Raw genomic sequence first — 115,343 nt, forward strand, 5'->3', positions numbered from 1 at the left:
TTTTTTTAAAATTGGTTTAATACGGTGACAACAAGACAACAAAAAAAGCAAGGTGAAAAATGCTCGCAATCGCGCATCATCACACTTGCTTATCGATATACATCATAAAAAAGACGTGAAGTCTCCATGACCAAAAAAGTTCACAAGAACTCCTTTGGCGGAAAGCTTCTTCATGTATATCAATATTGGATCAGAGTCTATATAGCAAATAATTCGCCTTTACCACTCTTATTGACCGTTTCACAAGTTGATGTGCAATTGCACTGGTTGTAAAGTAACCAACTTATAAAATTTGAGCTTTGAACTCAATCAATAAAGCAACATAAGTTGCCAATCGGCGTTTGACCCGGCTGTCCGTATGGCCTTAACTTCCTGGTGAAGTGGTCAAAATTATCTGCTGGAAAGCTCTAATTCATATTGATAAATTAACTTCCCAAAATCACAGGTCTTACACTATCAGACGTCGAAAAAAAAATCAAGCAATAATTTAAAATTAATTTTTTGATCTGATTACGCGTTGGAATGAAATTGATATCCTTCGAAAACTTTTAAGCCTTCTGTGTTAAGTAATTTCCCTGTTACTTCAGGCTTTTGAGGACTTTTGTCGAATACTTCTTCACACGAGATCATGATGTTGCCGCCAGCAATTTCCGCTAATTGATAATGAGCCGAATGGTTCGTTTCCTTCTTTGCGAGCTTGCAGAGCAATCTCAATGGCTTTATGCATGAATTGTTCATCTTTATTCATAAGGTTTACCTCCACCACAAAAATTATGTATCCCACTTTATCTTTTACATTAAGCAGTGTTCAATCCATTAATATGTTTCTTGTTCATTCCATTCTATCATCTATACAAATAAAGAGTATGACGATAATTCGTCATACTCCAATGGGTCACACTAAGTGTATCTATTAAAATTTCACAGGCAGTGCTGCCAATCCCTGTGATGACAAAGCAGAGTGCCAATGAATCTCTTCCTGAGGAATACTGAGCTGAATATCCGGTAGCCGACGTAAAAGCGTAGTAAACGCCACGTCCCCTTCTACACGAGCAAGTGGAGCGCCAAGACACATATGGATGCCGTGTCCAAAGGCCAAATGCCGTTTTATTTTGCGTTCGATATCCAACTCTTCGGGGTCAGTGAACTGCTGCTCGTCCCGATTCGCTGATTTCAGAAGGGGAATCACAACATCTCCCTTTTGAATCAATTGTCCATCGAGCTCCGTGTCCTGTGTTGCATAACGAGGACCTGAGGAAGTCGCGGGTCCGTTATATCGTAGCAACTCCTCCACCGCAGAAGGAACCAGATTCAGATCTTGTTTCAGTTGTTCCAGTTGTTCGGGATGGGTCAGAAGAAGATAAGAACCAGTTGCAATCAGATTGGAAGTTGTCTCATGTCCGGCAAATATCAATAACGTGATCATGGATATTAATTCATCTTCATTCAGTCGATCCCCCTCTTCCTCAATCGCAATCAATTGACTGATGAGGTCATCTGAAGGTTCTACTCGTTTGTTCGCCACAAGTTGTGAGGTGTACTCTGCGAATGATCGCAAGTGCTGCGCTACGGCAGGGTCCTGTTTACCAAAACCAAGACCTTTTGCAATGGCTTCAGACCATACATGGATCTGAGGTCGGTCTTCCTGAGGTATACCCAACATCTCGGAAATAACGTTGATTGGGAAAGGATAGGCATAGTCTTTTACAAGATCCATCTCTCCTTTTCCTTCGAATTGGTCAATCAACTCATCGGCAATTTCCTGGACGCGTGGACGCAGGCTTTCCATATATCTTGGCGTGAACGCTTTGGAAACCAGGCTACGCAGTCTTCGGTGATCCGGTTCATCAACAAAGAGCATCGACTTTCCGGTAAAAAAGGTCTGGGGTTCCGATGAACCAAGCTCACCTGAGAGATTCTTTCGAATATCATTGCCACTATTAATAGAGTTCATATCTACCGTAAATCGAGAGTGATCTTTCAGCACTTCCATGGCGACGTCCATCCGAGTTACAATCCAGGTTTGCCCTGCTCCACCCATTGGATTAGGAATAGGGACAACGGAACCTTTGGCACGCATCTGTGCAAACATGGCAAATGGATCTTTACTATTTTCTTCGCTAAACAAATTAAATTCTACTTTTTCTGATGTCTGGTTATTCGAGTTATTCATATAAATCTTCCTTTCGAAGTGAAGTTATTCAAATCTATGGAAATATATGTTCATTCCGATTATATACTACTCGTATATTTAATTTCAAATATCATAGTTTAAACAGCATAAAACAACTGTTATAACAACAATTAATTAATATACTAATAGTATATTAATTAATAACTAGAAGCATAAAAAAGCAAAAAAAAGAGGTCGGCTACGAGCCAACCCCCATATTAATTACGTTGCTTCACTAGTTCCAAATACCACCAACAGGCTTCGGTCAGTCTATTGGCTTCAGATTGAAACGCGCTGGATTTGTACTCTTTGTGAAACGCTTGAAGCACCACTTCGATTACAGGAATATTTAAATCCTCTTGATCTTGTAATAGCGCTAAAAGCCCCTTCGAAAGTTGCTTGAATGATGCAGATTCCTTGGATTTTTGTACACGGTTGTTGAACTCATCAAATTCGATCAATATATTATCGATGTCCAGACCCATATCATGGTTACGCTCATCGGCATTCAGGAAATAGAGAGACTGAAAGTCGAAAATATGTTCATTTCTCTGATGCATTGTTCTTAGGATCACTTCAATGTACGTTAATACTTTGGGAACCACTTCGCTCCATACCGGTTTTTGCGTATTTAGACTTCTTGATGTGTTGGCAATCTGATGTAATATGCCGTAGCACAATATGGCCCCTTCGTTGGCATATAAGCTAATATCGTTCCCGTAAACCTGAATCAAGCGTGTGGACAGCCATTTTAGGTGAACTGTAGCCAGTTTGGCTGAGTTGATCTCCCCGGAATAAAAACCCGTCCAATATAATTCCCATACTCGCTCTTTATTAGGTACAGACATAGGAATCGCAATCTGATCTACGAGCAGGTCATAATCCGATGTATAGTGATTTTGTTCAAGCTCTTTACGAATGAAAACATCCTCTTGCATACGCTGATCAATAATAGAATATAAACAGTCTTCTTTGGAACTGAAGAATTTGTAGAATGTGCCTTTGGATACACCCGATTGATCCAAGATCATCTGGATTGTTGTATTTGCATAGCTGTGCTCTAAAAATAGTGCAAGTGCTGTTTCCAATAAACTTTGTTTACGACTACTCATATCTCGTTATCGCCCCAAGTTTTTCTATTGATTTTAACATTCATTCCTCAGGAGTTGAAGCATTGATTCGCAGTATAGCTGTCATATAAAATAATTGCACAATGAGTAAATTTGCACAATGGGCAACTTGTTTGTTATGATAAACCTCACAAAGTGCATATTCAGTATGTGTGCTCTTCTTAAAAGAATTAAACCATAGTCATTGGTGTTGGAGGTGAACGCATAAGCGGAGAATAATGATCAAACGAAACTTGAGACATTTGAAGAAAGAAGCAACTGAAAAAGCACTTGCTAGTGCAGCATTTGAACTTACCCTTGAACATGGGCTTGATGGCTTTACGGTCGAAGATATCGTGCATCAGGTGGGTTGTTCCCGCAGAACATTTGCAAACTACTTCACATGTAAAGAAGAAGCCGTAGCAAGAGGCGCAATATCCGTTCAGAATACAACGGAACTCGAAGAGTTACTTACCGAATTGCCCGACAACGTCTCCTTGCTTGACGTACTGTATAACCTGATCAAGATGCAGCTTACAACAGAACTAATAGGAAGACTTCATCAGCTACTATCGCTATCCCAGACCTATCCCGTGCTTGAACCGCATTACCTTGGAGCCATGCACCGGATGCAGACGCAGGCACAAGATACCTTATTAGACTTATCTAACGGGAAGTATGACGAGATCTATACTTATCTTTTGATCAACGCACTATATGGAACAATACTGCCATTAATTGATGGAAGACTCAATGTGTTACTGCCCGGACAAGTCATTACTGAAGATACCAAGCCCGGTGTTTTAACATTCGATCAATTTTTGGAAACCACGTTTAATCATTTACGGGCAGGATTTGAACATGCCAACCATCCACATTCATCATAGAGGAGTGTAAAATAGAGAAATGTCTACATTATTATACAGAGTGGGGAAAACCGCTTTTAGCAAACCTGGAACCTTCATCATTGGCTGGGTTTTAATTCTGGGAATTGTCATCTCCATGATCAGCATCAATGGTATTCACATCAGTTCCGAAATGAAGATTGAAGGCACAGAGTCACAGAAGGTTCTGGATCAATTGGCAAAAGAACTGCCAGCCGCCTCCGGCGGTCAAGGAAGTGTTGTCTTCAAAGCTCCAGACAACGAGCGTTTGGATACGCCTGAACGTTTGGCGGCCATGATGAAAGGTGTTAATGAAGTTTACGGATTAGACAAAGTCATTAACCCTGCGGACTATGCAGCTGAAGCGGGTAATTCGGGTGCTCAGGCGGAAATGGCTCAGAATGCTCAGGCTACTGATATGGCGCAATCCGCAACAACCACGCCTCCTCCCTATGGACCTTTGATGGTGGATGGTGTTCCTGTACCTGGAATGCTGATCTCTTCAGACGGCAGCATTGCACTGTTCCAGTTCCAATTTACAATTGAACAGTCTGCCATAACACAGGATGTATTTGATTCCGTTATTCAATCTGTTATGACGGTAGAGCAAGGAACCAATATTAAGGTACTGCCGGGCGAAACGCTCAAAACGGTATCGATTGGGGTCGGCTCGGCTGAGATTGTCGGATTGGTGATTGCTGTCATTGTATTGCTGATCACCCTTGGCTCCGTTGTTGCAGCAGGTCTGCCTCTGATCACTGCACTCCTCGGTGTTGCCATTGGAGTTGGTGGTGCGTTCTCCATCTCCAAATTCATTGAAATGCCTAGTGTCACTTCCGTTCTAGCTCTCATGGTTGGATTGGCTGTTGGAATAGATTATGCGCTCTTCATTGTTAATCGCCAGCGTCGAATGATCATTGATCAAGGCTTGAGCGCAAAAGAAGCAACGGCCAGAGCCATTGGTACATCGGGCAGCGCAGTATTTTTTGCCGGATTAACCGTCATTATTGCACTGTGCGGTATGCTTGTCATCGGTCTCACATTCTTGTCTACGATGGCTTTGGTCGCAGCTGCCACCGTGCTCATCAACGTATTTGTTGCTTTAACCCTGTTGCCGGCTTTACTGGGATTGGTAGGAGAACGCATCTGTTCCGCCAAAGCTCGTGAGAAAAGCGCGAAACATCCTAAAGCCACTAACCACGGAGTCGCGAACAGATGGGTGAAATTCGTTATCAAAAATCGTTGGGCTACCATTATCGCCATCATCGTCATTCTTGGTTTTGCCGCGACGCCGATCACCAAAATGGAAATGGGTATCCCCGGCGCTTCCTCAGCGAATCTGGATACAACTGCAAGACAAAGTTATGATGCCATCTCCGAAGGTTTCGGAGAAGGATTCAACGGACCCCTTATTCTGGTCGCAGAGCCTAATCAAACTTCCGCAAAAGTTACACCGGAACTCTTGGGTGGTCTGGTGATGGAACTTCAAGGTCAGAATAACGTTGCACAAGTCACACCGCTTGGGATGACAGAAGATTTAGCTATTTTCAGTCTCATTCCAAAAACGGGTCCTAACGATAATCTCACTAAAACACTGGTCACTGATCTACGCGCGGCTGATTCCAGCATCGCACAGACCTATGATGTGAAACTCGGAGTTACTGGACTCACAGCTGTTAACATCGATATGTCAGCCAAACTGGCGCAGGTGTTCCCTATTTATGTAGGCATTATTATCCTGTTGTCACTGATCATTCTGTTACTCGTATTCCGTTCGATCATCGTTCCCATCAAAGCAACAATTGGCTTCCTGCTTAGTATCCTGGCTACATTCGGGATCACCACTGCTGTATTCCAATGGGGCTGGCTGCATTCGCTCTTTGGTTTCGATACCGGTGGCCCGCTACTGAGCTTTATGCCGATCATCGTAACAGGTATCCTGTATGGCCTCGCGATGGACTATCAAGTCTTCCTTGTGAGCTCCATGCGGGAATCCTATGTGCATGGTCATCGCGGGACCGAATCCGTTGTTCATGGGTACAATCAGGTAAGTCGCGTGGTTGTTGCCGCAGCAGTGATTATGGTCTCTGTATTTGCAGGATTTATATTCACTGACGATGTCATGATCAAGCAGATTGGTTTCACTTTGGCGGTAGGCATTCTGATTGATGCTTTTATCATCCGTATGGGCTTGGTCCCTGCCATCATGGCTATTTTCGGAGACAAAGCTTGGGCACTTCCAAAATGGCTGGATCGCATTCTACCAAACCTGGATGTTGAAGGCGAGAAGCTGATTGCTTCCCTGAATGCTGAAGAGCATGCCAACACGAAGTCTGGATTAAAATAATCCTGCCAATAGAACGGCGATACCATGATTACTATTACGACTAAATTCACCAATACAAAGACCTCCTCTGTTTTTATAAACAGGAGGTCTTTTTTCTTTTTCACATTTTATGCGGTGATGTCTTCAATATGGATAGTATAGCGTGGGGATTTAGCAGCATTAACAAACGCCGCAAATAACTTCTGACTGTAGTCATCTACTTTATAGCTGTACTCTGGATGCCACTGCACAGCCAAAACAAACGAGCGGTTTGGCATGACCACGGATTCAACGAGTCCATCTTCAGCGACGGCCACAGCAGTTAACTTATCCGATAACATTTTGATTCCCTGATGGTGGTAGCTGTTCACTTTTATCGTATCGGTTTGCAAAATATCGTATAGGATATTATTTTTCTCAATATGTACATCATGTACAAGATCCGTATACGGCGGACTTTGCTTATGATTAACGATCTTGTTCCCATGAAGTTGAAGGCTAGTGGGAATGTCTTGATATAAAGTTCCACCCAACATAACGTTAAATAGCTGCAGTCCACGGCATATGCCAAAGGTAGGTTTATCAAGCTCAATTACCTTTTGTAATAATATCGACTCCATCATATCGCGTTCAATACACAACTCTCCACAGGTAACCTCTGCATGCTCATGATACAGCTCAGGATTGAGATCATGTCCCCCGGTGAACAGGAACCCATCGAACTGATTAGCCAGCGTTGCTATGATCTCGATATCCGTTGTCAAAGGTAGCATAAGTGGAATCCCACCTGCTCCTTCTATGGCGTTCATATAATCTGGAAGCATCCAGTAACTTTTTTTGTCTGTATCATACAAAGGCAGAACACCGATCATCGGCTTTTTCATGGCATTACCTCCAAGCTTTTCATTCATTTTATCAGATCTCTTTATATATAAATTCACTGAATTATTGCATTATCCTACCTCTATCATCTACGAACCCGTTACATCCGGAATGCTGGAAAACTAAAAAAACAAACAAAGCCGTATAACAGCGACTTTGTTTGTAGTTCATATACCATATATACGCATTCATGCGTTTAGTCTAGACAGCATCTCATCTAAGCTGCTTTTACAGTGGTTGCTTCGTCTGAATTCACTTGGATGGAACGCTGGCATATCAGGGTAACGACAAAAGCCAGCAAGGCAAGCATCACAGCAACTGGAGGCACCCACTGGAGACCACCCATATTAACGGCAATTCCCCCGACACCAGAGCCTAGCGCTATACCCACATTGGCCGCCACAGGCAGGAGTGTAGATGCAAATGCTTTGGACCCCGGCGCGATCGATCCTGACACATCAAACAAATATAACTGGGATGCCGCGCTCATGGAGGATGACAGACATCCAATCAGGAACAGAAACGCCAAGCCCATCCACACATTAGAAACGGTAAAACTCATGCCAAGGAACAGGATGGCTTGGATGACGAAAAGTCGCTTGAGCTTGGGCAGGAAGTCACCCTTGGCTATTTTGGCACCAATCCAGTTACTCAGGATGCTACAGGCTCCATAGATCAGGAGTATGGCACTAATCCATTGTACTGGCACACCCATCGTCTCACTCAGGAGTGGCGTAATGTAAGTAAAAACGACGAAAATACAGCTGTTTCCGAGTACAGGGATCAGACAGGCCAGCAATATCCGTGGTTTTAAAAAGAGAGACATCTGATCACTGAACGAACCTGCAATCGTTGTTGTTTGGCGTGGCAGAATACGGAACATGAACACCAGCGGCACAACCCCTATGCATGCTGTAACAACAAACGTCATGGACCAGCTTAGATGTTGTCCGATAAATGTACCGAGCGGAACACCTAGCACATTAGCGATTGAAAATCCGCCCAAAATCCAGGCGATAGCTTCCCCTCTTCGCTCCCGGTTCACTGCGTCGCTTACGATCGAGATCGAAAGCGATATTGTAAGTCCACAAGCAACGGCCGACACGATGCGAATGGCCATCAGAGAAGAGAACGTTGTTGAGAACACGGTCAATAGATTTAATGCTAACACGATTGCAAATCCGATCAATATGGAACTTCTTCTGGATATTTTGGCCAAGAAAGCCACAGCAAATGGTGTACCCACTGCGTATGCAATCGCAAAACCGGAGACAAGCATACCCGCGGCAGCAAGTGATACTTTCATGTAACTTTCAATTTCCTTCAACACACCCACGATAACATACTCGGTTGTTCCCAGTACAAAGCTAACAAGCGTAAGCGTTAAAATAAGTAGGTTCTCTCTATTTCTAGTCATAAATCAATACTCACTAATCCTTTCTATTGTTGCAAGCGCTTCAATTCTGTCTACGATCATTAATTCATGTATTTTCTGCTTTCCCATCCCTTCACTTTCGATATATAGTACATTTTGGATAGTGAAATTGTACTGTCAGATATACCATGGCGACAATCAAGGTTGTTGTGGTTTTATTGCAAAACATTATATATGTTGTCATTTCAACACAGACTTTCATTACAGATTCTGAAGGGAAGACATAGATGAATACACACCACGAATTCGGCCAACGGCATCCAAATCGAGATTGCACCATTATTTATGTAGGAAAACTGGCCGACAATCCCCATTGGAGCTTTCCGACGCATAAACATGACGATCTGCATGAGATTATCTAAGTAACTGAAGGCAAAGGATTGTTCACCATTGACGGTACCAAACACTGGGCTCAAAAAGGGGACATGCTCATTTATAACAAGGGTACTCTTCACGAGGAGAAGTCCAATCCTGAATTCCCGTTATCCACCTTTTATTGCGGCTTTCGTTTTGCAGAAGGCACCCAGACCCTTGAGGATTGGGTCATCCCTCCCTCTAACAATCCGATCATTCGAGCCAACCGATATTCCGATGAGCTCCATTCGTTAATGCAGACTCTCTTCAATGAATTTTCAATCCGGGAACATGGATACGAGTCGATCTCTGGACATGTCCTGAAAGCAATACTTCTGATCATCGATCGGCAGTCCCGTCAACAGCTTCCTAGTGGGGAGATCGTTGAGAGCAATACCCTTGCTGAGAGCATTAAAGACTATTTGGATACCAACTATCGGCAGAACATTAAACTCAAAGAATTGGCAGATCAATTTCATATCGATTTTTATTACTTAATTCATATGTATAAAAATCACTTTGGCACTTCTCCTTATCATTACCTGATTCAACGAAGAATGGGTGAAGCCACCCGATTATTAGTCTCAACCAACAAAAAAATATGGGAAATTGCCAAACTGGTCGGTTACGATAACCCCAATTACTTTACGATTTTATTTACCAAAACGGTTGGTGAATCACCACGAAGTTTCCGAAAAAAGAATCAAAAGGATATGTTCGGGGACGAGGTGTCACATTCTTACTAATCTTACTACATGCAGAAAGGCGCTCCATTAGGGGAGCGCCTAGTGCTTTACATGTCTCTTTACATATTTCTTTACACATTTACTTACTTCTACTCTAAAGCTTAAAGCGGCGAACCAATTCTTGCATGTTCTCAGCTGTTTTGGAGAGCTGTGCAGATGATGCCGATATCTCCTGCATCGCCGCCATTTGTTCTTGGGCTGCTGCTGAAGTTGTCTGAGCACTATCAGCCGACACTTTAGAGATATGACTCATCGCGGCAACGGTAGCCGAGACTTCTTCCGTACTGGCTGACAACTGTTCTGAGACAGCGGAAATATCCTGAATTTGATCCACGATATGCGTTGTATATTGTTCAATGTTCGATATGGTTGCAGAAGCTTCTTGGCTGATCCGCATTCCTTCACCGACTTGATTACGAACTTTATCATTCATAAGAGACGTGGATTTGGCAATCAGATCGAGCATTTTACCAATGGTAGCGCCAATGTCGTCCGCACTTTGTTTGGATTGCATCGATAACGTGCGCACCTCACCAGCAACGACAGCAAAACCTTTTCCGTGTTCTCCTGCTCTTGATGCCTCAATAGAGGCATTCAGTGACAGAAGATTGGTTTGCCGAGAGATATCCGCAATCGCTTCATTCATTCGATTAGCTTCGGTGGAGAGACTGGACAGCTCATTAATCAATGCCGAGGTTTCTTCAACAGCTCCGAGAATGTGTTCCATTTGTTCTCCGACCTGGTTTATCGTTTTCCCACCGTTAGCAACAGCGCGCTCCGTCTCTTCAGCCGAATCCACAATCGCACTCGCAGATTCTGCAATTGAACTGATGCCTCTCGCCATCTCTTCTACGGCATTCGCGGTTTGTTCCGAATTCTCCGCCCCAACGATAGCTGATTCCGCAGTCTGTTGCATGGTTTCAGCCACATGTTGAACCGATTGGGTGGTTTGTTCTGTACTTTCCTGAATCATCTGGGAAGAGTGACTTAACAACGATGACGTCTGGTGAAGTTCAGCAACCACTGATTGAAGGGAGATGGTCATTTGGTCAAAATCATTTGCCAATATACCAAATTCGTTTTCGGTTTTAAGATTCACTCGTTCAGACAGATTCCCTTCGCTTACGCTGCGGGTTGCCTTTCGCAGTTTTTGCATAGGTACAATAAAAGATCTCAGAATGAAGAAAATAATTACACCGGCAATCAATACAGATATAACAATGACCGTTAGACTCGATATCATGATGGGTTTCGCTGCGGCGATAAAATCTTCATGGCCCATCAAAGCAATGACATTCCAACCCGTCAAAGCATTAACACCGTTATATACCTCCAGATCATACGCCAGATCCGTTCTAACAAATTGGGAAAATGCCATCGGTTCATCGGAACTTGAAGCCGTATTAGGATGGACTGGAATTCCCTCAATAAGTGCTCCGCCGAGCTCTCCTCCTCCACCTTTTGCAATCGCACCGGACCAAGCCGCAATCGTTCGATTGGAGTCAACCACAATCAGACTTCCATTGCCTCCTACATCAACATATGATAACGCTTTTGCTAATGGCTCCAGATCAAGTTTAATACTTGCTACACCTTGTTCATTTGACAGAGCTTTTGAAATCTCTACATAAATCTTCCCGGATACCGGATCTTTCATAATACTCGAAAAATAGAGTGATCCATTCTTACTTTCACCATTAGAATACCAATCTGTGCTGCGTGGATCATATGTTGCATCCTCAATTGCTGGAGAAGATATATTACTGCCTTGGTCGTTGCCTACGGTTATGGCAAGAATATCAGGATATGTATCAGCTAATTGGTCGATTCCTACTTGTACTGCTTCGTTGTTCGTCTGACTGGGGGTGGTGCCATACATACTGTCAATATAACTCAATAATGCTGCTTTTTCCCCCACCAGATTGTTAATATACTGTCCTGTCATCGTTAATATTGTATTGAGGGGATCTGTCATTTTTTGTTGTACCTGATCTTTGGCACTATCATATGAGAAATAACCGATAAGTGCAGTCGGGATAATAAGTACCGCAAGGAAAGCTGCAATGAGTCGAGTGCTCATTAATCGTAAAACGGCTCCTCCTTTCTTATAAAATGACCTTTTTTCACTTTCCTTTTTCAAGTTCAATCTTCCTCTCTTTATTCATTTTTGGTAGAACTAATCGGCCAGTAAACGCAAAAAAACCCATATATATGCACACCCAAAGAAACTTTGAGCATGTATATACATAGGTATTGCCTGAATGAATTCAGTAACAAGCCGTATTTGTTTAGTATTATAACATAATTAAAAAGGGTTTGTTAACTATGATTGGGTCTTTATACCAGACATCTGTTGTTTATAATCCGTAGGACTTAGCCCCGTATACTCTTTGAACACCTTCGAGAAATAGTGCTGGTCGCTAAATGAAAGTAAATCGGAAACCTCCTTAAACTTCATGTCGGGTTGACTTTCCATCAGTCTGCAGGCCTCCTGAATGCGAAGCCGGGTGTAATACTGGACAAACGTAATTTGTGTTGCATTTTTGATCACTCTGCTGACGTACGACGGGCTAACGTGAAACTTCATGGCAATGTCGTTGATAGATAATTGAGAGTATTTATTTAGTTTTACGTAATCGTCAATCTGTTCAAACAGGATCGCCTTGCTTTTTCGAACGTGGGATTGCAGCATATCGAAGCACTGTCCCGTCCATTCCGCCAGTTCCCGGCAAAAATCGGCATAGGACTGTGCCTGGGCGAATTGTCTTGACCGAAGCTCCAGACCCAATCTTATGCCCGACCCCTGTTCCTCGTACAGATGAGCAAACGTGTCTACAATCAATCCAATAAACCGCTCCACCTCGGTCATATGTACATTTTCCTCTGCCCATCGATTCAGCAATTCGGATAACTTAAAAGCAAACCGTTCTTTCTGCCGAGCCTGTATCATCTGTACAAAAGCTGATTCCTGCAGCGGATCCAGACAGCCTGTCTCAGATCTGGCCATCGACACCGGATTCCCGGTATCCAACACTATTCCTTGTTTCAACCGTTGCTGCTCAGACAAAATGGACGACATTCGGTGATAGAGCTCCGGCAGATTACCAGACTCAGCGAATAGAAGTTGTCCTCCAATGATTGCATCGATGTCATGCGCAACCAAATGCCGTCGCATCGATTCAAGACATTCATGTACGGAAGAGTACACCTCAAGTGCACTCTTGTTGACAAAAGCGATAAATTGATATGAAGTTTGACTGGTGTAAACACGACAAGGATGGAATGCAAAAAAATCCTGCACTAAACCCTCAAGTTCCACCTGCACCCAACGTTCATGCCCTGCGGTAAAAGGCTGTCTGCTCATAATGATCATCATCTGGCTGAATAAAGGCGGAAAATGCTCCCCCTGTTTCGACGTAGTCTCACATTGGGGATGAATGATTTCCTGCAAATCCAGCAGTTCCTTGGACATCTGTTGATCAAGTTGGTCAATTACCCGACCCATGACTTCTTCAAGCGCCTCTCGCTCGACGGGTTTTAACAAATAGTCAAACACTTGCAGGTTCAATGCTTTTCTTGTGTATTCAAAATCGCTGTAACCGCTAATCAAGATGACCTTCAGATCCGGGTTGGCAATTTTGGCTTGCTCAATCAGGGACAGTCCGTCCATTTTCGGCATTCGTATATCGGTCAACAGCAGATCAATCGGTGACTGCTTTATCGCCGCCAAGGCTTTCTCGCCATTCGTTGCCGTAGCCGCTACACGAATCGGGAAGCTCAGCGTTTCCAAGAGCATTTTAATATTACGTAATATCGGTTTGCTATCCTCAACGATCATAACGTTATACATCGCCTATACCCCCTTGCTAGTAAAAATCTCTCGTCAGTGAGCCGATGATTTGAATCGTTGCTCCATGTTGCTCTTCCGCATGATTGTTAAATATATTAATAAAAAGCCGGTTGTTATACATTAGTTTGAGTCGATTGACACTATTGATAATCCCCATGTTACCAAGGGCTGTTCCACGATCAGCAGTCTGGTTCATTCCGGAACCCGATGCCTGAATATTGGCTAAAATCTCCTGGATCTTATCCGGTGGAAAGCCCTCTCCGTTATCTTTGATCTCCAAAGCCCATAATCCGTTATATTGCTTCACGGTAATCTGGATACGCCAAGGCGGCGTGGTGTTGGCAAAGGCATGTTCAATGCAGTTTTCCACAAACGGCTGAATGACCAACCGCGGCAATCGGATATCGTTCGCCAGCTCATCAGCACAGATGTCCCACTCCAGATCCTCTTCGTACTTTTGTTGTACAAGGGACAGATAATGTCTCGTATGTTGAAGCTCCTCAGCCAAAGTCACATGCGCGTATGGTGAAGAGACAATATAACGCAGACTGTCCGAAAGATGTTTGCACATATCCGATACAACTTTGGTCTTCCCCTCTTGGGCGGCAATACTGATCAGGTATAGAACATTATGAATAAAATGAGGTGCAATCTGGGCTTGCAGCGCCGAATTACGCGCCTTTACTTCTTCATGAAGCGCCGATTTTTCCCGGTCAATGGATTGTTGCAGCCTCTCCATCAGATCCTGAAAGGCTTCGTTAAGTAATAAGAGATCGTTATTCTTCGGCGTTTCATCCACTTTCAGATTCATATTGCTGTAGTTCATGCGCCAGATCTGACCGCGTAGCTTGCGGATAGGCAGCAGCAGGTTACGTGTCGACAGGAAGATATACACAAATGAAACCAGCATCAGTGCTGTAATCAGCAGAATGGACATCGTCTGAACCGAATGGATCGAGCCTAGAACAGATTTTTTGGGCGTTATGATATACGTGATCCAGCCTGTACTGGGTGAAGTGGAATGCGTGATATAATTGTCGTTTTTGTCCACATCCAGTCCCTCGTCTGATGCAGGCTTTGTCCAATTGGTAAATGTCACACCCGCTTCCGAACCTGTCATCTGCTCGCCTTGTTCATTCAGAATATAGACTTCGCCAGCGGTAATACCCTCTGTTAGGTTCTGTATATAGGCCTGTTCCATCTGGATGCTAAGATAACCGTACACCTTGCCGTTCTGATCATTGATCGTGCGCACAAATGAGATCGTATCGTCTTGACGCAGCAGAACAAAACCACTTTCCGTCCAATCTCGTCCGACCTGACTACTCTCCATCATGGTGTTCAGGATTGCGGGAGGATTACCCGAACCCAGATATGATGTCAGGAGAACCCCGTGATTGTCGTAGATGGACATGTCCTTGATATTCATGCTCGGCCCGATGGCCTGAAACATGATGTCTTTGATGATCCGAATTTGCTTCAGTCTTTCATAGTTACTATGAGCTGAGGAGCTCTTGTCCATGGCTACAAATATATTTTTGCTGGATAATATTCGCTGCGACATCTGGTTCTGTTGTTCTACGTATAGATCAACTTGCTCTCTTACCTTCGTAGCTGTAACGAGCGTATCCTGCTCTGTTTTCAGTTTGAGCGGGCGGACAACGATCACATTTACATACACGATAAAACAGCCCAGCACAAACAAAAGCAGAGCCAGAAATGTCAAAAACACCTTTGTCTGCAAACTGAATTGAGTTGCTTTATGTATGAGCTTTGCCATTCTCAGAGATGCCCTCCTGTTCTGACATGATGTGAAATCCCTTATATTCATGTCTACTCTATCACGGTATTTCATGAAATGATAGCGATTTCAAGTTCAGGATTTTACACATCAACGTTCAAGCACAGACATGTACCGGGGCGAGAAAAGAATCTATAATCGGACTTGTAAACGGATTCACTACACGTTTCAGAGGGGGATTTGCATTGAAAACAATAAAAAGAAAAAAGGTGTTTTCCATTATTCTGGCCAGTTTATTATCGGTCTCATTAACGGCTTGTGGATCAGGAGGTACGGATTCCGGCACAGCTGCTGGCGGGGACAGCAAGAGTGGCAAAGTCACATTGGAGCTGGCAATCTCTAAAAGTTCTCAGGACTCTGCTTTCATCCAGCAGGACATTCTTGATGCATTCGAAAAACAAACGAACATTCGTGTCAATTTGCAGCTGATTCCAGCGGAACAAACGACAACTGTACTGCAAACCAAACTGGCTGTAGATGAAACGCCTGACATTATTCAGTACAATCTGGCGAGCGCAGTCACAGACCTGAACCTTGAACGTAACTTCGAGATTCTGGATAACGAGCCTTGGGCAAGCAGAATTGTGAACAAAGACGTCCTCTCTTCTGGTGGTCATCTCTACAGCTTCCATGTCAGCCAAGATACGGGGATGCAAGGGGTCGTTTATAACAAACAAATCTTTGAAGAACTCGGGTTGTCGCTTCCAACCAACTACGAAGAATTCCTGGCGATCTGTGAAAAAATCAAAGCAAGTGGCATTACACCTGTATTTATGCCGTACAAAGATGCCTGGGCTGCCAACATCTGGCCTGCTGCAGCTTTTGCCGATTTTGTAGCCAAAAATGAACCGACGTTTTTTGATGACTTGAACAGCAACAAGAAAAAATGGTCTGATATCCCGGAATTCAAAACATTCCTGGAACAACAATATGAAATTTACACCAAAGGTTACACCAACACGGATGTGCTTAGCGACAGCTATGACATGGCCGTAGGTAAATTCCTGAACAAGGAAGTGGCCATGATGTTTATGGGCGATTGGTTAATTGAAGGCGTGGCCGAGCAAGATCCAAATATGGAACTGGGCGTATTCCCGATTCCATCGTCGGATAATGCCGGTCTGGGTGCAAGTCCACTGGGCGGACAACTGTTCATTCCGAAGAAATCCAAACATTTGGATGAAGCCAAACAGTTCCTAGACTATATCGCTTCCAAGGATGTCGCACAACAGATCGTGGACTCCAAAGGGTACGTATCCAATTTCAGTGACGTCACCACACCAGAATTGCCGGCTTACAAGCAGGATATTGTAGACAACTATATTACGCCGAAGAAAACCGTGCTGACAACGGATGCATACATGCTGGTTGATCGCAGCGAACTGTACCGATTATTGCAGGATCAATTTGCAGGCGGATTGTCACCGGAAGAAGTACTGAAATCCTGGGATGAGAAGTTCAGTCAGCTGATGCAGGATAAAGGTGTAGAAGGTTTCTAAAGAGTGAAATATAAGGCAGCATAACAGGATCGACCGTTATGCTGCCTGGCTATAACGGAGTGTGAGACATGAAAAGGACTAAAAATCTGTACTCGTATTACATGATATTTCCCGCACTGATTATCTACTCCATCTTTTTTGTTGTGCCTGCTCTCGCCGCTTTCTATTATTCGTTCACGGATTGGCGGCTGGACCGGCTGGAGCTGAAGTTCATCGGGTGGGATAATTTCAAGAAAATTTTCTCAGACAAAACGCTTATTCTGGCGCTGAAAAACACGGCAATATTTGCAATCGTCACCGTCGTTGGCAAAAATGTCATCGGTCTATTGCTGGCCGTAGGACTTAACATGCGACTAAGAACAAAGAACCTGCTACGCGCGATCTTCTACTCCCCTTCCATTCTCAGCATCCTTGTGATCAGCATTCTGTTCACTCCCATGTTGCGTACCGAAGGTACAATCAACAATTTGTTGGAATCTGTAGGATTACATTCGTTAAGCCAAGCTTGGCTGACCAACCCATCGATTGTGATCTGGACGATTGCCATCGTCTCGATCTGGCAGAGTGCCGGGTTCCAGATGGCCATTTATCTGGCGGGCCTGCAGTCCATTTCTCAAGAGTATTACGAAGCAGCCAAGATTGATGGCGCAAGTTCGTGGAGAAGTTTTTTCAAGATCACACTACCACTCTTGCTGCCCGCAATTAACATTAACTTGATGTTGACATTGATCGGTGGACTCAAAGTATTCTCCGAAGTATATGTCATGACCGGTGGTGGCCCGGGTAACGCTTCCCAGGTCGTAGGTACGATCATTCTGCGATCTTTCGGCGAAGGCAACTGGGGACTTGGTACCGCGGTCAACACACTTCTCTTCGTGGTCGTTACCATTATTGCTATACCGCTATTGATCTTCATGCGGCGTAAGGAGGTTACGGAATAACATGGGCTATACACGCAAACTCGCCATCCGCAACTATATCGTGGAAGGTTTCCTGATTCTGGCCTCTCTTATCGTTCTGTTGCCGCTTGTCATTCTGATCTTTGGTTCATTCAAAACCAGTGCCGAAGTGCTTAGTTTCTCCCTGAGTTTTCCGGAAACATGGCAGTTCTCGAACTATGTTCGTGTCTTCCAGGAAGGCGGACTGTCGCGAGCGTTCTTCAACAGCATTTTGATTACTGGCGTATCTTCCATCATTAATATCGTTGCCTCTTCGGCAGCGGCATTCATTCTGGCACGTCGGGAAACCAAACTATCCGGCACGATCTACATGTATTTCTTCATGGGACTGATTGCGCCAATGTCGATTATTACGACCATACGTGTTGTACAGGGATTGGGATTCTACGGCAGCATCACAAGTGTCATCCTGATCTACGCCGCGTTAAATACAGCCTTCAGTGTATTCTTGTATAGTGGATTCATCAAAACCATTCCACGAGCGCTGGACGAAGTGGCATTTCTGGAAGGAGCAAGTGTGTTCGGGGTGTTCTTCCGCATCGTCACACCGCTCATCCTGCCCGTTAACGCAACGGTAGCGATCATGGTGTTCATGTCCGTCTGGAATGACATTACAATTCCGGTGTACTTCCTGACAGACAGTTCCACATGGACGATGCCACTGTCGATCTACAATTTCTACGGCAAATATAGCCGGGACTGGAACCTGATCTTCGCCAATCTCGTGCTTACTTCCCTGCCTGTATTCATCCTGTATCTATTCGGACAAAAATATATCGTCAGCGGCCTTACTGCCGGTGCAGTTAAAGGTTAAACCTCATATTCTCACCGTTCTTGAAGGAATGGAATTAGAGAATTCATGACAGACTTAACCCCCACCATATCTGGTGGGGGTTGTTTTATTTATAACGAGAAAATGCATCTACACCTCTCTATTTTTGAAACAATTGCGGGTAAAGGGCAGCAACACCACCAGCAAGACCCTGTTGTACATTCCGACTGGTATCATCAGCAATAATCTCGTAGAGATCCGCTTCGATGGAATCTATTGCAATTTTGGCAATATCCGTTGGGCTCGTTTTTGGTGCGTCGATACCTGCCGTCATATCCGTATCCATGAACGCCACGTGCAATCCGGCAACGCTAACGTTCTTAGGGGCTAATTCGAGACGTAATGCATTCGTAATTCCCCACTGAGCGGATTTTGCAGCTGAATATGCACCTGAGTTACCAAGGCTGAGCCAAGATAGAGCAGACAGGATATTCAGTATCGAACCGCCCCCATTCTTCTCTATTACCGGTGCAAACGCACGAATCATTGAAAGCGTACCGAATACATGTGTATTGAATTCCAAGTGAATATCGTTCAGCTCACCTCTGAGCAGAGAAGCACCCGTAGCGGAACCAGCATTATTAATTAGAAGGGTTACATCACTAGCTTCCTCAGCTGCAGCCATGACAGATTGTGGATCCGTAATATCGAGTTGCAGTGGAATAGCCCCGGGCAGATCAATGGATTCAGGGTTTCGCGCCCCAGCATACACTTTGGTTCCCCTCGCCAGCAGTTCAAGAGCAAGTTCCTTACCCAACCCTCGATTAGCCCCACTTACAATAGCAACTTGTTTGGAAATATTCATTTATTATTACTCCCTCTCATTGAGAATGTATTCATTTTCGAGTTGTTATGGGAACGATCATTCTCATAATCTCTAATAACAATCTATCACATCGGGAACGATCAGTAAAGAATAACTTTTATGATTCATGTCTTTAATAAAAGAAGATGCCCGATAACCTTTGAAATAAGGCTCCGAGCATCTTTCTGTGGTCCTTCATTTAAGATGGATTTACTTTACTTATGAATTACGTTCTTATGTCATATAGATTCGCAGGGAACGCCTGCACAAATGGTGACCAGTCACTCACTGTATATAGATGAAGTCGGTGCATGGCCCGTGTGCATGCCGTATACAGAAGCTTGCGATCATATTCCTGGCTGTAAGCAACGGGTGAAGCATCATAGACCAGGACAGCATCGAACTCAACGCCTTTGGCGAGATACACAGGAATAACCATGATTCCTTTTTCGAAAATCTGTGTGTCCTTTGTTATGAGCTGCAACCCTTCGCCGCCTTGACTTTGCAACCTATCATAGGCGTCACGGCTTTCAGCCGCGGTTTTCGTAATCACAGCGATGGAATCGAACCCCTCCGCCTTAAGCGCGGCGATGTCTGCGAGAATCTGCCCACCACGCAGCTTTTCGTCCTTCAATCCTGTTAAAAGAGGCTTCTGATCTCCCCTTTCAAACGGTCTAATCTCTTCTCCCCCTGGTAACATCTGTCTCGTGAATTCAACAATCTCTTTGGTTGAACGATAACTGCGTACGAGCCGTATCAAAGTAGTTTCGCCTTCTCCGTAAAGGTGAACCAGTGGCGAGTTGGATGCTGCCAAATCCGTAGCCTGCATAAAGATGGCTTGCCCGAAATCCCCCAGCACCGTCATGCGGGCACGAGGAAACAGTTTCTTGAGATATTCGTATTGAAACGCCGAATAATCCTGGCCTTCATCGACAAAGACATAACGAATCTCTGTGTTCGTCCGTACGCCTTCGATCATCTCTTTTACATATAAATACGGAGTAGCATCCTCATGGAACAGCTTGTTCTGAAGGATCATGGCCTTGGTCTGTTTACAAATCTCAGGCCAGTGCTGTGGGGGGATTGCCCCATTCGTTTGTTCCTGATAAGCGGCTTCATCTATAAATAGTTGTTCGTATATACCTTTCACATCCACGAACTGGAATTTCCGCACACTCTTTCTTAAAGGTTTAAACATGTCTTTCACCAGTTTCTGACGAAGCAGCTCCTCTTCTCGCACTGCAAAGTTAAAGGCACCCTCATCTTGCACTGCGCTGTCATTACCGTTATCTCGTGTTGCGTATTTTTCCGCTACATCGAACACAGGCTTTTCTTTGTGCAACATGCGGAAAGCTTCCACATACTCATCCGTGTCCAGATAATTCAACTCCTCCAGAACCCAGTCTGCTTCCCGTTCCAGACGTTCCAGCGAAACAAGTTCTCTCAGCAACCATTCCTGCAAAAGAAGTATACGGTTGGACAAGGTAAGATTCTGATCCAAACTGTAAAATTGGGTCTTGATTTGGTCTGAACTGATGAATTCACGTCCCCGAAATTGAATGCCGTTAAACCGCATCCCCTCTCTTCCTAACCACTTACCGTAGTTTTGGAGCACTTGCAGGAATGTCTCGGAAGCTTTGTACTTGATCGCCTCCATACGAGCTTCATATCCCGGATCATTCTGAGCTGTCAGCACATATTCAATCTGATCAAAGGCATCCTCTGGTTGGATGGAGGAATCCAGCCAATAATTCAGATATTCCTGGAAAGTCGTCTGCTGCATATTCTCTTCCCCAAGTTCCGGGAGCACAGTCGAGATATAACTGGTAAACATCGGATTCGGCGAGAAAAGTACAATCTGATCTGCTTTAACTGTCTGGCGGTGTTTATATAGTAAGTAAGCGACTCGCTGTAACGCAGCCGACGTCTTGCCACTGCCAGCTGCCCCCTGAACGATAAGCATTCGGCTTCGGTCATCACGGATGATGGCGTTTTGTTCCTTCTGGATAGTTGCTACAATACTCTTCATTTGTGAGTCTGCACCCTTGGCGAGCACTTGCTGCAACAATTCGTCACCAATCGTCTCAGTTGAATCAAACATGCTATGAAGTTGCCCATGTTGAATCTGGAATTGACGCTTGAGCTCCATCTTTCCTTCGATTCGTCCTGAAGGTGTGTCATAACTTGCTGGCCCGGGAGAGTGATCATAGTACAGACTCGCAATTGGCGTACGCCAGTCATAGATTAGAAAGTTCAAACCATCTTCATCCATGAAGGATGATACGCCGATGTAGATCTGTTCAGTCAATGTCATGCCTTTTTCCTTATAGTCGAAACGGCCAAAATACGGCGTTGGAAGCAGTCTCTTTGTATTTTTCCATTGTTGTGTTAACAGCTTGTGCCCGCGCTCCCTCTCGGCCAACACTCTCGACTGCTGATTAATGGTATAGAATGCATCTTCAAAATCCGTGTACGAACCCGTATTAATCGTTACTTCTTCCCAGAACCGTTTACGAATTTCGGCAGCCTGTTCATGCAGTCCGGCAACCTTCGGTTCTAACTCGTCGAGTCGTGCCTGAAGTTTGTTCCTCACCTGCACTAGTCTTTCCTCTTCCAACTTCCATTCGTTTGTTTTATCCATGAATGAGTCCACTCCCTTTTCCATTTATTAGGACCAAAAAAAGAGCATTGACAAATCGGAATGTCGGATGTAAAATTAAATTAGGAGAAATAATGATTCAACCTTTACATTCAATATAAATGTCAATTGCGCTATAGATTATATCATGGCTTTTTTTCACGTTCAATGCTTTTTTTCGTTCTGTCTGAGTTGAACAATAATTTATATTATATAAGGTGTCCCTCGAGCTACACTGGGGGGCATCTTTTTTTGTGTCCTGGGCATGGTTCATACCCTGAATGCGCTGTAAGCTATACACCCCTTTATAAATTCGATAAAATGAACGAAACATGAAACATGAGTTGATGCTTTTGGGAGGGATACATAAATATGAATATAGAACCTGTGGAGGACCGGTGTCCTGTTGAGTTTGCAGTCAATATGATTGGTGGGAAATGGAAGTTATTAATTATAAATCGGCTCATCCGCCATTCAACAATTCGATTCAATGAATTACAGAAAATGCTGGACCCCATTACGCATCGCACATTAACCAGGCAATTACGAGAACTTGAAGAAGCTGGTTTGATAAACCGTGTTACCCACCCTGTAGTTCCGCCTAAAGTCGAATATTCCCTTACAGAAAAAGGACAAAGCCTGACTTCGATCTTGTTTCAGTTAGGTGATTGGGGATCGAAACATATGTAAAACGCCTTCCCATAGTATCCCAAGGGATACTTTATATCATTAATGTGCGTACTTACGCTCCTATTCTAAATCCGTTATGCTGAGGTCAATGCTGAGTGTTAACTCATTCATTCCAATCACATATTGAAAGGAAGTTATTGACCACTATGACACAGAATGATCGATTTTTAGTATATGGGGCATCGGGCTCCCAAGGCGGCGCTGTCGCTCAATTACTCGTTCAACACGGTTGTGAGGTTCGCACGATTACTCGAAATGAGGCAACAGCCAACACACTGAAGGAACAAAACATTGAAGCTTTCATCGGGGATCTATCAGATGTGGAACAGCTCCATACGGCGCATGAAGGTGTAAGTAAAGTCTTCCTGAACCTGCCGGTGGAGTTCAATCCGGATAAGATCAGACAATATACCAAAAATGCAATTGATGCTGCTATACAGGCAAACGTTAAATTGATTGTAGTTAACACAGGTACCTATGTTCCTGACCCTATCACCCATTCCAAAGGAATTGAATTGAAACGTGAAGTTATCCACGAATTGCAGCAAAGTGGTCTTCCATATATCATTGTGGAACCCATTGTATACTTGGAAAACTTCCTGATTCCCGGAATACTGAACAATGGCGTTTTGGCCTACCCGGTACCAGCAGACAAGCCGATCTCCTGGATTAGCTTAAACGATGCAGCTCAATTCCACTATTATGCCTTGACTCATTCGGAATTGGCAGGAAGCATTATCCCAGCACCCGGATTAGAAGCCCTGACAGGTACACAATTAGCGGAACAATTCAGTGCTGTATTAGGTGAAAAGATCAGCTTCATGTCTCTTCCTTTTGATCATTTTGAAGCAGCGATTCAGCCTTTGTTGGGAAGTGAGACAGCAGCAGGTCTTAAAGGATTGTACCAATGGATTGATGGGCATACAGATCTTCTTCCACGGTATGAAGAGTTAGATGATAATATCAAAGCCAATCTTAAATTAACCAAAATAAGCGATTGGATTCATCAAACAATGATTAAATAATATTTTATGAACAAGCCCTTTGAATCTCCAACCAGAGAAACGAATGGCTTGTTCTTTTTATATGAGAACTTTAATAGACTCAACTGATTCAAATTCAGAGATTCTGATAGGATTAGGCAAAACTTTGATAGAAATGTGGTACAGGTTGTTCCCTTCGTTATGACATAATAATGTGTATATAGATCACCCTACAGGTGGCAATAATAAACATTAGAAAGGATTTGAACATGACATGGAATATACTAAACTTGGTAATACAGGCTTGGACGTATCTCGATTTTGCCTAGGATGTATGGGATTTGGGGATGCCAGTAAATGGGTTCATGAATGGGTACTGAATGAAGAAAATTCTCGCCCGGTGATAAAGAAAGCGCTGGATCTAGGCATTAATTTCTTCGATACAGCGAATGTATACTCTCTGGGTACAAGCGAGGAGTATCTTGGTCGGGCGTTAAAAGATTATGCAAATCGGGATGAGGTTGTCATTGCTACCAAAGTACACGGACAAATGCATCAAGGACCCAACGGTTCTGGTCTTTCCAGAAAAGCCATCCTGAGTGAGATTGATAAAAGCCTGAAACGATTGGAAACCGATTATGTGGATCTCTATATCATTCATCGTTGGGACTACAATACGCCTATTGAAGAAACCATGGAAGCCTTACATGATGTGGTGAAGTCCGGTAAAGTGAGATATATTGGGGCTTCAGCCATGTTCGCTTGGCAGTTCCAAAAAGCATTACACGTAGCAGAGAAAAATGGTTGGACCAAGTTTGTCTCCATGCAAAACCACCTGAATCTCATCTACCGTGAAGAGGAACGAGAAATGTTGCCTTTATGCAAGGAAGAAAAGATTGGTGTGACTCCCTACAGTCCTCTTGCTTCAGGCAGGTTAACCCGTGACTGGTCCGTATCAACACTTCGATCCGAGACAGACAAAATTCAGAAATCCAAGTACAATGCGACAAGTGATGCGGATCGGCTTGTTGTTGAACGAGTTGCATCCATTGCAGAAAAATACGGTGTCCCTCGCACACACATTGCACTTGCCTGGTTGCTGCAAAAAGACACTGTAGCGGCACCAATTATCGGTGCCACCAAAATATCGCATCTGGAAGATGCGGTAGGTGCTCTTTCTGTTAAGTTGACCTCAGAAGACGTCTCATTCCTTGAAGAACCCTATGTACCTCACCCTGTAGTAGGTGCTCAATAATCGCTTTTGCTTAAAATATAGAAGACCTCCTCTTTCCGTATCCGGAAGTTGGGGGTCTTCTTTTTATATCGCGATTTATTTACGCCAGAATGTTGAACATTCTGCCTTATCCGCTATATTGAACTCAATCATTCTCTCAAGTAACGAAAAATCAATCTCCTGTTTCCACTTCATCCGCACCAACTCTTTGGTGTGATCATAACCCGCCTGTGTGATCTCTTCCGAAAAACGATTAATTCCTGCCTTCTCGGGAGCAACAGCCAAGTGTTGCTTGGATACACTAAAGCCAATAATAAAGGTCTCATGGTCGGTAAACATCGGTTGATTCCAGGCTATTTTTTGTTTTAAATTCGGGAATTTTTCAGTGACCCAGTTCAAAACTTCTTCCGTTCGTGCCTGGTGTTCCGGGTTATCGATGCGTGCTGTAAATTCTGCAAAGGTCTCCATTAGTTTCCCCCTATAACAAGAAATCTACTACTTATATTGTCCAATTCAATTTTATTCTATCATGAATATCAAATTCAAAAACCCTTATCTGCCGATAACTCAACAAAAAATGAGCAGCCTGCTAGACTTTAAATGTTTTCTTTTATCCAAGATCGCAACTGATCAGCATAAAAAGCGCGTTCATTTGGATCGGACGGAGAACCATTTGTCAGATAAAGTTGATCGTTCACGTATCTGGGGTAAACATGGAGATGATAATGCCACACATCTTGATTACCAGCAGGTTCATTATGTTGCCGTGTCGAAATCCCATCACATCCATATGTACTTTTCATTGCAAATGCTGTAAGCTGAGCCGCACGGTGAATTTCAACAGCGTAATCCGCAGGGAGTTCAAAGATGTTCTCGAAATGTTGATTCGGAACAATAAGAACATGTCCTTTATTGTTTGGCCACCATTTGCCCGCTATAAATGCCGTTACCATTTCATTCTGATAGATGATATCCCTTTGTTTTGTTCCCTGATCAGGTCGCTCGATACCCCAAATACGACAAAATGGACATTCGTACCCTTCAGGCTGATGTGAAAATGATACTGTCATCTTTCTCATTCCACTCCCTTCATGTTTACTTCACTAGTTATTAGACGCAGGTATCTTCTGTTCGTTGCGAAAAGAGCACGGGTTGTAGAATGATCAGCAATTAACAAACTGAAAAGCAAAAAGCAGCTGACCTTGGCGGCGGCTGCTTTCTACTATCTTTAACTATCACTATTGCACACTTCACAATTACATGGTGCTGATATCAATAACAAAGCGATATTTCACGTCGGAAGCCAGTACACGTTTGTATGCTTCGTCAATCTGATCGGCGGAGATGACCTCAATGTTAGGTGCAATATCATGTTCTGCACAGAAATCAAGCATTTCCTGTGTCTCACGAATGCCACCAATCATGGAACCCGCGAATGAACGGCGATGGCCGATGAGTGAGAATACGTTAACAGCTAAAGGCTCTGCAGGAGCACCCACGTTCACGAGTGTACCATCCAGTGTGAGCAGTGAGAAATAAGCGTTAATGTCAATATTCGCACTTACCGTGTTAATCATCAGATCAAATGTGCCTGCAAGTTTCTCGAATGTTTCCGGCTCGCTGGTGGCAAAGTAGTGATCTGCACCAAATTGTAGTCCATCTTCTTTTTTGCTCAAGGATTGGGAGAGAACCGTTACTTCCGCACCCATCGCATGTGCAATTTTGACAGTCATATGACCTAGACCACCCATACCTACAACGGCAACCTTCTTACCTGGGCCAGCTCCCCAGTGATGAAGTGGTGAATACGTCGTAATACCGGCACACAGCAAAGGTGCAGCAGCATCAAGTGCAATGTTATCAGGGATGCGCACGATGAAATCCTCTACGACAACAATGTGAGTTGAATATCCACCTTGCGTAGGCTCACCGTATTTGTCTACACCAGCGTAAGTAGGAATATTTCCTTTGAGACAGTATTGCTCTTCACCTTTGCGGCAGTTATCACACTCGCCACAAGAGTCAACCATACATCCGACTCCTACTCGATCACCGACTTTATATTTGGAGACCCCTGTTCCTACATCGGTTACAATCCCGGCAATCTCGTGTCCAGGAACAAGTGGATAATTCACAGGGCCCCATTCACCGTGGGCAGTATGGATGTCAGAATGGCAGATACCAGCATATTTAATCTCAATTAATACATCATTAGTATCCAGATCACGTCGTTTAATTTCAGCACTTCTGAATTGTTGGTCTGGTCCGTCAACGGCTCTGGCTTTAGCTATAATCAATGGGATAACCTCCTAGTAATTTAAAGTTCAAAATAATCTTACTCCCTCTAGTTAACTCTAGGTCAAATGTTTATCTTATTTTTTTATCTCCAACGTACTTTGACATCCAGTAATCCAACATGTTAGAATTCACTCGGATCAATCCTAGAGTTAACTCGAAGTCTACCCCAAGTAGAAAGGAATTTTATGAAAATGACCTATTCAATCGGTGAAGTTGCCAAAAAATTAGACCTTACGGTATATACATTGCGTTACTACGACAAGGAAGGACTCATGCCTTTTGTGGAACGTACCACGAGTGGAACACGTTTGTTCAAAGACTCCGACATTGACTTTCTAAAGATCATCCAATGTCTGAAGCTGACCGGCATGCCTATTAAAGACATTAAGGACTTTATTGAATGGTGCTCTGAAGGGGACTCCTCGCTGAAGCAAAGATATGACATGTTTACGGAGCGAAAAGCTATTGTGGAAGCACAAATGGAGGAACTAAGAAGAACCTTGGAAGTCATCGAGCACAAACGCTCCTACTACGAAACAGCTTTGAAGGCTGGGACCGAAGAGATTCATAAAATTAAACCGATGGAAAATGCCATCACCAATTGATGGTTCATACTTTCTATTTTCTAAAATTAGCGCACAAAAAAAGTAGCTTGAAGTCCTCTAACGGATTTCAAGCTACTTTTTTGGGTATGTCTCTACTCATCATTTTTCCAAAAGTTTCATCGTTACATGCATAATACGGTTTAATTTTTCCTTATCCGTCGAGGTTCTTGCCATGGCTCTGATGCCGACAGAAATATTGTGCAGGTACTCTGCCATTTCCTTCGCATCATGATCAGAAGAGAATTCCCCCTCCCGCTGCCCCCATTGAATGATTTGCTCAAACATCTGCTCTGCTTCATTAAATGAATCAAGAGATCGTGTATCCACGTCCGGATCGCGTGTACCAAGCTCTACGGCGGAGTTCACGATCAAGCATCCCGATGGCGTATCCTCTACTTCACTGATCATAACTTCGAAGATTTTATGCAGTGCTTCCACTGCCGTCTTGGATGCCTTGATTTCTGCAAGTAATGTGGTGCTGACCTTACCTCTGTAACGATCCATTGCCTGCAAAAATAGCGAATGTTTGTCGTCAAATGTATCATATATACTTCTGCGATGAATTCCCATATGCTCAACCAGGTCACTCATCGACGTCTTCTCGTAACCTTGTTCCCAGAAGATCTTCATTGCTTTATCCAATACTTCGTTCACTTCAAACTCTTTACTTCTAGCCATTCGACTTCCCTCCCAAAATCAATCTAACACATCGGGAACGATCAGTAAATAAAAGATGCAGAACCCTTTTCATTCTCATCTTATCATGTATTAGCTGAACCGTAAGTGTATATCTTCTGTACTTGTTGTATATCATGACCTGTGTACTTGTGATTATGTAACCAGCAATCAGAATGTCTTATCCATTCACATCAAATGTTTGCCTATTCCTATCCGTTTTCTACCGCCTTCGGTCAATATACGATAGAATGTGATTATTATGTTGTGAGGAAAAAAGGAGAACTTTGCATGTCTGATCAAATACATGAACAACAAAACGAATTAGCCACACTCATTGACCGTTATTCTGACAAGGACGGGGTACATCCTACGGCAATCCCTTCATTATTTCTTATCCGTGAATCGGTCGTTACTGAACCTATATTTAGAGTGAATGAACCATCCTTTTGCATTATCGTTCAGGGTGAAAAAGAGGTCCTGCTGGGACAGGATCGTTTCCGATATGGTCCAGGAAGTTATATCGTCGCAACCGTTGACTTGCCGGTTAGTGGACAAGTGATTCAAGCCTCGTCTGAGGCTCCCTATCTGGCCCTGAAACTTGAATTCACATCCAGTGAGATTCTGGAGGTATTGAACCATTCCGATTTCCCAGCAAGACCGCGGAAAACAACGAGACGTGCCATGTTTGTCAGCCAAGCTGAGCCTTCTCTGCTGGATGCAGTCGTCAGGTTAGCCCGTTTGTTGGAAGATCATTCGGAAGATATCCCTCTGCTCGCTCCTTTGTTCAAAAAGGAAATTCTCTATAAAGTTCTGAAAGGCCCACATGGGACTGCCCTGGAACAAGCTACCATGGAGGGCAGCCATACCTATCGAATCAGAGACGTTATTGAATATATTATGAATCACTCTGAGCAAAATTTTCGGGTTGAGGAATTGGCGAATTTGGCAAATATGAGTACTGCCTCGCTGCACAGACACTTTAAAGAAGTGACTGCCATGAGCCCAATTCAGTTTCAAAAACAACTTAGACTGCAAGAAGCTCGCCGCTTGTTATTATCCAAATCCACCGATGCAGCAGATGTAGCTTTTCAGGTAGGTTACGAGAGCCCTTCCCAATTCAGCCGTGAATATTCTCGCATGTTCGGATTTCCGCCCAGAGAAGATATTAAACGCTTGAGAGGCGGAAGCGATGAAACGACTACCATCTCTTGACTGGTTACTGGCTAATATCGCTCCTTTAGCTCGTCTAGTTTAACCTCAAAAAGGACTCCTTCTGTTTTGCCAGTCGGAGTCCTTCCCTTATTCATGTATTAATGAAGATCACTAAATCATTAACATTAAATTATCAATACATTAAAAACCAGTCGTATATTGTTTTGGAACTTCCGTTGTCTTGCGCAAAGCAGACGCAGCTTCCAAGGCCCAGTAAGGATTTCTTAACAGCCCTCTTCCGACCGCAACGAGATCGGCTTCTTCATTTCCGATGACTGCATTTGCCAATTTCGGGTCGTCCAGCCTTCCAACAGCAATCACAGGCACATCAAGAGCTTCTTTGATTGCTTTAGCGAGAGGTACTTGATAAGCTGCGTGAGTTCCTGGTCTGCCCGATGCACCAATAGGTCCCTCGCCACCAGATGAGATGTCAAATACGTCAACACCTGCCTCTTTATAAGCCTTGGCAAACTCGGAACTTTCGTTAATGCCATAGCCACCTTCGACGTATTCTTTGGCTGAAATACGCATCATCAAGGGCATATCCTCGGGCATCTCTGCCTTTGCAGCCTGAATGATCTCCCGGCCAAATAAAGTTAAATCTTGACCATATTCGTCTTCTCGCTTGTTTGTTAGTGGAGAATGGAACTGATGAATCAGATATCCATGTGCCCCATGAAGCTCAATCGCATCAAAACCAGCTTTCACAGCACGAGCTACAGCACTCCGGAATTTTTCAACCATTCCTTTAACTTCATCCGTTGTGAGCGCTCTAGGTTGCTTGGAATTCTCATCAAAGGCGATCGCGGATGGAGCAACTGGAACTTCGGCATCTTCTGCTTTGCGGCCCGCATGAGCAATCTGAATGCCAACCTTGGCACCATAACTGTGACACGCATCTACGATCCGCTTCAGAGCCGGGATCTGTTCATCTGACCATAACCCAAGATCATAATCTGAGATTCGGCCATCCGGCTCCACATCTGTCATTTCAATGATAATGAGACCTGTTCCTCCCACGGCACGACTAACGTAGTGCATATAATGCCAATCTGTTGCAATACCATCTTTTTGCTCAACTGAATATTGGCACATTGGAGCCATTACGACACGGTTTTTAAGCTCTAGGCTTTTAAAAGAATATGGACTAAACAAATCTGTCATCAAAATAAAACTCCCCTTTTCATGAATCATGAATAATAAAATGCATGCGCAAGCATCAAATTAATGCCTACAATTAATAACTCCGTATGATTTAGAACTCACATTTATCTTTTACTTCATTACATAAATACATTCAAATCCATGCTTTCGCAAAATACGAACAGCCTTTTTGGATTGAAGCATACCAGGTGACATTATAATTACGTTATCTTCTCGAAGAAGGTATTTTTCCCATGTGAAAGCAAGGCGTCCCAATGAGATGTTAATCGTATCCGGAGTAGGATTAGCCAAATAATCCGTCGCATCTCGAATATCAATCACTTTATACTGCCGAAAATCACGCTCTTGTCTGAGAAATACTTGATAATCTATATATTCAAGATTGCGTACTGGCCAAAATTGACGTACAACGATGAAGATACCTAATATGAAGGTCAAAAGCATCAACATAATCATTGTATAGCCCTCTCTTAACTCATCAGATATCGTCGAAAATTTTGTTTTGGATCAAAGCCCACTCAATGCCTCAGATATTGTATCCTCACCAGCGATTAGATCAAATGAACGCTTGTAGGTATTCTTCTCACTCAAACTGGCCAAAATCACATGAGCTACATCTTCACGAGCAATGTTACCGGTTGTGATATTCTCAGCAGCAGTAACTTTACCTGTTCCAGGTTCATTCATTAGAATCCCTGGACGTATAATGGTATATGTTAATCCACTGATCTCTAACAATCTATCAGCATAGTGTTTCGCTGCATAATATGGAAGGATGTTATCATGCCAGTTCTCACGATTATTGGCTTGGATCGCACTCACCATGATAAATCGATCAATACCCGCTTTTTGAGCCGCTTCAATGGTTTTCCCGGCACCATCCAGATCAATCAGGAGTGTTTTATTATATCCCGTTGTACCGCCAGAACCAGCTGCAAATACAATGGCATCACAACCCGTTACAGCAGCTACAAGTGAGTCAACCGTACCTTCCAAGTCGGCAAGCACCGTTTCCACACCCTGTGCTGCAAATGAATCTACCTGTTCTTGTTTTCGTACCATGGCAAGAACGGTGTGTTCTTCACTATTCTTCAAAAGATGAATAAGTTGTTGACCAGTCTGTCCATTAGATCCCACGACGAACACCCTCATGTTCAATACCTCCTTTATACAAAATCACCGCATCCATATTAAATTCATGCGCATGCATTTAATTTAACGGATATATTAATGAGTGTCAAGTCTTCTTATAGGGTAAATGACTACATTACCCTATATTCACCCTAGCCTTAGAACAATTCTTTAGTGAGGTTCTCTAATCGAGTCTCAAATCCATCCTGTTCCAATTCAGTTTGCAAGACCTGATTAAACGTTTGAAGTGCTTTCTTATATTTATTCTCTCCAAGCTCCGTAATTCGAGTGTAAATGCCACGCCGGTCATCTTCACATGCATGTCTTTCCAGAGCCCCACAGTCTTTGGCTTCCATCCTAACGACGAGCCTGGAAGTAGCACTTTGGCTCAACCCCACTAGTTCTTGAAGTTGCTGTAGGCGTAATTCCTTACCCTCCGCATTATATATGAAGTTTAACACATAAAATTCCTTCAAAGATAAGTCATATTGTTGAAGCAGAGCTTGTTCCAGCTTCTCGTTCAGATGGGTATGAATGTTAGAGAAAGCCAACCAAACATTCAAACGTTCACTCTTTTGCTGCAATCTAGATCACCCCACTTGATATTTAATGTTCATCAGCTGTTATCCTATTGTATCAAGCTTAATTACATTGGTCAAAACCCATCCAAGTTCGACGTATATAACATCCTAAGCTCATAAGAAGAGCATTTCCCCGTCTTGTACCGACGTTTAGAAATGCTCCAGTATTACCATTTATGCAGTCTAATCTTACTTCGCGGTAAGCAGGCTATCGGAAATAAATTGAAGCTGACCTTCCAACGTTAACGGATCGTTGTACGAGTCTGAAGTCGGATCAAGCTGGAACACATGATTTGCCTTCACCGCAGGCAAGTTCTTCCATAATGTATTGTCATATACGATCTTGGGATCGGTTGTATCTCCCGACCACGGGCTGGTGAAGATGATATCCCCCGCATACTCCGGTAATAGTTCCATGGAGATTGAAGCCCATCCAGTTCCGCTGTCAATCGCTTCAGCTTGGGCCTTGGCTGGTGCCTTGAGATCAAACTCCCCGTAAATAATTTCACCACCTCGACCATAGTTATGACCGAATACAAATAATCCTTTGGCGTATGGATTCAGTATGGAAACGGTACGATCGCCTACAGCTTCCTGAACCTTGGGCTTCAGTTCGTTGATCTTCGCTTCCCATTTAGCATTCCAAGCTTTCGCTGCGTCTTCTCTATTGGTGAGCTTACCCATTTCAAGCATTAGATCCTTGAAATTGCGCTTACCATATGCAATCTGTACAACAGGCGCAATCTGCTCCAGCTTGTCGATGCCCTCTGTTCCAGTGTACACGATAAATAAGTCAGGTTTTAAACTGATTAGTTTCTCTGGTGTAGGCTCTTGACCCAGATCACTGGTGCCCGCTGCTGCAAGTTGATCCTTGATATATTTGTTGTTCATCGCTCCTGATAAAGCGCCGACTACCGGTGCATCCAAGGCAACAAAGTAGCCTGTCGAAAATGATGTCAAATCAATAATACGCTTAGGATTCTTCGGTACCTGTACTTCGCCTGCATCCGATTGATATGTAACAAGTTCCTCTTCGGCAGTTGCCGCTTTATCAGCGGAAGAAGCTGAATCCGCGTCCGTCTTGGTTTCTGTCTCCGTAGCCGCATTCGTGCTGTCCCCGTTTGTACTATTGGTCGTAGCAGACTGACCACATGCACTAAGTACAATCAGCAAGATAAGTGCCATCATGATCCATATTGATTTTATCTGTTTACGCAAAATAAACCCACCTTTTCGTTGATATTGATAATCGTTATCAACGATATCATGCTATGCAGGATTTGACAAGCTATGTTTATTTCACCCCTCTATGAACTCTAACTTGCAAGTCACCAAGTTAAACAGCTATCATCAATAGAGTAAACCATTCACTTTTTTTTAAAAAAGAGAGTTTTGAAAAGCCAATGAAACGTATTTAAGGAGGACAACATGGAAGAGATTATATTGTGGTTAAAGTATTTGTTTTTAGGAATTGTTCAAGGTGCGACGGAGCCAATCCCCGTCTCCTCAAGCGGTCATCTGATCATCGCCCAGAAACTTATGGGCATCAAGCAGAATGGATTGTCATTTGAGATTTTAACAAACACAGCATCACTTATCGCTATTATTTTTATTTTCCGGGAAGATATCAAAAAGTTGATTATTGGTGCATTAGGTTACCTGCGTACTCGTAAAGAAGAATATCGAGCAGACTTCATGTTTTGCTTATACATAATTATTGGTACGATTCCTGCTGCAGTCGTTGCGGTCCTGTTCAAGGATCGGATTGAAGAAATCTTCTCGTCCGTATATACCGTTTCCATCGCACTATTAATCACCGGGGTTGCCTTGTGGCTTATTCGTAATCTTCGTGGGCGCAAGCAAGACGGTGATCTGTCTACGAAAGATGCATTGTTGGTAGGTCTGGCTCAGGCGGTCGCTCTTATTCCGGGGATTAGCCGCTCAGGGGCAACTGTAATTGCGTCCATCGCTGTTGGCATGAAACAGGAAACGGCTTTGAAGTTCTCCTTTATGCTGTACATTCCCATAAGTATTGGTGGACTCATTATGGGGGTATCCGACATTGCCAATGATCCGAATCGATCACAACTGGCTATCCCTTATCTGATCGCATTCATCACGACACTCTTTGTCACGTATTTCTCCATGAGATGGTTTATGGGCATTATGGCCAAAGGCAATCTGAAATACTTTTCGTATTACTGTTTTGCTGCAGGAACATTGTTACTGATCTTCTTATAAAAAATAGTCCACACACCAAAAGGAACAACCAGCGATGGTTGTTCCTTTGTTGTATAGTGGCAGAACCTTAATGACCTATAGCAAGAGCTAGACGGTCAGACGCGTAGCCTTGTTGCTTCTGTTAACCAGCTCTGTTGCCGCGTACATGACACTGAACAGAATCAGCAGGATCAGGGGTACCATTGACATTCCCCATTGGCTGGCTAGGAGTCCCATACCTAACGGGATGAGTGTTGAACCTGTATAGGCACTGGCCATTTCAAGTCCAATTACACTTGGGGATGCCTTCTCACCGAAGCGTTCCGGTGTCGCATGAACAATACTCGGATAGATCGGTGCTCCGCCCAATCCCACGATAAATAAAGCCCCTGCGGCAATCCAGTAAGGAATCGGCATAACCAGGATAACTAATCCGAAGCATCCGACGATTCCACCATATCTGATGAGATTTTTGCTGGATACATGAGTCGAAAGAAAACCTGAGATTACACGTCCCAAGATAATGCCAATGAAAAATAGAGAGGATAGTGCTGCGGCAGTACCTGGAGAAACTCCTTTGCTAACAATGAAGAAAGAAGCCATCCACAGACCGGCAGCAGTTTCGGAACCGTTGTAACAGAGCATCGCAAGCATCGACATTTTCACGCCGGGGATACGTATGGCCTCACGGTTGCTTACGCGTTTCTTCTCATCACCTGAACCCTCTACTCTTCCCTTCTCAAAAATCTTCCATAGAGACAAAGTTGATAATAAGACCACCACGATCCCAAGCAAAATCAACCCCACAGTAACGTATCCTGCACGCCAGTTGTTTGCTTGATTCAGCCAATATGCCATAACGAGTGGGCCTGTCACTGCGCCAATTCCCCAGAAACAATGCAACCAGTTCATATGCTTGGCCTTGAAATGCAATGCTACATAATTACTTAGTGCCGCATCCACCGAACCTGCACCCAGACCGAGAGGGATCGCCAGAATCAGTAAAAACACAAAATTCTCAGAGAATGAGAATCCCAACAGCGCGATCGTTGTTGAGAGGATACTGAATACTGTGACTTTACCCGTTCCGAACCGGTGCAACAATCGACTGGCGGACAGACTGGACACTACTGTACTAAATGAAATGATTAGCGATATGTAACCAGCCATTTCTGTTGTCGCATGTATATCGTTTTTCATAACGGACCAGGCACTACCAAGTAAAGCATCAGGTAATCCCAGCCCTATAAATGCGAGATAAATAATGATTAACAATAACGTGACCATCTGGGTGTCTCTCCTCAGTTTGTTTAATTTCTGATTCTCGTCGAACCACCCATATAATAATATTGATATTTTTATCTGTAATCTTCCTATATTTTGACTCCTTATATCAGTATTCTGATATATTCTGGTGACTTATTACCTATATCACTGGTTCAGGATAGGTATTTCTCCAAGCAAATTCTTCAAGTTAATGGCATCCCACGGCATATGCTCAGTTATTCCTAATCCAACTACATCTGTTTCTTCAGACAGTTCTTTGATCAGATGAAGCAAGTGAGGTAATTGCATGGTTCCCGCTGGTGAAAACTCATAAGGTTCTCCTGGCTTGGCGAATAACAATGAACGGAACATGTTGGGATCAAGCACATCCAGATCAAGATGAATTGCCAGGTGTTTGAACCCAGTCTCTTTAATCCACTTCTTAATCGAATCCATGCCATGGGTTAATTCTTCAGTTCCAGCCGTTCGGATACCCAATCTTTGAATTACTTCGGTTTCCTGTTCCGTGGGGGTTGTCAACCCGGCCATGAAGACATGTTCGGGCTTCAAGGGGACACTCACATGTTTAGCAAACTCCGGATCGCCTTCCCCAAGAAGGTTCCCAAGCGGTAAAGTATGACCGTTGTCATAGCCCTCGTATCTAACCAGATCACCATGTGCATCAATCCATATCAAACCAAGTTCTCCGCCATATCGTTCATTTAAATAAGCAAACGGGGCTTGTTCAACCAAACAGTCACCGCCAAACATGACAATGCGATCGGGCTGGTGAGCTTGAATAATATGCTGGGCAGCCTGCAATTGCTGAAGTAGCTGTGCTCTGCCTTTTATCCCGTTCTCGCTTACCAGAGATGTTCCATCATAAGCGTCAACAGGAACATGAATGAGAGGTTGATCATTGTCAGGTGCAAGCCATGCAAGCAGCTCCGCTCCAAAAGAGTAGTTAGGATTATCTCCACCTTGCCATTGTGGCATAAGCAGACGTATTGTTTTTTGAGTCATCGTAAATCTCCTTTACTTCAAAGTAAGGTTAGTATAAACTGAGCCCAAACAAATAAATAGTACGGTCTTTTATGATAGGTACTACCCGGAAGGATAGTGTAAATGATGAGTATGGCTGAATACCACGGTAAAGTTAAAAACATTCAAGATACCCCTTTTGGATATACGTTGTCTGTCATTGGTGGTAAATGGAAAATGGTGATTTTGTATCTTCTGGCAGAAAACCCACCTGTCCGTTTCAATGAACTAAAAAGACAGATCGGCGCTATCACGTATAAAACGCTGAGTTCACAGCTCAAAGAATTAGAAGCAGATGGTATGGTCGAACGGAAAGAGTATCCCCAAGTCCCTCCTAAAGTCGAGTACCGTCTGACAGCCAAAGCTGAAACGTTATTGCCCGTTTTGGAAGGACTATGCGAATGGGGTGTCCAACATCAAGAACCTTCGATCAATAATAGCGCAACGGATTGAACGCTTTTGTCTATATTTTCAGATGAGATAATTGGAGTAAATTCAGTATGTTAAAATGCAAAAAGTCGCCAATAGGCGACTTTTTTACTTTTATCTTGTGTTCCTCTGTACGTTCAGCAAAAAAAGCTGTGATTCGTAGAATTATACTTTTTCGTGTACCAGATCTTTCTGATAGGCCAACACTCTGTCCCAATTGCCACTGAAAACAGGAATTCGATAATACCCTACACGCTCATACAGCGCTACAGCTTCTGGTTGCAATGGACCTGTTTGCAGTTTCAGATTGGTATAACCAAGTTCGTTCGCAAGACGCTCTGCCTCGGCCAATATAGCCTGGGCAATCCCCTTACGGCGGTAACCATTGCGTGTATACATGCGTTTAACTTCTACAGATGTTTCATCAAGGGGTCTAAGTGCTCCGCAACCAACCGGATACCCGTCGATCCTGGCAACGATAAAAGCCGCACGGGGCACCTCAACGTCTGACAGTTGAAATCCTGCAGTTCCATCACCACCATATAACAAACCGAGTTCTTCACTCAGTTCCTTGATCAATAGTAGCGAATCCTCGCTCCGAATATCTTCAGCTGCTGCATGCACGATATGTGTCATCCCACATACCCCCTTTATCTTATTGGACTTATTGGTTTAAATGATATATCTAAATTATCATTCCCAACACCAAGCGTCAATTCCCCCATTCATTGAATATTTCTATAAGCAACCGAACGTATCTTTTTGCAGTCTTTATTCGTTTACATAAGAAATATAACGAGCAACGATGTATATGAAATTCAACTCTCGGAGGTCTGATATTATGGAAATTTCAAAGGGAATAACGATGCTTCAGCTTGATTTTGAGGGGAATATAATTCACCCTGTGCTGATATGGGATGAAGAAATGGTTGTGTTAATTGATACCGGATTCCCTGGACAATATGACGATTTGTGTATCGCACTCGAAAAGATTGGTGTGCCGATCAGCCGACTTAAAGCAGTGATTTTGACGCATCAGGATGTGGACCATATCGGGTGTCTTCCCGAGATTTTGCAGGAGTGTGGCTCACAATTCAAGATATATGCGCATGAGCTGGATAAGCCATATATTGAGGGGCAGCTCCCTCTTCTGAAAGACAGTCACCTCGAGCATCCTCCAATGGGCAAAGTAGATGAAACGGTTACTGATGGTCAGGAACTGCCGTTTTGCGGCGGAATTCGCGTTATTCATACACCTGGTCATACGCCAGGTCATATCAGTCTATATTTGATGGACAGCAAGACGCTCATCGCCGGAGATTCAATGTACAGTGTAGACGGCATGCTTGGAGGCATTCATGAAGCTACTACGCTGGATACAGAGACAGCTCGATTCTCTTTGAAAAAGTATATCGAACTCGACATTACATCTGTGGTTTGTTATCACGGTGGACTAAGTCATAGGAATATAAATGAACAGATCTCAGAGCTATATAAAATGAACTAACGAATATTTACACTGGACACTCCGATGACAGAACAACCTTCCGATCGCTGTTATCCCCAGATTTTTTTATTCCGTCTTTAAAAGGGGAAATCCGAGGATAGCGCATGCTTCCGATGTAGCTTTCTTGCAGAAAGCTTGTAGGCGAACGCTCTGCTTCTTAATAATATTTCAATTGGTTGTTTAGCGAATAAATCCTGTATATGCCACTATAATTATCTATAATTATGCATAGTCTTCCTATTGTTTGGCATACTGCAAAATGGCTGTAGCCGCACGGATTCGCAGCTCTTCTTCTTCACTGTGTAACGCTTCTCTCAGCACATTAAGAGCTGTTTGAATCGTGGCTTCATCTACCCCTGTTGAGAGAGAGTTCGTTGCTTCGGCTGTTATGCTGACTGCAAGACCTCGATCCAGCTGTGCTTGTGATATAGGATACTCAAATTTCGCAAGGATGGCTGAATCATTTTGCAGTGCCTGCACTCTGTCATTCAGCTCAGCGAGAGGAATACGACCCAACCATGTAACTCCCCGACGGTGATAGATCAAGTCGTTTTCTGTGCCAGCGGAATCGTCGTAATAATAATCCCCGATATCCCCAACATACGTCCATTCATCATCGCTAATTAATACATAATCTCCATCCTGCATGAGGTTACCAAACATATGTAGTGTCGCGAGTGTGCTCGCCAATTCTGCTTCATCCAAGGGATAGTGTTGAACCAACTGTTCCTTCCATAGCTCCGGAGGCGTTTGCTCTAGATCCCCTGTACCTGACCAAGCAATACCAATATAATTGTCTTCCAAAAAGGATGTTACCCTGTTGATTCCGTGCACGGTGGACTGGATATGATACAGATTCATGCGTACCGCCTTCCTTTCAATCATTCGTATGAACATAGCTCACCATTGTAACATTAGTGGGGTCTATTTCAAACGTAATAATCTCTTTCCCATATGGCGGGTTATGTGGACCGTAAAACGTTCTGACTTCCAGAACCGTTCGAAAATTATAACCACCTTTTGTGCGCCTTTTAAGTTCCAATACATGGATATCATATAGCCCATAGCTAGGGACCGGCATATGATTTGCCTGATAATAGTTGGTAATCTCATGGTAAATGTATGGGTTGAGCATCGTAAGTGCTAATGGCTTATAGTTTCCTTCCTGTTCGCTCTCAGGATCTGCATATGTAACATCTGTGTATAGGGAAATACTATTTATCATTAATGTTGTTGCAAGTATAAAGTGAAAAAGACGTTTCTGATTTCCCATACTCATCAACCTTTTTTAATTTATATTATTCCGAGTGAATGCAAAAGCATACAAAATATGATTATGATCTATTATTTATGCTTAGCTGAGTGGAAGGTTATTCTGTCATCGGAGTGGCAAGTGTAAATACTTGTTAGTTCAATTTATATAGCGTGCACCTTTTGATATAGCCCTAGGCTATAACTAGGTATAATTTAATGGAATTACATTATAACTCCGGATCTGTGATAAATTTTGTGTAACATAAAAGCAGAGGGGTTTTAAACGATGACAAAAAGTAGTGTATTGGGATATCCGCGTATTGGTGCTGATCGGGAATGGAAGAAAGCATTGGAAGCGTTCTGGGCAGGTAAGCTGGAGGAAACAGAATTTCATGCACGTTTGCAAGAGATCCGCATCGATCATTTGCGCAAGCAACAAGCAAAAGGCATCGACATCATTCCGGTGAATGACTTTAGCTATTATGATCATATCCTGGATACGGCTGTGATGTTTGGCATTATCCCTAAACGATTTGCTTATGATGGTGGCTCGGTTCCGTTGTCCGTATATTATGGCATTGCACGGGGAACGAAAGATGCCGCAGCAAGTGAAATGACAAAATGGTTCAACACGAACTATCACTACATTGTACCTGAACTGGACGGAGCTTCCCCAACTCTGACGGAGAACAAACCACTTCTCGCTTATCGTGAAGCAAAAGAAAAACTCGGCATTGAAGGCAAGCCGGTTATCGTTGGACCGTTAACCTTCCTAAAGCTCTCCAAAGGCTATGATAAATCCGAGACAGACGCTTGGTTGGACCGCTTGCTTCCACTTTACACTCAATTGCTTCAAGAACTTGCGAGCGAAGGCGTTCAGTGGGTGCAGGTCGACGAACCTATTCTGGTAACCAAATTAAGCGATGAAGACGTACAGCGTCTGAATAAAATATATGAAACATTTGCAGCAGCCGTTCCAGGCCTGAATATCATGCTGCAAACATACTTTGAATCTGTCGAAAACTACAACGACATTGTTGCACTGCCAGTTCAAGGTGTAGGACTTGATTTTGTACACGGACTCTCTGGTAACACACAATCTATTCGGACATCCGGTTTCCCGGCAGACAAAGTGCTCGGAGCAGGTATTATTGATGGACGTGGGATCTGGAAAGCTTCCCTACAAGCAAAACTGAACTTGCTGAATGAATTAACTGAGTTCGTGACGCCTGAACGTATCATCGTTCAATCATCATGCAGCCTGCTGCATGTGCCAGTAACGACAGACCGTGAGGCAAAACTGACATCTGAACTGAAGAATGCACTTGCATTTGCAGATGAAAAGCTGGAAGAGATTGTTCTTTTGACTACAGCCTTATCTTCACCAAGTGCAGAGATTACTGCCAAAATAGACGAAGCAGAGCTTCCTCTTCAAGCGCTTCAGCAATCCGAAGATCGAAACCGTACCGCTGTACAGAAAGCCGTTGCTTCCATCAGTGTTCAACAGCCGGAGCGCTCCCGTCCTTTTGCAGAGCGTCATGAAGCTCAACAGGCCAAATGGCAATTGCCACTCTTCCCGACAACAACGATTGGTAGTTTCCCTCAATCTGCTGAAGTCAGAAAAGCACGTCAGTTGTGGCGCAAGGGTGAGTTGAACAACGAACAGTATGCTGCCTTCATCCGGGAGCAGATTGATATCTGGATTAAGATTCAGGAAGAGATCGGAATTGACGTATTGGTACATGGTGAGTTTGAGCGTACCGACATGGTTGAATTCTTTGGTGAGAAACTGGCTGGTTTTGCCTTTACACAGTTTGGATGGGTACAATCGTATGGTTCACGTTGTGTGAAGCCACCTATTATCTTCGGTGATGTTGCATTTACGGGTGAAATGACAGTGGAAGAAACGAAATATGCCCAATCGCAGACAGAGCGCCCTGTTAAAGGCATGCTGACTGGCCCGATTACCATCATGAACTGGTCATTCGTACGCGAAGACATTGCTCGTGAGCAGATTGCCTATCAATTGGCGTATGCGTTGAGACAGGAAGTCGAAGCACTTGAACAGGCAGGCATTGGTATGATTCAGGTTGATGAGCCGGCTGTCCGTGAAGGGCTTCCGTTGAAAGAAAATGAACAAGCGGATTACCTGGCTTGGGCAGTTAAAGCGTTCCGTATCTCTACGTGCACGGTGCATGAAACGACTCAAATCCATACGCATATGTGCTATTGCGAATTCCATGACATGATTGATTCCATTGAAGCTATGGATGCGGATGTTATCTCCATTGAAACATCCCGTAGTCACGGTGAACTGATTCATAGCTTTGAAGAAAATACGTATGAGCTCGGTATCGGTCTTGGCGTATATGACATCCATAGCCCACGAGTTCCGAGTGTAGATGAAATGAGCAGCATGATTGAACGTGCCCTGCGTGTTCTTGATCCGAAGTTGTTCTGGATTAACCCGGACTGCGGATTAAAAACCCGTGGACAGGAAGAAACGGTAGCTTCTCTGCGTAACATGGTTGACGCAACCAGAATCGCTCGTAACAATCACGCTTCAGCTGCTGTATTGTAATCGACTGCGAAGCAGTATAGCTTCAAAAGTAAAGCCGGACACCCCTTCGTTAAATGGGTGTCCGGCTTTTTATGCTTTTATTATTGTAGTTACTTTTAACGTACATTCATTTCACCTATAATATTGTGCGATCTTTGGCGTTCCTATCCCTTTTCTCACCACCACCCAACGCTTACGACTAGATACTCTCTTCCAGCCATTGCTGCAACGGTGTATCTTCGGTCAGTTCACCGAGCAGTATGTGACGGAACTCCCCATCCCTATCAATGACCATTGTTGCGGGCAAACCCGTTATACGGTACATACCTGATATGTTGCCAGTCACATCAATGATCACCGGAAAATCAAACGCCTGCTTATCCATAAACTCACGGATCGTGCCCTTCGATTCCCCCACGTTAACAAACAGGGTTTCCACGTCGTTCTGATAGTTCTGAGCAATCTGGTGAACGAGCGGCATCTCCCTTACACAGGGCGTGCACCATGAAGCCCAAAAGTTAATCATGACGGCTTTGCCCCGATAATCCGACAGCTTGACTTGTTCGCCTGCTGAATTAACCGCTGTAAACTCAGGAGCCACGGCACCAGCTTCAATGGCGTTACCTCGCTGAGATTCGGGTGTCGATACATTTGTGAAAATGGCCCATGCACCTGCTAACAATGCGACCACACCAATCAAAATTGTAAGTGTACGTCTGCTTTTAAAACTCTTCTTCTGCATTAAACTCACCTTCACTTTAAACCAAGACTTTGATGAAATGCTGCATGGAGCGAACCGAATTGATCACAAAAGTCGTGAGTAGAGCCCTCTCCAACATTTCGTCCATGGTTCATGAATATCACCTGATCTGCAATATCGTCTGCGATCTCCAGCTGATGGGTAGAGAAAACTACCATGTGACCATCCTGTTTGATTCCCTTGAGCAGCTGAGTTAATTCCTGCATCCAGAATGGGTCCAATCCATTCGTTGGCTCATCCATGATGAGCAGTGGAGGTTTCGACAGCACAGCCTGGGCGAATAACACACGTTGGCGCATGCCTTTGGAGAAGGTCGTAACCCGGTTTTTCTTTTGATCCTCCAAACCTACCATGGTCAGTACTTCCTGTACTCTCTCCTTGGGAACTTTCCTCAGAGAAGCCCAGAACAGAAGCATTTCCTCCGCACTCAGTCCTTGATTAAATTGATAATCGTCCGGCATATATCCAATCTGCTCTGAATAACGCTTGCGCTCCTTCAACCATCGAACATTGTTCACCGCAACATCACCGGAGGTAGGCCGAAGAATTCCTGCGATCATACGCAGCACCGTGCTCTTTCCTGCACCATTCCCTCCACAGAGGGCAAGCACTTGGCCTGAAGTAATGCGAAAGGAGATATCCTCAACAATTGGTTGCTTTTTAATGGATTTGCACAATCCCATCACTTCGAGTCCCACTTTATCCATGAGAACGCCCCCTCTCCCAGATCGCATATACCGCCAGGACAGAGAAGGCAATCCAGAATAGGCATATCCCGATGAAGATCCAACTGCCACTTGGTTGTTGCACCCACTCCACCCATCGATAATATTCTGGTCCAAGAATGGAGCCGCCTCCCAGTTTGATGACTACAAACAATCGCACCAGCTCGGCCGGATTGATGAGCGTTAGTATAATCAGCAACGGTTTCACCCATAGATAAGGCATCAGTCCCAGAACAGAGAGCAATAACGTCGGCCATCCAATGACAGCGAAGAACCATACGGTAACGGATATGGTTAACGCCTGCCACCGATTGCGCGACAACGAACCGATAAATAGCGCCAACGTCAGGAATAACAACACCAGTCCACAAGAAAATGCCAGAAAGAGAAGATATGTCACGGCATCCAGTGGATTCCCGATTACTCCGCTAATAACCCCCATCAGGCCGTATCCAAACGCAACAATGGTAATTAAAACAATCGAGAGCCCAAGATACTTGCCCACAATAAAAGACATCGTGCCAATGGGATACGTGGACAGCAGTTGCCAGCTACCGTCTTCCTTTTCAGATGTTAGTGAGAAGGAACCGAGGAACAGCGTCATTAATGGTAAGAGGTAAAGAATGAGATTCAACATCGAACCTGTTGTGCCCGAGTATCCTTCAACCAGATTCTGCGAATTCAGAAGCAACAAGCTTAAGCTAAATGTGCAAAAAAGGATCAGAAACGAATACGCCCAAGGATTGCGAAATCCCATTTTCACTTCTCGTCTTGCAATCTGTATCATATCTGACATCATTGATCACCATTTTCTATTGTCATACTTAGTGGCCTGACTCTTCTTTCATCTCACCTTCCTGATGTATCTCATTACCGTCTCCTTCTTCACCATGCCCATGTTCACCCATCATGTCCATATTCTCTGTGTTCTGTTTCCAGTCATGAGAGGCAAGATCCTCAGCAGTCATAATGGTTCCTACACCTTGCTCTGCAATGAAAGCTTCAGCCGAGGGCTTGTCCTTAAAGTTAAGAATTCCATAGGCCATAGGCGTGCGCAATGAAGCATCGTATACATACGTGGCTTTGCTGTATTCAACCCATTCCTTGTCATTATAATCACGTACATAGTCCATGCCGATGTTATCTGTGCCATTTTCTGTTTTCCACTGGTTCATGCAGCCGATATCATCGAACTTGTAATTTTGGCCGTCTTTCGTAGTGAGCTGTGTTGCATATGCATCGTCCTTCACCTGCATTTTACAGATCGCACAGATATCCACGTCTTCATTGATCGGCAATGCCGCGTATTTTGTTCCGCAAGCGGTTAACAGCACCATGCCAAACATAAGTACCATAACCATGGACCATCTTCTGTTCAAGCTTTTGTTCATTTTCGTAATACCCCCATATAGATGATTATAAAAGTTGCCATACTCAACAGAACTAACCCGAACATCCACACCATCTTGGAACCTGTAGCACTTTTCACTGACTTGTGCAGATCAGATTCCGTATCCATGCTCATTCGTGGCGATTTGTCGGTAGTCCATTGTTCTCTGCCTTCTGTAAACAACTCACTCAGAAAGACCATACCCGGTGATTGGAAAAAGAGCTGATACGCTGAATTTCGACTGACCAGTTGCTCATAAAAAGGATTGATGGCATAGGATATTTCACTGATCCCATCCCGATTCAGATCGAGCCCCTGAAAGGAGTCCCAGTAGTTCTCCATCAGGACATTATTCGGGCTCTCCAGCGCCGAAGCTTCAATGACATTAGACACCAATTGGTTACGTGTAAACTCATTAGCTTCTGCCAGAACAAGCTGTATGCCAACAAAATTCCGAAGTACCACATTGTCATGTATCTTATTGCCTGAGGATTCTGCAATATTCATGCCGACACGATTACCTTCCACTACATTGTTATGAACAGAGGATCGATGTACGTCATACAATAGAATCCCTTGGGAATGAACATTGGTACTCTGTTTGCGAAAAGAATTGCCCGATATGACCGTATTCTTGACGCCCATAATCATGGCACCTGTCATGTTCTCCTCTCCGATATTGTCCATGACAGAAGAGCCGTCAATGTACATACAGTGGATGCCGTACCTTGTATGTAACAGCCTGTTATTTTGCACCGTAGACTTGCGACTGTTTTCCAGATAGATTCCATCCCTCATGCCAGTGATCTCATTGGCTTCAATGAAGCTATCATGGGAGTTGTAGAGATCAATGCCATTGCCCTTCTGGCCACTGGAAGCAGAATCAGCCCCGGCCCACGTAATGTTGTTCCGCTGAATCGTTGCCTGACTCGAATTCCGGATGATCATCCCATACCCTTGGGTCTGAATATGCAAATCCGTGATTTCACTGTTTTTCCCTTCAACCTGAATCGCTGCAGTCTGTTCATTCGTATCATGTTCAATTGTAAAACCGCTCAATTTCACCCCATCCGAGCGAATCATTATCGTAGAGGTGGCTTCCGCATTAACAACTATGACCGTAGGATCACCTTGAATGGTGATGTTTTTGTCAATCGTCACGGGTCCAGAATAACGACCTGATGCAAGTTCAATGACTTCTCCAGGTGCAGAACGGTCAATCATAGGCTGAAGGGGAATGAGATCACGATGTCCGGAGGAGACAATGACTGCACCGTGTGGAAGGGATAGCAGGAGCATCATCATTCCGATTAGAAAAATTAAACCTGTAATCCGACTCTTCTTACAACTGTTGAATGCACCCAATCCTGCCCCAGGATTACTCATGATTCAAACCGCGCAATTCCGGCTTCTTGTTACAGTTGCTTATTGCTGTGGCAATGTATTCAACGGGTCTTACATTAGTCCAAAATATAGGTTGGTTGTACACACCATCCCTCCATTCCACTTAAATCAACTATTCATGACTCTAATTCATTAAAGCTAAGCTAAAAATGAAGCGTTATCACAATCCTGATCATAGTGTACTTAAAATGATATTTATTCCATATAGCTCAATTAGGCTATAGACGCTACATTTTTGTGTCGATATTGTGATGTAAATCAAAAAAAGCCGCCATATAGGCGACTTCTAAGTAATATATTATTCAAATGGATAGGTCCAAAATGTTTCTCTGCCAAAACGTTTCTTGATTTCTTCATTATTCAGCTCACGATTTCCTACAAGCTCTGCTGCCTGGAATTGTGAACGATGGGCACGAATGGACGCCATTTTTCGATCCAAAAATTCGGATACGTCAACAAATACATCCGGTTTGCCAATGTACTGTTCCTGATTATTAGCGAACGCAACGCAGTGAACAATCGGACGTTCATCCACAGGAAGTTTAGTGATTGTACGTATAACAGCAGCTCCCGTTGCATCATGATCGGGATGAACACTGTACCCTGGATAGAACGTAATGACCAGCGTGGGGTTTAACTCTTTAAGTAGCGACATGATGGTATCTTCCAGTAACTGTGGGTCTTCGAACTCCAGCATTTTATCGTGGAAACCCAGCATTCTCAGGTCCTGAATACCAATCGCTTCAGAAGCTTCGATGAGTTCCTGTTTACGGATGCCAGGCAACGTCACTCGGTTGGCAAATGGAGGAATCCCCATATTGCGCCCCATCTCACCAAGTGTTAGACAAGCATAGGTTACATGGGCACCGCCATCTATGTATTTGGCTAACGTTCCCGATACAGAGAAAGCTTCATCATCTGGATGTGGATATACCACCAAGATGCGCTCATGCTCGTTGTGTGTAGTATTCATGGTTATTCAATCCTCCGCTTTCATCAGAACATCTCTCGGCTTAATTGTAACGCCACAACTAGTTTACCTTGGCTGTCGTGACCGGCGAGAATCAGTCTTTCTTGTTCCTGCTCATCAATATGTGTAAGACCTTCGGCGTAAAGCCATCCCTGCGTTGTTTTCAGACCAACACGGTATGGACCTGTACCTGAAATGGACCCCTGCGTATATCGTATGGCCGCATTAGTAATGAATGCCGATGCTGGATGTTTTGTACTGTCCATGTGTTGTGCGTAAGCACCTGACGTAAGTTCTAGATGTACGTATAAGTCCTGATCAGCAAGATTATTGATCCGGAGCTGAATGTCTTGAGGTTTAATCGGTTGCATAGCGGCCTCCTTGTCTAATGTAATTGTACGAACTTCATTTTAACATAACCACACAAGAGAATATACATGGAGTGACCCTGTCGACCTCACATAGAGCCCTCTCATGATGATTCCAGTTTGAAAACAAGAACAGATTTGCGTGGTTTTTTCTCTTTTTATTCATGGATCATATCTATATTATGAAGTGTAGGCAAAAACGCCCGTGATGAAGAACCTTAAATTTTAAATGAATCTTGCTCCAACATGTTTGGAAAGGAGTTTAACTCGACTTGAAATCTCTAATACAACTACTTCATTTTGGCTATCATCAGGCCATGAGTTGCATATTTCCCGTAGCGATCTTTGGAACACTGGCACTGTCCAGCGTAATCCCGTTCCCCTTCCTTCATCGATATGATGCCATTCTGCTCGTATTGCTTGCTGTGCAGTACCTGATGTATCGAAGCGGCTTGGAAACCAAGGATGAAATCAAGGTCATCTGTGTATTTCACATTATTGGCCTGGTGCTAGAAATCTATAAAGTATGGATGGGATCATGGTCATACCCTGAGCAAGCATACAGCAAAATCCTGGGTGTCCCTCTTTATAGTGGATTCATGTATGCAAGTGTAGCCAGTTTTATGTGTCAGGTGTGGCGAAGACTGCGGATGGACATGACCGGATGGCCTGGTTTTGCACCTTCGATGCTGCTCGGAGCAGCCATCTATATTAACTTTTTCACTCATCATTTTATGCCCGATTTTCGCTGGTGGCTGACGGCGCTTGTATTTATTGTCTTCTGGAAAACCTGGATTATTTACCGGGTAAGAGCAACGACCTATCGAATGCCCTTATCGCTTGCTTTTATCATCGTTGGTTTCTTCATTTGGACTGCTGAGAACATCGCTACATTTTTCAATGCCTGGAAATACCCTGATCAGCATGATGCCTGGCAACTGGTTAGCTTTAGCAAAATTAGTTCGTGGTTCCTGCTGGTCATCATCAGTGTCATCATCGTTGCGCAGCTCAAATATGTGAAGGCCAATCGAACCGCAGATGATCCAAAGTCCAGGTAACTATTTATTCTCTAACCGTAAAACAGCAACAATCTTAGACTCGTACCTAAAGTCTTCGAATGCCGCTGTTTTTTGCGTGGTTCTATTTGAGATTATTCAACAAATAATGAGCCAAAGCCATCTGCCTCTTCAATGTCTTTATTGATTAAGAGGTTCTCCTTTTCATCATATGCTTTGATTGTATAAGGAGGAGTAGCTGATGAAGGCAGGAATGCATACCAGATTTGTTGGTTCTCACCTGCCTCAACCAGCTTCGCATCGAAAGTTTCGGGCTTTCCATTTTGCTTGATTTCAACAGTTACACGTTTGATAGTGGAGTCTATGATGTCACCAAATAACATCGGTAACGGGGCCGAGACTTTTTCCAATTTCGGTATGCTCATATAATTCAACGCAAACTTGGATTCAACTGATTCATTAATGGAATATCCTCCACCCCATACCCATTTCCATCCGAAAATGTTCTTGCGGGTATACTCCATCTGAAGATTACTGTTGTTTTCCCGACCCTTTTTGTGCGTGAACAAAATCATGCCCCCGTCCACAGCCTCCTGATGAATGAATTGGGAGGTATAAGATTCACCTCTAAATTCTTGAACGGCCCCTTGAGGACTGTTCGCTATAGGAATATGTATAGGTTCATTCAATCCCCAAACTTTGGATATCCGTTGATCGGCTAGCCCGCCAGCTCGTTCATTCATATACATATATGCCAAGATTGACAGGGGCGATAGTAAAATTACCATTGCAGTGATTAGCAAAATTCTCCTGTTACGCTTGATTATCTCCATGTACACTCCTTATGATAACGATGAAATATTAAATACAATCACTCTGATATTACCATAATTAGCATATTAGTTCTTGTTTAAGTATAATTCGGACAATCAAAAAAGGCCGCCATTGGCGACCTTTCAAGTCATTCATCGAAGCTATTCTCCCAGAAAGATTACTTCGGTTTCCAATTCAACTTGGAACGTATCATATACTTTCTTCTGAATAAATTGGATCAGATCCATATAATCCTGGGCAGTAGCGTGATCCACATTTACGATGAAACCTGCATGCTTCATGGAGATTTCAGCGCCTCCGATGCGAGTGCCCTGCAAGTTACAATCCTGAATCAGTTTACCGGCAAAATGTCCTTCGGGTCGTTTAAATACACTTCCACAAGAGGGGAATTCAAGCGGTTGCTTGGATTCTCTTAGGAACGTTAATTCCTTCATTTTGCTTGCAATATCTTCCTTGTTTCCTTTTTTGAGCCCGAATTCGGCCTCCAGTATGATATAGTGATCCATCTTGAAGAGACTATTTCGATAACCAAACTTCATCTCTTCTCGCGGGATCTCCAACACTGTACCGTCTTTGGTGATCACAGTTGCACGTTCAACAACATCGGCGATCTGACCGCCATAAGCACCGGCATTCATGTAAAGTGCGCCCCCCGTGCTGCCAGGAATGCCACAAGCAAACTCCAAACCGGTCAAGCTATGCTCCAAAGCATGTCTGGATACATCAATGATATCAACGCCGCTTTGCGCAATCATGCTGTCCTCATTCACTTTAATTTGATCAAAGTGGCTAAGAGAAATCGTTACTCCCCGGATACCCCCGTCTTTAATAATGACGTTTGAGCCTTTTCCAATGACCGTCAGAGGTAACTGATGTAAGTTGGCAATTTCCACGATTTTAGTGATTTCGTCTATCGTTGTTGGATGGATGAGAATATCTGCGTTGCCACCTATTTTAATAAACGTGTGATTTTTTAGTGGTTCATTGAATTTCACTTTTTCCAAAGGTATCTGATGCTCAAAAATATTCATGATTTTCTCTCCCTGAATTCATAAAGAAATGATTGCACCATCGCGAAAATGAGATGCTCCTTCTTTATTATATGCTAAATAGGAGATTTTGTTTGAATTTATGTTGTTTTCATTATAATTAATCGCATTCTCTTTAGATTTTGAACTTTTCCGTGAGTTCCTGCATGGAAGCAAGCTGTTGCTCTGTTGCCGGAACTACATGATTATGAGAGTTCTATGTCTGTTTGAGTCAGCTTGGCTGATAGCTCCCATAAACGAATAGCTTGCTCGGGGTCGATAGCATACTTCTTGACCCCATAGAAACCTCCATCCTCTGGAGCCAATTCACTGATGTCACAATCCTCGCAGTAGACACCGCCTTTTCCCTCAAGCTGAGGCGAAGTTGCTGCCCAGACTTGCGTTGCTGCACCTTGTTCAGGTGTTTTGAACGCAGGATTGGCCACTTGTCCAGATTCATCAATCCAGCCCAGAGCAATCATTTCCTCTTGTGGCATATGACGCTGTAGTGGTGTCATAATTCCGCCTGGATGAACTGAGAAAGCCCGTACTCCGTGCTCTGCACCTCGACGATCCAGCTCAACGCTGAATAAAATCGTTGCTGTTTTGGACTGTCCATAGGCAGGGAATTTCTCATAGCCATGTTCAAATTGGATGTCATCCCAACGAATCGGTGAGAAATGATGTCCCGCTGATGCCAAGGAAACAACACGTGCTCCCCCCTGACTTGCAAGTGCTGGCCATAACAGATTAGTCAGGGCAAAGTGGCCCAGATGATTTGTTGCAAATTGAGCTTCCCAGCCAGGACCAACCCGCGTCTCCGGGCAAGCCATGATGCCCGCATTAAGAATCAGCATGTCAATGTCCCGATCACTCGCCAGAAACCGCTCCGCAAAAGCACGAACGCTGGATAAATCAGCGAGCTCCAATTCATCTATTTCAACACCTTCCAGACCCGAAAGTGCTTCCTTCGCAACCGCTGGACGACGTGCAGTCACCACTACACGGGCTCCCGCATTAACAAGCGCACGTGTCGTCTCCAACCCCAGGCCGGAATATCCACCCGTTACAATAGCAAGCTGTCCGGACAAGTCCAGATCCCTCAATACATCCTCCGCTGTATTATTATGGTTGAAGCCAGAGTCCATTTTATGTTGTAAAGTTCTAGTATTATTTTCCTGTGTCATTCTGTTCATCTCCTTAGTAATATTTCTACTTCTTCAAAGTCTACACCCTAGAGCGTACTCTAAGTCAAATGGAAGTGAATACATCAACTGCAACTTCTCCGTGCAATCTGTAAACGTAAAAAAGCCGCCAGTTGGCGACTTTCGTTGAAATGATTATAGGCATCCACGTTACGAATCACCCTGAACGGTGGATAACGAAACAAGGACCGGGCTGGCGAAATCAGAGGCCTCTTCTCCTTTTGGATTATGAAGACGGAATAAAAATGCTTCCTCTTCTTCTGATTTCCAGACCATATAATCGCTAATGCCTTCTTCACCAGAGGCCTGAAGATAAAGCTCGGCATGACCAAGCGGGTGTTCTACCAGTTCTCCACTATAATCAGATACCTTACCGGCTTTTACTAATTCTTCTTTACCTGCTGTCTCCAGTTCTGCCAGATTATAATCCGAAGGCAGTGGTTCAATATCCACATAATAGTCAGCGTTACTAGTCAGTGACAGACGGCCTTGAGCAGCATCAAATGTGAATTTCTCGAATACGTACAAGGAAAATCCTTCTCCTTGTTGCAAGGTCGCCTCTAGTGATTGATTGCCATCTGCGGTCAACATTTCAAAACTTGCGGTCTGTGGACGCTCCGTTTCATTTGCTTCTTCTGTTCCATCTGTTTCAGATGGTTGTTCATTTTCTGTTGAAGGTGCTGGAGTAGGTTCACCTACTGGCATTGATGGTTGAGGGCTAGGCAAAGGTTCATGACTACCAGAGCATGCTGCAAGTGTTAGAACTATAACGATTAACGAGATACTCATCATAATAGAACGTAGTTGAAACATCAGGTTCATTCCTCCCTGTCTATATTCTGCGCTTACATGTTATTACCCATGGCAGAGACTCGGAATCCATAGGTCCAACCTATGAGTTTATCCATAATCGCTATTTCCCTAGGGTCAGGGAAGAACCCCCGATACGGACACCTATGACCGTCAGCGCTGGTTAGAAGCGATTCATCAAAGTGGTTTGTCTGAGGAAGCCATCTCGGCTTCAATAGAAAGACGCAAGGTGGATATCAATGCCACGCTGGAGGATCAATTGGTGTGGTTGGAGGAAGCGGGGTTTCGCGTGGCAGATTGCATGTACAAATACTTGGACTTTGCGGTGTTTTATGCGCAAAAATAAAAAAAGACCGGATTATGGGCAGCTATGCCATGATCCGGTCTTCTCACATGATTTTCGTTTAGCGGCATATGCAGGTAAATCACTTATTTCAGCGATGCTGGCAGCTTAACGCCGAGAAGTTTGCCTTCGGTTTGGATGATGATCATTCCGTTTGTCTTTAACGTCGTGTTATGCAGATCTCCACCGGTAGAGACGCGGAAGACCGACTGACCCGACATCATGTTGAGGACAAGCAGGGTGCCGTTACGTTGCGCTCGATACATTCCTTTACCGTAAACATCGATCTGAGAAACGGGAGCATCACCATGCCACTGAACCTCCTGACCATTAGCCAGCTTGATGCCTGTAAGTTCTCCCGTGTTTCCGTTTTTGAAGATCAACCTTTCCTGTGTAACGCCAAGCCATACCATATTTTCGCCGTAAGGACGGTGAAAAGTTCGAAGTGGCGCGGGACCCGGCTTGGTTGAGGTCAACGAATACTCCGCTATCTTATCCCCTTGTAGAATGTATAGTTTGTCTTTATTGGAAAATATCCCTCCATACCCATTCACATACGGTGGATCCCCCGGCATGGTCCACTTATACTCCTGACTTCCTTTCAACACACCGGTCTTCAAGTTGTACGCATTCACTTTCCATTTGCGTTCTGGTGAAGACTCGTCATTTTCCAACATCGAAGAATAGTAGTCCGCTGAGTATACAAGACCGTCTTTGATCTGAATAGCTTCCCCCTGACCAAAATGACCCCATAGCTTCTTGCCCGTTTTCTTGTCATATGCATTAAGCTGTAAGGATGTAAGTGCCCCTTGGACAAAAAAGGTCCTCAGCACCACACCATTAGATTCTCTCAGATACTCAGTACCATTACCTTCACCTAATGGTTCATCTGCTTCCCAGCGCAGTTTGCCTGACTGGATATCCAGTGCAAACGTTGTACTCCCCTTAATCACGTAGAGGGTATCCACCGTTGGAATCAGAGCTTCCGTACGGTTATACGTATCAATCCAGGTGGATGTGCCTGACTGCCATTTTGCTTTCCCTGTCTTCGCATTCATGGCATATGGCTTGTGATCAATGGTCAGTCCGTAGAGAATCCCGCTTTGATAGGTAATATGAGGAGTCAGGTCTTTGCCGTAAGTCCACAGCTGTTTACCTGTTGTCGCATCGAGTGCAATCAACTTCGATCCAGCAAACGTGAATACTTTACCTTCTTCTGCGATGGCATTAACTCCAACATACGTCTCGTTCATATTCAGATAATTATCTACTTTTGCTGTCCAAGAAGGTTTCAGTTCAGGTACAGTGATTCGTTGATACAAATACCAGTTACGGATGGATACATCCGATGCTTCAGCATGTGCCTGCGATGGCAACACGCCGATAACGCCGTGAACCATCAGCATTCCGGCAGTAATACCTGCAATGATGGGTCTTCCTACTTTTCTTTTCCATTCCTTATTCATTTGACGTTTATGTATATTGACCATGGTAAATCCTCCTGTTATTAAAATCCTGAGATATAACTACATAAACATAACGTGTGATAAGTCCAAATAGTTACCGGATTGTTAAATTATTCAAAGGAAATATCAAAAAAGCCGCCACCAGGCGACTTCTTGATAAGTGTATTTTTTCGGAGATAAGTTGCGAACGTGACTCATTAATGAAGTTTCTACTTTACTTTAGTTGGATCTGGAATACATCACCGGAGTCCCCACCAAAAACGATAAAACCACTTTTCGGGAGCTTCGTCGATTCCTGATTGGTTGCTACAGAGAAGTCAACCATTTCCCCTTTATCATTATACACTGCATAACCTCCGGTCTTGGGAGAATCCACCGTGATGGATTTGTTACCCGATCGGGCGTCGATCGCATACCACCGGGCTTGACCGTTTGCCGGAATAGTCGTAATTCCTTTTTTTCCACCAAAGATTGGAGTAATCGCATCCTCGGCAATGTATTCCTGCCCATCCTGGAGAAGAATCTCGGCACCATTCTTTGTGTAAAATTGCAGATCAAACGCGTCTCTTCCGTTCATTACAGGAATCTCGGCGATATTCTCTGCGTTGTTTGCATCCATGATTTGCGTGCCATTGGCGTAACCATGTTCGGCGTCAACAGACAGGTTCTTGATCAACATCGATGGAAGCAGATAAAAGATCGATGTTATTTTTTCATCCAACGCGTAATATTTTGAGCCGTCACGAGCTGTCCATTTCTCTTTGGTTGTTGCGTCCAGTGCGTTATGATCCAGTTTTTGATAATCATACGTGTTCATTACCGTTTGACCTATGCCGGGTAACGTAATCATACCCTGAACTTTAACATACACCTTGTCATTACGTTCCTTCACAAAACTAGCTTTCACACTGCCATCCGCACTTGTAAAATGTTCGTCGCCTGTGTACACATATTTCTGCTCTGGAATAATTCCACCCAGCAAAGCAGGCAGTTGCATCTCACCATCCTTAATCGTTATATCCAATGTCTCTCCTACCGTACCATAGAGACCGGAGTACGCGCTTAATTCTGTTGGCATCTTCACTTTGTCGGGTGATGAGAAGGTCTGATCGGGTTTAACCTTGTCAATGATGCCTTGATCCGCCAGAACTTCCAGCAGCACTTTGCTGGCAAACATCTGATTGTAGATGGAAGATCCGCCAGATGATAGAACCGCCATTGAAATATCATGTTCAGGTATAGTGATTAACACGGCATGGTACAACATGGTATCCCCGCCTTTGGCAAGCGCGGTAACCCCATAATCGCTGAAAGGTGCAAGGTCAACCGAATCCCATCCCAAGCCATAATTGATCGTATTTTGCTCATCAGATACCCATATGCCCTTACGATATTCATGAGATTGCATGGCCTTCACAGCAGATTCGGACAGAATATCCGGTCTGTTCCCCATTAAAACCTCTCCGAATTGACTCAATTCTTCTGCGGTAGAATACACTCCGCCTGTGCCGATAATGTTTGCATTTTCGGTAGGCATCTTCATCTCAAGTGTAGGCCAATAGGTTTCGGATAATTGTGCTCTGTCAAAGGAATCTAGTGGTGTCTTCGTTGATTCCAACTTCAACGGCTCGCTGATGAACTTGGCGATATATTCGCTGTAGCTTAATCCACTCACCCGTTCAACCAGGATTTCAAGCAATTGAAAACCGTCATTGGCGTAGACGGAGTATGCACCAGGTTTGGATTTCAGTTTTTCGGACTGAAGTTTGAGCAATAACTCATCATGATTGCGGGTGTCATTATCTTCAAACAACATGCTGTTTCCATAATGTGTACCGTAAAGACCGGATGAATGATTCATCAACATGCGCGGTGTGATTTGAGTATAGCGCGCATCTGCCATTTTAAAGTCTTTGATATACGAAGTAAGCGGCTCATCCAGATCTATTTTACCGGAATCGACCAGCTTCATGGCGGCTGCCGTAACAACCATTTTGCTAACCGAGCCTATGCCATACATGCTATCCTTGTCTATTGGCTTCTGTGATGCCTTATCGTGCAATCCGACACTATCTGATAAAATATATTCCCCTTCATCCATGATCGCATATTGCACACTGGTGACACCGTAGTTTTGCACCATCTCCTTGGCGATCTGCTCCGCCCGTGCCTCAATCGTACCGCTGTTATTCGCCTCTGCTCTGACATCTGCCAGCGGTGTAATTACAAGCACCGCTGTACATAAAAGACTAATTAGTTTCTTCATCGTATGTCCTCCCTCAAATGTTCTTATGAATGAATTCATTATATCCGGGAAGAGACTGATCAAACGCAAACGGACCCTGAATGGAAAAAAACAACCCCTGAACGGCAGGTTCAGGGGTTGTCGGTGTGGAACGGAAGCACGACCATGTTGTTAAATTTCCGATGCTGATGCTCAATACTCATATGTCCACCATATTTCTCGCACATTCGCGATATATTGGTTAGACCGATCCCATGGTACTCCGGATTGGGCTTGTCACTTTTCAAGTCAACGATCGGTTGCTCCACATGATTCATAATCTGGATGACCAGTGTAGATGATGTGGAGTGAATGGCAATGAGGATGTATCGATCCTCGGCCTGTCTAACTTTCTTGGAGGCCTCAATTGCGTTATCAAGCATGTTACCAAGCACCACACACAGATCATATCGATCGATCTGGATATGTTGCGAGTGGAGCTGGACTTTGGTGTCGATTTTGATCCCGTTTGCCTGCCCCATAGCCAAGGTATTTGTAACGAGTGCATCAATGACCAGATTACCGGAGTTCACCCGCTGGTACGCACCTTCAATGGTATTTAATGTTGACTTGATATGGTCACCTGCCGCCGCCAGTTCGTTACGTTGGATACATTCATCAATATACAGAAATTGCTGATTAATATCATGGATGATGGATTTAATGTTTTTGAAACTGTGAACGGTCTTCTCATAGTTGGCATCCTGGTAGTCCATCTGACGCTGTAACTGGGTATTTTCATGCGCAAGCTGTACCTTTTCCACCATGTTGTCGAATACATATACAATGAACACGTTGAGAAATAGCGAGCCTAGTACAGAAAAGACGTAGAATATGTTTTTTTCACTATATATGGAGGCCACATTGATCTGATAGATCGTAATAATGGGTACGATAAGAAACAGCAAATAATAACGATAATGCACGGCAAAACTTCTGCGTTTAGCCACTAAACGTACAATTTGAATAACAATAAACATGATACTGCAACCAACCAGCATTACCTTGGAAAGAATCCAGTGGTTTTCTCCGTTGAACTGTTCCCATGAAATGAATTCTGTGGATTCCAAGACTCCGAGAATATATACAGCTATCGTATTTGCCATTGTAATCAGAACCGCATACAGGATGGTAAAAACAAGCTTGATTTTAAACTCCACTTCATAGGACTGTGCCAGACTGAAGATTAACAGCAGAGCAACAGCAGTAGAAATGATATCAGAGAAGGAAGAGACCAAATAAAAATAACCCAACATGAGAAATACCATGAAATAGATCGCTCTGCGCGGCTTACGCCTGGACTTGCCCAACACAGAATCAAAATAAAAGTTCGCCTGAAATGCCATAAGTAAGGTCACAAAGATGATGGAAAAGATCATATAGGTACCCATATCATTGAATCCTCATGATCATGTATTTGGTGTAGGCATCCTTGATTTCTTTGACCTTGGATCGACCTATGGGCAGTTCCGTTCCATTCAACATAATGACTTGGGTACCGGAAAACTTCTGAACATGCATCAGGTTAATGATAATCGAGCGATGTATCTGCAAAAAACCATGGTCTTTCAAACCAGATGCGTAGCTGGATAAAATGCCTTTGGTTTCATGTACATTTTCCTGTGTAACAAAATTCAACTTGTTCTTGATCGTTAAACTTTTGACGACCTCAATCCAGAGAATATCATCATATTTCAGCAGCAGTTCATCATAGTCTGATTTGATTAGTACATACTTTTTGTCCAATGCCTGAAAATATTGACACAGCTTAATCATCTTTTCCTCGAAAACTTGCGGCTGGATTGGCTTGATCAGATATTGAAAGGTGATGACATCAAAGCTCTCCACCATATATTCCGGGTAACTGGTCAGAAACATAATCTGTACATCCAGAAACTTCATGTTCCTGATCTCTTTAGCGGTCTGAATCCCGTTCATTCCGCCCATCTCCACATCCAAGATGAGAATATTGAATGTATCCCCAACCTCTCTGTAGTGTGAGAGCAATTGTTCACCAGATGTGAATAGGCTAATTTGAAAATCAAAATTGGTTTTTAGAGATAAGGAGACCAGCATGGATTTCACACGTTCTCGTTGCTGCTCCTCATCATCACAGATTGCAATATTGAACATGGGGGAACATCCGCCTTTCATCGACATCGACTCTGAATTTCACTCTCGAATATACTATTTTAGCATAGGTTTCGGAGTCGAATGGGGATGAAATGCATTATTCCGACCCTAAAACGCAGATCAACAAAAAAAGTCGCCACATTGGCGACTCTTGAGCTTGTAACCTTCTCCAGCATTCCTATGAAAAGTCCAGTCTGTTATTTTGTTTTTTTGGGGAAAGCATGGCGGTAATATCGTATTACCTTGCGATACATCGTCTTGTCCTTTAATTGATTGAATATATATGGGTCAGGTTTGACATTTACTTCAATAATCCAGGGTTTCAGACTGTGGTCAAGGCCGATATCCACACCAATTTGCTTAAGATGCGGGTACTTTTTTTTCATATGACGAGCTATGCGCAGGCTAAGCTCATTCATCTCTTGAATCAGTTCATTCCTGCGTTTGGTGGATGCATGTGATTTTAGCAGCTTGTGAATATCCATCGGTGTACCACCACTATGATAATTGGTTACGATTTTCTTTGGATGACCCAGTCGCCCGATGATTCCGGTAGCTTCCCAATGTTTGGTCGGGCTTAGCTGTATCATGACACGGATGTCAAAACGTCTGTTATTGTGCTTAAGCAGATGGATTCCTCTCTGAATCAGATAACTTCTTTTATTCACCAGACGAGTCAGACTGTTATAAAACGATTCAAAACTGTCAAACGTCAGGCGTTTTTGCTCGATCTGATAGACAAAATGTTGCTGACTTTCCCTCTCTGCCTTAATAACACCCATCCCGAAAGTACCTCTCTCGGGTTTGACATAGACCATTCCATATTTGCTGATCATGGATTTCAGATTCGTCTTGTTATATTTCTGTGTGTCGGGGATGAACGGTTTAATTAATTCATTATTAATGATCAATTTTGTTTTTAACCACTTGCTTCTTAACGGCTGCAACTTATCAACTCCCATGTCGTAAACTCTCCCTTCAGCAACCGCATCAAAGCCTGCTGTTTGATCAAGATCCTGCAAGCATTATATGTAATACCGATAAAGGAACCCTCAACAAAAGCCCCTATTCGTAAAAATGTATATTTGCACATGCCCTGACCAAAACACTTTTGCACACATACCATATAATGAGTCATCACGATTTGTGCAAGGAGTTGAGAAGATGTCTGTCCAGCCTGGAATCCGGTTGAACAATGCGCCTAAGATTGATGTTCTTATACCAGCGATCGAGAAAGATTTGGCTACCCTACCCCTCGTCATCGATAACATTCGCCGTTATGTAAAACATCCCATTGGAAGCATATATATTGTTTCTCCGGTCAGCACCAAGATCAGAAAACTCTGTTCCCTTAAAAACTGCATTTTTGTTAATGAGCGATCCGTCCTGCCTATAACCAAAAACGACATACACTACCAGTCCTCCCGATGGAATCGGTCAGGCTGGTTATATCAGCAGTTGCTCAAAATGAACGGAGATTCCATTGTGAAGGCAAAGTACTTTCTAGTCATGGATGCAGATACCGTACTGATTAAACCTCATTCATTTCTTGTAGAAGGCAAAACAGTCTTTTACTGCCGTGACTGGAGCCAGCCGGAATATTTCAATACCTACCGCAAGTTGTTAGGCATGAAAGCTCCGCGCCCCCGCTCTTTTGTCACCCATTATATGCTGTTCGACAAATCAAAACTCGCTGCCTTAAAACAGAAAATTGAAGCGGTTCATAAGCTGCCATGGTACAAAGCGATCATCTCCAATATCAATAAGAAGAAACAGTTTGGTTTCTCCGAATATGAAACGTATGCCAATTTTATGTATACGAAAAACCCAGGCAGCATGGTCCTTAGAAGTTCCAAGAATAAAAGTCTGAATGTGAACGCTTCTTCGTTAAAAGAGCAACAAATCCGCAATCTGGCTCTTAAATATCGTTCTCTTTCCTTTCATAAACGGAAAATCTATAGTAAAGCTCCCTGAGCTTAAGGAGGAAGCCCATGCATATCGTAATGCTGTGCGGCGGCTCTGGCAAAAGGCTCTGGCCGTTATCCAATGAGCTTCGCTCCAAGCTGTTCATAGATATACTTCCATCACCCGCTGGAGGTAGGGAATCCATGATCAGCAGAGTATGCCGCCAGCTTGACAGTTCATCCCTAACGGATTCAACACTCATTATTTCACATCAAGATCAGGCTAATATTACGGCACGACATACTCAAGGCAAAATACCAGTCATTGGGGAACCTTATAAACGAGGCACTTTTACTGCGGCGGCCTTAGCGACGTTATATCTGCAATCCTTCCGAATGGCCAAAGATGACGATGTGATCTGTATCGCGCCAGCTGATGTGTTCGCAGGTGAAGATTTTTTCAGCAACTTCCAATTACTGCCGGATATACTGAAACACTCTCAAGCCGATATCGCTTTAATTGGGACAAGGCCTACACATGCTTCAGAACAGTATGGATACATCCTGCCGGGTGGGGAAGAACGTAATGCTTATGCGCCCATAACACAATTTATAGAAAAACCCGAAGCCTCCATTGCTGAAACGCTGCTACAACGTGGGGCACTATGGAACTGCGGTGTGTACGCGTTCACTGTCGCGTTTATGATATCCCATATTAAAAAAATGGGGCTTCCGGTTCATTATGATCAAATGTTGTCCCTGTATGAAGCGTTGCCTGAACGGAGTTTTGACAAGCATGTTGCAGAAAAGGCACAGCGAGCCGTAGTCCTGCCTTATGAGGGAGTATGGCAGGATATCGGAAGCTGGGATACGCTGTGCGCACAGTTAGATACCCATGTAATCGGACACGGTGGAATCTCGGGTTCTTCCTCCGATTCCTATATTATTAACGAGCTTCCCTACCCCATCCAAGTCATTGATGTGCCAGGTATTATCGCTGCCGCAAGTCCGGATGGCATTCTCATTGCCAACAAAAATAATTCAAATGAAATTAAAGCGCAATTGGGTAACTTGCCATTAAAACCGATGTATGGTGAAGCAACCTGGGGCAGTTATCGTGTCATTGAGAGTTCGTTAGACAATGAGAATACAACTGTAACCACATTAAACATAACGGTTCTACCGGGCAAACATATCGGGTTGAACTGGCATAGAACTGGGTGTAGAGCATGGACCGTGCTTGCAGGCAGTGGGCAAATGCTTGTCAACGGAAAGGTCATGCAAGTGAGTATGGGCAATCAGTTCGCGATTACCAAGGAGAGTCTCTTTTCTATTCTGGCTGAAACCAGGATGGTGATCCTTGAGGTCCGGATCGGAGTAACAGAGGAAAAAGACAACATACTTTTTGAAGAAAAAGATTGGAATGTAATCCTAAAAAGTGCAGGTTCATTTAACGCATAATGAGAGAATGAACCGGTTCAATCTGCGTGTCTTATAGCCCCTTCCATTCGCGGAAGGGGCTAATTGGCATAATTAAGGGAAACCTGACACTTCTTCTCCCTATATCTTAGTTAAACAACTTGCGAAGTTCCTCTACTTCCAGACGTGCAACTGGCTGGTAAGCGGAACTTTGTACATAACGCTGGAAGCTGTATAACAACTGTCTGCCCTCCAATGTAGTCATCAGACGCTCCAGATTCAGCGCTCCCATCAGCACTCTCCCCTTCCGAACCCGACACTCCATCAACAGGCCGAGCTTGTGGTTTCGCTCAAAATTGTCAATGGTCTGCACGATCGGATTCAAGTCTTTATCCAACTCATCCAAGATGATCGATGACGACTCGGACACGATGCTCCACCACGGATAAGTTGAGTGCTCCTCTGTGACAAAATGTTCGAAGGCCGGATGATCCTGTTGAATTAACAAGCCCATTGTGCCCACAGGAACTTCTCTTTTCATATTCTCCGAGATGGATCGGAACATAGGGTAAGACCAGAAATCGGTGCTATAGAAACCTTGGATCGCGTGTTGAAGCTGATTGGGATTCGGGAAAAGTAAAATATCCTCGCCCTGCTCAAGCAGCGCCAACGCCTGTTCCGAGAGTTCGGTAAATAGATTCAAACCGCTCAGGTCCACTTCCTCCTGTCTCGGGTAGATCCACAGGTCGTAAGACTTACGGATATCCGTGCCCGGAATGGACAGTCTAAGCTCCACTTTGGTCATATTGGAGACTTCAGGAATGCGAATGCTGAGATCCGCGACATTCACATAATGTTCTCCATGGGTCGCTGGTAGGTCTGCTTTCCCTTCTGTAAGGGTGGAATCCTCACCATGTAGCTCCCACTTCAGATGACGTCCGTCCAATGCCTGTCTGCGGAAGTAACTTAGTTCAATGCGTGCTTCGAACAATTCACCCGCTTGATAATTATATTTGGGGAATCTCGCCAACAACACAGCGTCGGAACAAAACGTTCTCCACTCCTCCGGTGTAATCATGCCTTTGGAATCCATGAATGCGTCCAGTACACCCACCAGCGCCGTTCCCTGACCACTGAAATCCTGAAGATCCAGCAGCTGGAACCCGGCTAGTTGCTTCGAACGAAAAGCAGCTTCCAGTTCTTCCTTGTAACATGCGACCGCGAGTTTACCAGAGGCTCTGAAGTATGCTTCCGCCAGATGTCCCAGCCCTTTGGCATTCAGACGCTCTCGAAACACTTCGAAATTCTTGGCTTTGAGAGAACCCGTATACTTGTTGATCTCCTCGAAATTAGGAAACGTGGCGTACTGTCCAATTTCATGCGAGATGATTGGTACGTGTGAGACAAGTTGGTCACTTCCAGCTTCGGCCTGCACTGTTTTGGAACCAGTCCCATACTGAATCTGAATCTCTTTGTCCCCAGTCTGACCAGAAGGGTCAGCATCGCTGCCTTGCTCAGGTACAATATTTGAATCGTAATCTTTCAATGTATTTGGCAGGTCGGTCTGCACGTGACCGAGCGGAGCATCACACATCGCATATGAACCTCTGAACAGGCGCTCTTTGGAGAAACGAACCCCGCAGAAGAATTCACTTTCCTCCAGAATGTCCGGCACAAACTGAAAGTTATTCGAACCTTCGGTGTATAGATGACGATGATCATATGCTTTGTATGCCTTCAGGATCGAATTCAATCTGTCCTTGCTTCCCCATAGTTCATTCCCCATCGACATCATGACAAACGAAGGATGATTACCAAAAGCACGCAGCATCGCAAATCCTTCGCTAATCAAGTAATCCTGCTCGGCTTGATTATGCCCATCCGAAGATTCATCCGTAATCGTTCCCCAAAACGGAAGCTCAGGCTCCATGTAGATGCCGAGCAGATCCGCTGCAATAAAAGCAGCCTCCGGAGGACAACAGGTATGGAAACGGTAGTGATTGATACCGTAGGACTTGGAGATAGCGAGAATACGAACCCATTCATCCACATCTGTTGGCGCGTATCCCGTGAGCGGAAAGATCAGCCCGTCATGTTTGCCTCGAAGAAACGTTTTGCGACCATTAATGGTGAATTTGTCTCCAGCAGCCCGGAATTCCCGTAGTCCCGTCCATACTTCGGTGGAATCCAGCACTTCGCCGTCCTGATCTTGCAGATGAATATGAAGTTGGTACAGGTTAGGTTCATCATCGCTCCATAACATCGCATCTTCACCAATCTTGTACGTCAGCTGGATTTCCTGCGAATCCGGGGCGAAAATCTGTTCCTCGGTCGTATACACCGGATCTGCACTGACTGCAACAGCTGAAACCACGATTCGTACTTCTTGCAGGTCACCAACAAGTGCTGCCTTGATCTCGAAAGATCGAGTCGCAAGATCGGGATAGACCTGAACATTATCCAGGAAAACACGCTCGAAAAATTGAAGTTCCAATTTCCCAGTGATGCCGTTCCAATTCGTCTGCGTGTCTTCGGATGTAAGGTGACCCCCTTTGGTTGGATAATTGGTATTGTCCACACGAATCGTAATTGAATGTGTTCCAGCGGATAGCCCTGCCTCAATCTCGTAACGGTGAGGCGTGTTCAGACTGTTTTGTGTTCCGTATTCCCCCCCATCAATCCAGACTGTGGTAACTCTTGTTCGTTCCAGATGCAAGAAACAACGTTTGCCAGCCAAGTGTTCGGGAATTTCAATCTCTCGTGAAAACCAGGCATAACCCTCGAATAAGTACTCATCCGTCAGCGCACCGATTAACACATTCTCGTTTTTCTTGCCCTTGGCCGCATGAGATGTAGTATTTGGCAATGTAATAACGTCTGAGAAATTCAGACCACGTTCCACCTTATGTTCATCAAGTTGGAGTTTCCATATGCCTTCCAGATTTATTGCTTCTATCATGATAGTGTCCCCTTTTAGATTCATATAATCGATAAAAGTAATCGCTTCCAATGAACAGAAATCGTTTTCGAAAAACATACCTGTATTATAAACTCGATTGACGCCCTCGCATAGATCATTTACAAATAAAAAAGCCGCCAATGCTGGCGACATCTTATGGATACATATCCTATATCCTGAACAATTTTAAAATATGGTGGGAACCATGCCCCCGTCCATCCGGATGGGAGAGCCTCTGAAGGCGGAAGCACATGGGCTGCATACAAATGCAGCGAGTCTGCCTATTTCACTTGGCTTGATGAATCGCTGTAATTCGGACTGTGGCAGATTACTCTTCATAAAGTCTTTCTCTTTTTCCTCAAAAGTAAGTGCCTCATCAGGGTATATGCCCTCAATGATTTCTTGTACGTTTTCGGACAGTGTTGGACCTGGCAGGATCGTATTGATCGTAACCTCGCTCCCTGCTGTCAGTTTGGACAAACTTTTGGATAATGACAGCAGCATTGACTTGGTCATGCAATACTGAGGCATCTGGCCTGAAGGCATAAGGGCTTCTTCACTTGCGATGAAAATAATACGCCCGTCATTGTTTTTCACCATTTTAGGTAAATAAAATTGGGACAAGCCATTGGCAGCAAGTACATTAGTACGGAAATATTTCTCCCACACTTCATCATTTATGTCTTCATAACTCATGATTTCATATATCCCCATGTTATTGATTAATATATCAACTTCAGGAAATTTCTCGAATAAAGCTTGGCGTTGCGCCAGATCCACAAGATCAGCCGTAGCCTTTTGCGGAGAGGTCTCCGGAAAAGTAGACTTGATTTCACGAACGGTTTGTTCCACCTCTTCATCATTACGTCCATTAATCAGAACATGAACACCTTCTCGGGCGAGCTCAAAAGCTATTGCTTTACCGATTCCTTTTGTTGATCCTGTAACTAAGGCTGTTTTCTCTTTTAGTCCCATATCCATCCTGCATTTCTCCTTCATGATTACAACTATCCGGTAACCGTTTCTTGAACATTGCCAACAAGCTTCATACACCGGATAGGTATAATATTACGCAGTCTGAAGGACCTAGTAACTAGCATTTTGCGCCAGAGTTATTGCCTTACACGCCAATTTGAAGGTGTATCCCCTTCCCAGGTCTTGAAAGCACGATAGAACGAATTCTGGTCTTCATATCCAACCAGAAATGCCACTTCTTTGATATCAAGTGAAGGATCTGCAAGGTACGCTCGGGCCTGCTCCCGTCTGGCCTCGGTTAATAATTGCTTGAAGTTTGTGTTTTCCTCCGTCAGTCGCCGCTGCAAAGTACGATCACTCATGCGAAGCTCTTTGGCGACCGTCTGAATGTCAGGGCGCTTTCCAGTAAGGCTGCGTTTCATGATCCATTTGACAACTTCAGTAACGGAACGATTGCTCTCTTGTTCGTCCAGAGACCGATCCAGAGCCGGGGTCAGAATCTCCAGTAACTCCTCGTTATACGATAGAAATGGAAGACTCAGATCTTTCCGTTCCAGCATCAGCCGATTATGGTTAGAATTCGTATCAACTCGGCAGCCGAAGTAAGCCTCAAGGGTGGCTACGTCACCCATCGGTTGGGAGAACTCAACCTTTTTGGCAGTCAAAGGTTGTCCTGTGCCCCTCCGTCCAAGTTCGATCAGAAATGCCAGCGTAATACCGACCAGTAATGGCGGACCTGGTTGCTCCTTATGTAACCATCCTAGTTCAATGATACATTCCTCCCCTGCTTCGGTAATCTGCAAACTCTCGGGAGGACACATTTGCTTGTAACGCACCATGCGATTCAACGCATCACGATAATCACGAGCATGGTACATCGCCAGAACAGGTGGAGGATACTTCGATATTTCATATCCGGTTGCAAGTTTGATGATGCCCTCGGCGGTGTCCCCGTTGAGATCAGAGTAGGCCTGCCAGATTGCGAAGTATTGAGATTGGGTCACTACAGGTTTATTTATTGTCTCAAGAGATAGTTGTGCTGTACGAGCGATGTCATCAGCACCAATCCCTAATTGATGTAATCCAGCCCAAAAGCCTGGATGAACTTTAATCCGATCATTCGGTTGAGGTTGCATGTATACAGACTCCTTTAACTTGTTCCATTTTTATTCTGATTTCTAAATTATAGAATGGATGTACCTATTTTTGAAACTTACCTCAGCGAGCCATTTCCGGGTAATACGAAAACACGACTAACCATGAATGGCCAGTCGTGTTCAAGTCAATCATTCAGAATATTATGAAAGAATGCACATTTGTATGTTCAGCTACTCATTCAACGCAGTTTTGATCAGGGCATTCACCCGCGAGTTAAACAGCAGACCGATATGGGATACGAGGGAAACCGAAACGTTGTTCGCCCCGTTCAAACGGGAAAGTACCGGGGACACAATCGTGTCACTGGTGGAATAGATCGAAGTCACCTTTATTCCACTCGGAGCTGTCGTTGTGGTCAATCGATTAGCCCCGCCAAGGGTAATCAACTTATCCACTTTGGAAGCGCCTCCACGGTTAAGTATGTAATAGAGACTATTAGCTCCACCCATGCTATGAGCTATAATATTGACTTTTGTATGACCCGTTTGGCGCAGAACATCATCTACGAATCGACTAATTGCTGCGGAGTTCAACAGCTGGTTTCCTTGTTTGCTAGGAAGGTCAATCGCGAATAATTCGTCTCTTGTCCACCCTTGACTACGCAAATAACTCTCAATTGCTGTAAAATTGCTATCTGAACCGGTCAATCCATGTACCAATACAATGGGTGTACGTGCCGTAGCTGCAGAAGCCTTTGAACTCGATCCTATTCCAGTTATTGATAAGGCAAGGATCATGCTCAGGAATACAACAAGTATTAATTTGGTCTTTTTCACTTCATTACCCTCCTGTAAAATGTTTTATATTCCATATATTACAATCTAAGATATGGAATATAAATGAATCTTTAGTCTCATTTTTACAGGGATGTCTAAAACATACTACAACTAACATCATTACATTTTTATCAAACTCTAGTTCTCTACTTCTTATCCTTCAACGATATCTGCACGTAGATCCGTTGCAATCTCAATCATTTTGGGAACAATAGCTTCGTTAGAAATAGCTACATACAGATCCCCCATGTACAAACGAAAAGCAATCTGTGCACCCTCAAGGTCCCACATAAAAAAGTCCCCGTCGATGGTCATGGTGCTCTCAGCTCCTACAATGTTAAGAACCGGTGAATAGGTAAAATCGGGTTGGGATTCGAAGTAGAGTTTGCACTCTTCCAGCGAGATGGATTGTTCCGCATTGCTTTCCTGCATGGATCGGGTAATTCGAAAACGCTGATTCATTGATTTGCCTCCAAAACTTTATTAATATATACATGTTACACAGCATTATATTTTCTCATTTCCGTCTTCCACTGTCAAAACCATACATGATCGATTCTTCAAATTCATATATACTGAATACAGTGCACAACGAATTTCTACAATCAGGAGGAGTCAAATCAATATGTTAAAAACAGAATTCATTGATGTACTATCCCTTGTCTCACATAAATTATATGATTCGGCTGCTAATGTCATGGACACGGCAAGCAGGTTAATTCCTGCAAACACGTTTTGTATTGCCCAGTTGGATCATCTATCCACCAAGGTTCTGAACGTATATAATCGTGACAAACTCATTCTGGGTGAGGGGCTGGTCGTTGATAACGCCGAGTCATACTGTGCACTTGTGACTGAACATTCCCAAGGCCCGTTAGTAATCAATAATAATCTAACACATCCATTAACCAGACATATGGACGCAACCGAATTCGTAGGTGGGTGTTCATTTGTCGGTGTGCCTATACATAATGAGAACGGAGAAATTTACGGCTCCCTTTGCTCATTTGATCAGGATTTCTATTCCTATCAACAAAAGGACGTGGATCTGCTTCTCTCCTTGTCTTCCTTTTTCACGAGTCTTCTTGAGATGGAAACAACTCTGCAACAATTAAAACAGGCGGAAGAGACCGCTGCAAAAGTGCTTGAAGAAAAGAAAAATTTGCTGGCCGTTCTCAGCCATGAAATCCGGACGCCAATGAATGGTGTTCTTGCAATGGCCAATCTGTTGCAATCGACCAGGCTAAGTGAGGATCAATCGTTATATGTTAATGTCATTGAGTCAAGTGGCGCCAGCCTTCTGTCGATGATGGATCAGATTCTGGACTACTCCAAAGCAGAAGCTGGTGCGATCTCTCTGGAGATCAAGCCCTATAGTGTCACTGAAACAGTTGAACATGTATTACAATTATTCTCTTCTGAAGCACAGAAAAAAGGAATTAGGTTGTACGCAGAATATAATATTAATGATCATCTGATGCTTATGGGCGATCAGCACAAAGTTCGTCAGATTTTAATCAATCTCGTTGGGAATGCGCTAAAATTTACGGAGACAGGTGAAGTATGCATCTCTACTGAGGTATCTGCTGATACAAAAGGTACTCTCCATGCATCCTACGAAATAAAGGATACGGGCATCGGCATCCCGCAGGACCGTCAGGATCTGTTGTTCAAATCCTATTCCCAGATTCATGGTAATTCAGGAAAGTATGGCGGAGCGGGGCTTGGCCTGTCCATCTGTAAACAACTCGCTGAATTAATGGGTGGCATTGTATGGCTTAAAGAGTCCAGTCCTATGGGCAGTCGGTTTGTCTTTAATATCTCCAGCGCTGCACCCTCCGTCCATGCGAAAATCTGAATGATGAATATATTATTCTATCTGAAACAGATAGGAGGTATATACGTTGACTCAATTTCTGGATGCAAGATCATCGCAAAATGCTGCGTTGTTTAATTCCATTTCCATACCGATTCCAGTGATTTTTACGCCACAATTATTCGGCCAGATTGGTCTCATCACCGCTGGAGCCGGAACCAATCTAAGAGTTTCATTAAAAGGAACCATCACGGTGCAATTGCCGCGTGCACTTTTTATAGTGAGGATTACTGTGGTAAGAGGAATAATCGCAACCGATCCAATTGTATACTCGGGAAACCACACATATGGTCTGAATGGTCTGCTTAACCCTGAAGTGATTGTCTTCTCTTCCACTGACTATAACCCACCGCTTATGCCTCAATTAACCTATACCGCATTTATCAGCACAAACCTGCTCGGTACTACTCGGGTGGGACCCGAGAGTTTCGACGGATATGTCGTTTCAGATTGAACAAACATGTACAACCCCATACCTCTAATCGGTTTCCCGTAGATTAGAGATATGGGGTTGTTTTTACGATAACATAACTATTTTTAGAGCGAGCTATTAATCAGAGACCACAAATCCATCAAAATTCTCGGGACCAACGCGGATTGTTCCCAGCAAGTTGGAGCTTACAAAAGCAGTGTAAGTTAATTGTGGTAAAATCGGTGGATTAAAATCATTTCCAGAGAATGTAATTACTTGTGGTGCCAATACGCTTAAACCAAATGTGGACGTTGCGGAGTAAATAACCGGGTCCGTTGACAAGGTACCTCTTACAACGGTAATCGTTATGCCCACAAGAGCTAAAGGTAATTGTACAGAAACCGTCCCTTTAAATTGAACTCTGGGATTGGCTCCTGCTCCGGCAGTTTGCAGACCAATTTGACCAAAGAGCTGTGGGGTGTTCAGGAATAATATTGGAATAGCTATTGAGTTGGCCAAACTGGCATTTTGTGATGTTCTTGCATCCAGAAATGTGCTCATCAATCTACCTCCTAATGTTGGGATAGGATAGTATATTCGTAGCGTACTATTGTGTTTGGACTTCTAACTCGGAAGAACCTATTAAACAGGGATAGGGTATATATGACTATATTCCAGACTCTTATATTGGAACGATATGAAAATTTTGTTATGATACATATGCTAGATTACTAGATTCTGTTCAAAATATAATTCTACTATTATGTACGGAGTTGGAGGACACAAACGATGCTTATTAAACGTGTAGGAAACATCGCTGCGGTTACCGTAATTACTCTCTCTATTCTTGGAAGTACCCCCAGTGGAGCCTATGCTGCCCCGGCCATCTCAGTTCAATTGGATGATGTGCCCCTGACATTTGATGCAGCTCCACGTATTGATAGAGGTGTCACTTACGTTCCGTTTCGGACGGTCGGGGAAGCCCTAGGTATCGATATTACCTGGAACAGCAAATCACAGACTGTAAAAGCAACGAACACTGTGAAAGGACAAACTACCGAGGTACTATTACAAGTTGGCAGCACCACAGCGACCGTAAATGGAAAAAAAGTTACACTCGCAGCGGCACCCGTTCAGCGGAAGGGCCGCGTACTTATTCCACTAAGTTCGTTCAGTAACCAATTCGGTGTACAAGTAAGCTGGAATCAAGCAACCAAGACGGTCTCCCTTGTCTCCCCACAACGCGAGATGCACCTGAGAGCTTTCTATGCATTGCAATCCTTTCAAGAAAAGGACCTTATTACTTCCATGAATTCCGTAGCCTTTGGCTGGAGCCGCATTGATCGTGAAGGTCAGTTTACGCTCCAAGGAGATGAGTACCGTCTCCCTGCTGCTGCGGGTGATATTACACCGCAGTCCATCGTTGCTGATGCAGCAGATCAACAGATCCAACCACAGCTCATGGTGTATGCCTTGGACGGAAATGGCGAACTGACCAAAGTTCTGAGCGACAAGAGCCTGCGGCAGAAATCGATTGAAGGCATAACTGCTGCTGTCGCAGAGCATGGTTTTGGCGGAGTTGTTCTGGATTTTGAAGGATTGGGCTTTAAACTGGATGCGGTAGAACAACAGAAGCTGCTCAATGCTTACGTGAAACAATTAAAAAGTTCCTTGCCCCAGGACACAGCTTTATCTCTGGCGGTACCGCCGCTAAATAGTGCTTATAAAGGTTATGATTACAAAACACTTGCCTCTATTGCAGATGATCTTATTATTATGGCCTATCAGTATAATCCGGTTGGCACCAAATCTCAGGTACCTGAGCCAAATAGTCTTGTAGATCAGGCGATTCAATTAGCCATTCAGGCCGGTGTCCCAAAGAGTAAACTTCTGCTCGGTATCAGTCTAAGCAGTGAAACGCCGTCCTCTGTTGATGATAAGCTGGGTCTCGCCAAACGTTATGACCTCAAAGGAGCCGCGTTCTGGCGTCTGGGTCTGTTCCGTTCCTACAATACGAAAATGGAAGATGCCGTAAATGCTTCTGTGATCAAAGAGTAAACTTTCTAACTGGCTACAACTTAAATAAAAGAAGGACCGCGCCTCTGGTACGCAGAGACTTGGTCCTTCTTGTTCCCATCATCTTATTTTATAAATTTATCCACACTTCCAAATATAAGCTTCACAAACTGGGTAGGACCAGGCAAACGGGGCTGAAAGAGAAGAATGATCCCAATTACTGCCGCCACAGCAGTAAATCCCGCGCTCACTATTCTGGCTCGCTTCTCTTTGCTGCTCTTCCACTCTCCATACACTATCGCAGTCGCCAGCATCAATATTCCAAGGATTGAGCCTAGTTTCATGCAATCACCTCTCTTCCAGGCTTGTACAGGAGCCGATTCTGTTCAACTTTCGTCCTCATTAGGTATCCCCTGTGGTCCTGTTGATTTTCCGGTACGTACTACATGTGCATCTACGTTGACTTCCACGTCCATATCAGGATAGATGGTTTCCCAGTTCTTCTCCTGCGCTTTCCATTGATGCGGGTAATATCTGCGGAATTCAACTGCGAATTTGAAGAAATCGGAGCGCAGCTCTTTCTGGGACATGTCTAAAGCATCATGAGCCAAAGATGTGAGTTTAGCCGACCATTCCTTTTCCAGTTTAGTTAATACAGCGGGATCCGTCAGATTGGCATCCGTCGTATTTAACACCACTTCTCCCCTGGTTTGGATGTCGACCTTCATACTCCACTGTTTGTTTACAATTCGCGGCTTCAAGGAGGTTTTATTTTCAATGAGTCTTATCGAAAAAGAACCCTTTAACGGCTCAAACTCAACGGGCATGATAATGCTGTTCAGTTCTTTTGCAAGTAGTAATACACCTACGCTTAGTGGTTCTTTGACCGTCTTGACATAACGATCCTTCTTATACATACTCAGACCTTTCACATATGGCGTTGTCGTCAGTTTATCCTGATCGGGCTCCGGGGGTAAGATTAACATGCGAGACAAAATGGCTGAACTGCTCGGACCTTCAATAGATTTAGCCAGTTCAAGCGCAGTAACACGTGTACCTAACTTCAAATTGGCCATCTCACGCAACGATTCAGCAGAACTTCGCTCCAGTGGATCAAGTAACGCAAGGATATCTTTCGCAGCCTTATCGCTGGAAAAGACATATGCATGCTCCCTGAACTGAGGGTAACGCAGGAAGAAATCGATATACTCGCGGATACCGCGTTTGCCGGCTTGCTCACTAATGATTATGACTTCGCAGTGGCCCCAGAACATATTCCGGGGAACTTTACGTTGTAACCGATTCAATGCCTCGGCAATTGTACGTCCTTCCGCTGTTCGAATCATTGTTACCCCGCTTGGACTGCCTCCACTCCCACTGCTATCTCCTGCACTCGCCTTTCGCGGAATGAAAATCTGTGAAGTCAATTGTACTTCACCATCTTCATAATCTATCCCTGTAGCCAGCACGATAGCCAAATCGTTAATCTCGATACGATCCCAACATCCACTTAAAAGCACACAACACAATATTGGCATTAGTAGTACTCTAAATATTCGCAAGTGCTCCTCCCCCCATCAATCAGGTGTTCGCTCGATTCTTCTTCCGAAAATGTGCCCACCCTTTCTTCAGCCATGCAACACCGTAGATCATAGCCGGAAGGATTAATAAAATGCTGATCGTATACAAGTTGGCTGAAGCACTAACCAAACTGGAAACACCAGATCCACCGGACACAACCCAGTAAGCAAATACCATGCACAGAAACGAAAGTGGACCAACCACAGGTTTGTAGTCCCGCAAACCAAACCATTCCGCGGTTGATGTAGCAAAGATATATAGAAAAACGGAAATTTTAACGAAAATACCGAAAATCCAGATGGCAATAATAAGGGATTCGATATGTTGCAGAAAGTCCGCAATGGTTATGTATCTTGCTGCGATCATGACTGGAAATACAAATGTATCCGTCAAATCACCAATTAAAAACAGGCAAAACAGATTGGTAACTGTCATCGCAGTTGTTGTAAATACAAGGGAACCCAGCATGACCCGGGTTATTCGTTTTTTTTCATTCACATAAGGTAGCAGAAAAGCCAACACGATATATTCACTAAACCATGCAGCAGGTGCAGCAGCCCCCGTAATAATGGGAATTGGACCCTTCTCCATAAAAGGAAACAGCTCGGCAGGATTCAGTTCACCAATCAACAATATAAAAATCAAAGCCAGCAGAACGATCAGCAGGGTAACAAACACCTGAGCGGTTCGTCCGACAACTTCAATCCCGAGTCTGACATTAATCGCACATACAACAACCATCGTCCCCATCACAACAAACAAAGGTGTACGTGGAAGTGCATTATTGACAATGAATTCACCGTATTCTCGAATAATCAAGCCCGTCAGGTGGGGCAAAAAAGCGATATATATCAGACCGAATAACTTGCCTGGAATCCGACCAATAATCAATACACTGGATTGAATGAGCGTTTTTCCAGGGTACAAACGATCAAGTCCAACGGAAATACCAATAGCAGCCAATCCAACGATTGAACCTATAATTGGAGTCATCCACATGTCATGTCCTGCATAGTGCATTGTAATTCCAGGCACAGACAAAATAGCCGTCGCGAGAATGGCGGGAAAGACCATAAATGCCAATTGAGTCACCGATATTTTCCCTTTGTCCGTCAACATATGTAATCCCGCTCCCTTGTTTGCTCGAATGTAGATTGTTCTAGTGTGGTTTGTTCCTTGGAGATGGACGCCACCATACATCCTTAAGTTCCTTAGCCATCGTAGGTGCTACCGGTGAGAGATAAGGTGTTCCAAATGAACGAAGACTGCTTAGATGAATGACAACCAAGATGACTCCCAGCATGACACCCGTGAGTCCCAACGTTCCTGCAAGAAACATCATGGGAAAACGTAGTAGACGGGTCGCGATGCTGGCAGCATAGCGAGGGATCATGAAAGAAGCGATACCGGTAATCGCTACAATGATAATCATGGGGGCTGAGACAATTCCGGCACTCGTCGCCGCTTGCCCAATAATTAAGGCCCCCACAATACTGACCGCTGATCCGACCTGCTTGGGCAATCGGACGCCAGCCTCACGCAATGCTTCAAAGGCAATTTCCATAATGAGCGCTTCCACCAGGGCAGGAAAAGGGATCTCTTCTCTCGCCCGAGCAATACTGAGAAGTAATACGGTAGGAATCATCTCCTGATGAAACGTCGTAATCGCTACATAAGCCGATGGAAGCAGCATGGATAAAACAAAAAAAATGTATCGCAGCCAGCGTACAAAAACACTCATGAACACATTTTGATAATAATCTTCGGGAGATTGTAACATGGAAAAAATGGTTACTGGCGCGATAAGGGTAAACGGCGTTCCGTCAACGAGAATAGCAAACCGACCTTCCAGCAAGTTGGAAACAACAACATCCGGGCGCTCCGTCGCAATCATCTGTGGAAATGGTGAATATCGCTCATCGATAATCCCTTCTTCAATGTATTGACTCTCCAGTACGTCTTGGAGCTTTAAATCGGCAAGTCGTGTCTGCACTTCCTTAACAAGTTTGGGGTCAATAATCCCCTCCATGTATACAAGTGAAATACTGGTGTTTGTACGTTCTCCCATGTTACGTGTATGAATCTTCAATGCAGGTGTCTTGAGACGTTTGCGCAGTAAAGACATATTCATGGTCAACGACTCTGTGAACCCATCCCGTGCACCACGCACGGTCGATTCAGCTAACGGTTCTTCCGTTGAACGATTTGCAGCTTGGTATAGAGGGTATGTAGTTCCGCCTATTGAACCGTCCAGCAGTAACAGAGCTTCTCCTTCAAATATGGCCTGTACTGCCTGAGTAGTCGTTTCAACTTGCTTAACAGAAGCTAGCGGAACTTGCGCAGCTTCGATCCCCATTTCCTGAAGGGGGGTTAGTACCTGTCTCTCCAGCCGCTCCGTATCGCATACACCAACACAATATACGCATAATGCTGAAGTAAGACACGCGGTTTGGAATGTATGAAATACAACGTCCGAGCAACCCGCAAAAACGGAGCGTAACATTTCTTGATCAATAACAAGTTTTCCGGTTAATGGCAGGTCCTGTTGTGTTATCGCTGATGTGTCCATGACGCCTCCCCTTTCCGTAAACGCTCCGTCCAGATATTCTCAGTTAAAGGTATCCTTTACTTATCAGATGGGATATATACGCAAAATAGTGAATGCCAAAAAAGCCGCCCTCATGAGCGACTCTGATGATATAGAACACTATTCATTCCTATGAATTCGTTGATCTTGCTCTTTGCAATTCCCTATTTTCTATTGATCACTATCCTTTCACAGCACCCAAAGCAACACTCCCAATAATCTGTTTGGAAAATATAGAGAATACAATGATAATAGGCAGGATTGAGATCGCTACACCCAAATACAAGAGCCCATAATCCATCCCATAGTACCCCTGCACTAGCGCAACCAATACCGGAAGCGGATATTTATCCAGGGAGAAAAATAGCACCAGCGGTGTCAGGAAATTATTCCATGATCCGATAAACGTGAATATGCCCAGGGCGGCGATTGCCGGCCCCAGAATAGGCAGTACAATCTGATTGAACGTCCGGAACTCACCGGCACTGTCCACCCGCGCAGATTCAATAATCTCATCCGGGATGCTGCTCTCCATGAACTGTTTGATAAAAAATACATTAAACGCGTTAGCCGCAGCAGGCAAAATAATTGCGGCATAACTATCCAGAAGTCCCATCATGCTGAATAGTCGATATACGCCAATCAGAGCCAGTTGACCCGGTACCATCATGGTTGCTAACAGAAACAGGAACAACCCGTTTCGTCCTTTGAATTTAAATTTGGCAAATCCATACGCAGTTAAGGCCCCAATATACAGAGATAATACGGTCGATGTTCCGGCAATAAATATGCTGTTGGCAAACCCACGCCAAATGTTGATTTTGGATACCATGTTCATATAGTTATCAATCAAGAATGATCCGGGAAGAAATGTAAACGTCGAAGCAATCGTTGCATTATTATGTGTGGAATAGATGAGCATCAGATAAAATGGAATAATACAGAGCACGGCAAGACCTGTCAGCAACAGATAGATGATGATTTTACCTGCCGTCAGGCCCCTTGTATTGGCATATTGCTGAATCGCCGCATTTGGTTGTTCAACTGATTTTGCAGTTTGCATAAGAACTCCCCTCCCTATGAACGGCTCTTCCGCTTGGTCATGATGAAGGATGCAACGGACAACAATATGATGATAATAAACAGGCAAAATGCGATGGCAGCGCCGTAACCAAATCGTGTGCTCTGAAATGCTACATTATAGAGATACATAATGCTCGTCATGGCTGCTCGGTCAGGACCGCCATTGCCGTTGGTTAGTGTAAATGGCTGATCGAAAATCTGGATGCCCCCAATAATAGATGTAATCATCTGAAACAGAATAATTGGACGGAGCATCGGCACGATAATATGAATGAAAATATGTTTCTTTTTCGCGCCATCCATCTGTGCAGCTTCCAGCAATGAAGGATCAATGCCCTGAAGACCTGCAAGGTAGATGACCATGGAATAGCCGAAGTATTGAAAAAACAAAATGGATGATACAATCAGACGCATAAACCAGGGATCATTTTTCCAGTTAATTGGATCTTGTATTATACCGGTCTGCACCAAAAAATGATTCAGTCCGCCAGACTGCCAGTCAAAAATCAAGCTGACAAGCAATCCAAGTGATGCCGCCGTAACGATGTTGGGAAAAAAGTATACGGCTCTGAAAAAGTCCCGTCCTTTGAGCAGCTTATCATTCAGGATAAAAGCCAACACAAGTGAGATTGTGAGCTGTGGAACTACAGATACGCCCCAGATGAATAACGTATTAAACAAGGTTTTGTAGAACAACGGGTCTTGTAATACGGCAACGTAGTTACCGATCCCTACAAAGTCAGGTGTCGTGATTCCATCAAAGTTGGTGAAACTGATGTAGAGCGAATATAAAATGGGATACAACCCAAAAGTGGTGAAAATAATAAAAAACGGAGCAATGAAGTAGTAGCCGTAATGGTCCTTGCGAATCGTTTTGGCAAACATGTTCTATCCCCCCAGTTATCATCGGATGTGTATATTCAATTGCTTACTAATCCACTTCCAGCTCCGGAAATCTCAAGGTAACATCACGTTTGATTCGCTTTACGACTTCTTCCTTGGTCTGTATGTCCTTGTTGAGATATAACTGGAGTACAATCTTGTAGATATCATTATTAATCGTGGCATCATATTTGGTGCGTTCGTATACTGGTACCCGTTTTGCAGCCTCCGAGAAAAACTCGAAATGCTTCTGTCCTCCTAGATAGGACGATGAGAGAGACGGGGCAAGTTCATCATTCACAACCATGTTGCTGGTGAAATAATCCTGTTCTTTCGCTAACTGGGATAGAAAATCGTGGTCAAAATTATAAAACTCAATAAACTTCCAGGCCAAATCCTTTTTCTCACTTTTACTGTACATCGCGATATAGGTTCCACCTGAACTAAAGGCTGACGGTCCCTGGGCTAAGCCCCACATGCCTTCGGTATCCGGAGCGTTTGCCTTGAACGTATATTGCAAACCCCAGGTTGCCCCGGGATAAAACATGACCTCTCCTTTTTGCATGGATGCAGCGTAACCGGCACTTCCATCTTCATACTCGGCAAGTACATTCCGCTCACGTGCTTCACGTACAAGATCGAGCACTTCCAAGTACGTTGGATCGATAACAAGTTTGCCGTCCTTCACCCAAGGTATACCATCATATGAATTCGATATAGCATTCCAATTCGCCAATGCATGTACTTTATTCCCGCTAAGTTGCTGCACCTTCTCTCCAATCTCGAAGATCTTCTCCCATGTATCGATCTGTGAACCCACCTTCTCAGGATCATCGGTGCCCAGATATTTTTTCGCCAAATCCCGACGATAGTAGATGCCCCCTGGTGTTCCCTGATAACCTATCGCTCTGACATTTCCCTCACTGTCCTGTTCATTGGCTTGAACAAAAGCATATTGTTCCTGAATAAGTTCATTGGCGTTATACGGCGAAGCTGATAAATTCTCCAGATATGGAACGTCAATCAGCTCTCGAATATTCGCATTTTCAATCATAAATACATCTGGAGCCTTCGAGGTTGTCTGTAGCGCAGATTTCAGCTTGGTGATATAGAAATTACCAGGGATGTTGACAAAGTTCACTTTGATGTCAGGATATTTCTGTTCAAATTTCTCGATGGCGTACCCTGCTTCATCCGTAAAACTCCACACGGTAATCTCCTGTTGCTTGGTTTGACTCGATGGACTGAACTGACAACCAGCTAACAACATCGCTGCACATACCAATACAATAGTTGGCTTAAACCACTTCTTCATAGGCCCCCTCCTTCAAAAAGGAAACGCTTACAATTTATTAGAGTATATTGATTTTAGAGAGGGCTTTCTCCACAAATATTGTGCATTACCCTCCATATTTTGTGATATTCGTACGATGTTTCTTACGAAATTCGGAGGGTGTACAGTCATTATATTTTTTGAAAAGACGATTATAGGAGTTAACATTGTTAAATCCGTGTCCGATCGCAATCTCCAGAATCGTATCCTGACGGAACAATAAGGCCCACTCGGACTTGATAATTCGAAAATGATTCAAGTATTCCATCAGTGTTACTCCCTTGATCTCCTTGAACAGTTTGCAGACATGGAACTTGCTGAATTTAATATGTTCCGCCACCTGTTCCAGCTTAATGGGCTCAGCATAGTGCTCCTCCAGGTATTCACAGACCGATTCAAGGAATTCAAATTTTTTGGAAGAAGTACATGCCCATCCTGAAGATGAAGATTCTTCGGTGGTAACCGGTACTTTGGTACGTAATAAAAGTATGATGAGATCATACAATCTGGATACCATTAACCATCGGTATCCCGGCTTCTGATTTTTCTTCTCGGTAATGATGTCATCTATATATTGAGTCAGATTGCTCTGACTTCCCGTATTCGAGGGAATAACTGTTGTTTTGTTGAAAAGTTGTCCGAGATCCTGAATTTCGGCTTCGGTCGTGAAACTACCGGTTAACAATTCGAGTCGGAACAAGATAATGGTCAAATGTTCGGTCCCCGGCAAAAAGCAGTGCACATCCCCTGGTTTGATCAGCAGCACATCCCCTTTTTCCAACTCACACACGTGGTCATTCACGCCAATTCTGGCACTCTTACCATTGACGAGAACCAGTTCAACCTCATCATGCCAGTGTGCAGCATAATTGAATTGATTTCCTGTATGAATTACCCGAATGGGAAAACCTTCTTGCATATGGCCTGTCTCCAAAAAAGTGGGTACGCCCATCGTATCAACCTCCATTTATTTCCAACGCAAAAAACTCCTCGTCTTTATATTATGCATAAATGGCTACTCTCCTTTCTTTTTAAGTATTTAAATTTCTATTGAATGCAAAAAACTCCTCAACTCAGGTTGAGGAGCCGAACAGAATCACGTTCCACGCATTGGATGTCCAGTGTATATAACGTCTCTACGATCTCTCCGTTCAGCAGTTGGAAGAGAACATGACCTGCAAGCTGGCCTGCATCCCTCTTCGGCTGACGAAATGTGGTTAGAGGTGGATTCATGTATTGAGATGCAGGTATATTGTCAAAGCCAATTACGGATAACTGCTCAGGTATTGAGATATCATGCTCCCTGAAGGCTTCCAAGCCGCCGATCGCCATTTCATCATTTGCAAAAAATACAGCGGATGGCAGCTCTCCTTCAAGCAGTTTCTTGGCTGCATTGTAGCCATCTTGCTTCATGTATTGTCCGCCAATTTTCCATTCGGGGTTCTCTTCGATGCCTGCCTCCTTCAAGGCTTTCAAATAACCTTGATAACGATGGAGATTACATTCCGATTGTGACGGGCCACTAATATAAGCTATTGTCCGATGCCCTTTATCGATCAGATAACGGGTAGCCAAGTAACCGCCTTGCGTATCACTCATCAAAACCTTTACAATATGTTGAGCATCCAGATCCCGATCCATGACGACAATCGGAAACCCTGCTTCAGATGCTTCAATCAGCAACTGATCTTGAATATTCTGAGCGATAACAATAGCTCCGTCAATTCTTCGTTCACGAATGTAACGATGGGCTGTCGACTTCTCTCCACCCAACGAACTACATACGATCATATCGTATCCATGACTCATAACGACGGTTTCTATTCCATTCACCAAATCCGAGAAATACGGGCTGGACATGTCATGGACAATAATACCAATGGTTTGTGTACTATTTCGTTTTAATTCCGATGCAGGACCATGCCTAACGTAATTGAGTTGACTCGCTGCCTCAAGCACTCGGATTCTTGTCGGCTCACTTACATTCCCTTTATCGTTGAGTACGCAAGATACGGTCGAACTGGCTACACCAGCCATCCTAGCTACATCTTTAATCGTTGTCATCATATATACTCCTCAAAGACAGTTTCATCTGTTTAGTCCTTCATGGCAGTAACACAGCAATACACACGGGATAGTTCACTAGCATTTTAACACGTCAGTCCAATCATGTCTCTTAGCAAAACATCAACTACGATAAAACATATTAAAGAAACCGAGGTGCCTTCATGAGATTTAGTGAATATGTAATAGGTCAGCGCTACGAAACCACAACCTTGGCATTATCCAAGCGTGATATTATTGAGTTTGCCACAATCTATGATCCACAGTACATGCATTTGGATGAGGAAAAGGCCAAGCAAGGCCGATTTGGCAGTTTAATTGCTTCTGGCATGCAAACGATGAATATCTCCTTTAAATTATGGATTGAGGTTGGGGTCTATGGAGAGCATGTCGTGGCGGGCACCGGAATGAATAACATTCAATTCCTGAAACCGGTCTTTCCGGATGATGAACTTCATGTCATTGCAGAAGTCATTGGACTGACTCCCAGACGAAAAGGAAACGGGATTGTCACGGTGCTGCTGAGTACTTTCAATCAGAAGAATCAGAAGGTATTTCAGGCAGAATTAAGTGCATTAATCGATAATTAAGGACGAGAAAAAGCCCAAAAAAGCCGCCAATTGGCGGCTTTTCGTAAATATATTACATTGAAGCATTTTTAAGCGTTATACCCTTTCAATACCTGCCCCAAAATCTCTACACCCTTGACAATCTGTTCGTCTGAAGGGGTTGAGAAATTAAGTCTGATGGCATTACAAGGGTCTTGCTCGTTCACCAGGAATGCATTTCCCGGTACAACCGCAACACCTTGAGCTGCCGCTGTCTTGGCATAATCAAGCATGGGCACATGTGCTGGCAGATCACACCAGAGGAACAGTCCACCATCCGGTTGGGTATAGGTAATGGACTCACCCATATGCTCTTGCAGTTTGTCCATCATCAATGTTGCTTTTCTCCGATAGACCTCACGAATACTGTTAATATGCCCCGCGTAGTCATACTCTGTCATGAACTTGTATGCCAGAATCTGTGGAAGCATCGCCGTATGTACGTCTTCTCCCTGTTTGGCGACAACCATCTTCTCCACCACTTCATGTGGCGCTTGTACAAAACCGACGCGCAGTCCCGCCGACAGAATTTTGGAGAATGATCCAACATAGATCACCAGACCTTCATCATCCATAGATTTGATCGTTGGTACATCATCTCCATTGAATCGAAGTTCTCCGTACGGGTTATCTTCCAAAATCATCACGCCATACTTCTTAGCCAACTCGTATATGGCTTTACGTTTCTCCAGGCTCGTCGTTACACCAGTCGGATTCTGAAAACTCGGAATCACGTAGATCAGTTTCACATTGGGCTCCGTTTGCAGCGCCTGTTCCAGCTTCTCGATATCCATACCGTCCATCTCCATCGGAACACCGGCAAGCTTTGCACCGGATGCCCGGAAGGAGTTCAGGGAACCAATAAAGCTCGGGCTCTCACAGATGATCGTGTCCCCTTCGTTACAGAACACTTTACAGGCCAGTTCAATCCCCTGCTGCGCTCCAGATACAATGAACAATTGATCGGATGGTTTACCGGTATCAAAACCTGTCTTCAAATGTTGAGTCAATGCTTCCCTGAGGGGAACATATCCTTCCGTAATCCCATATTGCAGAGCTGTGACCGGGTCATGCTCCAGAATGGATTGAGTGAATGTGCGAATCGCCTCAATAGGGAAGGTTTCCGGAGCAGGATTTCCCGCGGAGAATGGAATCACATTTTGTCCCGAAGAAGCCTTCAGAATCTCACGAATAATGGATGGTTGCAGTGCTGCGATACGATTGGAAAATGAATAGTTCATCTTAAATAGTGCCTCCCGACATTTCATCTGAATTAACTCTCTATCATTACATTAGATTCTATTATACGAGCATTTTCCGAATTTCCAAACTGTCTCCACAAAATTAATGCTTGTACGCCAAAAAAGAGGCCGCCGTCAGCAACCTCTTTCGCATAAGTATGGAGCAAAATTTCAGCCTATTAGCGCGCTGCGTTCATCTCGGATAACCGTGTGGCCTTCACAACATAAGCGGCTAGACCAGGGATCATCCGAGCCAGACCAGGATAGAATTTATTGGTCTTGGCAAAAGCCAGCTTTTGAATTCTTCTTGCGCGTCTGAGCAATTGGGTGAATTCACGGCTTGCTTCCAGCGTGTAATTACTCTGCCAATCGGCATGTTCAATGTCACCTTGCAGGTACTTGTCAGTCCACCTTGCACACAGGAGTGAGGAGCGAAGAGCAATGGACATTCCGTCTCCACATAAGGGTGGTATCATCAGCATGGCATCCCCAATATGCGGATATTGGGACCACGGCTCAGGAACGTTGGACAGATGCAGCGGCGCAATCGACACTTGCGTTCCATCTACAGGTTTTCCCTCGGCTAAACGGGCCGCCAAACTAACGTTTGTCAGGGATGCCGCCTGTAAAATATCATTTACAGACTTGCCACTTCCCTGGACGGTATCCAGTGTCAATAATGCGGCGACATTCACAATACCATCCTCAATCGGAGAAATGCCCACGTAACCACCCTCGCAAAAATATAACTCTACGCGTGCGGGAATCTCTATCCCGCTGAAGTGGGACTTAACGCCAACGTATACGGTTTGGTCCCGCAGATCAGGTGCGGAAGCCATCCCGCGCGGATTTTTGGTCCCATGTGCCCCGATAACGGCTTTGGCTCTGTAACTGATCCGCTCATCTCCCTGTTTCACCTGAACCTCATAACTGGCATCCTCAAGCTGCTCGATGCTCGTTATGGTCGCTTTGGTCACAATCTGGGCTCCGGCCTCCAGCGCCTTCTGATGCAAAATCTGGTCCAGCTCATATCGACTTATGCCATATGCGAATCCCGGCAGCGGTGCTTCAATCACTCCGCCTTGTGGCATAACGATTTTGGCATGATCCATGGTGCTGGGTTTCTTCGACTGGTCCAGAAGGTGAATGTCCAGAACTTCTAACATCTCCTTGGTTTCGGGTGACATAAACTCACCGCAGGTTTTGTGCCGCGGGAACTCCTGGCGATCCAGCAAAAGGGTCCGATGTCCTTTCCCTGCCAGTTGCATTGCACATGTACTGCCGGCAATTCCGGCTCCGATGACAATCACATCTATCGATTTCGACACGTAAGATCACCTGCCTTTCGTGGGAATAACAACAGAGTAACGGAATAAAGGCTTCCATTCATAGGTCATCGTATCATGATTGAGACGTTGTTTAAGTTCCTTCCAATCCCTTCCTGTAAAGCCTTTGGCTACGGAAAGAGGCCCATCATGACGAATATAACGATTGCGCGAGATCATCCGTGTAGTAATCCAGACCGCCTTATAGGATACGGGGTGGCGGTGAATATCATTAATGACGACACCGTATCTGGATGCTCGCAGCATATGAGAAACCATATCAACTAGTTGATCTCCGTCAAAATGATGTACAAACTGGGAACCTGTCACGATATCGGCTGAAGCATCCGGCAGTTGTGTAAGATCGGCACGTTGTACTCGGACTCGGGGTTCGTCACGGAATAGTTGTCTCGCTTCCTCACACGCTTCTTCCGTCAGATCAACCAGCGTAATTTCCAGCTGAACATCCTGACGATCTGCCCATTGCAGTAGTTTTTGGTTCACATCCCCTGAACCTGCGCCCACATCCAGCAGAGTCAGCTTATCCGGCTTACCGACAGAGTTCCACAACTTCTCTACACCAGCCAGAGTTGGGCCAGGTGCTGCAAATATTTTGTTAAGACGTCTCAGATGTCTAAGCGCTTCACGCAGCTCCTCCCCTCCCAGAGAGAAGTCATCCATCAATTCATCTTCCTTGGCTCGAATGGACAATGTTCTAAAAAAGGACATGATCGTGCTCCTCCATCACTGAAGATAATGAGGGGACATAAGTGAATCTCATCAACTCTGCGGTGAGTCCCGGTCCAAATGCCATGGCTACACCATCCGTAGAGGATTGAACCTGTGCCTTCATATCCTCACGCATCGCATTCAGTACAAACAGAATGGTATTGGAAGATAAGTTACCATACGTTCTGAGGACATCCCTGCTATACTTCGTTTGCTCGTCTCGCAACTTCATTACATTCTGCACAGAGTCCACAATCCCACGTCCTCCCGGATGAATGGCCCATAGTTCAGGAAGCTGTTCACTTTGCAATAAGAGACGCAGTTCCTCTTCCAGATGAACACCTAACAGCTTCGGAATACGTGGGGATAGATACAGGTCATACCCTAGATTCCCCACCTCCCAGGTCATATCTTCAGTCGAATCCGGAAGAAGCACAGAATAACCCGTTCCCAGACTCAAATAATTCTTGTGCTGAGGTTCTGGTGTGCCCACCACACAAGAAGAAGCAGCGTCTCCGAAGAATGAAGCTGCAAACAGCGCTTCCCGATCTTGTACAGGCTGAAAATGAATGGTGCACAACTCTACACAGACAACAAGGACCTGTGATCCGGGAGCTCCCTGCACGACATCTCGTGCCATCTGAATGGCTTTCAACCCTGCGGCACACCCCTGAAAGATCAGCGGCAGTCGATTAACTCGGGCAGACAAACCCAAATGACGGATGAGCATAACATCAAGACCCGGCAGATATTGACCGGTGCAGCTGACCGTGATGATATGTGTGATGCTCTTTGGAGATACGCCTGAATCCTCCAGGGCTTTCTCTGCCGCCTCAACCCCGAGTGGAAGCGCCTCTCGCTTGTATGTATTCATTCGTTCTTCGGTTGTCGGGATGTCTGATCGCTCACTAGAGGGCAGATAACGGCATTCTTCCAGTGAACCCAGATAGCTCGGTTCCACAGTATATCGTGTTTCAACACCACAGGACTTGAATATTCGTCTGGCAAAACGGGCCAAATCTGGCCGATCCTGAAGAGAAGAAGCGATTAGTTCTGCAATATCTGACTGTGCTACGGGGTGAGCAGGTAGAGCCGTTCCCATGCCAAGAATCGCGATATCGGATGGACTGTTATATTGGTTCATAATAAACCTCCTGGTATTGGTCATTATTTCCTCTAATTTAACAACTCTTACCCTTAACGATATCGTTATAATCTCAATAAGGCTCATAATCTAGTTTATTAACACATCCGCAAGCTCAGAAGCTTGGTTTCACCATGCCATTGAAGGAATTACACCAATGAACGAAAAAAAGCCGCCATTAGGCGACTTCAAGGTAACTATATTCCTTCTATGTGTCATTCTGATACTCGTTATTTGGAGAATGCTTCTCTGATCTTGTCACTCATCAGGTACCAGGCATCCTCAGCCATCTGGAGATCGCCAAAATGCGTAAATCCATGAGCGGCTCCCTCGTACTCCTTAAGTGTCACCTTCACACCGCTTGCTTCCAGGCTTGCTGCATATGTTCTTGCTTCTTGGGCCAGTGAATCTTTCTCCGCGGTAATAATCAATGCTTCTGGAAGACCCTCTACTGATGTTGCGAGCACAGGTGAAGCCAACGGGTCTTGCGCATCTTCTGGCGTATCAAGGTACATGGCATTGAACGTTCTGGCGATATCGGCTGGAATGGCTTCTTCAAAACTCGGTTTCTCGGCCGGATCTGTAGCCACATCCAACACGGCATAATCGATAACCTGAAGTACAATAGGCAGCTCGCTACCACGTTGCTGATTCAGTAAACACACTGCTGCAGCAAGATTACCACCAGCACTATGCCCCCCAATAGCGAATAGAGACGGGTTAACCGATAAGGATTGCGGATTGGCGTGGACCCACTGTACAACGTCGTAACATTCATGGACCGCCGTTGGGAACTTGTGCTCTGGTGCAAGACTGTAATCGATATTAACGACCACACAATCAGATAGATCAGCAATCAAGCGACACCATGGGTCATCCATCTCTGCTTGTCCCAAGATGAAACCACCCCCATGCATATTAAAGAAGACCGGCAGAGGAGCGGAATGGTCCCTATCCGGTGTATACACAAGTACACGTGTATCACCTTTCGTCGTAGGAATCATGACTTCTTTTACTGTGACCGCATACGTGGAACTGGGTTGAAGAGCTGCACCTGTACCGACGACATTTTGACGCATACGTTGTACCATTGCCAATTGTTGTTGTTGATCCATAGATATCACTCCTTAAGTTGATTGCCAATACGCCTTCTTCCGTTGTCACTTTAAGTATAGATGACACTCGTCTATTCCGTCATGTGCAATTCATTTGATATGTATTGATCAACATGCTGAAACGTCAACCAAAATTACCTTCTCCTGCTGCTCTTAATGCTTCAATGTTAACATTCAGTGCCAGGAGATCGGTTTGGATCCGTGCCTGTTTCCTTTTTTTTGTGGAACATCATCCAGACCCCCATCAAACAAAATAAAACGCTGCACCCCATGCCAAACAAGCTACTGGTTTTTAATGCAAGAGGTGAGCCTTGCATGGTAAGTAATGTCGCTTGGGTCACCACGATGGATACCATCGCATCGGTGAAGTTAATCATTTTCAATGTAGATATGATCGGGTTATGGAGATGACGGTTAGCCCAGGTACCATACACGGCAAAAACCATCTTGGTAAAAGCGACTGTTGCTACGATATACACGATGTTACCCTCATATATGAAGGCATCGCCGATTAGATACATTCGCAGGCAGACCATCGAATAGGACACGCCTAGTAAACACAGGAACAGACCTCCGCGCTTATATACCGTAAGCTCCAATCTATATCTTTCTTCGGGAGAGTCCATCCTCTTGGTAACTGTATATTTATGGAGCACTTGGCCTTTTGCCACACACAGAATCAGATAATATACAGCATTTGTAATGAACCATCCCGAAAGCAGATATATGCCCAGGATTAACTTGCCTATCCCTGTTACAGCATTGATAACAAGGGAAGCCACATTAAACAAGGCTGTTCGATCTTGTTTATTTCCAAGGTAATGGAACCAAATGGACTTCAAATATGTCTTCATTTTCATAGGATATTCATTCTGTTAGAGAAGCAGACCATTAGCCTTTTCACCTACCTCTTAAATGTCAATAACATGATGAATGAGATGTAGAGAAAGTGGTATATGTTCTCCTCATTCGGCCAAAGATTCCCGAACGCTTTTTGGAAGGGATTTGACAACCATATCATACGAGTGATCGATCATGACATAGACATCTTCATCGGACAATGAACCATCCAGTGTAATGGTATTCCAGTGTTTTTTGTTCATATGATATCCCGGTTGAACTGCTTCATGCTGCTCTCTCAGGTTCTCTGCAATAATGGGATCACATTTTAAGTTTAAACGACAGTTCTTTTCTTTGTTTTCAAAAATAAGCGCGAACATCTTACCCGCAACTTTAATCGCGACTGGATCAGGTCCAAATGGATAATCCTTGGTCGCACCTTTCTTCTTCAAACTGTATTCAATCATCGTATCCTTCAAGTCAGTACCTCCCTTTCACCAGTGGACGATATAATGATACCGAATGTAAGTTCGTATGTAAATAAGCTCGTTGCACATAAAAGCACATAATAAAACCTCCTCCAAATGAATGGAGAAGGTTTTATCTGGATTTATTTAGATCTTAATTGGCTCTATCATTCCTAGTTTTGCTGCTACGGCTGAATGAGCCATGGTTAGATTTACTGCTACTGCTGTTTGATCTACTGCTATTGGGTCTACCGTCGTTTGAACGACTACTGTTTGATTTACCACTCTTGGCAAACCATTCGGATTTGGGCTTGCGTGCCGGGTTAGCTTTGGACTTCGCCGGTTTGCCTGCAGCCGATTTGTTGAACGAAGGTTTACTGCCTGATGCTTTGCTGGTTTTATCAAACACAGGTACACCTGTCATTGGATACGGATGACCTTTTACTTCAGGAATCGTCTTTTTGATTACTTTCTCGATATCCTTCAGGAATGGAAGTTCATCCTTCTCGCAGAACGATATGGCCATCCCGCTTTTGCCAGCTCGCCCTGTACGTCCAATACGGTGAACATACGTTTCCGGAATGTTAGGCAGGTTAAAGTTAATGACATGTGAAAGTTCCTCTACGTCAATTCCTCTTGCCGCGATATCCGTCGCAACTAATACACGTGTTGCACCACTCTTGAAGTTGTTCAGTGCCCGTTGTCTCTCGTTCTGAGACTTGTTGCCATGAATAGCCTGTGCCGTAACATTCGCTTTGGCCAAATCACGTGTAACCCGGTCAGCGCCGCGCTTCGTGCGTGTGAACACCAATGCCGTGACGATGGATTTATCCTCCAAAATTTGGTTCAACATATGTTGCTTCTTGCCGTTCTCCAGCAAATAAATAGACTGCTCAATGCGGTCTACCGTTGAAGATACCGGTGTGATTTCTACTTTGACTGGATCAACCAGCAGGGTTTTAACCATTTTGGTGATTTCAGGAGGCATCGTAGCTGAGAAGAACAGCGTCTGCTTTTTGTTCGGCATTTTGGCAATGATTCTTTTCACGTCATGAATGAAGCCCATGTCCAACATCCGGTCTGCTTCATCCAAAACGAGAATCTCAACCATCTTCAGATCAATACGTTTCTGGTTAATCAGATCGTTCAATCTGCCAGGTGTCGCGATAATAATATTTGCACCTTGATTCAACGCACGCTCTTGCACTTTTTGCGAAACGCCGCCAACGATTGCCGTACAACGAATGTCCGTATACCGGCTATATACCTTGATGTTATCCGCGATCTGAATCGCCAGTTCTCGTGTTGGTGTCAAAATTAATGAGCGAATATGTCGTGCGGACTTCGATCCTTGCCCTTTGGATCTTTCGCTCAATAATTGAATGATCGGCACTGAAAATGCTGCCGTCTTGCCTGTTCCTGTCTGTGCACATCCCAGCAGATCTCTGCCAGCTAATACAGCTGGTATGGCCTGTTCCTGTATAGGGGTAGGATTAGTATAGTTTGCTTTGCTTAACCCTTCCATAATAGAGGGGATAATATTTAAGTCCTTAAATGTCATGTTGTCTCCTTCATTTACGCACATCTATCAATAAGACGCATCTTTTATTTCACACGTAACGTATAAGGATACCATTAAAAACGCAATTTGTACATTATCTTTTTAAAATCACTTTGTTTAACTGACCAATTTAAGACCAACTGCCGATCCGAGCACCATAGCAATAAACAGAATTCGAAGGGCATTTCGAGGTTCTCCATAAAACACCATGCCCAGAATGGCACCACCGGAGGCCCCGATTCCCGTCCATACGGCATATGCTGTGCCCATCGGAAGAGTTTCCATTGCAATGGACAGGAACAGGAAGCTTAAACCAAACCCGCCTACCAATAGAACCAATGAAATGAGATTACGGTCTTTGTGCAACTTGTTTATCATCAGCACTCCGATCATCTCAAATATACCTGCCAAGATAAGAAATACCCAGTTCATTATAGCTGCACCTCCTTATTCTTCTCTTTGCTAAGCATTTTAAGACCAATCACGCCGAGTAAAAGTACACCAATGAGTACCATTTTTCCGGTTTGAACAGTCGCATTAAACAGAACAATCTCTGCAAGTACCGTACCAGCGGTACCCAGGCCAACAAATACTGCATACACGGTTCCCACAGGCAGTGTCCGCGAAGCTGCAATCATCAAGGAGAAACTAATGATAATTGCAACCAACGTAAACCCCCATTCCAGCAGACCACTGGCATGTTTCAATCCAATGACCCAACCCACTTCAAACAACGCAGCAATTACAACCGACATCCACGTTTTATTCATTCTTGTAACACTCCTTCTCTACTACATTTTTTGTACAACCCGTAAGGTACATTAGCGAAAAAACAAAAAAAGCCCGGGAAACAAACTGCATGTAGCAGTTCATCTCCCAGGCTTTTATCCCTCCGTGGCACAACCAACAGGTTGCGGGTTTTCTCTCGGACCAGACCGACATATCCATCGCGGAACCCTAGAAAACCTGTTTTTATTCTAATGTGTCTCCAATTATACACACCTCCACTATCTTGGCAACCCCGTAAGTGTGATCACGCCATTTATTTGATAATCAAACCCATTAATCCTACAAATGTGGCGGCTTGATGTGGTGAAATCACACAACCGTTGAGATCTTCCATGGTCAGCACCAAGGAGTCAAATTCGCAATCGCTAAGATCCAAATCCTTCATTTTGGTCCCCGTTAAGGAAGCTTGGTCGATGTTACATTGACTGAACTCCATTTTTTGCAGTGCCAGATAGGCAAAGTCCGCACCAATCAATGTACATTCCGAGAAGGAGACCTGTTTCAGATGGGCAAAACGGAAATTGCTGTAGTCGCCTAGACCATGAAGGAAACTGACATTTTGCAATCGGCTATTGGAAAAATCCGTTCCGACAAACTTGCAGTTATGCCATTCGATCCGGTGCATGAAGGCACCAGAGAGATTGACATTGGAGAAGTCGCAGTGTTCGAACCTGACATCGGTGAATTCAAATTGTTCCAAGGTAGACTCCGAGATGGTCACATGTCTAAATACAACATTTTCAAAGGAAACCTTACTCGCTTCCTGTTGATCCAATGTAATGTTCTCGATCAGTTTGTGTTTGTACTCCACTTTGGATTCCAGGAATGCAATCGTTTCCGGTTCGAGCAACTGCTCCTGAATCTTGGGTTTGTCCATTTTCATCCTGTATTCCCCTATTCCTTAATAGCTACAACTCGCAGTCGGCTTCTGTCCAGATACCACTGTCCATCCCGCATCAGTTGTGGCTGTACTTTTTTCTCAACTGCTTCCATAATAACATCCTGTTCCGCAGCTGTGATACCACTGAATAAATACTCCGCGAAGCTGGTCAACCACTTTCTGGCACCTGGCTTGAACGGGGTAAATTGATCCACATGCTGAGCCAGACTAACTCGAAATCCGTGTTGCTCCAGAAGATTAGCATATTCGCCAATGGTCGGGTGATACCACGGATTCCGTCCTTCCCATTTGTATCCACGGGCATCCAGTTCTTCCTGTACCGCTGTAATTAATATAGCCGTGTTACCATTTGCAGCAAACTCAGCCACGAATCGCCCGCCCCTCTTGAGCGCTAACTGTATTGATTGTACTACAGCTGGAGCATCCTTTATCCAATGCAGAACGGCATGAGAGAAGACCGCATCAAACGGTTCTTCTGTCCGATAATGACAAGCATTTGCTACTTGAATATTCATATCAGGGTATTTCTGTTTAGCTTGCCTAATCGTCTCTTCTGAAAAATCTATACCTTTTGTCAGCGCACCTGCGGCTGCGATTTTCGCTGTCAGATCCCCATTACCACAACCCACATCAAGAATACGTTCACCTTGGGATGGCTGGAGCAATGATAAGATATGTGTGCCCTGTAACGTAACAAAAGGAGCGGAATGACCACTCGATGATTCGTTCACTTGACCGGATGAATGTCCGTTATTCATAGATTATAATCTCCTTCTCAATTAAGGATCTAATGTATCTATAATAACTTTAATATAAAGGAACTGTCAATTCACTTATCAGATCACTATAAAAAAAGCCGCCGAATGGCGACTTTAACATTAAGAATTCGGATCGACTGAGATTTCCTGTTAGCCCACATATTCCATATTTCACACTCTCCTTGAATTTGTTCTGTAAACTGATGTTGTCTCGACCTCTTCGGTAACTAGCTCTAACCAGCATGTGAAGTATATCTCTCGATGTACGGAATTTTCTTCGAACTTGATCTGTGATTCGAGCCTGTCAATCAAAATTTGCCTCACATGGTTTGATAACCACTTCATCACCTTACTCACCCAACTTTTCAAATAAACTTTAATCGCTTGGCTCTGTTAACATACTCTTAGTATGCCGAGTCATGGGCTGCAAGCGGTATATCAATCGTCTTAATTGATTGCCTGATCCTCTCAGGCCCTCTTCCAATTACCTGATTGCTTCCATGAATCTCCCGGTCATCGGGCAGATTATCAAGGCATCCGCAGATGCACCCTACTTAAGTCTTAAGCTCGAATTCACACCGAACCAAATTCTCGAAGTACTTAACGAATGTAATATCAAGGTAACATTCAACGAAAACGCCAGACGAGCCATGTTTGTAGGTCAGATGGAATCGTCCATTCAGGATGCTGTACTCCGACTTGTTCGATTGCTGGATACGCCAGGAGAGATTCCGTTTCTGGCTCCGTTGTACGTTAAAGAAATCCTGTTCCGTCTCCTTCAAGGGCCTTACGGAGGAGAACTGGCGCAGATTGCGGTTGAAGGTAGCAGCACTTATCGGATCAGAGAAGCGATTGAGTACATCGTTCATCATTGGGAACAGCCTTTTCGCATTGAAGATCTGGCTGAGACCGCGAGCATGAGCGTCTCTTCATTCCATCGTCACTTCAAAGAGATCACAGCTATGAGCCCATTACAATTCCAGAAACAATTAAGATTACAGGAAGCCCGGCGACTTCTGATGGCCGAATCTGCTGACGCGGCAGATGTAGCGTTCCGGGTTGGTTACGAGAGTGCTTCTCAATTTAGCCGCGAATATGCACGCATGTTCGGTGCGCCGCCAAGAGCCGATATCCGACGGCTGAAAGAGAAATATGACATGGCCTTGAGTGAGTAACCGAGTATGTACTCTCTATCTCACAACTATCACACAAAAGGCAAACCAAAAAAGGACAACCACAACGGATTGTCCTTTTTTCAGTATCAAAATTCTGCGTAATATCTTTTGGAATTTTCAAAATACTCGTATTTATGAAAGGAAATCGGAGCTGTTCTCCTTAATTAATGAACAAGATTAGACCAATGCTTCGACCCGTTCTGGCACGTGGATCTCTTCGTGCAATAATTGAGTGATGTCACGAGTCAGTGCATCCACATTCTCCTGCTGCGTTGCCCAGCTGGTACAGAAGCGCACCGCACTGTGTGTATCGTCAACCTTTTCCCAGAAGGTGAACGTATAACCGTTGCGTAATTTCTCAAGCAAACGATCAGGCAGAATCGGAAACTGCTGGTTGGTTGGTGAATCGTACAGGAAGCGTACCCCCTGCTGTTCGAGTGAGTCATGAATTCTCAAGGCCATATCTATGGCATGGCGAGAAATATCGAGGTACAGACCGTCTTCGAACAACGTTTCGAATTGGATACCTAGCAATCTGCCTTTGGCAAGCAGGCCACCTTTTTGTTTGATCATATAACGAAAATCAGGTTTCAGTGCATCATTCAGGATAACAACCGCCTCTCCCATCAATGCGCCAATCTTGGTTCCCCCGATGTAAAACACATCACACAAGCGAGCAAGATCAGCAAGTGTCATATCGCAAGCGCGTGAAGCGAGTGCATATCCAAGGCGTGCTCCATCCACGAAAAAAGGAAGACCACATGCTCTGCTCACTGTATGCAATGCTTGCAGTTCTGCCTTGCTGTACATCGTTCCATTCTCCGTTGGTTGGGATATGTAGACCATTCCTGGTTGAACACAGTGTTCCGGCGACGACTCATTCATGTGCGCATCGTAGACTGCTCTAACCTGCTCAGGCGTGATCTTTCCGTCCTCGCTTGGAACTGTGAGTACCTTATGTCCCGTAGCTTCAATAGCTCCGGTTTCATGAACCGCAATGTGTCCCGAGGACGCAGCAATCACACCTTGATATGGACGCAAAATAGAGGCAATCACCGTTGTATTTGTCTGTGTACCACCAACCAGGAAATGAACATCAGCTTGCTCATTGTCACAAGCCTGACGAATAAGCATTCTCGCCCGTTCGCAGTGTCCATCCGTGCCATACCCGCTCGTCTGTTCCATATTGGTTTCCATCAGTCTTTGTAAAATGCGTTCATGCGCACCTTCGTTATAATCACATTCAAATCGTATCATCGTGTTGTCTCTCCTGCCTTCTTGTTCAACTTCTCTTGTATGTTCATCATGGAGGTGTATACCTCTTGAATCTCTTCTTCATTCAATTCTTGCATCAGCTTCAGGATCTGTTGATCGGATCGGTCATTCAATTGGGCATACAGTTCCTCACCCTTGGCTGTCAGACGAATCAGACTGACCCGGCTGTCGGCCGCAGAATCCACTTTCACCAGCAGTCCTTCCTTGGACAGCTTGTTCACAATTCGGCTCATGTAACTGCGATCAATGGTCAGTGTATCTACCAGATTGTTCGCAATGCTCTCACCCCGAATTCCAATCTCAATAATGACTCGTACTTCTGCAAACGAATACCCTGTTCCAAGAATATGCTTATCGAGTACACCAAGTATGTTGGTATAAAAACGGTTAAAACGTCGCATGTCAGCCAGTATATCTGGATTTATGTACTGAGAGTTGATGTCAAACCCTCCTTTTTAGTGGACATTGTCAACATTATAATAATCACGTTAGTGGACGTTGTCAACATTATATTTTGCTTAGCATTTGATAACCTCATTATTAACATCCAAACAGAAAAAAGCCACGCATATGCGCGGCAAGGTTTACTTGTTTTAGATACTTGATCCAGATACTTAGTCAGCTACTTAAGTTTCTATATAAATTGAACTAAACATTTACACAAAACGGAGAGGACAGAAAGAACCTGAAGAAGCGGAGCGTTCGCCTTTATCCCCGGATTTCTCCCTTTCTAGAAGGAATCAAAAAATCTGGGGATAACAGCGATCGGAAGGTTGTTCTGTCATCGAAGTGACGAGTGTAAACAGTTCAATTTATATGGATTAAGAGTGACTATATTGCACCTGATGAAGACGGCTGTATATCCCTCCAGCGGCGACCAATTCCTCATGGTTGCCCTGCTCAGCGATACCATCTGTGTTTACTACGATGATTCGATCTGCATTCTTGATAGTTGTCAGTCTGTGTGCAATCACAAGTGTAGTTCTGCCCACCGACAATTCAGCGAGTGATTGCTGGATCAGTGCTTCCGTTTCCGTATCCAGCGCTGAGGTTGCCTCATCCAGAATAAGAATGGGTGGATTTTTCAAGAACATACGAGCAATAGATAACCGTTGCTTCTGTCCTCCGGACAGCTTGACTCCACGCTCGCCAATGACAGTATCCATACCATCCGGCAACGTAAGAATCAATTCCTCCAATGAGGCACGACGGGCGGCATCCCAGATTTGTTCATCCGTTGCACTCAGATCACCATAAGCAATATTCTCCTTAATGGTACCCGAGAACAAAAATACATCCTGCTGAACGATTCCGATATGTTTGCGCAAGGATTGAAGCTTAACGTCGCGAATGTCCACACCATCTACAGTGATACGTCCCTCTTCTACCTCATAGAATCGGGGCAACAGGCTACAGATTGTCGTTTTACCTGCACCCGAAGGTCCAACAAAAGCAACCGTTTCGCCTGGTCGAACAGACAGACTGATATCACTTAGAATTCGCCGACTGGATTCATATCCGAACGAGACGTTCTCGAAGCGAATATCACCTTTCACACTTTCGAATTCAACGGCGTTTTTGCTATCCGCAATCTCAGGTTCTGTATCAATGATCTCCAGATAACGCTTGAAACCAGCAATGCCCTTTGGATAACTTTCTATGACGGCATTGATTTTCTCAATCGGGCGGAAGAAGATATTGGACAGGAGCAGGAAGGCCATAAAGTCACCCATATTGATTCTGCCATCGATATAAAACCAAGCCCCGCTGATCATGACAAACACCGTAACCAGTCGCATCATCATATAACTGACCGAGATACTTTTCGCCATCGTTTTGTAGGCAAGCAGTTTGGTGTTACGGAAATTCTGATTGTCCACTGCAAAAAGTTCTTTCTCATGTTCTTCGTTGGCGAACGATTGCACAACACGCATACCCCCGACGTTGTCTTCAATACGCGCATTGAAATTGCCGACGTCTCCGAAAAGTCGCCGATACGTCTTTGTCATGCGACCACCAAATACGATAATGACCCAAGCCATAATTGGGATAATGATAAAGGTAAGCAGCGCTAGCTCAAGATTAATGTTAGCCATCAGCCAGAACGATCCGATTAATGTCATCACTGCGATGAATACATCTTCAGGTCCATGGTGAGCAACCTCGCCGATATCATTCAGATCATTCGTAAGATGACCAATTAAGTGGCCTGTTTTACGATTATCAAAGAACCGGAAGGACAGCTTCTGCAAGTGAGCGAACATCTTCTCACGCATGTTGGTCTCAATGTTAATGCCCAGCATATGTCCCCAGTATGTAACTACATAGTTCAATACGGTATTAAGTGCATAGATGGATAACAGCACAACACAGGCAAGCATAATGAGAGGCCAATCCTGACCTGGCAACAATTCATTAATGAATTTGCTGACGGCAAGGGGGAAAGCCAACTCCAGAAGACCTGCGAGTACAGCGCATCCAAAATCAATCAAAAACAGTTTTTTATAGGGACGATAATACGAGAAAAAACGACGAATCATACTTATTCACTCTCACTCTCTAGATCCTTATTGGGGTTTACATCTTCATTTTGCAGCTCGAACAGATGGATATACTCGTCGATGACCTGATCAATAGCTTTTAACTCCCCACTGATCACCGGGCGAATATGTTCATACTCCTCCTGTCCAAGTTGTCGGACAAGCGTTGTTCTCCGATTCTGCATTTGTTCCAGAAATACAAGAATTCGGCCGCGACGGAATGTCTGCGCACCACGGCCCCGTTTTCCCTCATGTTCACCATGACCTCTTCCACGTCTGGAACGTTCACCACGTTGCTCATTGTCACTCATATCGCGTCTCGGACGCTCACCTTGACGTACACTTCCATCCATCTCTTCGATAGGACGATCTCTCATTTGTGCCACCCCCATTACGTGTATACATATGTATACAACATATTCATGTATACGATTGTATACGTGACAAAAAGAAGTGTCAACCTAAATTTTCCAATAGATAACGAAGTATGTATATTCACCATCTCCCTAACAGAAAAAAGCCGCGATTTCGCGACTTCTTTTGTTGGCGACACTATTTTATCTCACTTATAAACTTTCTATATTCTTGAACCATTTCTTTGGATCGGGTGTGATGCAAATAATGTTCTCCCTCAAATGTCATCACTTTTCCATGTACAGAAGCTTTGACTTGCTCTTCATGTAATGGTATCCATCCTTCCGTTTCGGTATCATTCGCTTGTAAGAAGAAAATCACAGGAAGATCTTTGGGGAAGGACAGGTTCTCAGCTTCTTTGAAATTAGGACCAAAGTTTTCACCTTCATTCAGGTTGTTCGGATTAAACGTATTTTTGAGTGAAAGTATTCTAATTTGTTCTCTGGTTTCTTCATCAACATCGGGTGCAATCAGTTGATCAGGGGCCAGTTTCATTAACAATCGGTAGAATCCTGATTTTTTAAGCAGTTTGTACGTTTCGGTTGGAAATGGATCATCATTACCTCCCTGCGTTGGGACACTGCTCTCAATTCCGACAAATGAACTTACTTCGTTTGGATATTTATTCACATAATCCAGGCCGTATATCCCTGAAATCGAGTGAGCCATAAGCGTGTAATTATGAATACCAAGTTGCTGTAACGCTTCATGAATTTCACTAACCATATTTTCAGTGGTACGCTCTTTTTCAGTAATGTCACTTAATCCATAACCAAAAGGTTCAATGACAACAACTTTGTAAAATGGAGATAGCTCATCGATAAGCGGTTTGAAATCAAGGGCTGGGGCAGGTGTTCCGTATCCAGGAAGCAATACCACCGTTTCTTTGCCTTCTCCTTGAATCAACACATTCATGTTTTTCCCGTCAACTGCTACAAACTGACCATAGGGTTTTATTTTCCCTTCTTCCGATTTGTTGCTAAATACATTAACAATAAAAACAGTGGCAAGAAATAATGCAAAAGCGATAACGATGGCTCCGAATATTTTGAGCAAAATGATTAATATTTTTTTCATCATGATGGTTCTCTCCTGTTGAGTTCGTTTGGTGTTCAGCCGTTTGGAAATCCATTCATTTTATTTTTTTAATGAAATTTCGAATTTGGAACCAACCTCACCTGCAAATACAATACGGCCGTTTTCTGGTAAAACAACATTATTCTTACCGCTGACCACGCTGTGATTAATACAAATTCCGGTCTGGTCATAGACAGCAAAGGCTCCCTTTGCAGGCAACTTCACTGTCATGACTTTTCCTTTCGCAGTAGCTGGTACCGAAAACCATTTGGCATATCCATCTGCTTGAATGGTTGTTGCGGATTGTTTACCCGAATAGATTGGTTTCACCATTTCCTCACTAGCGTATACATAACCTGAAAATGTAAGATACTCTCCTCCGTTCTTTTTGGAGAAATGAATGTCCATCGTATCACGTCCGGCAGTACCCGGAATCTGCAATTGATTGGCTGCTTCGTTGGCTCCAATAATCTTATTATTGGACATATATCCCGGATTCTCTTTATTCAACTGAATAGGCAGGATCGATGTAGCATTAAGATAGAGCATTGATGTGTATTTCTCATTCACCAGATAATATTTTTTACCATCGCGCTTTGCCCATGCAGCGTTAATCTCCTTGGATAATTTATTGGCTTCAAGCTTCTCCCCATTATATTCTGAGAAAGCCAGCTGTCCGAGTCCTGGAACGGATATATAAGATCGTGACCACAAGTAGGTTTTCCCATTTTTCTCCACAACGAATTTCAACTTGTCTGTACCTTCGTTATTAACAAAAGTACCATCTGCTGTATAGGTGTATTCTTGAGCCGGATTACTCGGAGCTGTAAGTGAAGATACAGTCATTTGTCCAGCCGTATTTATTTTGATCTTCATAACCGAATTATTGCCGCCATATATACCTGCATACTTGGATATTCCTTTAGGCATATTTGCCTTCACAGTTACGCCAAATGATTTTTCTGGCTTCCGCTCTGTAATGATGTCCTTTTCCTCAAGTGCACTGAGTAATAATTCATTCGCAATGAAATTATTGGTTAAGCTTGACCCGCCTGAAGAGATAACGGCTGCAGCCATGTTATATTCCGGGAGTACCACTAATGAGGACTGATAAGATAAAGTATCTCCACCTTTCATAACGGCCTTAATGCCGTATTCGTTGAATGGGAACAAGCTCACACTATCCCACCCCAACCCGTAAGACATCAGCGTATCGCTATCCTCTGGCCACATGCCTCTTTTATACTCTTCTTGCGCCATAGCTTTGACAGACTTACTGGAAAGAATACCATCAACTTCTCCCGTGAAGATTCTTGAAAATTTGACCAGATCTTCAGCGGTGGAATACAGACCTCCAGTACCGATGATATTATAATTCTCTTTTGGTAGTGGTCCCTCATAAAAAGGGGAATAGATTGCCGCCATGTCTGACGGATTAACCACATCCTGTGGTGATTTGGTATGTTTCATATCCAAAGGCTCCGTGAAATACTTGTGTATAAATGCGGTATAACCGATGCCGCTCACTCTTTCGACCAGAATCTCGGCTAACGTAAAGCCATCGTTGCTGTAGACTGAGTATTCGCCGGGATCTGCTTTCAGGTTTTGATTCGCCAATTGCTCCAGAAACGTATCATGTGAATACGTGTCATTATCTCCGTACAATGTGGCATTGCTGGTTGAGGTGCCCAGAAGACCAGAGGAATGATTCAGCAACATACGGGGTGTGATCTGTTTGTATCGGTTATCTTTCATTGTAAAGTCAGGCATATAGTTCACAACAGGTGCATCCAAATCAATCTTGCCTTCGTCAACCAGCTTCATTACAGCGGCTGTAAGCATCATTTTACTGGTTGAACCAATGCCATAGACGGTGTTCGAAGTAAGAGGTACCTTGTCGTTTATATCGTTCTTGCCCGTTTGACCGGACACCACAATCTCTCCACCATCGATGAGCGCATATTGCAGACTCGTCGTACCATATGTCTCGGTCAGCAATTTGGCTTGTTCGATCACGGCTTTCTTTGTTGTCTCATACGTAAGGTTGCTGTTGTTCATGGGAGCCGGTGCGGCCATTGCAGACATTGGGGCAAGTATCGTCAGCATGAGAGTCACAGCAGCTATAGTATTTCTCTTTTTTGCTGCCCTCACACTTATCTTCAGTTTTGTTACCTCTCTTGGTTTCATTCTTGCATCTACTCCTGTCTTCATCATTGTGTTAAGCCACCTTAACGTGGGCGCTAAAGACAATATAACAAACCAAGATGTCCCCCTAATGACTGCAGCATGAACGGAGGATGAACAGGCAAAAAAAGTTTGCATCATCATACGCAAGGAGGTTTATACAGGGCGTCATAGCTTTGAGAAGGCATGAAATCCAATCACTCTGTGGGTGTTGTGATTGGCAAGATGACTATGAAGGTCGTTCCTCGTCCATATTCGCTCTCCACCCGGATGTCCCCTTGATGAAGCGAGACGATCTGCTTTACAATAGCTAGTCCCATACCGCTTCCTTCATATTTCTGACTGTGGGAACGATCAGCTTTAAAGAAGCGGTCAAATATACGCTTTTGGTCTTCCGGGAGAATACCAATACCCGAATCCGATATGCGGATCGTCACGTTCTTGATATTCTGTTTGATCGTGACGTTAATTCGGGCACCATCTTCGGAAAATTTGATGGCATTGCCGAAGATATTGATCCACACCTGATTTAACTGGTCATGATCAGCCGTGATTTTGGTGGGCTGCAAATCAAGATCAAACTGAATGTTACGGGCCGACCATTGGGGTTGAATAGCGACGATTACTTGTCTGATCTGTTCATCCAGACTGAGCGTGGCGAGCCGCATTTGCAATGATTGAGATTCAAGCAAACTCAGCTTTAGCAGACTATCACTTATTTTGGACATTCTTGCAGTTTCAGTGATGATAATATCGAGATAATCGCTTCTTTCGTCATCCGGGAGGTCTACCTGCTTGAGCGCTATAGCAAAACCGGAAATGGAAGTGAGCGGAGACTGAACTTCATGGGACACGTTTGCTACGAATTCCCTACGCATATGCTCAAGCTGCTTTAGATCGTGCATCATTTCTTCGAAACTACGAGCCAGAGTACCTATCTCACCCTTTTGTTTAATATTAAGCTTGACATTGAAATCTCCGGCAGCTATAAGCCGGGTCGCTTCTGTCAGCTTTTTGATCGGTCTCACCAGAAACATAGCCGCAATTAGTATCAATAGGCTTCCTGCTATTAACGAACAAATCATAAAAGTTAAAACAAACTTGATGAGAAATGAGGTGGAAGAGGAAGTGAGGGGCTCTACAAACATTGCTTTGCTTCCCATTTCAGTTTTTATCGGCAATCCCAAGAAGAACGTATCGATCCCATTGAATTGGACCCTTTCCCCATCCAGCACTTTCTTCACTTGTTCCGTCGTCACCGGGAAAGGATGTTGTTCTTTAAGTTCTCCGTAGGATTGGAATTGATCCGTTGCTTTATAGATTCGAATGTGATAGGAATTGAGTTGTTTCATTTCACTTATAAACATTTCTGCTTCATGTAACGGCAATGTCTCGTAGATGCGGACGATATCCTGGCCAAAGTCAAGCAAGGAGCCTTGTAAGTTTTCGTTTAATTTATCTTGAAATATCCAGGTTGTAGCAAGAAAAGAAAGGATTGTGCCCCCAATCACGGAGACCAGAAAGGTCAGGACTACACGTGTATAGAGGGAGCCGGTCACTCCTGCACCTCTAGCCGGTAGCCAAGTCCCCGCACCGTTTCGATACGAAAATCGGAGATAGCTGCGAAACGTTCGCGTAGACGTTTAATATGCACGTCTATCGTTCGATCATCGCCAGTATAATTAATTCCCCAAACTTGATCGATTAATTGCTCCCGCGTATAGACTTGTCCCGGTAATCCAGCAAGTTTATACAATAATTCGAACTCTTTAAGCGGCAAGGTGAACGACTCTGTACCCCTCAGGACCTTATAAGTCTGCCGGTTCAGAATAACGTTTCCTAATTGGATGGTCTGCGTTAATCCTATACGGTATCGTTTCAACAGTGCCTTGACGCGAGCCATCAACTCAAGCGGATCGAATGGCTTCGTCATATAGTCATCTGTCCCAAGCTGAAATGCTTGTACTTTCTCCCAGGTCTCGTTTCTTGCCGTCAACATTAGTAACGGAAGATCCGGATTGGCTCTTCGAAGTTCCTCGCATAATGCCCAACCGTCCATGACTGGCATCATAATATCAAGAATAACCAAATCGACTGGCGTGGAGGTATAGATAGCCAGGGCTTCCTTTCCGTCTACGGCGTTGATGGTTGTAAATCCGTCGTTGCGCAAAAATAAACAGACGAGTTTGCGAATGTTCGCATCGTCGTCAGCAACTAATATCGTAGGCACCGTTTCCACTCTCCTAAAAAAGAATAATTCTTCAGTTGAGCAAGAGCGAAGAATTCTAACTGAAGTGACAAACTAATTATAGTTAAATTGAACAAAAGCAGCCGATTACTTTGATCGGCTGCTTTCTTAGTTTCTTTCATAAAACTAACTACGGTACAACATCTATTTTAATGAAATTTCAAATGTGGAATCCACGTCACCTGCAAATACAATGCGGCCGTTTTCTGGTAAAACAACCTCGTTCTCACCGCTGACTACGGTGTGATTAATACAAATACCCTTCTGATCATATACGGCAAAGGCGCCATTTGCAGGCATTTTAACCGTCATGACTTTTCCTTTCACCGTTGATGGTAACGAAAACCATCTGGCATATCCGTCTGCTTGAATCGTTGCTAGAGATTGTTTACCCGAATAGAGCGGTTGTACCATTTCCTCACTGGCGTATATGCTACCAACGGCTGTAATGTACTCTACTCCGTTCTTTTTAGCAAAATAAATCTCCTTTGTATCACGTCCAGCCAGGCCAGGGATTTGCAGCTCCGTGACTGCTTCGTTTGCTCCAACAATCTTAGTATTGGATACATACCCAGGGGTCTCTTTGTCCAAATGAATAGGGAGAATTGGTGCCGAATTGAGATAAACCGTTGATGTATATTTCTCATTCAGCAGGTAATATTTTTTACCTTCACGCTGCTCCCATGAGGCCGTAATATCCTGGGATAATTCATTGGCTTCCAGCTTCTCCATTTTATATTCGGAGAAAGCCAATTGTCCAAGTCCTGGTAAGGATATATAAGATCGATACCACAGATAAGTCCTTCCATTCTTCTCCTTAACAAATTTCAACTTTTCCGTGCCTTCATCGTTAACAAAAGTACCATCTGCTGTATAGGTGTATTTTTGAACCGGATCACTTGGAGCTGCGGGTGTGGATACAGTCATTTGTCCAGCAGTATTCATTACGATCTTCTTAACTGAATTATTGCCGCCATATATACCTGCATTCGTGGCTATTTCTTTAGGTATATCTGCCTTCACTGGAACACCAAACGATTTTTCCGGCTTCCGTTCTGTAATAATGCCCTTTTCCTCAAGTGCGCTGAGTAATAATTCACTCGCAATGAACTGATCTTTGGCACTTGTCCCACCTGATGAGGTAACGGCTGCAGCCAGATTATATTCCGGCAGTACGACTAATGATGAGTGATACGATATGGTATCTCCACCTTTTGTTACTGCCTTGATACCATATTCACTGAATGGGTACAGATTTACACTATCCCACCCTAATCCGTAAGATATAGACGTATCGCCACCCTCTGGCCACATGCCTTTTTTGTATTCTTCTTGCGCCATGGCTTCTACAGACTTATCGGTAAGAATGCCTTGGACCTCTCCCGTGAAGATTTGTGAAAACTTCGCAAGATCTTCAGCGGTGGAATAAATGCCTCCAGTAGCGATAACATTATAATTCTCTTGTGGAAGCTGACCCTCATACATAGGAGAATAGATTCCCGCCATTGCTGCCGTGTCAACCACATCCTGTGGTGTTTTGGTATGTTTCATGTCCAAAGGTTCCGTAAAATATTGGTGTATAAAAGCTGTAAAACTCATGCCGCTAACACGTTCAACCATAATCTCGGATAACGTAAACCCATCGTTACTATACACCGAGAACTCGCCGGGATCTGCCTTCAGGTTTTGACTTGCCAATTGGTCCAGAAACGTATCATGTGAGTACGTATCATTATCCCCGTACAATGTGGCATTACTGCCCGTGCCTCCCAGCAGACCGGAAGAATGATTCAACAGCATGCGTGGTGTGATTTGTTTGTAGCGATGATCTTTCATCTGAAAATCAGGTATATAGTTCACAACAGGCAGATCCAAATCCACCTTGCCTTCGTCAACTAACTTCATAACAGAAGCTGTGAGGAACATTTTACTCGTTGATCCTATGCCATAGATCGTATCCGGCGTAAGAGGCACCTTGTTGTTTTTATCGTTTTTGCCCGTCTGACCGGACACCACAATCTCGCCACCATCGATAAGGGCATATTGCAGGCTTGTGATTCCATGTTTCTCAGTGAGTAACTTGGCTTTCTCCATCACCGTTTTCTTGGTTGGTTCATACGTATGATCACTGCTACTTGTAGTAGGCGCAGCCATTGCAGACATTGGAGCTAACATGGTTAATGCCAGCGTTAACACGGCGATTGAAGTGCGTTTTCCCTTTTGTCGTCCCATTCACATCATCTCCTGAATTTTAAGTGTTTTGGTTATTTGATTTCTTCTGGGTCTACAAATTTCACCTCCGGATACAAGTCGTTTGGTCCCTGAATGAGATCTCCACCCGTTCCTTTCAGTTGCTTGTTAAAGAAATCGAGTACATATTGATTTACGATGTTTGATCCTCTTTTACCATTGATATCTCCTGTGATACCGGACAGTTTAACCAGCTCTGAATAGAACTGAAGGTCCGTGAAATTGAAGTGCTGGGTTCCTTCTACATAGATCACTTTTCCCCCATGATTCATAACATTTTTCATAATGTGCAGCTCATCTGAAAGAGATTTAGTTACTTCATCATCCGAATTTCTATCTATTTCAAAGTTGGCGAACCAGTCTTCAAAACTTCCCGATCGGATGAACATAAACGGCTTGTTTATATCATCTCTATTTTCCACTTCATATAGTGACCCATCCATATTAACCCCGGCCTTGATTCTCTGATCTAAATACGTTGCATTAAACGCGGTTGCACCCCCAAAAGAATGCCCCATCGCGCCGATGTGATCTAGATCGATTTTCCCTTTAAACTGACTTTCGATTGCACCTGAATTCAGCTTTTCGATTTGATCGATTACAAACTCCACATCTTTCGTCCATATACTCCCTGTTTTTGTACGTTCATCTAGTGTAGTCGTGCTTTTTTTATAATCCGTTACACGGCCATCTGGAAAAAGAGTAGCAAAGGTGCTATACGTATGATCGATGGTGACCACGATATACCCATGACTGGCCAGATTCTCGGCCTGTGATACATGTAGAACTCTACTGGTTCCCATACCATGAGATAGTAGTACCACGGGATAAGGACTTGTAGAAGGTAATATTTCTACATTTTCATAAGAGTTGGTTTGACTATACTTCAAGTAGTCGAGCAAAAATTCGGGCAGTTTTAAAGAATTAGAGAAGCTCTGAATATACTTTTTGAACATTTCTTTATCTTTTGGAAACAGCGTGTCACGCTTGTTATTATTGCTGTTTTCAGTTGGGTACCAAACTTGAACCATTAGTTCTCTCTTATCGTTTTGATCTTCAGTGAAGATTTCGTCTCTGTTCTGGTCTGTTAAATGAAATGTTTGAGTACCCACCTTCTCTGGACCATCAAGCTTCGGCAGATTAAAAACAGGTAAGTATACAGACAAGACGGTAGAACCAACAAGCAAAATAACGATTAAGGAAGATAAACTATATTTCAAGAACTTCCCTATCTTAAGATTCGCCATCTTATCGGAATGTCTGAATAAAACGATGATTATGAATAGAGCCGTCATGATATATACCAAAAGCAACTGCCATCTGTATCCCTCAACAAACAATTGCACTAATAATATAACGCTACTTCCTATACCCAAACCCAAACCTATTTTCTTTGCACTTCTTTTAATAAATAGTAGGTCTATGAGTAACGCGAAACAGGATAGAACTAACAGTATCTCAAATAATCTCAATTGAATTCCTCTCTCTCATCACGGACTTTTACAGAATTATTATTTCGCTTCGTTCATGAATGCTCTAACATCTTCAGCTATTTCTTTGAATAACGTATGGTGCAAGTAATGTTCGCCATCCATGGTGATTACTTTCCCATGTACTGAATCTTTGATCTGCCCTTCATGCAGCGGTATCCATCCTTCTACACCTTCATTATTCGCTTGTACAAAGAGAAGAAGTGGCAGGTCTTTAGGAAAGGTTAAACCTTGGGCTCCTTTAAAATTGGAAGCAATATGGTCCATCTCATTCAAAGTCGTGGAACTGTTCGAGTTTTTATTCGACAGCATGTTCATCTGCTCTACGGTATGTTCATCAAATGCGAGTCCAGCATAGGGGTCACTACTAAATTTGACCACCAATCTTTGGAGACCTGATTTTTTAAGAAATGCGAACGTTTTAGTAGGTAATTTGGCATCCATACCCGGTTGTGTTGAAACACTGCTATCAATTCCGACAAATGCCGTGACCTCATCCGGATATTTGTTCACATAATCAATGCCATAAATGCCTGCAATGGAGTGACCCATGAGCATGTACTGATGAATATCGAGTTGCTGCAGAGCTTCATGAACTTCACTTACGATATTCTCTGTGGTTCGTTCTTTTTCAGTAGCATCACTTAACCCATACCCGAATGGCTCAACCGCCACAACTTTGTAATATGGTGATAGTTCGTCAATGAGCAGTTTAAAATCAAGCGCTGGTGCTGCTGTTCCAAAACCAGGCAGAAGTACAATCGTTTCCTTGCCTTCACCTTGAATGAGTACATTCATATTTTTCCCGTCTACAGATACATGCTGACCATAGGAATCTATTTTCTTGGCCTCTGAATTACTACTGATCACATTGGTGATATAAACAATACCTAGAAATAGAATAATGGCGATTACGATTGCTCCTACTATTTTCAGTATCATGTTTCTCACTTTTTTGGCCTTTGATCTATTCTTTGTTTTCTTTTCCGCTGGCTGCGTCGTCAGTGTTATCTTCTCCTGTCCTGAACTGATAGTTCGATTGTCTTTTTTGCTGCTAATGAAATCTTATCCAATGAAAATGTACTCCCCGTGACGTCAATATGAACTGAATATGAACAAGCCAATTCATTTATATTTACTGCTGCGTCATAAATCCCCTGAATTTTTCAGCAATTTCTTTGGCATGGGAACGATACAAATAATGATTTGCTTCCAGCAGCACCACTTCACCACGCACAGAGTTCTCTATTAACTTCTCGTGTTCCGGAACCCAATTGTCTGCTGCCGGATGATTCTTTTGAACAAAGAAAAGAACCGGAAGATTAACAGGGAACGTTAACTGTTCAGCTGCTTTAAAATTGGAATACATGCTTACAATCTCGTTTAATTGAGTTGAATTAAACATGTTCTTTTGTATCAAAATGTTCAATTGTTCTTTGGTTTGTTCATCATACGGTAGCCCAGCATATGGATCATCACTCATTTTCAATTGCAAACGTGGGAAACCCAAGTTACGGTACCATGTAATCGGTACGATTTCTGATGCTTCAACCTTCTGTTCACTAATCGCTGGAACACTGCTATCCAGCCCGACATATGTACTTACTTCATCTGCATATTTGTTCACATAATCCAGACTATAGATCCCCGAAATGGAATGACCCATGAGAATATACCGATCAATATGTAGACTTTGCAGCGCTTCGTGGATTTCACTTACGATATTTGCTGTGCTGCGTTCCTTGTCAGTCTGATCACTCAATCCATAACCAAAAGGTTCAACCACAACGACTTTATAATAGGGGGATAGTTCTGAAATAAGTGGCTTAAAATCAAGTGCAGGTGACGCTGTTCCAAAACCCGGCAGAAGTACAATCGTTTCCTCGCCTTCGCCTTGAATGAATACATTCATATTTTTCCCGTCTACGGATACATGTTGACCATACGGCTCCATTCTTTTTTGCTCCGAATAACTACTGATTTTATTAACGGTATATACGGTAGCTACAAAAAGTAGGATTACGATAACGATTGCGGCAAACACTTTAAACAAGATGTTTAACACTTTCTTGGTTTTGCTCTTACTCTGGACTTCTCTGTCTGCTTGTTGATTCACATTCATCTGCTCCTATCCTCATCTGTATATTGGCCTGGCAGGCTACTTAAGAAATCCTAATCAAGAAAGATGTACTCCCCATGACCGGAATATGAACGGAGTATGAACAAGCAAAAAAAAAATGTCCTATGTAACATACAAGGAAGCTTGCATGTTACATAGGACATGAACATTTGGTTTAGATAATCCGATGGATATTCTATTCATTGGCCTAACCTGTGAGCCTAACTATCCGTTGGTGGATGGATGGGCAACGTAATCATAAAGGTCGTGCCTTGACCAGGTTCACTTTCCACTTGGATGTCACCCTGATGAAGGGAGACGATCTGTTTAACGATAGCAAGTCCCATACCACTCCCGTCATATTTGCGGCTGTGGGAACGATCTGCCTTGAAAAAACGGTCGAATATACGCTTCTGATCTTCCAGGGGAATTCCAATGCCCGTGTCGGATATTCGAACAGTCACATTTTTGAAGTCCTCTTCGATACTGACTTTAATCATACCGCCATCCTCGGAAAACTTGATGCTATTTCCGATGATGTTTGTCCATACCTGATTTAACTGATCGTGATCAGCCGTTACCTTCACGTTCTCCAAATCAAGCTCGAAATGAATGTTGCGCCCAGACCATTGCGGCTGAAGCGCCACGATGACCCGCCTGATCTGTTCATCAAGGCTTAAGGTGGTGAGCCGTAGTTGCTGTGACTGCGATTCAAGCAAACTCAGCTTCAGCAGGCTATCACTCATTTTGGACATTCTTTTTGCTTCTGAGATGATAATATCCAGGTAACGGTTTCGTTCTTGTTCTGAGAGATTTACTTGCTTCAGTGCCGAAGCGTAACCGGATATCGAGGTGAGCGGAGACTGAACCTCATGCGAAACATTGGTAACGAATTCCCTGCGCATCTGCTCCAACTGCTGAAGATCATGCATCATTTCTTCAAAGCTACGGGCCAATGTACCAATCTCCGTCGTTTGTTTAATGTTCAGCTTGACATTGAAGTCTCCAGCTGCAATCCGTTTGGTCGCTTTGGTCAATTTTTTGATCGGTCTAACCAGATATACAGAAGCAACCACAATCAACAAACTTCCTACAATCAAGGAACAGCTTGCAAAAATCAAGCCAAACTGGACCACAAAAGAGGCTGAGGGCGGTGAGAGTGTTTCTAGAAACATCGCTCTTATACCCGTTTCCGTCTTGATCGGTAGCCCCAAAAGAACGGTAGCGATACCTTTAGGTGTGTCCTGCACAACCCCTCCGTTTAAAACCTTCTTGAGTTGATCCGTCGATACGGGGGATGATTTATGTTCGTTAAGCTTCCCATAAGACTTGAAATTGCCCGTTGCATCATAAATTCGAATATGATACGAATCAAGTTGTTTCATTCTACTAACGAATGATTCTGCTTCATCAGCAGGCAGCGTCTTATAAATCTGCACAACGTCCTGGCCAAAATTGCGTATGTTAATTTGAGCATTTTCATTCAATTGATCTTCGAACATCCAGGTTGACATAAAAAATGAAATAATCGTGCCTGTGATGACTGACACCAGAAAGGTCAGAACAACACGAATATATAAGGATCTGATCATTCATAGACCTCAAGTCTGTACCCTAGCCCACGCACCGTTTCAATCCGAAAATCAGGTGTTGTCGCGAATCGTTCGCGCAGGCGTTTAATATGTACGTCTATTGTTCGATCATCTCCCGCGTAATCAATACCCCATATCTGATCGATTAATTGCTCACGTGTATAGACTTGTCCTGGTGTTCCAGCAAGCTTATACAGCAATTCGAACTCCTTAAGTGGTAACGTAAGCGACTCTGTACCTCTCATCACCTTATACGTCTGACGGTCCAGAATGACGTTACCAAACTGGATTGTGTGTGTGGAGCCGATTTTGTATCGTTTCAGTAATGCTCGGACACGAGCGGTCAGCTCTAACGGATCAAACGGTTTGGTCAAATAATCATCCGTACCCAGTTCGAATCCTTTCACCTTCTCCCAAGTCTCTCCTCTCGCCGTCAGCATGAGTAACGGGAGGTCGGGATTGGCTCTTCGGAGTTCTTTACACAGTGCCCAACCATCCATGACAGGCATCATAATATCAAGGACGACCAGATCTACTGGAGTTTCGCCATATATAGTGAGAGCTTCCTTACCGTCCGCAGCTTCCACTGTTGTGAATCCATCGTTTTTGAGAAATAGACAGACGAGTTCACGAATGTTCGCATCGTCGTCTGCAACGAGTATAGTAGCCATATGTTTTTTCTGTCCTCTCCGTTACGTTTAAATATATAGTCCAACTTGTATAGTAAATATTAAAACATCTTGCTTATAGTATATCCACAGCAAACATCGTATGTTCTTTCAACGTTCCCTGGATTGGCACAGGCTGTGACCCATTCTCCTTGAATCCTGCTTTTTGAAGGACACGGATGGAACCTGTATTATCGGGCACAGCGCCAGCTTCGATTCGAGTAATTTCAGTTTCGTGTTTGGCAAATTCCATTACACATTGCAGGGCTTCGCTCATATATCCTTTTCCTTGATGCAGAGTATCCGTCACATAACCAAGGATCCATTTTGGGGTAGAATCCAGTATGATCTCGAACAAAGAAATTTCACCGACGAGTTCATCCGTTGTATGTAGAAAAATACCAAAAGAATAGCGATTTCCTTCTTCTCTCTTCTTGTTCCAGCTCTCAATGAGTGACCTTTGCCCTTCCAAGCTGTAGAAAGACTCGTCCCGATCACTTGCTGATATGTTCTCGATTTCCGCACGATTGCGAACCTGTAGATCCAGAAGCAATGAGGCATCATCCACATTCCAAAATCTCACATAGATACGTTCTGCACTATATTTCATCACATTATTCCTCCTCTATTAACGTTAGATGCAATTGTAGCATGATTATATCAGGTCATTATAAGAGTACGAGCGAATCAACGAGAATTGTTTCGCCAGGAAATGAGGTGAATATGGCATATCATTACGCAACCAGGCAACGATGGTTCCAATCAGAGCCGAAGAACCGTACCATATTGCGATTTCTTTGTGAATGCCGGATTCTTCGAGTTCATCTTCCATCTCTACCCGATCAATTTTGGCTTTGACCAGCGTACTTAACAATTTGAGCAGTCGTTCGGTAAAAATCGGTGTGCGCTTTGTAGCAAGAACCACCTGATAGAACGAGGCGTTCTCTGCAAAATGCTCTAGTAACTTGACTAGAACAGGCCAAGCCTCTTCCGTTCTTTGCTTCTCAAAATGAGGGGCATATTCATCCACGATCCGTTCAATATTCTCAATCATCTCATCCGCCATCTTCTCCATCATATCCGTAATATCACGATAGTGCAGGTAGAAGGTTACCCGATTGATCGTCGCTCGTTCGGCAATTTTGTTGACTGACAACTTCTCAATATCCATTTCCTGCAGCAATTCAACAAATGCACCTCGAATTAACTGACGTGTTCGCAATATTCTTGGGTCCACGGCTGATTTCTTCTCGTCTTTCACGTGTATCCCTCCCATCAAATTTTAAACATTACAATTTTAAACAAACAGTCGTTTATTTTTGATTTACACAACAAATTCATTTTATTTGTAAAATAAACAACGAAAACACGTCATAACGTAAATTGTAATCTGTCCGAATATGTATATAATTCAATAAATACAATGTAAACTATACAACACGTTGTAAATTTAGTCACGTGTGGATTGAAAGGATGAAAAGGATTGAGTCAGGCTAGAGTACAAGAAGAATTATCCGTAAAGAAAGGCCCCATCCTGTTTATCATGATTTTGGGAGCCTTCCTTGCAACGTTGAATCAAACGATCATGAGTGTTGCTACACCGGAACTGATGGGTGATTTTAACATCTCCGCCGCAACTGCACAATGGTTAACGACAGGTTACATGCTGGTGAACGGGGTACTTATCCCCATTACGGCCTACTTCATGCAACGCTTTTCAACCAAGCAATTATTCCAAGCTTCCATGTTTATTTTCCTGATTGGTACCATCGTATCTGCTCTTGCAGATAACTTTGGCACATTGCTGACAGGACGTATGATTCAAGCAGCGGGTGCCGGCATTATCATGCCGCTCTTGATGCACGTTATTTTGACCTTGTTTGCTCCTGAAAAACGAGGATCTGCAATGGGTATGGTTGGTTTTGC

The 115,343-nt window shown here is 43.9% G+C and carries 107 protein-coding genes, 1 pseudogene and 1 riboswitch (1 of these 109 cut by a window edge); of the genes and pseudogenes, 25 read left to right on the forward strand and 83 right to left on the reverse strand.

Translation table 11 applies throughout. The features are described from left to right. Positions 1-616: 616 nt before the first annotated feature. The 3 genes from MKY28_RS11500 to MKY28_RS11510 form a co-directional block, all read right to left on the reverse strand. Positions 617-748 carry a hypothetical protein gene (locus MKY28_RS11500; protein ID WP_340936018.1) on the reverse strand — a complete coding sequence of 44 codons (132 nt, stop codon included), beginning with the start codon at positions 746-748 and terminating at the stop codon, positions 617-619. Positions 749-913: 165 nt separating this feature from the next. Continuing rightward, on the reverse strand, positions 914-2,173 hold the full coding sequence (locus MKY28_RS11505) for a cytochrome P450 family protein (RefSeq protein ID WP_340936019.1): 1,260 nt from the start codon (positions 2,171-2,173) through the stop codon (positions 914-916). Positions 2,174-2,391: 218 nt separating this feature from the next. Beyond that, complete coding sequence (locus MKY28_RS11510) at positions 2,392-3,285, reverse strand: TetR/AcrR family transcriptional regulator (protein WP_036616015.1); 894 nt, start codon at positions 3,283-3,285, stop codon at positions 2,392-2,394. A 236-nt stretch (positions 3,286-3,521) separates the two neighbouring features. Between MKY28_RS11510 and MKY28_RS11515 the strand changes: the two genes are divergently transcribed. Next, positions 3,522-4,169: a TetR/AcrR family transcriptional regulator gene (locus MKY28_RS11515; protein ID WP_076253018.1), complete on the forward strand. Its 648-nt coding sequence runs from the start codon at positions 3,522-3,524 to the stop codon at positions 4,167-4,169. A gap of 19 nt (positions 4,170-4,188) precedes the next feature. After that, on the forward strand, positions 4,189-6,513 hold the full coding sequence (locus MKY28_RS11520; protein WP_076253017.1) for an MMPL family transporter: 2,325 nt from the start codon (positions 4,189-4,191) through the stop codon (positions 6,511-6,513). A 107-nt stretch (positions 6,514-6,620) separates the two neighbouring features. Here the strand turns inward: MKY28_RS11520 and MKY28_RS11525 are convergent, their stop codons facing one another. Further along, positions 6,621-7,376, reverse strand: a complete 756-nt coding sequence (locus MKY28_RS11525; RefSeq protein ID WP_338708797.1) for a gamma-glutamyl-gamma-aminobutyrate hydrolase family protein — start codon at positions 7,374-7,376, stop codon at positions 6,621-6,623. Between the two features lie 215 nt (positions 7,377-7,591). Further along, positions 7,592-8,791: an MFS transporter gene (locus MKY28_RS11530; protein ID WP_076253016.1), complete on the reverse strand. Its 1,200-nt coding sequence runs from the start codon at positions 8,789-8,791 to the stop codon at positions 7,592-7,594. Positions 8,792-9,183: 392 nt separating this feature from the next. On the opposite strand from MKY28_RS11530, the pseudogene MKY28_RS11535 reads away from it, so the two are divergent. Both MKY28_RS11535 and MKY28_RS11540 read left to right on the forward strand, forming a co-directional pair. Then, positions 9,184-9,450: pseudogene (locus MKY28_RS11535) on the forward strand (AraC family ligand binding domain-containing protein); the annotation flags it as partial. Between the two features lie 174 nt (positions 9,451-9,624). Then, complete coding sequence (locus tag MKY28_RS11540; protein WP_340937911.1) at positions 9,625-9,909, forward strand: helix-turn-helix domain-containing protein; 285 nt, start codon at positions 9,625-9,627, stop codon at positions 9,907-9,909. Between the two features lie 94 nt (positions 9,910-10,003). Here the strand turns inward: MKY28_RS11540 and MKY28_RS11545 are convergent, their stop codons facing one another. The 3 genes from MKY28_RS11545 to MKY28_RS11555 form a co-directional block, all read right to left on the reverse strand. Then, complete coding sequence (locus MKY28_RS11545; protein WP_076253014.1) at positions 10,004-11,989, reverse strand: methyl-accepting chemotaxis protein; 1,986 nt, start codon at positions 11,987-11,989, stop codon at positions 10,004-10,006. A 243-nt stretch (positions 11,990-12,232) separates the two neighbouring features. After that, positions 12,233-13,759, reverse strand: coding sequence for a response regulator (locus MKY28_RS11550; RefSeq protein WP_076253013.1), 1,527 nt, complete (start codon positions 13,757-13,759; stop codon positions 12,233-12,235). A gap of 16 nt (positions 13,760-13,775) precedes the next feature. Continuing rightward, a complete protein-coding gene (locus MKY28_RS11555) occupies positions 13,776-15,539 on the reverse strand; it encodes a sensor histidine kinase (protein WP_076253012.1) in 1,764 nt (587 codons plus the stop codon). A 206-nt stretch (positions 15,540-15,745) separates the two neighbouring features. Here MKY28_RS11555 and MKY28_RS11560 point away from each other — a divergent pair, with 206 nt between their 5' ends. The 3 genes from MKY28_RS11560 to MKY28_RS11570 all read left to right on the forward strand — a co-directional run bounded on the left by MKY28_RS11560 (position 15,746) and on the right by MKY28_RS11570 (position 18,832). Then, complete coding sequence (locus MKY28_RS11560; RefSeq protein WP_340904521.1) at positions 15,746-17,059, forward strand: ABC transporter substrate-binding protein; 1,314 nt, start codon at positions 15,746-15,748, stop codon at positions 17,057-17,059. A gap of 68 nt (positions 17,060-17,127) precedes the next feature. Beyond that, the gene (locus tag MKY28_RS11565; RefSeq protein WP_036616033.1) at positions 17,128-18,000 is read left to right on the forward strand and encodes a carbohydrate ABC transporter permease; all 873 of its coding nucleotides are present in this window, start codon (positions 17,128-17,130) and stop codon (positions 17,998-18,000) included. Between the two features lies 1 nt (position 18,001). Beyond that, positions 18,002-18,832 carry a carbohydrate ABC transporter permease gene (locus MKY28_RS11570; RefSeq protein ID WP_017688542.1) on the forward strand — a complete coding sequence of 277 codons (831 nt, stop codon included), beginning with the start codon at positions 18,002-18,004 and terminating at the stop codon, positions 18,830-18,832. Between the two features lie 118 nt (positions 18,833-18,950). Here the strand turns inward: MKY28_RS11570 and MKY28_RS11575 are convergent, their stop codons facing one another. Both MKY28_RS11575 and helD read right to left on the reverse strand, forming a co-directional pair. Continuing rightward, positions 18,951-19,655 carry an SDR family oxidoreductase gene (locus tag MKY28_RS11575; protein WP_127548441.1) on the reverse strand — a complete coding sequence of 235 codons (705 nt, stop codon included), beginning with the start codon at positions 19,653-19,655 and terminating at the stop codon, positions 18,951-18,953. Positions 19,656-19,881: 226 nt separating this feature from the next. Further along, on the reverse strand, positions 19,882-22,296 hold the full coding sequence (gene helD / locus MKY28_RS11580) for an RNA polymerase recycling motor HelD (RefSeq protein ID WP_340936020.1): 2,415 nt from the start codon (positions 22,294-22,296) through the stop codon (positions 19,882-19,884). Positions 22,297-22,665: 369 nt separating this feature from the next. On the opposite strand from helD, the gene MKY28_RS11585 reads away from it, so the two are divergent. The 3 genes from MKY28_RS11585 (at position 22,666) to MKY28_RS11595 (ending at position 25,221) form a co-directional block, all read left to right on the forward strand. Further along, on the forward strand, positions 22,666-22,983 hold the full coding sequence (locus MKY28_RS11585) for a winged helix-turn-helix transcriptional regulator (RefSeq protein ID WP_017688544.1): 318 nt from the start codon (positions 22,666-22,668) through the stop codon (positions 22,981-22,983). A 146-nt stretch (positions 22,984-23,129) separates the two neighbouring features. Beyond that, entirely contained in the window at positions 23,130-24,008 is an 879-nt protein-coding gene (locus MKY28_RS11590) for an SDR family oxidoreductase (protein WP_074095023.1), read from the forward strand. Between the two features lie 232 nt (positions 24,009-24,240). Then, positions 24,241-25,221 carry an aldo/keto reductase gene (locus MKY28_RS11595; protein ID WP_036608033.1) on the forward strand — a complete coding sequence of 327 codons (981 nt, stop codon included), beginning with the start codon at positions 24,241-24,243 and terminating at the stop codon, positions 25,219-25,221. A gap of 75 nt (positions 25,222-25,296) precedes the next feature. Here MKY28_RS11595 and MKY28_RS11600 read toward each other — a convergent pair whose 3' ends face one another. From MKY28_RS11600 to MKY28_RS11610, 3 genes are all read right to left on the reverse strand, one after another. Next, positions 25,297-25,668 (reverse strand): iron chaperone, encoded by a 372-nt coding sequence (locus tag MKY28_RS11600; RefSeq protein ID WP_036608035.1) that lies wholly within the window; start codon positions 25,666-25,668, stop codon positions 25,297-25,299. A gap of 128 nt (positions 25,669-25,796) precedes the next feature. Then, the gene (locus MKY28_RS11605) at positions 25,797-26,270 is read right to left on the reverse strand and encodes an HIT family protein (protein WP_340936021.1); all 474 of its coding nucleotides are present in this window, start codon (positions 26,268-26,270) and stop codon (positions 25,797-25,799) included. A 186-nt stretch (positions 26,271-26,456) separates the two neighbouring features. After that, positions 26,457-27,497 carry an NAD(P)-dependent alcohol dehydrogenase gene (locus MKY28_RS11610; protein WP_340936022.1) on the reverse strand — a complete coding sequence of 347 codons (1,041 nt, stop codon included), beginning with the start codon at positions 27,495-27,497 and terminating at the stop codon, positions 26,457-26,459. A gap of 192 nt (positions 27,498-27,689) precedes the next feature. On the opposite strand from MKY28_RS11610, the gene MKY28_RS11615 reads away from it, so the two are divergent. Continuing rightward, entirely contained in the window at positions 27,690-28,103 is a 414-nt protein-coding gene (locus tag MKY28_RS11615) for a MerR family transcriptional regulator (protein ID WP_370739073.1), read from the forward strand. 99 nt (positions 28,104-28,202) lie between these two features. On the opposite strand, the gene MKY28_RS11620 is transcribed toward MKY28_RS11615, so the two are convergent. Beyond that, complete coding sequence (locus MKY28_RS11620; protein WP_340936023.1) at positions 28,203-28,781, reverse strand: TetR/AcrR family transcriptional regulator; 579 nt, start codon at positions 28,779-28,781, stop codon at positions 28,203-28,205. A 288-nt stretch (positions 28,782-29,069) separates the two neighbouring features. Here MKY28_RS11620 and MKY28_RS11625 point away from each other — a divergent pair, with 288 nt between their 5' ends. Continuing rightward, a complete protein-coding gene (locus MKY28_RS11625) occupies positions 29,070-29,993 on the forward strand; it encodes an AraC family transcriptional regulator (protein ID WP_076317926.1) in 924 nt (307 codons plus the stop codon). Positions 29,994-30,134: 141 nt separating this feature from the next. On the opposite strand, the gene MKY28_RS11630 is transcribed toward MKY28_RS11625, so the two are convergent. The 5 genes from MKY28_RS11630 to MKY28_RS11650 all read right to left on the reverse strand — a co-directional run bounded on the left by MKY28_RS11630 (position 30,135) and on the right by MKY28_RS11650 (position 34,087). Further along, on the reverse strand, positions 30,135-31,157 hold the full coding sequence (locus tag MKY28_RS11630; RefSeq protein ID WP_076317927.1) for an NADH:flavin oxidoreductase/NADH oxidase: 1,023 nt from the start codon (positions 31,155-31,157) through the stop codon (positions 30,135-30,137). Between the two features lie 111 nt (positions 31,158-31,268). Next, positions 31,269-31,613 (reverse strand): rhodanese-like domain-containing protein, encoded by a 345-nt coding sequence (locus MKY28_RS11635; RefSeq protein ID WP_340936024.1) that lies wholly within the window; start codon positions 31,611-31,613, stop codon positions 31,269-31,271. Between the two features lie 51 nt (positions 31,614-31,664). Then, entirely contained in the window at positions 31,665-32,309 is a 645-nt protein-coding gene (locus MKY28_RS11640) for an SDR family oxidoreductase (RefSeq protein ID WP_340936025.1), read from the reverse strand. 137 nt (positions 32,310-32,446) lie between these two features. Next, complete coding sequence (locus tag MKY28_RS11645) at positions 32,447-32,872, reverse strand: MarR family winged helix-turn-helix transcriptional regulator (RefSeq protein ID WP_017688556.1); 426 nt, start codon at positions 32,870-32,872, stop codon at positions 32,447-32,449. Positions 32,873-33,058: 186 nt separating this feature from the next. Then, positions 33,059-34,087, reverse strand: coding sequence for an ABC transporter substrate-binding protein (locus MKY28_RS11650; RefSeq protein ID WP_340936026.1), 1,029 nt, complete (start codon positions 34,085-34,087; stop codon positions 33,059-33,061). A gap of 210 nt (positions 34,088-34,297) precedes the next feature. On the opposite strand from MKY28_RS11650, the gene MKY28_RS11655 reads away from it, so the two are divergent. Beyond that, the gene (locus MKY28_RS11655) at positions 34,298-35,110 is read left to right on the forward strand and encodes an undecaprenyl-diphosphate phosphatase (protein WP_036608062.1); all 813 of its coding nucleotides are present in this window, start codon (positions 34,298-34,300) and stop codon (positions 35,108-35,110) included. A gap of 87 nt (positions 35,111-35,197) precedes the next feature. On the opposite strand, the gene MKY28_RS11660 is transcribed toward MKY28_RS11655, so the two are convergent. Beyond that, positions 35,198-36,376, reverse strand: a complete 1,179-nt coding sequence (locus tag MKY28_RS11660; RefSeq protein WP_340936027.1) for an MFS transporter — start codon at positions 36,374-36,376, stop codon at positions 35,198-35,200. A 144-nt stretch (positions 36,377-36,520) separates the two neighbouring features. Then, the gene (locus tag MKY28_RS11665) at positions 36,521-37,378 is read right to left on the reverse strand and encodes an arginase family protein (RefSeq protein ID WP_100526191.1); all 858 of its coding nucleotides are present in this window, start codon (positions 37,376-37,378) and stop codon (positions 36,521-36,523) included. A 105-nt stretch (positions 37,379-37,483) separates the two neighbouring features. On the opposite strand from MKY28_RS11665, the gene MKY28_RS11670 reads away from it, so the two are divergent. Beyond that, positions 37,484-37,849, forward strand: a complete 366-nt coding sequence (locus tag MKY28_RS11670; RefSeq protein WP_036608870.1) for a winged helix-turn-helix transcriptional regulator — start codon at positions 37,484-37,486, stop codon at positions 37,847-37,849. A 141-nt stretch (positions 37,850-37,990) separates the two neighbouring features. Here MKY28_RS11670 and MKY28_RS11675 read toward each other — a convergent pair whose 3' ends face one another. Further along, positions 37,991-38,461, reverse strand: coding sequence for a GNAT family N-acetyltransferase (locus MKY28_RS11675; RefSeq protein WP_100526190.1), 471 nt, complete (start codon positions 38,459-38,461; stop codon positions 37,991-37,993). Between the two features lie 205 nt (positions 38,462-38,666). Here MKY28_RS11675 and MKY28_RS11680 point away from each other — a divergent pair, with 205 nt between their 5' ends. Then, entirely contained in the window at positions 38,667-39,332 is a 666-nt protein-coding gene (locus MKY28_RS11680) for an MBL fold metallo-hydrolase (protein WP_340936028.1), read from the forward strand. 237 nt (positions 39,333-39,569) lie between these two features. On the opposite strand, the gene MKY28_RS11685 is transcribed toward MKY28_RS11680, so the two are convergent. After that, positions 39,570-40,193 (reverse strand): hypothetical protein, encoded by a 624-nt coding sequence (locus MKY28_RS11685; protein WP_340936029.1) that lies wholly within the window; start codon positions 40,191-40,193, stop codon positions 39,570-39,572. A gap of 16 nt (positions 40,194-40,209) precedes the next feature. Next, positions 40,210-40,611, reverse strand: a complete 402-nt coding sequence (locus MKY28_RS31715) for a DUF3888 domain-containing protein (RefSeq protein WP_445670895.1) — start codon at positions 40,609-40,611, stop codon at positions 40,210-40,212. Between the two features lie 261 nt (positions 40,612-40,872). Between MKY28_RS31715 and metE the strand changes: the two genes are divergently transcribed. Next, positions 40,873-43,167, forward strand: a complete 2,295-nt coding sequence (gene metE / locus MKY28_RS11690) for a 5-methyltetrahydropteroyltriglutamate--homocysteine S-methyltransferase (RefSeq protein WP_339199561.1) — start codon at positions 40,873-40,875, stop codon at positions 43,165-43,167. A 178-nt stretch (positions 43,168-43,345) separates the two neighbouring features. On the opposite strand, the gene MKY28_RS11695 is transcribed toward metE, so the two are convergent. The 7 genes from MKY28_RS11695 to MKY28_RS11725 all read right to left on the reverse strand — a co-directional run bounded on the left by MKY28_RS11695 (position 43,346) and on the right by MKY28_RS11725 (position 48,766). Next, the gene (locus MKY28_RS11695; protein WP_340936030.1) at positions 43,346-43,888 is read right to left on the reverse strand and encodes a TlpA family protein disulfide reductase; all 543 of its coding nucleotides are present in this window, start codon (positions 43,886-43,888) and stop codon (positions 43,346-43,348) included. An 11-nt stretch (positions 43,889-43,899) separates the two neighbouring features. After that, positions 43,900-44,613 carry an ABC transporter ATP-binding protein gene (locus tag MKY28_RS11700; RefSeq protein ID WP_076317938.1) on the reverse strand — a complete coding sequence of 238 codons (714 nt, stop codon included), beginning with the start codon at positions 44,611-44,613 and terminating at the stop codon, positions 43,900-43,902. Next, entirely contained in the window at positions 44,606-45,427 is an 822-nt protein-coding gene (locus MKY28_RS11705) for an ABC transporter permease (protein ID WP_036608083.1), read from the reverse strand. Before MKY28_RS11705 ends, MKY28_RS11700 begins: the two co-directional genes overlap by 8 nt. A 28-nt stretch (positions 45,428-45,455) precedes the next feature. Continuing rightward, positions 45,456-46,022 carry a nitrous oxide reductase accessory protein NosL gene (locus tag MKY28_RS11710; protein WP_340936031.1) on the reverse strand — a complete coding sequence of 189 codons (567 nt, stop codon included), beginning with the start codon at positions 46,020-46,022 and terminating at the stop codon, positions 45,456-45,458. Then, positions 46,019-47,407 (reverse strand): right-handed parallel beta-helix repeat-containing protein, encoded by a 1,389-nt coding sequence (locus MKY28_RS11715; protein ID WP_340936032.1) that lies wholly within the window; start codon positions 47,405-47,407, stop codon positions 46,019-46,021. The genes MKY28_RS11710 and MKY28_RS11715 overlap by 4 nt, the downstream gene beginning before the upstream one ends. 316 nt (positions 47,408-47,723) lie before the next feature. Further along, positions 47,724-48,398 carry a bacillithiol biosynthesis deacetylase BshB2 gene (gene bshB2 / locus MKY28_RS11720; protein WP_036670850.1) on the reverse strand — a complete coding sequence of 225 codons (675 nt, stop codon included), beginning with the start codon at positions 48,396-48,398 and terminating at the stop codon, positions 47,724-47,726. A 23-nt stretch (positions 48,399-48,421) separates the two neighbouring features. Further along, the gene (locus MKY28_RS11725; protein WP_017688572.1) at positions 48,422-48,766 is read right to left on the reverse strand and encodes a YojF family protein; all 345 of its coding nucleotides are present in this window, start codon (positions 48,764-48,766) and stop codon (positions 48,422-48,424) included. Positions 48,767-49,035: 269 nt separating this feature from the next. Between MKY28_RS11725 and MKY28_RS11730 the strand changes: the two genes are divergently transcribed. Beyond that, on the forward strand, positions 49,036-49,821 hold the full coding sequence (locus MKY28_RS11730; protein ID WP_340936033.1) for a DUF817 domain-containing protein: 786 nt from the start codon (positions 49,036-49,038) through the stop codon (positions 49,819-49,821). Positions 49,822-49,913: 92 nt separating this feature from the next. On the opposite strand, the gene MKY28_RS11735 is transcribed toward MKY28_RS11730, so the two are convergent. The 9 genes from MKY28_RS11735 to MKY28_RS11775 all read right to left on the reverse strand — a co-directional run bounded on the left by MKY28_RS11735 (position 49,914) and on the right by MKY28_RS11775 (position 60,844). After that, a complete protein-coding gene (locus MKY28_RS11735; RefSeq protein ID WP_340936034.1) occupies positions 49,914-50,537 on the reverse strand; it encodes a hypothetical protein in 624 nt (207 codons plus the stop codon). Positions 50,538-50,753: 216 nt separating this feature from the next. Then, positions 50,754-51,662, reverse strand: coding sequence for a UDP-N-acetylmuramate dehydrogenase (murB, locus tag MKY28_RS11740; protein ID WP_445670921.1), 909 nt, complete (start codon positions 51,660-51,662; stop codon positions 50,754-50,756). Between the two features lie 185 nt (positions 51,663-51,847). After that, positions 51,848-52,828: an SDR family NAD(P)-dependent oxidoreductase gene (locus MKY28_RS11745; RefSeq protein WP_340936036.1), complete on the reverse strand. Its 981-nt coding sequence runs from the start codon at positions 52,826-52,828 to the stop codon at positions 51,848-51,850. Between the two features lie 168 nt (positions 52,829-52,996). Continuing rightward, on the reverse strand, positions 52,997-53,659 hold the full coding sequence (locus tag MKY28_RS11750) for a hypothetical protein (protein WP_340936037.1): 663 nt from the start codon (positions 53,657-53,659) through the stop codon (positions 52,997-52,999). 426 nt (positions 53,660-54,085) lie between these two features. Then, positions 54,086-55,489, reverse strand: a complete 1,404-nt coding sequence (locus MKY28_RS11755) for an outer membrane protein assembly factor BamB family protein (protein WP_340936038.1) — start codon at positions 55,487-55,489, stop codon at positions 54,086-54,088. 190 nt (positions 55,490-55,679) lie between these two features. Beyond that, entirely contained in the window at positions 55,680-57,731 is a 2,052-nt protein-coding gene (locus MKY28_RS11760; protein WP_340936039.1) for a serine hydrolase domain-containing protein, read from the reverse strand. A 110-nt stretch (positions 57,732-57,841) separates the two neighbouring features. Further along, the gene (locus MKY28_RS11765; RefSeq protein WP_339187531.1) at positions 57,842-59,140 is read right to left on the reverse strand and encodes a GHKL domain-containing protein; all 1,299 of its coding nucleotides are present in this window, start codon (positions 59,138-59,140) and stop codon (positions 57,842-57,844) included. Between the two features lies 1 nt (position 59,141). After that, entirely contained in the window at positions 59,142-59,882 is a 741-nt protein-coding gene (locus MKY28_RS11770) for a LytR/AlgR family response regulator transcription factor (RefSeq protein ID WP_074094992.1), read from the reverse strand. A 197-nt stretch (positions 59,883-60,079) separates the two neighbouring features. Beyond that, positions 60,080-60,844, reverse strand: a complete 765-nt coding sequence (locus tag MKY28_RS11775) for a YheC/YheD family protein (RefSeq protein WP_036608114.1) — start codon at positions 60,842-60,844, stop codon at positions 60,080-60,082. A gap of 202 nt (positions 60,845-61,046) precedes the next feature. Between MKY28_RS11775 and MKY28_RS11780 the strand changes: the two genes are divergently transcribed. Together MKY28_RS11780 and MKY28_RS11785 are read left to right on the forward strand one after the other, a co-directional pair. Beyond that, positions 61,047-61,856: a DUF6492 family protein gene (locus MKY28_RS11780; protein WP_047842887.1), complete on the forward strand. Its 810-nt coding sequence runs from the start codon at positions 61,047-61,049 to the stop codon at positions 61,854-61,856. A 17-nt stretch (positions 61,857-61,873) separates the two neighbouring features. Then, on the forward strand, positions 61,874-63,247 hold the full coding sequence (locus MKY28_RS11785; protein WP_340936040.1) for a sugar phosphate nucleotidyltransferase: 1,374 nt from the start codon (positions 61,874-61,876) through the stop codon (positions 63,245-63,247). 106 nt (positions 63,248-63,353) lie between these two features. On the opposite strand, the gene MKY28_RS11790 is transcribed toward MKY28_RS11785, so the two are convergent. The 5 genes from MKY28_RS11790 to MKY28_RS11810 all read right to left on the reverse strand — a co-directional run bounded on the left by MKY28_RS11790 (position 63,354) and on the right by MKY28_RS11810 (position 69,535). Then, positions 63,354-66,164, reverse strand: coding sequence for a glycoside hydrolase family 2 TIM barrel-domain containing protein (locus MKY28_RS11790; RefSeq protein ID WP_340936041.1), 2,811 nt, complete (start codon positions 66,162-66,164; stop codon positions 63,354-63,356). 186 nt (positions 66,165-66,350) lie between these two features. Beyond that, complete coding sequence (locus tag MKY28_RS11795) at positions 66,351-67,145, reverse strand: SDR family NAD(P)-dependent oxidoreductase (RefSeq protein ID WP_340936042.1); 795 nt, start codon at positions 67,143-67,145, stop codon at positions 66,351-66,353. A gap of 131 nt (positions 67,146-67,276) precedes the next feature. Continuing rightward, the gene (locus tag MKY28_RS11800; protein ID WP_340936043.1) at positions 67,277-68,275 is read right to left on the reverse strand and encodes a helix-turn-helix domain-containing protein; all 999 of its coding nucleotides are present in this window, start codon (positions 68,273-68,275) and stop codon (positions 67,277-67,279) included. A gap of 192 nt (positions 68,276-68,467) precedes the next feature. Further along, the gene (locus MKY28_RS11805; RefSeq protein WP_083677388.1) at positions 68,468-69,034 is read right to left on the reverse strand and encodes an esterase/lipase family protein; all 567 of its coding nucleotides are present in this window, start codon (positions 69,032-69,034) and stop codon (positions 68,468-68,470) included. 192 nt (positions 69,035-69,226) lie between these two features. Next, a complete protein-coding gene (locus tag MKY28_RS11810; protein WP_076249390.1) occupies positions 69,227-69,535 on the reverse strand; it encodes a hypothetical protein in 309 nt (102 codons plus the stop codon). A 163-nt stretch (positions 69,536-69,698) separates the two neighbouring features. On the opposite strand from MKY28_RS11810, the gene MKY28_RS11815 reads away from it, so the two are divergent. Together MKY28_RS11815 and MKY28_RS11820 are read left to right on the forward strand one after the other, a co-directional pair. After that, positions 69,699-70,931, forward strand: a complete 1,233-nt coding sequence (locus MKY28_RS11815) for a GAF domain-containing sensor histidine kinase (RefSeq protein ID WP_340904479.1) — start codon at positions 69,699-69,701, stop codon at positions 70,929-70,931. Positions 70,932-70,977: 46 nt separating this feature from the next. Continuing rightward, entirely contained in the window at positions 70,978-71,403 is a 426-nt protein-coding gene (locus MKY28_RS11820; RefSeq protein WP_338708767.1) for a hypothetical protein, read from the forward strand. 96 nt (positions 71,404-71,499) lie between these two features. On the opposite strand, the gene MKY28_RS11825 is transcribed toward MKY28_RS11820, so the two are convergent. Further along, a complete protein-coding gene (locus MKY28_RS11825) occupies positions 71,500-71,922 on the reverse strand; it encodes a hypothetical protein (RefSeq protein WP_017688591.1) in 423 nt (140 codons plus the stop codon). Positions 71,923-72,150: 228 nt separating this feature from the next. On the opposite strand from MKY28_RS11825, the gene MKY28_RS11830 reads away from it, so the two are divergent. Next, entirely contained in the window at positions 72,151-73,419 is a 1,269-nt protein-coding gene (locus MKY28_RS11830) for a stalk domain-containing protein (RefSeq protein ID WP_340936044.1), read from the forward strand. 83 nt (positions 73,420-73,502) lie between these two features. Here MKY28_RS11830 and MKY28_RS11835 read toward each other — a convergent pair whose 3' ends face one another. The 9 genes from MKY28_RS11835 to MKY28_RS11875 form a co-directional block, all read right to left on the reverse strand. Continuing rightward, a complete protein-coding gene (locus MKY28_RS11835) occupies positions 73,503-73,721 on the reverse strand; it encodes a hypothetical protein (RefSeq protein ID WP_036608149.1) in 219 nt (72 codons plus the stop codon). 42 nt (positions 73,722-73,763) lie between these two features. Then, entirely contained in the window at positions 73,764-74,939 is a 1,176-nt protein-coding gene (locus MKY28_RS11840) for a Ger(x)C family spore germination protein (RefSeq protein WP_340936045.1), read from the reverse strand. A 19-nt stretch (positions 74,940-74,958) separates the two neighbouring features. After that, entirely contained in the window at positions 74,959-76,077 is a 1,119-nt protein-coding gene (locus tag MKY28_RS11845; RefSeq protein ID WP_036670828.1) for a GerAB/ArcD/ProY family transporter, read from the reverse strand. Between the two features lie 40 nt (positions 76,078-76,117). Next, the gene (locus tag MKY28_RS11850) at positions 76,118-77,527 is read right to left on the reverse strand and encodes a spore germination protein (RefSeq protein WP_340936046.1); all 1,410 of its coding nucleotides are present in this window, start codon (positions 77,525-77,527) and stop codon (positions 76,118-76,120) included. Between the two features lie 199 nt (positions 77,528-77,726). After that, the gene (locus MKY28_RS11855) at positions 77,727-78,608 is read right to left on the reverse strand and encodes a carbohydrate ABC transporter permease (RefSeq protein ID WP_083684212.1); all 882 of its coding nucleotides are present in this window, start codon (positions 78,606-78,608) and stop codon (positions 77,727-77,729) included. A gap of 14 nt (positions 78,609-78,622) precedes the next feature. Next, the gene (locus MKY28_RS11860) at positions 78,623-79,513 is read right to left on the reverse strand and encodes a carbohydrate ABC transporter permease (RefSeq protein ID WP_036608160.1); all 891 of its coding nucleotides are present in this window, start codon (positions 79,511-79,513) and stop codon (positions 78,623-78,625) included. Positions 79,514-79,559: 46 nt separating this feature from the next. Next, a complete protein-coding gene (locus MKY28_RS11865) occupies positions 79,560-80,825 on the reverse strand; it encodes an ABC transporter substrate-binding protein (RefSeq protein WP_340936047.1) in 1,266 nt (421 codons plus the stop codon). An 85-nt stretch (positions 80,826-80,910) separates the two neighbouring features. Further along, positions 80,911-81,795: an AraC family transcriptional regulator gene (locus tag MKY28_RS11870; protein WP_340936048.1), complete on the reverse strand. Its 885-nt coding sequence runs from the start codon at positions 81,793-81,795 to the stop codon at positions 80,911-80,913. Between the two features lie 116 nt (positions 81,796-81,911). Continuing rightward, the gene (locus MKY28_RS11875; protein ID WP_340936049.1) at positions 81,912-82,907 is read right to left on the reverse strand and encodes a LacI family DNA-binding transcriptional regulator; all 996 of its coding nucleotides are present in this window, start codon (positions 82,905-82,907) and stop codon (positions 81,912-81,914) included. A 164-nt stretch (positions 82,908-83,071) separates the two neighbouring features. On the opposite strand from MKY28_RS11875, the gene MKY28_RS11880 reads away from it, so the two are divergent. Continuing rightward, a complete protein-coding gene (locus tag MKY28_RS11880) occupies positions 83,072-83,497 on the forward strand; it encodes a MaoC family dehydratase (protein WP_338708763.1) in 426 nt (141 codons plus the stop codon). 68 nt (positions 83,498-83,565) lie between these two features. Here the strand turns inward: MKY28_RS11880 and MKY28_RS11885 are convergent, their stop codons facing one another. The 12 genes from MKY28_RS11885 to MKY28_RS11940 all read right to left on the reverse strand — a co-directional run bounded on the left by MKY28_RS11885 (position 83,566) and on the right by MKY28_RS11940 (position 94,385). Further along, complete coding sequence (locus tag MKY28_RS11885; RefSeq protein ID WP_062834297.1) at positions 83,566-84,756, reverse strand: aminotransferase-like domain-containing protein; 1,191 nt, start codon at positions 84,754-84,756, stop codon at positions 83,566-83,568. A gap of 179 nt (positions 84,757-84,935) precedes the next feature. Then, complete coding sequence (locus MKY28_RS11890; RefSeq protein ID WP_340936050.1) at positions 84,936-86,084, reverse strand: NAD(P)/FAD-dependent oxidoreductase; 1,149 nt, start codon at positions 86,082-86,084, stop codon at positions 84,936-84,938. Positions 86,085-86,090: 6 nt separating this feature from the next. Then, positions 86,091-86,810, reverse strand: coding sequence for an SAM-dependent methyltransferase (locus MKY28_RS11895; protein ID WP_340936051.1), 720 nt, complete (start codon positions 86,808-86,810; stop codon positions 86,091-86,093). Then, positions 86,797-87,954, reverse strand: coding sequence for a type III polyketide synthase (locus tag MKY28_RS11900; protein WP_340936052.1), 1,158 nt, complete (start codon positions 87,952-87,954; stop codon positions 86,797-86,799). The genes MKY28_RS11895 and MKY28_RS11900 overlap by 14 nt, the downstream gene beginning before the upstream one ends. A gap of 230 nt (positions 87,955-88,184) precedes the next feature. Continuing rightward, positions 88,185-89,069, reverse strand: coding sequence for an alpha/beta hydrolase (locus MKY28_RS11905; protein ID WP_340936053.1), 885 nt, complete (start codon positions 89,067-89,069; stop codon positions 88,185-88,187). 167 nt (positions 89,070-89,236) lie between these two features. Next, positions 89,237-89,929, reverse strand: coding sequence for a hypothetical protein (locus tag MKY28_RS11910; protein ID WP_053061545.1), 693 nt, complete (start codon positions 89,927-89,929; stop codon positions 89,237-89,239). A 105-nt stretch (positions 89,930-90,034) separates the two neighbouring features. Further along, positions 90,035-90,388, reverse strand: a complete 354-nt coding sequence (locus MKY28_RS11915) for an MmcQ/YjbR family DNA-binding protein (RefSeq protein ID WP_076327677.1) — start codon at positions 90,386-90,388, stop codon at positions 90,035-90,037. 142 nt (positions 90,389-90,530) lie between these two features. Then, positions 90,531-91,937, reverse strand: coding sequence for a DEAD/DEAH box helicase (locus tag MKY28_RS11920; protein ID WP_340936054.1), 1,407 nt, complete (start codon positions 91,935-91,937; stop codon positions 90,531-90,533). A 117-nt stretch (positions 91,938-92,054) separates the two neighbouring features. Further along, on the reverse strand, positions 92,055-92,369 hold the full coding sequence (locus MKY28_RS11925; RefSeq protein WP_036670814.1) for a DMT family transporter: 315 nt from the start codon (positions 92,367-92,369) through the stop codon (positions 92,055-92,057). Then, complete coding sequence (locus tag MKY28_RS11930; RefSeq protein WP_036608190.1) at positions 92,369-92,707, reverse strand: DMT family transporter; 339 nt, start codon at positions 92,705-92,707, stop codon at positions 92,369-92,371. Before MKY28_RS11930 ends, MKY28_RS11925 begins: the two co-directional genes overlap by 1 nt. A 101-nt stretch (positions 92,708-92,808) precedes the next feature. Continuing rightward, a riboswitch (guanidine-I (ykkC/yxkD leader) is annotated at positions 92,809-92,909 on the reverse strand. 70 nt (positions 92,910-92,979) lie between these two features. Beyond that, on the reverse strand, positions 92,980-93,609 hold the full coding sequence (locus MKY28_RS11935; RefSeq protein WP_076249406.1) for a pentapeptide repeat-containing protein: 630 nt from the start codon (positions 93,607-93,609) through the stop codon (positions 92,980-92,982). Between the two features lie 11 nt (positions 93,610-93,620). Beyond that, the gene (locus MKY28_RS11940) at positions 93,621-94,385 is read right to left on the reverse strand and encodes a methyltransferase domain-containing protein (RefSeq protein WP_340936055.1); all 765 of its coding nucleotides are present in this window, start codon (positions 94,383-94,385) and stop codon (positions 93,621-93,623) included. 455 nt (positions 94,386-94,840) lie between these two features. Between MKY28_RS11940 and MKY28_RS11945 the strand changes: the two genes are divergently transcribed. After that, the gene (locus MKY28_RS11945; RefSeq protein WP_405159272.1) at positions 94,841-95,560 is read left to right on the forward strand and encodes an AraC family transcriptional regulator; all 720 of its coding nucleotides are present in this window, start codon (positions 94,841-94,843) and stop codon (positions 95,558-95,560) included. A 177-nt stretch (positions 95,561-95,737) separates the two neighbouring features. On the opposite strand, the gene MKY28_RS11950 is transcribed toward MKY28_RS11945, so the two are convergent. The 16 genes from MKY28_RS11950 to MKY28_RS12025 all read right to left on the reverse strand — a co-directional run bounded on the left by MKY28_RS11950 (position 95,738) and on the right by MKY28_RS12025 (position 114,678). Then, a complete protein-coding gene (locus MKY28_RS11950; RefSeq protein WP_340020300.1) occupies positions 95,738-96,817 on the reverse strand; it encodes a threonine aldolase family protein in 1,080 nt (359 codons plus the stop codon). After that, positions 96,814-97,236: a MarR family winged helix-turn-helix transcriptional regulator gene (locus MKY28_RS11955; RefSeq protein WP_036670809.1), complete on the reverse strand. Its 423-nt coding sequence runs from the start codon at positions 97,234-97,236 to the stop codon at positions 96,814-96,816. The genes MKY28_RS11950 and MKY28_RS11955 overlap by 4 nt, the downstream gene beginning before the upstream one ends. A 420-nt stretch (positions 97,237-97,656) precedes the next feature. Then, the gene (locus MKY28_RS11960) at positions 97,657-99,375 is read right to left on the reverse strand and encodes an ABC transporter ATP-binding protein (RefSeq protein WP_076249410.1); all 1,719 of its coding nucleotides are present in this window, start codon (positions 99,373-99,375) and stop codon (positions 97,657-97,659) included. A 2-nt stretch (positions 99,376-99,377) separates the two neighbouring features. Continuing rightward, the gene (locus MKY28_RS11965; protein ID WP_235200730.1) at positions 99,378-99,752 is read right to left on the reverse strand and encodes a hypothetical protein; all 375 of its coding nucleotides are present in this window, start codon (positions 99,750-99,752) and stop codon (positions 99,378-99,380) included. A 175-nt stretch (positions 99,753-99,927) separates the two neighbouring features. Further along, entirely contained in the window at positions 99,928-100,869 is a 942-nt protein-coding gene (locus MKY28_RS11970) for an alpha/beta hydrolase (protein ID WP_076249411.1), read from the reverse strand. Positions 100,870-100,926: 57 nt separating this feature from the next. Then, entirely contained in the window at positions 100,927-103,053 is a 2,127-nt protein-coding gene (locus tag MKY28_RS11975) for a serine hydrolase domain-containing protein (protein ID WP_076249945.1), read from the reverse strand. A gap of 194 nt (positions 103,054-103,247) precedes the next feature. After that, positions 103,248-104,609 (reverse strand): sensor histidine kinase, encoded by a 1,362-nt coding sequence (locus MKY28_RS11980; protein WP_036608198.1) that lies wholly within the window; start codon positions 104,607-104,609, stop codon positions 103,248-103,250. Then, positions 104,606-105,280 (reverse strand): response regulator transcription factor, encoded by a 675-nt coding sequence (locus MKY28_RS11985; protein ID WP_036608200.1) that lies wholly within the window; start codon positions 105,278-105,280, stop codon positions 104,606-104,608. Before MKY28_RS11985 ends, MKY28_RS11980 begins: the two co-directional genes overlap by 4 nt. A gap of 162 nt (positions 105,281-105,442) precedes the next feature. Then, entirely contained in the window at positions 105,443-107,530 is a 2,088-nt protein-coding gene (locus MKY28_RS11990; protein WP_036608202.1) for a serine hydrolase domain-containing protein, read from the reverse strand. Between the two features lie 32 nt (positions 107,531-107,562). Next, positions 107,563-108,768, reverse strand: a complete 1,206-nt coding sequence (locus MKY28_RS11995) for an alpha/beta hydrolase family protein (protein WP_340936056.1) — start codon at positions 108,766-108,768, stop codon at positions 107,563-107,565. Positions 108,769-109,059: 291 nt separating this feature from the next. Then, the gene (locus MKY28_RS12000) at positions 109,060-109,980 is read right to left on the reverse strand and encodes an alpha/beta fold hydrolase (protein WP_051447070.1); all 921 of its coding nucleotides are present in this window, start codon (positions 109,978-109,980) and stop codon (positions 109,060-109,062) included. Positions 109,981-110,173: 193 nt separating this feature from the next. Beyond that, positions 110,174-111,160 (reverse strand): alpha/beta fold hydrolase, encoded by a 987-nt coding sequence (locus tag MKY28_RS12005; protein WP_076249412.1) that lies wholly within the window; start codon positions 111,158-111,160, stop codon positions 110,174-110,176. A 218-nt stretch (positions 111,161-111,378) separates the two neighbouring features. Beyond that, positions 111,379-112,749: a sensor histidine kinase gene (locus tag MKY28_RS12010; RefSeq protein ID WP_076249413.1), complete on the reverse strand. Its 1,371-nt coding sequence runs from the start codon at positions 112,747-112,749 to the stop codon at positions 111,379-111,381. Beyond that, complete coding sequence (locus tag MKY28_RS12015) at positions 112,746-113,420, reverse strand: response regulator transcription factor (RefSeq protein ID WP_017688634.1); 675 nt, start codon at positions 113,418-113,420, stop codon at positions 112,746-112,748. Before MKY28_RS12015 ends, MKY28_RS12010 begins: the two co-directional genes overlap by 4 nt. 73 nt (positions 113,421-113,493) lie before the next feature. Next, entirely contained in the window at positions 113,494-114,027 is a 534-nt protein-coding gene (locus MKY28_RS12020) for a GNAT family N-acetyltransferase (protein WP_076249414.1), read from the reverse strand. Positions 114,028-114,072: 45 nt separating this feature from the next. Beyond that, complete coding sequence (locus tag MKY28_RS12025) at positions 114,073-114,678, reverse strand: TetR/AcrR family transcriptional regulator (protein WP_047842851.1); 606 nt, start codon at positions 114,676-114,678, stop codon at positions 114,073-114,075. 282 nt (positions 114,679-114,960) lie between these two features. On the opposite strand from MKY28_RS12025, the gene MKY28_RS12030 reads away from it, so the two are divergent. Continuing rightward, positions 114,961-115,343 carry the start of a DHA2 family efflux MFS transporter permease subunit gene (locus MKY28_RS12030; RefSeq protein ID WP_076249946.1) on the forward strand. The gene runs 1,057 nt beyond the window's last position, so 383 of the gene's 1,440 nt are visible here — the first part of the coding sequence; the start codon lies at positions 114,961-114,963; its stop codon lies off the right edge, out of view.

This window comes from Paenibacillus sp. FSL R5-0473, from assembly GCF_038004565.1.
GTDB classification, from domain to species: Bacteria; Bacillota; Bacilli; order Paenibacillales; family Paenibacillaceae; genus Paenibacillus; species Paenibacillus amylolyticus.

What these genes read in the sequence shown, in the direction of transcription:
- MKY28_RS11555 (WP_076253012.1), bottom strand. Translation starts at nt 15,539, where the DNA reads ATGGCAAAGCTCATACATAAAGCAACTCAATTCAGTTTGCAGACAAAG.
- MKY28_RS11815 (WP_340904479.1), top strand. Translation starts at nt 69,699, where the DNA reads ATGTTAAAAACAGAATTCATTGATGTACTATCCCTTGTCTCACATAAA.
- MKY28_RS11770 (WP_074094992.1), bottom strand. Translation starts at nt 59,882, where the DNA reads ATGTTCAATATTGCAATCTGTGATGATGAGGAGCAGCAACGAGAACGT.
- MKY28_RS11760 (WP_340936039.1), bottom strand. Translation starts at nt 57,731, where the DNA reads ATGAAGAAACTAATTAGTCTTTTATGTACAGCGGTGCTTGTAATTACA.
- MKY28_RS11895 (WP_340936051.1), bottom strand. Translation starts at nt 86,810, where the DNA reads ATGTCCTTTTTTAGAACATTGTCCATTCGAGCCAAGGAAGATGAATTG.
- MKY28_RS11725 (WP_017688572.1), bottom strand. Translation starts at nt 48,766, where the DNA reads ATGCAACCGATTAAACCTCAAGACATTCAGCTCCGGATCAATAATCTT.
- MKY28_RS11775 (WP_036608114.1), bottom strand. Translation starts at nt 60,844, where the DNA reads ATGGGAGTTGATAAGTTGCAGCCGTTAAGAAGCAAGTGGTTAAAAACA.
- MKY28_RS11955 (WP_036670809.1), bottom strand. Translation starts at nt 97,236, where the DNA reads ATGCGACGTTTTAACCGTTTTTATACCAACATACTTGGTGTACTCGAT.
- MKY28_RS11745 (WP_340936036.1), bottom strand. Translation starts at nt 52,828, where the DNA reads ATGACACAGGAAAATAATACTAGAACTTTACAACATAAAATGGACTCT.
- MKY28_RS11785 (WP_340936040.1), top strand. Translation starts at nt 61,874, where the DNA reads ATGCATATCGTAATGCTGTGCGGCGGCTCTGGCAAAAGGCTCTGGCCG.
- MKY28_RS11545 (WP_076253014.1), bottom strand. Translation starts at nt 11,989, where the DNA reads ATGAGCACTCGACTCATTGCAGCTTTCCTTGCGGTACTTATTATCCCG.
- MKY28_RS11795 (WP_340936042.1), bottom strand. Translation starts at nt 67,145, where the DNA reads ATGGATATGGGACTAAAAGAGAAAACAGCCTTAGTTACAGGATCAACA.
- MKY28_RS11600 (WP_036608035.1), bottom strand. Translation starts at nt 25,668, where the DNA reads ATGGAGACCTTTGCAGAATTTACAGCACGCATCGATAACCCGGAACAC.
- MKY28_RS11590 (WP_074095023.1), top strand. Translation starts at nt 23,130, where the DNA reads ATGACACAGAATGATCGATTTTTAGTATATGGGGCATCGGGCTCCCAA.
- MKY28_RS12020 (WP_076249414.1), bottom strand. Translation starts at nt 114,027, where the DNA reads ATGAAATATAGTGCAGAACGTATCTATGTGAGATTTTGGAATGTGGAT.
- MKY28_RS11680 (WP_340936028.1), top strand. Translation starts at nt 38,667, where the DNA reads ATGGAAATTTCAAAGGGAATAACGATGCTTCAGCTTGATTTTGAGGGG.
- MKY28_RS11910 (WP_053061545.1), bottom strand. Translation starts at nt 89,929, where the DNA reads ATGAAAATGAAGACATATTTGAAGTCCATTTGGTTCCATTACCTTGGA.
- MKY28_RS11550 (WP_076253013.1), bottom strand. Translation starts at nt 13,759, where the DNA reads ATGTATAACGTTATGATCGTTGAGGATAGCAAACCGATATTACGTAAT.
- MKY28_RS11880 (WP_338708763.1), top strand. Translation starts at nt 83,072, where the DNA reads ATGAGATTTAGTGAATATGTAATAGGTCAGCGCTACGAAACCACAACC.
- MKY28_RS11700 (WP_076317938.1), bottom strand. Translation starts at nt 44,613, where the DNA reads ATGGATAAAGTGGGACTCGAAGTGATGGGATTGTGCAAATCCATTAAA.
- MKY28_RS11625 (WP_076317926.1), top strand. Translation starts at nt 29,070, where the DNA reads ATGTCTGATCAAATACATGAACAACAAAACGAATTAGCCACACTCATT.
- MKY28_RS11675 (WP_100526190.1), bottom strand. Translation starts at nt 38,461, where the DNA reads ATGACACATATCGTGCATGCAGCAGCTGAAGATATTCGGAGCGAGGAT.
- MKY28_RS11505 (WP_340936019.1), bottom strand. Translation starts at nt 2,173, where the DNA reads ATGAATAACTCGAATAACCAGACATCAGAAAAAGTAGAATTTAATTTG.
- MKY28_RS11865 (WP_340936047.1), bottom strand. Translation starts at nt 80,825, where the DNA reads ATGAAGAAGTGGTTTAAGCCAACTATTGTATTGGTATGTGCAGCGATG.
- MKY28_RS12015 (WP_017688634.1), bottom strand. Translation starts at nt 113,420, where the DNA reads ATGGCTACTATACTCGTTGCAGACGACGATGCGAACATTCGTGAACTC.
- MKY28_RS11575 (WP_127548441.1), bottom strand. Translation starts at nt 19,655, where the DNA reads ATGAATATTTCCAAACAAGTTGCTATTGTAAGTGGGGCTAATCGAGGG.
- MKY28_RS11615 (WP_370739073.1), top strand. Translation starts at nt 27,690, where the DNA reads ATGACCTATTCAATCGGTGAAGTTGCCAAAAAATTAGACCTTACGGTA.
- MKY28_RS11565 (WP_036616033.1), top strand. Translation starts at nt 17,128, where the DNA reads ATGAAAAGGACTAAAAATCTGTACTCGTATTACATGATATTTCCCGCA.
- MKY28_RS11510 (WP_036616015.1), bottom strand. Translation starts at nt 3,285, where the DNA reads ATGAGTAGTCGTAAACAAAGTTTATTGGAAACAGCACTTGCACTATTT.
- MKY28_RS11705 (WP_036608083.1), bottom strand. Translation starts at nt 45,427, where the DNA reads ATGTCAGATATGATACAGATTGCAAGACGAGAAGTGAAAATGGGATTT.
- MKY28_RS11530 (WP_076253016.1), bottom strand. Translation starts at nt 8,791, where the DNA reads ATGACTAGAAATAGAGAGAACCTACTTATTTTAACGCTTACGCTTGTT.
- MKY28_RS11595 (WP_036608033.1), top strand. Translation starts at nt 24,241, where the DNA reads ATGGAATATACTAAACTTGGTAATACAGGCTTGGACGTATCTCGATTT.
- MKY28_RS11965 (WP_235200730.1), bottom strand. Translation starts at nt 99,752, where the DNA reads ATGAGAGATCGTCCTATCGAAGAGATGGATGGAAGTGTACGTCAAGGT.
- MKY28_RS11765 (WP_339187531.1), bottom strand. Translation starts at nt 59,140, where the DNA reads ATGGGTACCTATATGATCTTTTCCATCATCTTTGTGACCTTACTTATG.
- MKY28_RS11935 (WP_076249406.1), bottom strand. Translation starts at nt 93,609, where the DNA reads ATGAAAATGGACAAACCCAAGATTCAGGAGCAGTTGCTCGAACCGGAA.
- MKY28_RS11920 (WP_340936054.1), bottom strand. Translation starts at nt 91,937, where the DNA reads ATGACATTTAAGGACTTAAATATTATCCCCTCTATTATGGAAGGGTTA.
- MKY28_RS11655 (WP_036608062.1), top strand. Translation starts at nt 34,298, where the DNA reads ATGGAAGAGATTATATTGTGGTTAAAGTATTTGTTTTTAGGAATTGTT.
- MKY28_RS11570 (WP_017688542.1), top strand. Translation starts at nt 18,002, where the DNA reads ATGGGCTATACACGCAAACTCGCCATCCGCAACTATATCGTGGAAGGT.
- MKY28_RS11710 (WP_340936031.1), bottom strand. Translation starts at nt 46,022, where the DNA reads ATGAACAAAAGCTTGAACAGAAGATGGTCCATGGTTATGGTACTTATG.
- MKY28_RS11755 (WP_340936038.1), bottom strand. Translation starts at nt 55,489, where the DNA reads ATGGTCAATATACATAAACGTCAAATGAATAAGGAATGGAAAAGAAAA.
- MKY28_RS11975 (WP_076249945.1), bottom strand. Translation starts at nt 103,053, where the DNA reads ATGAAACCAAGAGAGGTAACAAAACTGAAGATAAGTGTGAGGGCAGCA.
- MKY28_RS11925 (WP_036670814.1), bottom strand. Translation starts at nt 92,369, where the DNA reads ATGAACTGGGTATTTCTTATCTTGGCAGGTATATTTGAGATGATCGGA.
- MKY28_RS11800 (WP_340936043.1), bottom strand. Translation starts at nt 68,275, where the DNA reads ATGCAACCTCAACCGAATGATCGGATTAAAGTTCATCCAGGCTTTTGG.
- MKY28_RS11870 (WP_340936048.1), bottom strand. Translation starts at nt 81,795, where the DNA reads ATGGGCGTACCCACTTTTTTGGAGACAGGCCATATGCAAGAAGGTTTT.
- MKY28_RS11950 (WP_340020300.1), bottom strand. Translation starts at nt 96,817, where the DNA reads ATGATACGATTTGAATGTGATTATAACGAAGGTGCGCATGAACGCATT.
- MKY28_RS12005 (WP_076249412.1), bottom strand. Translation starts at nt 111,160, where the DNA reads ATGAATGTGAATCAACAAGCAGACAGAGAAGTCCAGAGTAAGAGCAAA.
- MKY28_RS11620 (WP_340936023.1), bottom strand. Translation starts at nt 28,781, where the DNA reads ATGGCTAGAAGTAAAGAGTTTGAAGTGAACGAAGTATTGGATAAAGCA.
- MKY28_RS11960 (WP_076249410.1), bottom strand. Translation starts at nt 99,375, where the DNA reads ATGATTCGTCGTTTTTTCTCGTATTATCGTCCCTATAAAAAACTGTTT.
- bshB2 (WP_036670850.1), bottom strand. Translation starts at nt 48,398, where the DNA reads ATGAATACTACACACAACGAGCATGAGCGCATCTTGGTGGTATATCCA.
- MKY28_RS11525 (WP_338708797.1), bottom strand. Translation starts at nt 7,376, where the DNA reads ATGAAAAAGCCGATGATCGGTGTTCTGCCTTTGTATGATACAGACAAA.
- MKY28_RS11855 (WP_083684212.1), bottom strand. Translation starts at nt 78,608, where the DNA reads ATGCAAACTGCAAAATCAGTTGAACAACCAAATGCGGCGATTCAGCAA.
- MKY28_RS11900 (WP_340936052.1), bottom strand. Translation starts at nt 87,954, where the DNA reads ATGAACCAATATAACAGTCCATCCGATATCGCGATTCTTGGCATGGGA.
- MKY28_RS11665 (WP_100526191.1), bottom strand. Translation starts at nt 37,378, where the DNA reads ATGACTCAAAAAACAATACGTCTGCTTATGCCACAATGGCAAGGTGGA.
- MKY28_RS11885 (WP_062834297.1), bottom strand. Translation starts at nt 84,756, where the DNA reads ATGAACTATTCATTTTCCAATCGTATCGCAGCACTGCAACCATCCATT.
- MKY28_RS11940 (WP_340936055.1), bottom strand. Translation starts at nt 94,385, where the DNA reads ATGAATAACGGACATTCATCCGGTCAAGTGAACGAATCATCGAGTGGT.
- MKY28_RS11835 (WP_036608149.1), bottom strand. Translation starts at nt 73,721, where the DNA reads ATGAAACTAGGCTCAATCCTTGGAATATTGATGCTGGCGACTGCGATA.
- MKY28_RS11845 (WP_036670828.1), bottom strand. Translation starts at nt 76,077, where the DNA reads ATGTTGACGGACAAAGGGAAAATATCGGTGACTCAATTGGCATTTATG.
- MKY28_RS11640 (WP_340936025.1), bottom strand. Translation starts at nt 32,309, where the DNA reads ATGAGGGTGTTCGTCGTGGGATCTAATGGACAGACTGGTCAACAACTT.
- MKY28_RS11780 (WP_047842887.1), top strand. Translation starts at nt 61,047, where the DNA reads ATGTCTGTCCAGCCTGGAATCCGGTTGAACAATGCGCCTAAGATTGAT.
- MKY28_RS31715 (WP_445670895.1), bottom strand. Translation starts at nt 40,611, where the DNA reads ATGAGTATGGGAAATCAGAAACGTCTTTTTCACTTTATACTTGCAACA.
- MKY28_RS11805 (WP_083677388.1), bottom strand. Translation starts at nt 69,034, where the DNA reads ATGATCCTTGCCTTATCAATAACTGGAATAGGATCGAGTTCAAAGGCT.
- MKY28_RS11635 (WP_340936024.1), bottom strand. Translation starts at nt 31,613, where the DNA reads ATGATTATGTTGATGCTTTTGACCTTCATATTAGGTATCTTCATCGTT.
- MKY28_RS11990 (WP_036608202.1), bottom strand. Translation starts at nt 107,530, where the DNA reads ATGGGACGACAAAAGGGAAAACGCACTTCAATCGCCGTGTTAACGCTG.
- MKY28_RS12000 (WP_051447070.1), bottom strand. Translation starts at nt 109,980, where the DNA reads ATGATACTGAAAATAGTAGGAGCAATCGTAATCGCCATTATTCTATTT.
- MKY28_RS11715 (WP_340936032.1), bottom strand. Translation starts at nt 47,407, where the DNA reads ATGAGTAATCCTGGGGCAGGATTGGGTGCATTCAACAGTTGTAAGAAG.
- MKY28_RS12010 (WP_076249413.1), bottom strand. Translation starts at nt 112,749, where the DNA reads ATGATCAGATCCTTATATATTCGTGTTGTTCTGACCTTTCTGGTGTCA.
- MKY28_RS11670 (WP_036608870.1), top strand. Translation starts at nt 37,484, where the DNA reads ATGAGTATGGCTGAATACCACGGTAAAGTTAAAAACATTCAAGATACC.
- MKY28_RS11500 (WP_340936018.1), bottom strand. Translation starts at nt 748, where the DNA reads ATGAATAAAGATGAACAATTCATGCATAAAGCCATTGAGATTGCTCTG.
- MKY28_RS11750 (WP_340936037.1), bottom strand. Translation starts at nt 53,659, where the DNA reads ATGTTTCAACTACGTTCTATTATGATGAGTATCTCGTTAATCGTTATA.
- helD (WP_340936020.1), bottom strand. Translation starts at nt 22,296, where the DNA reads ATGGATAAAACAAACGAATGGAAGTTGGAAGAGGAAAGACTAGTGCAG.
- MKY28_RS11875 (WP_340936049.1), bottom strand. Translation starts at nt 82,907, where the DNA reads ATGACAACGATTAAAGATGTAGCTAGGATGGCTGGTGTAGCCAGTTCG.
- MKY28_RS11860 (WP_036608160.1), bottom strand. Translation starts at nt 79,513, where the DNA reads ATGTTTGCCAAAACGATTCGCAAGGACCATTACGGCTACTACTTCATT.
- MKY28_RS11790 (WP_340936041.1), bottom strand. Translation starts at nt 66,164, where the DNA reads ATGATAGAAGCAATAAATCTGGAAGGCATATGGAAACTCCAACTTGAT.
- MKY28_RS11605 (WP_340936021.1), bottom strand. Translation starts at nt 26,270, where the DNA reads ATGACAGTATCATTTTCACATCAGCCTGAAGGGTACGAATGTCCATTT.
- MKY28_RS11810 (WP_076249390.1), bottom strand. Translation starts at nt 69,535, where the DNA reads ATGAATCAGCGTTTTCGAATTACCCGATCCATGCAGGAAAGCAATGCG.
- metE (WP_339199561.1), top strand. Translation starts at nt 40,873, where the DNA reads ATGACAAAAAGTAGTGTATTGGGATATCCGCGTATTGGTGCTGATCGG.
- MKY28_RS11585 (WP_017688544.1), top strand. Translation starts at nt 22,666, where the DNA reads ATGAATATAGAACCTGTGGAGGACCGGTGTCCTGTTGAGTTTGCAGTC.
- MKY28_RS11695 (WP_340936030.1), bottom strand. Translation starts at nt 43,888, where the DNA reads ATGCAGAAGAAGAGTTTTAAAAGCAGACGTACACTTACAATTTTGATT.
- MKY28_RS11830 (WP_340936044.1), top strand. Translation starts at nt 72,151, where the DNA reads ATGCTTATTAAACGTGTAGGAAACATCGCTGCGGTTACCGTAATTACT.
- MKY28_RS11930 (WP_036608190.1), bottom strand. Translation starts at nt 92,707, where the DNA reads ATGAATAAAACGTGGATGTCGGTTGTAATTGCTGCGTTGTTTGAAGTG.
- MKY28_RS11970 (WP_076249411.1), bottom strand. Translation starts at nt 100,869, where the DNA reads ATGATGAAAAAAATATTAATCATTTTGCTCAAAATATTCGGAGCCATC.
- MKY28_RS11515 (WP_076253018.1), top strand. Translation starts at nt 3,522, where the DNA reads ATGATCAAACGAAACTTGAGACATTTGAAGAAAGAAGCAACTGAAAAA.
- MKY28_RS11685 (WP_340936029.1), bottom strand. Translation starts at nt 40,193, where the DNA reads ATGAATCTGTATCATATCCAGTCCACCGTGCACGGAATCAACAGGGTA.
- MKY28_RS11850 (WP_340936046.1), bottom strand. Translation starts at nt 77,527, where the DNA reads ATGGACACATCAGCGATAACACAACAGGACCTGCCATTAACCGGAAAA.
- MKY28_RS11905 (WP_340936053.1), bottom strand. Translation starts at nt 89,069, where the DNA reads ATGGATCAACAACAACAATTGGCAATGGTACAACGTATGCGTCAAAAT.
- MKY28_RS11660 (WP_340936027.1), bottom strand. Translation starts at nt 36,376, where the DNA reads ATGGTCACGTTATTGTTAATCATTATTTATCTCGCATTTATAGGGCTG.
- MKY28_RS11520 (WP_076253017.1), top strand. Translation starts at nt 4,189, where the DNA reads ATGTCTACATTATTATACAGAGTGGGGAAAACCGCTTTTAGCAAACCT.
- MKY28_RS11825 (WP_017688591.1), bottom strand. Translation starts at nt 71,922, where the DNA reads ATGAGCACATTTCTGGATGCAAGAACATCACAAAATGCCAGTTTGGCC.
- MKY28_RS11630 (WP_076317927.1), bottom strand. Translation starts at nt 31,157, where the DNA reads ATGACAGATTTGTTTAGTCCATATTCTTTTAAAAGCCTAGAGCTTAAA.